Annotated in this window: 99 protein-coding genes and 3 pseudogenes (1 of these 102 running past the window's edge); 47 read left to right on the forward strand and 55 right to left on the reverse strand. The window is 63.0% G+C overall.

All coding sequences use genetic code 11. From position 1 onward, the window contains the following. Positions 1-78 precede the first annotated feature (78 nt). Positions 79-432 carry a thiol-disulfide oxidoreductase DCC family protein gene (locus HTUR_RS21095; RefSeq protein ID WP_012945372.1) on the forward strand — a complete coding sequence of 118 codons (354 nt, stop codon included), beginning with the start codon at positions 79-81 and terminating at the stop codon, positions 430-432. Positions 433-643: 211 nt separating this feature from the next. Here HTUR_RS21095 and HTUR_RS21100 read toward each other — a convergent pair whose 3' ends face one another. From HTUR_RS21100 to HTUR_RS21120, 5 genes are all read right to left on the reverse strand, one after another. Then, entirely contained in the window at positions 644-2,290 is a 1,647-nt protein-coding gene (locus HTUR_RS21100; protein ID WP_012945373.1) for a potassium channel family protein, read from the reverse strand. 75 nt (positions 2,291-2,365) lie between these two features. Continuing rightward, positions 2,366-3,538: an inorganic phosphate transporter gene (locus tag HTUR_RS21105; protein WP_012945374.1), complete on the reverse strand. Its 1,173-nt coding sequence runs from the start codon at positions 3,536-3,538 to the stop codon at positions 2,366-2,368. 45 nt (positions 3,539-3,583) lie between these two features. Beyond that, a complete protein-coding gene (locus tag HTUR_RS21110) occupies positions 3,584-4,045 on the reverse strand; it encodes a YeeE/YedE family protein (RefSeq protein ID WP_012945375.1) in 462 nt (153 codons plus the stop codon). Beyond that, positions 4,042-4,533: a YeeE/YedE family protein gene (locus HTUR_RS21115; protein ID WP_049942027.1), complete on the reverse strand. Its 492-nt coding sequence runs from the start codon at positions 4,531-4,533 to the stop codon at positions 4,042-4,044. Before HTUR_RS21115 ends, HTUR_RS21110 begins: the two co-directional genes overlap by 4 nt. A gap of 20 nt (positions 4,534-4,553) precedes the next feature. Then, a complete protein-coding gene (locus HTUR_RS21120; protein ID WP_012945377.1) occupies positions 4,554-5,747 on the reverse strand; it encodes an MBL fold metallo-hydrolase in 1,194 nt (397 codons plus the stop codon). 270 nt (positions 5,748-6,017) lie between these two features. Between HTUR_RS21120 and HTUR_RS21125 the strand changes: the two genes are divergently transcribed. Both HTUR_RS21125 and HTUR_RS21130 read left to right on the forward strand, forming a co-directional pair. Beyond that, positions 6,018-6,263, forward strand: a complete 246-nt coding sequence (locus HTUR_RS21125; protein WP_012945378.1) for a sulfurtransferase TusA family protein — start codon at positions 6,018-6,020, stop codon at positions 6,261-6,263. Further along, on the forward strand, positions 6,263-6,853 hold the full coding sequence (locus HTUR_RS21130; RefSeq protein WP_012945379.1) for a DsrE/DsrF/DrsH-like family protein: 591 nt from the start codon (positions 6,263-6,265) through the stop codon (positions 6,851-6,853). Before HTUR_RS21125 ends, HTUR_RS21130 begins: the two co-directional genes overlap by 1 nt. A 435-nt stretch (positions 6,854-7,288) precedes the next feature. Here HTUR_RS21130 and trxA read toward each other — a convergent pair whose 3' ends face one another. The 3 genes from trxA to HTUR_RS21145 all read right to left on the reverse strand — a co-directional run bounded on the left by trxA (position 7,289) and on the right by HTUR_RS21145 (position 9,648). After that, complete coding sequence (gene trxA, locus HTUR_RS21135; protein ID WP_012945380.1) at positions 7,289-7,648, reverse strand: thioredoxin; 360 nt, start codon at positions 7,646-7,648, stop codon at positions 7,289-7,291. A 193-nt stretch (positions 7,649-7,841) separates the two neighbouring features. Continuing rightward, positions 7,842-8,693 (reverse strand): hypothetical protein, encoded by an 852-nt coding sequence (locus HTUR_RS21140; protein WP_012945381.1) that lies wholly within the window; start codon positions 8,691-8,693, stop codon positions 7,842-7,844. A gap of 316 nt (positions 8,694-9,009) precedes the next feature. Beyond that, positions 9,010-9,648 carry a hypothetical protein gene (locus tag HTUR_RS21145; RefSeq protein ID WP_012945382.1) on the reverse strand — a complete coding sequence of 213 codons (639 nt, stop codon included), beginning with the start codon at positions 9,646-9,648 and terminating at the stop codon, positions 9,010-9,012. Positions 9,649-9,762: 114 nt separating this feature from the next. On the opposite strand from HTUR_RS21145, the gene HTUR_RS21150 reads away from it, so the two are divergent. Beyond that, the gene (locus tag HTUR_RS21150) at positions 9,763-10,602 is read left to right on the forward strand and encodes a hypothetical protein (protein ID WP_012945383.1); all 840 of its coding nucleotides are present in this window, start codon (positions 9,763-9,765) and stop codon (positions 10,600-10,602) included. A 30-nt stretch (positions 10,603-10,632) separates the two neighbouring features. Here HTUR_RS21150 and HTUR_RS26915 read toward each other — a convergent pair. After that, positions 10,633-10,760, reverse strand: a pseudogene (locus tag HTUR_RS26915) (IS5/IS1182 family transposase); the annotation flags it as partial. A gap of 16 nt (positions 10,761-10,776) precedes the next feature. Between HTUR_RS26915 and hemG (HTUR_RS21155) the strand changes: the two are divergent. Then, positions 10,777-11,349, forward strand: a complete 573-nt coding sequence (gene hemG, locus HTUR_RS21155; protein ID WP_012945384.1) for a menaquinone-dependent protoporphyrinogen IX dehydrogenase — start codon at positions 10,777-10,779, stop codon at positions 11,347-11,349. Between the two features lie 75 nt (positions 11,350-11,424). Here the strand turns inward: hemG (HTUR_RS21155) and HTUR_RS21160 are convergent, their stop codons facing one another. Then, positions 11,425-11,676 (reverse strand): DUF7542 family protein, encoded by a 252-nt coding sequence (locus HTUR_RS21160; RefSeq protein ID WP_012945385.1) that lies wholly within the window; start codon positions 11,674-11,676, stop codon positions 11,425-11,427. A 252-nt stretch (positions 11,677-11,928) separates the two neighbouring features. Here HTUR_RS21160 and HTUR_RS21165 point away from each other — a divergent pair, with 252 nt between their 5' ends. The 4 genes from HTUR_RS21165 to HTUR_RS21175 all read left to right on the forward strand — a co-directional run bounded on the left by HTUR_RS21165 (position 11,929) and on the right by HTUR_RS21175 (position 15,503). Next, positions 11,929-12,522 carry an HdeD family acid-resistance protein gene (locus HTUR_RS21165; RefSeq protein WP_012945386.1) on the forward strand — a complete coding sequence of 198 codons (594 nt, stop codon included), beginning with the start codon at positions 11,929-11,931 and terminating at the stop codon, positions 12,520-12,522. A 134-nt stretch (positions 12,523-12,656) separates the two neighbouring features. Continuing rightward, on the forward strand, positions 12,657-12,797 hold the full coding sequence (locus HTUR_RS27610; protein WP_187291497.1) for a hypothetical protein: 141 nt from the start codon (positions 12,657-12,659) through the stop codon (positions 12,795-12,797). Between the two features lie 2 nt (positions 12,798-12,799). Further along, complete coding sequence (locus tag HTUR_RS21170; RefSeq protein ID WP_049942028.1) at positions 12,800-13,360, forward strand: class I SAM-dependent methyltransferase; 561 nt, start codon at positions 12,800-12,802, stop codon at positions 13,358-13,360. Between the two features lie 91 nt (positions 13,361-13,451). Further along, a complete protein-coding gene (locus tag HTUR_RS21175) occupies positions 13,452-15,503 on the forward strand; it encodes an ATP-binding protein (protein WP_012945388.1) in 2,052 nt (683 codons plus the stop codon). A gap of 97 nt (positions 15,504-15,600) precedes the next feature. On the opposite strand, the gene HTUR_RS21180 is transcribed toward HTUR_RS21175, so the two are convergent. Beyond that, entirely contained in the window at positions 15,601-16,065 is a 465-nt protein-coding gene (locus HTUR_RS21180) for a nucleoside deaminase (protein ID WP_049941989.1), read from the reverse strand. 581 nt (positions 16,066-16,646) lie between these two features. Here HTUR_RS21180 and HTUR_RS21185 point away from each other — a divergent pair. The 4 genes and pseudogenes from HTUR_RS21185 (at position 16,647) to HTUR_RS21200 (ending at position 20,984) form a co-directional block, all read left to right on the forward strand. After that, positions 16,647-17,459: a GDSL-type esterase/lipase family protein gene (locus HTUR_RS21185; protein WP_226377526.1), complete on the forward strand. Its 813-nt coding sequence runs from the start codon at positions 16,647-16,649 to the stop codon at positions 17,457-17,459. Positions 17,460-17,591: 132 nt separating this feature from the next. Next, positions 17,592-18,842, forward strand: a complete 1,251-nt coding sequence (locus tag HTUR_RS21190) for an RNA-guided endonuclease InsQ/TnpB family protein (protein ID WP_012945391.1) — start codon at positions 17,592-17,594, stop codon at positions 18,840-18,842. A gap of 59 nt (positions 18,843-18,901) precedes the next feature. Beyond that, positions 18,902-19,216: pseudogene (locus HTUR_RS28145) on the forward strand (SGNH/GDSL hydrolase family protein); the annotation flags it as partial. A gap of 1,339 nt (positions 19,217-20,555) precedes the next feature. Then, positions 20,556-20,984 carry a universal stress protein gene (locus HTUR_RS21200; protein WP_012945392.1) on the forward strand — a complete coding sequence of 143 codons (429 nt, stop codon included), beginning with the start codon at positions 20,556-20,558 and terminating at the stop codon, positions 20,982-20,984. Between the two features lie 373 nt (positions 20,985-21,357). Here HTUR_RS21200 and HTUR_RS21210 read toward each other — a convergent pair whose 3' ends face one another. Beyond that, positions 21,358-23,616 (reverse strand): AAA domain-containing protein, encoded by a 2,259-nt coding sequence (locus tag HTUR_RS21210; protein WP_012945393.1) that lies wholly within the window; start codon positions 23,614-23,616, stop codon positions 21,358-21,360. 228 nt (positions 23,617-23,844) lie between these two features. Here HTUR_RS21210 and HTUR_RS28490 point away from each other — a divergent pair, with 228 nt between their 5' ends. Beyond that, positions 23,845-24,405, forward strand: coding sequence for a plastocyanin/azurin family copper-binding protein (locus HTUR_RS28490; RefSeq protein ID WP_049941992.1), 561 nt, complete (start codon positions 23,845-23,847; stop codon positions 24,403-24,405). A 539-nt stretch (positions 24,406-24,944) separates the two neighbouring features. Here HTUR_RS28490 and HTUR_RS21220 read toward each other — a convergent pair. Next, positions 24,945-25,247, reverse strand: a complete 303-nt coding sequence (locus HTUR_RS21220) for a hypothetical protein (RefSeq protein WP_012945395.1) — start codon at positions 25,245-25,247, stop codon at positions 24,945-24,947. A 493-nt stretch (positions 25,248-25,740) separates the two neighbouring features. After that, the gene (locus HTUR_RS21225; RefSeq protein WP_012945396.1) at positions 25,741-26,205 is read right to left on the reverse strand and encodes a zinc ribbon domain-containing protein; all 465 of its coding nucleotides are present in this window, start codon (positions 26,203-26,205) and stop codon (positions 25,741-25,743) included. 208 nt (positions 26,206-26,413) lie between these two features. On the opposite strand from HTUR_RS21225, the gene HTUR_RS21230 reads away from it, so the two are divergent. After that, entirely contained in the window at positions 26,414-26,950 is a 537-nt protein-coding gene (locus tag HTUR_RS21230) for a YqaA family protein (RefSeq protein ID WP_012945397.1), read from the forward strand. Between the two features lie 102 nt (positions 26,951-27,052). Here HTUR_RS21230 and HTUR_RS21235 read toward each other — a convergent pair whose 3' ends face one another. Continuing rightward, on the reverse strand, positions 27,053-27,664 hold the full coding sequence (locus HTUR_RS21235; RefSeq protein ID WP_012945398.1) for a TetR/AcrR family transcriptional regulator: 612 nt from the start codon (positions 27,662-27,664) through the stop codon (positions 27,053-27,055). Between the two features lie 359 nt (positions 27,665-28,023). On the opposite strand from HTUR_RS21235, the gene HTUR_RS21240 reads away from it, so the two are divergent. The 3 genes from HTUR_RS21240 to hemG (HTUR_RS21250) all read left to right on the forward strand — a co-directional run bounded on the left by HTUR_RS21240 (position 28,024) and on the right by hemG (HTUR_RS21250) (position 33,168). Then, positions 28,024-30,711, forward strand: coding sequence for an efflux RND transporter permease subunit (locus HTUR_RS21240; RefSeq protein WP_012945399.1), 2,688 nt, complete (start codon positions 28,024-28,026; stop codon positions 30,709-30,711). Positions 30,712-30,828: 117 nt separating this feature from the next. Next, on the forward strand, positions 30,829-31,890 hold the full coding sequence (hemH, locus tag HTUR_RS21245; protein ID WP_012945400.1) for a ferrochelatase: 1,062 nt from the start codon (positions 30,829-30,831) through the stop codon (positions 31,888-31,890). A 6-nt stretch (positions 31,891-31,896) separates the two neighbouring features. Beyond that, positions 31,897-33,168, forward strand: a complete 1,272-nt coding sequence (gene hemG / locus HTUR_RS21250) for a protoporphyrinogen oxidase (protein ID WP_012945401.1) — start codon at positions 31,897-31,899, stop codon at positions 33,166-33,168. Between the two features lie 51 nt (positions 33,169-33,219). Here hemG (HTUR_RS21250) and hemE read toward each other — a convergent pair whose 3' ends face one another. After that, positions 33,220-34,233, reverse strand: a complete 1,014-nt coding sequence (hemE, locus tag HTUR_RS21255) for a uroporphyrinogen decarboxylase (protein WP_012945402.1) — start codon at positions 34,231-34,233, stop codon at positions 33,220-33,222. 497 nt (positions 34,234-34,730) lie between these two features. Here hemE and HTUR_RS21260 point away from each other — a divergent pair, with 497 nt between their 5' ends. Next, the gene (locus tag HTUR_RS21260) at positions 34,731-35,354 is read left to right on the forward strand and encodes a membrane protein (RefSeq protein ID WP_012945403.1); all 624 of its coding nucleotides are present in this window, start codon (positions 34,731-34,733) and stop codon (positions 35,352-35,354) included. Between the two features lie 112 nt (positions 35,355-35,466). On the opposite strand, the gene HTUR_RS26930 is transcribed toward HTUR_RS21260, so the two are convergent. Beyond that, a complete protein-coding gene (locus tag HTUR_RS26930; protein ID WP_049941993.1) occupies positions 35,467-35,817 on the reverse strand; it encodes a DUF7344 domain-containing protein in 351 nt (116 codons plus the stop codon). Between the two features lie 129 nt (positions 35,818-35,946). Continuing rightward, positions 35,947-36,369 carry a universal stress protein gene (locus tag HTUR_RS21270; RefSeq protein ID WP_012945405.1) on the reverse strand — a complete coding sequence of 141 codons (423 nt, stop codon included), beginning with the start codon at positions 36,367-36,369 and terminating at the stop codon, positions 35,947-35,949. A 170-nt stretch (positions 36,370-36,539) separates the two neighbouring features. Between HTUR_RS21270 and HTUR_RS21275 the strand changes: the two genes are divergently transcribed. Next, complete coding sequence (locus tag HTUR_RS21275) at positions 36,540-36,989, forward strand: universal stress protein (RefSeq protein ID WP_012945406.1); 450 nt, start codon at positions 36,540-36,542, stop codon at positions 36,987-36,989. A gap of 127 nt (positions 36,990-37,116) precedes the next feature. Continuing rightward, positions 37,117-37,674 (forward strand): hypothetical protein, encoded by a 558-nt coding sequence (locus HTUR_RS21280; protein ID WP_012945407.1) that lies wholly within the window; start codon positions 37,117-37,119, stop codon positions 37,672-37,674. Positions 37,675-37,791: 117 nt separating this feature from the next. Here HTUR_RS21280 and HTUR_RS21285 read toward each other — a convergent pair whose 3' ends face one another. Then, positions 37,792-38,676 (reverse strand): universal stress protein, encoded by an 885-nt coding sequence (locus HTUR_RS21285; protein ID WP_012945408.1) that lies wholly within the window; start codon positions 38,674-38,676, stop codon positions 37,792-37,794. Between the two features lie 252 nt (positions 38,677-38,928). On the opposite strand from HTUR_RS21285, the gene HTUR_RS21290 reads away from it, so the two are divergent. Beyond that, the gene (locus HTUR_RS21290) at positions 38,929-39,372 is read left to right on the forward strand and encodes a universal stress protein (protein ID WP_012945409.1); all 444 of its coding nucleotides are present in this window, start codon (positions 38,929-38,931) and stop codon (positions 39,370-39,372) included. Between the two features lie 593 nt (positions 39,373-39,965). On the opposite strand, the gene HTUR_RS21295 is transcribed toward HTUR_RS21290, so the two are convergent. The 3 genes from HTUR_RS21295 to HTUR_RS21305 form a co-directional block, all read right to left on the reverse strand. Then, on the reverse strand, positions 39,966-41,105 hold the full coding sequence (locus tag HTUR_RS21295; RefSeq protein WP_012945410.1) for a tyrosine-type recombinase/integrase: 1,140 nt from the start codon (positions 41,103-41,105) through the stop codon (positions 39,966-39,968). Positions 41,106-41,392: 287 nt separating this feature from the next. After that, entirely contained in the window at positions 41,393-42,910 is a 1,518-nt protein-coding gene (locus HTUR_RS21300) for an amidase (protein WP_012945411.1), read from the reverse strand. A gap of 75 nt (positions 42,911-42,985) precedes the next feature. Beyond that, the gene (locus tag HTUR_RS21305) at positions 42,986-43,879 is read right to left on the reverse strand and encodes an MBL fold metallo-hydrolase (protein ID WP_012945412.1); all 894 of its coding nucleotides are present in this window, start codon (positions 43,877-43,879) and stop codon (positions 42,986-42,988) included. Positions 43,880-44,193: 314 nt separating this feature from the next. Between HTUR_RS21305 and HTUR_RS21310 the strand changes: the two genes are divergently transcribed. Next, positions 44,194-45,345, forward strand: a complete 1,152-nt coding sequence (locus HTUR_RS21310) for an epoxide hydrolase family protein (protein ID WP_012945413.1) — start codon at positions 44,194-44,196, stop codon at positions 45,343-45,345. 35 nt (positions 45,346-45,380) lie between these two features. Here the strand turns inward: HTUR_RS21310 and HTUR_RS21315 are convergent, their stop codons facing one another. Next, positions 45,381-45,860, reverse strand: a complete 480-nt coding sequence (locus HTUR_RS21315; RefSeq protein ID WP_012945414.1) for a MaoC/PaaZ C-terminal domain-containing protein — start codon at positions 45,858-45,860, stop codon at positions 45,381-45,383. Positions 45,861-45,980: 120 nt separating this feature from the next. Between HTUR_RS21315 and HTUR_RS21320 the strand changes: the two genes are divergently transcribed. Then, positions 45,981-47,126, forward strand: a complete 1,146-nt coding sequence (locus tag HTUR_RS21320; RefSeq protein ID WP_012945415.1) for an acyl-CoA dehydrogenase — start codon at positions 45,981-45,983, stop codon at positions 47,124-47,126. Between the two features lie 77 nt (positions 47,127-47,203). Here the strand turns inward: HTUR_RS21320 and meaB are convergent, their stop codons facing one another. Both meaB and HTUR_RS21330 read right to left on the reverse strand, forming a co-directional pair. Next, entirely contained in the window at positions 47,204-48,298 is a 1,095-nt protein-coding gene (meaB, locus tag HTUR_RS21325; protein WP_012945416.1) for a methylmalonyl Co-A mutase-associated GTPase MeaB, read from the reverse strand. Beyond that, a complete protein-coding gene (locus HTUR_RS21330) occupies positions 48,295-48,711 on the reverse strand; it encodes a cobalamin B12-binding domain-containing protein (RefSeq protein ID WP_012945417.1) in 417 nt (138 codons plus the stop codon). Before HTUR_RS21330 ends, meaB begins: the two co-directional genes overlap by 4 nt. A 159-nt stretch (positions 48,712-48,870) precedes the next feature. Between HTUR_RS21330 and HTUR_RS21335 the strand changes: the two genes are divergently transcribed. Further along, positions 48,871-49,395 (forward strand): GNAT family N-acetyltransferase, encoded by a 525-nt coding sequence (locus tag HTUR_RS21335; RefSeq protein ID WP_012945418.1) that lies wholly within the window; start codon positions 48,871-48,873, stop codon positions 49,393-49,395. A gap of 27 nt (positions 49,396-49,422) precedes the next feature. On the opposite strand, the gene HTUR_RS21340 is transcribed toward HTUR_RS21335, so the two are convergent. Next, positions 49,423-51,123, reverse strand: coding sequence for an acyl-CoA mutase large subunit family protein (locus HTUR_RS21340; protein ID WP_012945419.1), 1,701 nt, complete (start codon positions 51,121-51,123; stop codon positions 49,423-49,425). 224 nt (positions 51,124-51,347) lie between these two features. On the opposite strand from HTUR_RS21340, the gene HTUR_RS21345 reads away from it, so the two are divergent. After that, entirely contained in the window at positions 51,348-51,782 is a 435-nt protein-coding gene (locus HTUR_RS21345) for a universal stress protein (protein WP_049941994.1), read from the forward strand. Between the two features lie 48 nt (positions 51,783-51,830). On the opposite strand, the gene HTUR_RS27620 is transcribed toward HTUR_RS21345, so the two are convergent. The 5 genes from HTUR_RS27620 to HTUR_RS21365 form a co-directional block, all read right to left on the reverse strand. After that, complete coding sequence (locus HTUR_RS27620; protein ID WP_012945421.1) at positions 51,831-51,995, reverse strand: hypothetical protein; 165 nt, start codon at positions 51,993-51,995, stop codon at positions 51,831-51,833. A 13-nt stretch (positions 51,996-52,008) separates the two neighbouring features. Further along, on the reverse strand, positions 52,009-53,673 hold the full coding sequence (locus tag HTUR_RS21350; RefSeq protein ID WP_012945422.1) for a sodium:solute symporter family protein: 1,665 nt from the start codon (positions 53,671-53,673) through the stop codon (positions 52,009-52,011). Next, positions 53,666-53,968: a hypothetical protein gene (locus HTUR_RS21355; RefSeq protein ID WP_012945423.1), complete on the reverse strand. Its 303-nt coding sequence runs from the start codon at positions 53,966-53,968 to the stop codon at positions 53,666-53,668. Before HTUR_RS21355 ends, HTUR_RS21350 begins: the two co-directional genes overlap by 8 nt. Positions 53,969-54,177: 209 nt before the next feature. Further along, positions 54,178-54,861, reverse strand: a complete 684-nt coding sequence (locus HTUR_RS21360) for a haloacid dehalogenase type II (RefSeq protein ID WP_012945424.1) — start codon at positions 54,859-54,861, stop codon at positions 54,178-54,180. 75 nt (positions 54,862-54,936) lie between these two features. Then, entirely contained in the window at positions 54,937-55,821 is an 885-nt protein-coding gene (locus tag HTUR_RS21365) for a halocarboxylic acid dehydrogenase DehI family protein (protein ID WP_012945425.1), read from the reverse strand. A gap of 187 nt (positions 55,822-56,008) precedes the next feature. On the opposite strand from HTUR_RS21365, the gene HTUR_RS21370 reads away from it, so the two are divergent. Further along, on the forward strand, positions 56,009-57,637 hold the full coding sequence (locus tag HTUR_RS21370; RefSeq protein ID WP_012945426.1) for an acyl-CoA synthetase: 1,629 nt from the start codon (positions 56,009-56,011) through the stop codon (positions 57,635-57,637). A 184-nt stretch (positions 57,638-57,821) separates the two neighbouring features. Here HTUR_RS21370 and HTUR_RS21375 read toward each other — a convergent pair whose 3' ends face one another. After that, positions 57,822-58,238, reverse strand: a complete 417-nt coding sequence (locus tag HTUR_RS21375; protein WP_012945427.1) for an acyl-CoA thioesterase — start codon at positions 58,236-58,238, stop codon at positions 57,822-57,824. Positions 58,239-58,484: 246 nt separating this feature from the next. Between HTUR_RS21375 and HTUR_RS21380 the strand changes: the two genes are divergently transcribed. Beyond that, complete coding sequence (locus HTUR_RS21380) at positions 58,485-59,342, forward strand: 3-hydroxyacyl-CoA dehydrogenase family protein (protein WP_012945428.1); 858 nt, start codon at positions 58,485-58,487, stop codon at positions 59,340-59,342. 45 nt (positions 59,343-59,387) lie between these two features. Here HTUR_RS21380 and HTUR_RS21385 read toward each other — a convergent pair whose 3' ends face one another. Continuing rightward, entirely contained in the window at positions 59,388-60,512 is a 1,125-nt protein-coding gene (locus HTUR_RS21385; RefSeq protein ID WP_012945429.1) for an acyl-CoA dehydrogenase family protein, read from the reverse strand. Positions 60,513-60,851: 339 nt separating this feature from the next. Between HTUR_RS21385 and HTUR_RS21390 the strand changes: the two genes are divergently transcribed. Then, positions 60,852-61,835 carry an LLM class flavin-dependent oxidoreductase gene (locus HTUR_RS21390; protein ID WP_012945430.1) on the forward strand — a complete coding sequence of 328 codons (984 nt, stop codon included), beginning with the start codon at positions 60,852-60,854 and terminating at the stop codon, positions 61,833-61,835. 30 nt (positions 61,836-61,865) lie between these two features. On the opposite strand, the gene HTUR_RS21395 is transcribed toward HTUR_RS21390, so the two are convergent. Further along, positions 61,866-62,618 carry an IclR family transcriptional regulator gene (locus HTUR_RS21395; RefSeq protein ID WP_012945431.1) on the reverse strand — a complete coding sequence of 251 codons (753 nt, stop codon included), beginning with the start codon at positions 62,616-62,618 and terminating at the stop codon, positions 61,866-61,868. A gap of 1,018 nt (positions 62,619-63,636) precedes the next feature. Further along, entirely contained in the window at positions 63,637-66,327 is a 2,691-nt protein-coding gene (gene ppc / locus HTUR_RS21400) for a phosphoenolpyruvate carboxylase (RefSeq protein WP_012945432.1), read from the reverse strand. Between the two features lie 188 nt (positions 66,328-66,515). Between ppc and HTUR_RS21405 the strand changes: the two genes are divergently transcribed. Beyond that, complete coding sequence (locus tag HTUR_RS21405; protein WP_012945433.1) at positions 66,516-67,400, forward strand: DMT family transporter; 885 nt, start codon at positions 66,516-66,518, stop codon at positions 67,398-67,400. Between the two features lie 608 nt (positions 67,401-68,008). Next, positions 68,009-68,818: an aldo/keto reductase gene (locus tag HTUR_RS21410; protein WP_012945434.1), complete on the forward strand. Its 810-nt coding sequence runs from the start codon at positions 68,009-68,011 to the stop codon at positions 68,816-68,818. 243 nt (positions 68,819-69,061) lie between these two features. On the opposite strand, the gene HTUR_RS21415 is transcribed toward HTUR_RS21410, so the two are convergent. Then, positions 69,062-70,150: a Gfo/Idh/MocA family protein gene (locus HTUR_RS21415; protein WP_012945435.1), complete on the reverse strand. Its 1,089-nt coding sequence runs from the start codon at positions 70,148-70,150 to the stop codon at positions 69,062-69,064. 356 nt (positions 70,151-70,506) lie between these two features. Here HTUR_RS21415 and HTUR_RS21420 point away from each other — a divergent pair, with 356 nt between their 5' ends. Continuing rightward, the gene (locus HTUR_RS21420; RefSeq protein WP_012945436.1) at positions 70,507-71,616 is read left to right on the forward strand and encodes a Gfo/Idh/MocA family protein; all 1,110 of its coding nucleotides are present in this window, start codon (positions 70,507-70,509) and stop codon (positions 71,614-71,616) included. A gap of 168 nt (positions 71,617-71,784) precedes the next feature. Here HTUR_RS21420 and HTUR_RS21425 read toward each other — a convergent pair whose 3' ends face one another. After that, a complete protein-coding gene (locus tag HTUR_RS21425; RefSeq protein WP_226377527.1) occupies positions 71,785-72,564 on the reverse strand; it encodes a sugar phosphate isomerase/epimerase family protein in 780 nt (259 codons plus the stop codon). Between the two features lie 234 nt (positions 72,565-72,798). Here HTUR_RS21425 and HTUR_RS21430 point away from each other — a divergent pair, with 234 nt between their 5' ends. Continuing rightward, complete coding sequence (locus HTUR_RS21430) at positions 72,799-73,968, forward strand: NAD(P)/FAD-dependent oxidoreductase (protein WP_012945438.1); 1,170 nt, start codon at positions 72,799-72,801, stop codon at positions 73,966-73,968. Positions 73,969-74,103: 135 nt separating this feature from the next. On the opposite strand, the gene iolM is transcribed toward HTUR_RS21430, so the two are convergent. The 4 genes and pseudogenes from iolM to HTUR_RS21450 form a co-directional block, all read right to left on the reverse strand. After that, the gene (gene iolM / locus HTUR_RS21435) at positions 74,104-75,258 is read right to left on the reverse strand and encodes a scyllo-inosose 3-dehydrogenase (RefSeq protein ID WP_012945439.1); all 1,155 of its coding nucleotides are present in this window, start codon (positions 75,256-75,258) and stop codon (positions 74,104-74,106) included. 108 nt (positions 75,259-75,366) lie between these two features. Then, complete coding sequence (locus tag HTUR_RS21440; RefSeq protein ID WP_012945440.1) at positions 75,367-77,103, reverse strand: thiamine pyrophosphate-binding protein; 1,737 nt, start codon at positions 77,101-77,103, stop codon at positions 75,367-75,369. Positions 77,104-77,170: 67 nt separating this feature from the next. Beyond that, positions 77,171-78,413: pseudogene (locus HTUR_RS21445) on the reverse strand (RNA-guided endonuclease InsQ/TnpB family protein). Between the two features lie 294 nt (positions 78,414-78,707). Further along, positions 78,708-78,980 carry a HalOD1 output domain-containing protein gene (locus HTUR_RS21450; protein WP_012945441.1) on the reverse strand — a complete coding sequence of 91 codons (273 nt, stop codon included), beginning with the start codon at positions 78,978-78,980 and terminating at the stop codon, positions 78,708-78,710. Positions 78,981-79,274: 294 nt separating this feature from the next. Here HTUR_RS21450 and HTUR_RS21455 point away from each other — a divergent pair, with 294 nt between their 5' ends. Beyond that, positions 79,275-80,111, forward strand: a complete 837-nt coding sequence (locus tag HTUR_RS21455) for an MBL fold metallo-hydrolase (protein ID WP_012945442.1) — start codon at positions 79,275-79,277, stop codon at positions 80,109-80,111. An 84-nt stretch (positions 80,112-80,195) separates the two neighbouring features. Here HTUR_RS21455 and HTUR_RS21460 read toward each other — a convergent pair whose 3' ends face one another. The 4 genes from HTUR_RS21460 to HTUR_RS21475 form a co-directional block, all read right to left on the reverse strand. Continuing rightward, complete coding sequence (locus HTUR_RS21460) at positions 80,196-81,215, reverse strand: LLM class flavin-dependent oxidoreductase (protein WP_012945443.1); 1,020 nt, start codon at positions 81,213-81,215, stop codon at positions 80,196-80,198. A 294-nt stretch (positions 81,216-81,509) separates the two neighbouring features. After that, positions 81,510-82,748, reverse strand: a complete 1,239-nt coding sequence (locus HTUR_RS21465; protein WP_049942030.1) for a mandelate racemase/muconate lactonizing enzyme family protein — start codon at positions 82,746-82,748, stop codon at positions 81,510-81,512. Between the two features lie 283 nt (positions 82,749-83,031). After that, the gene (locus HTUR_RS21470) at positions 83,032-84,102 is read right to left on the reverse strand and encodes a 2,3-butanediol dehydrogenase (protein ID WP_012945445.1); all 1,071 of its coding nucleotides are present in this window, start codon (positions 84,100-84,102) and stop codon (positions 83,032-83,034) included. 231 nt (positions 84,103-84,333) lie between these two features. Continuing rightward, positions 84,334-85,827: a CoA-acylating methylmalonate-semialdehyde dehydrogenase gene (locus HTUR_RS21475; protein WP_012945446.1), complete on the reverse strand. Its 1,494-nt coding sequence runs from the start codon at positions 85,825-85,827 to the stop codon at positions 84,334-84,336. Positions 85,828-86,033: 206 nt separating this feature from the next. Between HTUR_RS21475 and HTUR_RS21480 the strand changes: the two genes are divergently transcribed. From HTUR_RS21480 to HTUR_RS21490, 3 genes are all read left to right on the forward strand, one after another. Then, positions 86,034-86,801, forward strand: a complete 768-nt coding sequence (locus tag HTUR_RS21480; protein WP_012945447.1) for an IclR family transcriptional regulator — start codon at positions 86,034-86,036, stop codon at positions 86,799-86,801. Between the two features lie 474 nt (positions 86,802-87,275). Then, positions 87,276-88,346: a glucose 1-dehydrogenase gene (locus HTUR_RS21485; protein ID WP_012945448.1), complete on the forward strand. Its 1,071-nt coding sequence runs from the start codon at positions 87,276-87,278 to the stop codon at positions 88,344-88,346. 172 nt (positions 88,347-88,518) lie between these two features. Then, the gene (locus HTUR_RS21490; protein ID WP_012945449.1) at positions 88,519-89,334 is read left to right on the forward strand and encodes a sugar phosphate isomerase/epimerase family protein; all 816 of its coding nucleotides are present in this window, start codon (positions 88,519-88,521) and stop codon (positions 89,332-89,334) included. A 35-nt stretch (positions 89,335-89,369) separates the two neighbouring features. Here the strand turns inward: HTUR_RS21490 and HTUR_RS21495 are convergent, their stop codons facing one another. Continuing rightward, a complete protein-coding gene (locus HTUR_RS21495) occupies positions 89,370-89,948 on the reverse strand; it encodes an EamA family transporter (protein WP_187291499.1) in 579 nt (192 codons plus the stop codon). A gap of 189 nt (positions 89,949-90,137) precedes the next feature. Here HTUR_RS21495 and HTUR_RS27625 point away from each other — a divergent pair, with 189 nt between their 5' ends. Further along, positions 90,138-90,374 carry a hypothetical protein gene (locus HTUR_RS27625; RefSeq protein WP_012945450.1) on the forward strand — a complete coding sequence of 79 codons (237 nt, stop codon included), beginning with the start codon at positions 90,138-90,140 and terminating at the stop codon, positions 90,372-90,374. Positions 90,375-90,464: 90 nt separating this feature from the next. Here the strand turns inward: HTUR_RS27625 and HTUR_RS21505 are convergent, their stop codons facing one another. The 4 genes from HTUR_RS21505 to HTUR_RS21520 are packed head-to-tail and all read right to left on the reverse strand — an operon-like array spanning position 90,465 to position 94,721. Next, a complete protein-coding gene (locus tag HTUR_RS21505) occupies positions 90,465-91,622 on the reverse strand; it encodes an ABC transporter ATP-binding protein (RefSeq protein WP_012945451.1) in 1,158 nt (385 codons plus the stop codon). Between the two features lie 57 nt (positions 91,623-91,679). Continuing rightward, positions 91,680-92,588, reverse strand: coding sequence for a carbohydrate ABC transporter permease (locus HTUR_RS21510; RefSeq protein WP_012945452.1), 909 nt, complete (start codon positions 92,586-92,588; stop codon positions 91,680-91,682). Positions 92,589-92,590: 2 nt separating this feature from the next. Beyond that, positions 92,591-93,535, reverse strand: coding sequence for a carbohydrate ABC transporter permease (locus tag HTUR_RS21515; protein WP_012945453.1), 945 nt, complete (start codon positions 93,533-93,535; stop codon positions 92,591-92,593). Positions 93,536-93,557: 22 nt separating this feature from the next. Then, entirely contained in the window at positions 93,558-94,721 is a 1,164-nt protein-coding gene (locus HTUR_RS21520; RefSeq protein ID WP_226377528.1) for an extracellular solute-binding protein, read from the reverse strand. Between the two features lie 603 nt (positions 94,722-95,324). Between HTUR_RS21520 and HTUR_RS21525 the strand changes: the two genes are divergently transcribed. Further along, positions 95,325-96,122 (forward strand): HpcH/HpaI aldolase family protein, encoded by a 798-nt coding sequence (locus HTUR_RS21525; RefSeq protein WP_012945455.1) that lies wholly within the window; start codon positions 95,325-95,327, stop codon positions 96,120-96,122. A 33-nt stretch (positions 96,123-96,155) separates the two neighbouring features. Here the strand turns inward: HTUR_RS21525 and HTUR_RS21530 are convergent, their stop codons facing one another. Beyond that, positions 96,156-97,223 carry a Gfo/Idh/MocA family oxidoreductase gene (locus tag HTUR_RS21530; protein ID WP_012945456.1) on the reverse strand — a complete coding sequence of 356 codons (1,068 nt, stop codon included), beginning with the start codon at positions 97,221-97,223 and terminating at the stop codon, positions 96,156-96,158. Between the two features lie 331 nt (positions 97,224-97,554). On the opposite strand from HTUR_RS21530, the gene ppsA reads away from it, so the two are divergent. Next, entirely contained in the window at positions 97,555-99,954 is a 2,400-nt protein-coding gene (gene ppsA, locus HTUR_RS21535; RefSeq protein WP_012945457.1) for a phosphoenolpyruvate synthase, read from the forward strand. A gap of 368 nt (positions 99,955-100,322) precedes the next feature. Here ppsA and HTUR_RS21540 read toward each other — a convergent pair whose 3' ends face one another. After that, the gene (locus HTUR_RS21540; RefSeq protein WP_012945458.1) at positions 100,323-101,801 is read right to left on the reverse strand and encodes a sugar porter family MFS transporter; all 1,479 of its coding nucleotides are present in this window, start codon (positions 101,799-101,801) and stop codon (positions 100,323-100,325) included. Between the two features lie 450 nt (positions 101,802-102,251). Further along, positions 102,252-102,737, reverse strand: a complete 486-nt coding sequence (locus HTUR_RS21545; protein ID WP_012945459.1) for a universal stress protein — start codon at positions 102,735-102,737, stop codon at positions 102,252-102,254. A gap of 1,542 nt (positions 102,738-104,279) precedes the next feature. On the opposite strand from HTUR_RS21545, the gene HTUR_RS21555 reads away from it, so the two are divergent. From HTUR_RS21555 to HTUR_RS21580, 7 genes are all read left to right on the forward strand, one after another. Next, the gene (locus HTUR_RS21555) at positions 104,280-105,281 is read left to right on the forward strand and encodes a HEAT repeat domain-containing protein (RefSeq protein WP_012945461.1); all 1,002 of its coding nucleotides are present in this window, start codon (positions 104,280-104,282) and stop codon (positions 105,279-105,281) included. 433 nt (positions 105,282-105,714) lie between these two features. Continuing rightward, the gene (locus HTUR_RS21560; RefSeq protein ID WP_012945462.1) at positions 105,715-106,845 is read left to right on the forward strand and encodes a FecCD family ABC transporter permease; all 1,131 of its coding nucleotides are present in this window, start codon (positions 105,715-105,717) and stop codon (positions 106,843-106,845) included. A 318-nt stretch (positions 106,846-107,163) separates the two neighbouring features. Next, on the forward strand, positions 107,164-108,330 hold the full coding sequence (locus HTUR_RS21565) for an ABC transporter substrate-binding protein (protein ID WP_012945463.1): 1,167 nt from the start codon (positions 107,164-107,166) through the stop codon (positions 108,328-108,330). Next, positions 108,327-109,511 carry an ABC transporter substrate-binding protein gene (locus HTUR_RS21570; RefSeq protein WP_012945464.1) on the forward strand — a complete coding sequence of 395 codons (1,185 nt, stop codon included), beginning with the start codon at positions 108,327-108,329 and terminating at the stop codon, positions 109,509-109,511. Before HTUR_RS21565 ends, HTUR_RS21570 begins: the two co-directional genes overlap by 4 nt. Next, entirely contained in the window at positions 109,512-109,685 is a 174-nt protein-coding gene (locus HTUR_RS27630) for a hypothetical protein (RefSeq protein WP_012945465.1), read from the forward strand. Positions 109,686-109,694: 9 nt separating this feature from the next. Then, positions 109,695-110,828 (forward strand): ABC transporter substrate-binding protein, encoded by a 1,134-nt coding sequence (locus tag HTUR_RS21575; protein WP_012945466.1) that lies wholly within the window; start codon positions 109,695-109,697, stop codon positions 110,826-110,828. Next, positions 110,825-111,784, forward strand: a complete 960-nt coding sequence (locus HTUR_RS21580; RefSeq protein ID WP_012945467.1) for an FAD-dependent oxidoreductase — start codon at positions 110,825-110,827, stop codon at positions 111,782-111,784. Before HTUR_RS21575 ends, HTUR_RS21580 begins: the two co-directional genes overlap by 4 nt. 150 nt (positions 111,785-111,934) lie before the next feature. On the opposite strand, the gene HTUR_RS21585 is transcribed toward HTUR_RS21580, so the two are convergent. After that, entirely contained in the window at positions 111,935-112,690 is a 756-nt protein-coding gene (locus HTUR_RS21585; RefSeq protein ID WP_012945468.1) for an IclR family transcriptional regulator, read from the reverse strand. A gap of 861 nt (positions 112,691-113,551) precedes the next feature. Next, positions 113,552-113,963 carry the final stretch of an archaea-specific SMC-related protein gene (locus HTUR_RS21590; RefSeq protein WP_049941998.1) on the reverse strand. 1,526 nt of this gene lie beyond the right edge of the window, so 412 of the gene's 1,938 nt are visible here — the last part of the coding sequence; its start codon lies off the right edge, out of view; it ends in the stop codon at positions 113,552-113,554.

Raw genomic sequence — 113,963 nt, forward strand, 5'->3', positions numbered from 1 at the left:
CGTGAACCGCGAGGATAGTCATTTGGAGCGTGATTTTAGTGTGTTCGGAACCTCGTTACGCACGACTTCGCCTCGAGTATGTCTCCATCGCCTCCACCGACGCTCGTCTACGACGACGACTGCGGGGTCTGTACGCGCGCGGCGCGGTTCGTCGATCGCCGCGCGGCCATCGACATCATCGGCTTCTCCGAGCTGACTCCGGAGTTGCGAGACCGGCTCCCCGCAGAGTACGAGCAGTGCGCTCACCTCGTCACCGAGAGGGCCGTCTACTCTTGTGGGGAGGCGATGGAGCGCGCCTACGAACTCACGGGGCTGCCGCCATCGCGTCTGTTACCGCTCTTCCGGAGAATTCCCGGGTACGAGTCCATTCGCGAGGGCGTTTATCGGATCGTCGCCGAGAACCGACCGCTGATCAGCCGGTTGCTCCCGTAGATCCCCCTCGAGAGCAGGGATACCGCGTCAGCCGAGGTCCCGGGCGTTCATAGTATCGGGTATGGCCGTCGGATTCCGTCTCCCTGTTCTTCGAAGAACGCCGCCGGACGGTCGGTCCCGGACACTTCCGGGCGGGTTCGCGGCCTCGAGCGTGCGTATCGCCGATCACGCTGGATGACTTCGAGCGGTTTCAGCGGTGGCGAACCGGCGCTCACTCCTCCCTGAGGAACGTCGTTTCGAACCGGTGGACGCTCTCGTCCGTCCCCGCGATAACGACCTCGTCGCCCGGTTCGAATTCGAAGGTGGCGGGATCGAACTCCGAGATCGTTTCCCCGTCGCGAACGACGACGAGGACGACGATGCCGGTCTCGGATCGGACGTCGGCCTCGACGAGCGTCCGACCCGCCAGCCGACCGACGGGAAGTTTGACGACGTCGATCTGTTTGTCCACCGCTAGCACTGACTCGTCCTCGAAGATCGTCGAGGCCAGCATTCGACCGCTGACCGTCGCCAGAGACTGAACGTACGCCGCGCCCGCCTGGTAGAGCTTTCTCTCGCTCTCCGGTTCGTTCGCCCGCACGATCACGTCGACGTCCGGGTTCAGATCGCTGACGATCAGCGTCGTGAAGATCGCCGTCGTGTCGTCGTTGAGCGTGACGATAACGGCCGATGCGTCGTCAATGTCCGCTTCGCGGAAGACGTCCGGTTCCCTGACGTCCCCCACGACGTCGACGCCCGCCTTCTCTTGCCGATCGATCACGGTTACGTCCGAGTTCGTCCCGGCGAGGACGTCAGCAGCGGTCGACCCCGCCTCGCCGTACCCGGCTATGAGGACCCGCTGGGACGAAAACGGCCGGACGGACGACGTCGCTTCCTCGCGCAGGGCCGCGATCCGCTCCGGTTCGCCGGCGACCAACAGTCGAACGTCGTCGTCCAGTTCCACGGTCGGATCCATCGGGCTTTCGAACTGTCCGTCGATCCAGACGCCGACGACGTCGACACCGAACCGTTTCCGGAGCCGTACCTCCTCGGCGGTCCGGTTACAGAGGTCGCTTCCCGCCTCGATGGAGAGTTCGACCAGTTCCAGATCGTTCCCGAGTTCGACGGCGTCGTCGATCACCGTCGTGACGGCCGTCGGGACCTGGCGGGCGAGGCTCTCGCCCAAAAGCTGTCGGGGAGACAGGACCTCGTCCGCACCCGCGATCCGGTGGTACGTGTCGAGCGCCACGTCTTCGACGAACGTCACGATCCGAACGTCCGGGTTCACCTCCTTCGCGGAGAGAACGATACTCGCGTTGATGTCGTCGGCGGCGTCGGCCACGACGGCCGTCGCCCGCCCGACGCCCGCGTTCTCGAGCGCCTCGGTCGACTCCGGATCGCCGTGTATGACCCGATACTCGTCCTCGTGGAGGACCGTCGCCCGTTCGCCGTCGGGTTCGACGATCACGTACTCCCGGCCCCGCGACTCGAGTTCCGAGAGGAACGCCTCGCCGCGAGGGGAGTACTCGCAGATGACGATGTGATCCTCCAGATCCGTCGCCGCCGTCGGTGCCGACGGCGCGAGCGCGTTCTGGAGCCACGGAACCGCGAACACGTCCGCGGCGGTGAGAATGAGCCCGATTCCGGCGAGTTGCATCCCAATCACCAGCAGGTTCATCTGCGGCGTCTGCCACGGCGCGTCTTGGCCGTATCCCGTCGTCGTGTACGTCTGAAAGACGATCTCGAGGGACCGATACAGCGGCTGCGGGCGGCCTTCCCACGCGGTCATGCCGTAGTTGTACAGGAGCGTAAAGAAGACGGTCGATACGACTACCAGTACGAAGTAATAGACGGTGCGACGGGATTTCCACAGCGACATACGGCTACTACCCGGTGCCGACCTGTTGAGCGTGTTGGGCGAACGGAGCAGTCGACTATCGCTCGCGAGACGTCGTCAGTTACCCATGACTAGCATCGATCCGTAGCCGAGTCCGAACGCGAGCGCGAACGATCCGACCCAGGCGACGACGGTGAGTCCCAGCTTTCGCGGACTGACGCCGGCTCCGCCGGCGACCGCGAGCCCGCTTCCGACGATCGCGCTCACGACGATCTCGTTGAACGAGACCGGCACCCCCAGCAGGACCGCACTCTGTGCGATGAGAAACGAGGGCACGAGCGTCGCGATCGATCGGCGCGGCCCCAACGACGCGTACTCCTGGGAGATCGACTTGATCATCCGCGGTGCGCTCGTCCAGGAGCCGACGAGGATTCCGACGCCGCCGCCGAGCAGGACCGCGATCGGCGACACCATCGGTAGTTCCTCGAGCAGCGGGAACAGCGGTCCGACGGCCAGCCCGACCTGACTCGCGCCCGCCGAGAACGCCACGAGTGCGCCGAGCGAGAGCAGGAACCGGCGCAGACCGTCGGCCTGATCACGTCCGACATCCCAGCGAACGACGGCCGCGACGAGCGTCCCGATCCCGAGGGAGACCGCGATCGTCGCGGCGGTGCCGTCGACGGGAACCAGCGTGGTCCCGGCGGCAGCGAGCGTTCCCCCGACCGACGAGAGAAACGCGAACTCGAGGTTCGCGACGACGGTGCCGACGATACCGGCGAGTATCGGAATGCTGAGGTTCTCGGGAACGTCCGGTCGCGGAAGAACGCTCGCGATTCCGTAGGCGATGCCCCCGCCGACGAACGGCGTGAGCACCCAGACCGCGCCGATTTCGGCGTACTTCCCCCAGGCCGGATCGCCGCCGAGTGCGAAGCCGACGCCGATGACCGACCCGGTCACGGTGAACGCGGTCGCGATCGGGTAGCCGGTGTAGATGCCGATCGCCATCAGTCCGGCGCCGATCAGCAAGACGACAATGACGCCGCTGACCGGGAGGCTGACTCCGTCCACGAGGCCGTTACCGACGGCTTCGGATACATTTCCACCCTGGGTCACTGCACCGGCGAAGCCGAGGACCCCGACGAAAAACGCCGCGCGCATCGTCGGAATCGCGTTTGCGCCGACGGCCGGTGCGAACGGCGTCGCGCCACTCGAGCCGGCGCCGATCACCCAGGCCATGAACAGGCTCGCAACGGCGGCGGTGACGAACAGCAGTATCGTTGCAGGTTCCATCAGTGTACAGAAAGCTGCAGTTTAGGTCTCGAAATTCGAGCGGCGTTAGTCGGCACCCGCCGGGGCGGTTTCGGCCGCGGTACGCTTGCTGCGCCAGACGCCTTGCAGGTAGGCGCCGGCGAACATGCCGACGAGCGCCCACAGGATGGTGATATTGCCGATCCCGAGGCTGGCGTAGGCGGCGCCGGGACAGATTCCCGAGAGCCCCCAGCCGACGCCGAATATCGCGCCGCCGATCAGGACGTTTCGGTCAAACGCCTTCAGCCGACGACGGTACGCGTCGCCCGTCAGCGGTGCGCCGTCGCGTATCCGGGGCATGACCGCGAAGGCGATCCCGGAGACGATCGCTGCGCCGAACATGACGAACAGCAGTCCGAAGTCGTCGAACTGGAGGAAGTCCAGTACAACCTCCGGTCGGGCCATGTGGCTGAACGCGAGGCCGAACCCGAAGATCAGGCCACCGACGAGGATCAGCGGCATGAACAGGGGATGGCGGTTCCCGTTCATGGTGACATCCCGATGGCCTGAACGAGCTGGGCGGTCACGATCGCGACCGTCAGGAACGTGATCACGCCGACGATCGACGTCTTCGACGCCGAGCCGACGCCGCAGACGCCGTGGCCCGACGTACAACCCTTGCCGATACGCGTCCCGATCCCGACGAAGACGCCGCCCACTAGCAGCCGCCAGGGCTGGACGTTCGTCGTCCACGCGCCGCCCTGCCAGACGGCGGCGTACACCGCCGCCCCCAGGACGATCCCCAGCGTGAACACGACGCGCCAGTCTCGAGAGGCGCGGTACTGCTGGAACCGCGACCGGTCCGAGACGTACGAGAGCGTGGACTCGAGGAACGTGCTCGCGCCCGCGGCGATTCCCGTCCCGAGGTAGATGACGACCGCGCCGAGGCCGACGAGCAGTCCCCCGATGGCGTATCGGGCAATCCCGTTTGGAAACGGCTCGGCCGGCACCGCCTGGGCGACGAGTTCAGCAGGCATTGCGATCTCGATCATGTCGATCAGTCATCCGCCAGCGACTCCTGGCTGGCCGCACAGTTGTTTGGACCGAGCTCGAGTTCGAACGCCTCCTCGTCGTCAGCCTCCTGCTGACCGAGGTTCGTCGGGATGATGTCCTCGTAGTTGGCCGGCCGCGGCGGCATGTCCGAGAGGATCAATTCGACGAACTCGTCTTCGTCCATCGTCAGGGCGTCCATCTCCGCCGTGAGCTGGCCGACCGGTGCCGTGTACGTGCCGTCGTCGGCGGGTTCGGCCGCGTCGCTGAAGTGTGCGCCGCCGATCAGCGTGTCGTCGGGTAGGGTCAGCACGCGCTCCTGCAGCGACTCGTAGAGCTGCTTTGCAGCGTCTTCCGCGCCCTCGTCGCCCTCCTCTAAGTCGGGGCGGGCGACGCTCTCGACGAACAGCCCGTCGCCGGTCGCGAGCAGCGAGTCGTCGATCAGATACGAGGTCATCCCGGAGGTGTGACCGGGCGTGTAGACGGTCTCGATCGTCGCCGAACCGACCTGGAACTCGTCGCCGTCCGCGGCCAGCGTCATCTCGTCGGCGTAGGTGACGCCGCGGTCGACCGCCGCCTCGGGGATGACGCCTTCGACGCCGACCGCGTCGAGCGAACGGACGCCCGAGATGTGGTCCGCGTGGATGTGCGTGTCGATCGCGTACTGTAGATCGACCCCCAGATCGTCCGCGTCTTCGAGGTACCGACTCGTGAACGCGCGCAGCGGGTCGATCACGGCCGCCTCGTCGCCGTCGATGAGGAAGTAGCCGAGACAGCCGCTCGAGGGACGCTGGTACTGGTAGAGCGTCCCCGCGCCGTCGTAGCGGTCGACTTCGACGCGCTCGTAGATGCGCGCCCAGCCGTTCATCCCGTCCTCGAGGTGGTCCACGTCGTAGCCGCGTTCTTTCAGCGTCCCGGCGACGTACTCGCTCGAGCCGCCCTTCGCACAGAGAACCGTAATTTCGCGGTCGTTGGGAATCTGAGCAAGGACATCGTCGTCGATCTCGTCGTCCAGGAACTCGAAGTACGGAACGTTGATCGACTCGACGTTCTCGCCCTCGATTCGCCACTCGTCGTACTCTGACTCCATACGAGTGTCGAGGAGCGTGACTGCTTCGCCCGCGTCGATCCGCTCCTTCAGCCCGTCGGGGCTGACCGATTCGACTTCGACGTCCGGCATTGGAAGGTCCATATCGTCCATGTACAGTCATCAGTATCGGCCGCTGGCACTTAAGGGTTCGGATAGTATTTTACAATACATACAATATAGAAGGGGCGAGATTATGGCCAGAATCGTAGTCCATCGGGTATAATTTTCATATAGCGCGCCCACAGGCGGTCTAACACTAGGATAAATCGCTAATCATCTCATTCGGCGTCTGTTCGGATGTTCGTGTATTGTGCAATAACCGATGCCCTTATGAGGGAGAGGGCTATATTGTACGATAGCTCCAATACGGAGCACAAAACAATGAGTTCGGAATACCAGACCGCGGAGACGCTGGACGTGAAAGGACAGTCCTGCCCGATGCCCATCGTGAAGACTAAGCAAGCGATCGACGACCTCCAGGCCGGCGACGTTCTCGAGGTCGTCGCGACGGACTCGGGCAGCATGAGCGACATTCAGGGGTGGGCCGACGGAACCGACGGCGTCGAACTCCTCGAGCAGGTCGAGGACGGCGATCTCTACACCCACTACGTGAAGAAGACGGAATAATGAGCACGGACAACCCCACCTCGTCGGTCGACGACGCCGATCCAGACGTCGACGCCGCCGAGCTGCAGGCGCTGCGCGAGCGCGTCGAGGAACTGGAGGAGTCGATGGCAGCGGTGGACACTGGCGACGATCAGAAGAAGATGACCATCGTCGCGACACAGGGAAGTTTCGACATGGCGTATCCGCCACTGATCCTCGCGAGCACGGCGGCCGCCTTCGGCTGGGAGGTCGTCGTCTTCCACACGTTCTGGGGACTCGACATCCTCCACGAGGAGAAGTCGGCGGACCTCAAGCTGAGCGCCGTCGGGAACCCGAACATGCCGGTCCCGAATGCCGTGGCCGCGCTCCCCGGCATGGACACGATGGCCACGAAGATGATGCAGAAGAAGATCGACGACAACGGCACCGCCACCATCGAGGAGTTGATCGACCTCTCGCTCGAGAGCGGCGTCGACCTGCAGGCCTGCCAGATGACCATCGAGCTGATGGACTACGACGAGGACGACTTCTACGACGGCGTCACCACCGGCGTCGGCGCGGCCACCGCGTTGCAACACATGGCCGAATCCGACATCCAACTCCTCGTCTAATCTTTCGCCGATACCGAGCCCGCGCTTCAAAGCCGAATCTACGCGTCCTCGAGCCGGTCGCCGACACAGAAAGCGATTGCCACGTTGAAAGAGACGGCGTGGGCGCCGATTGGTGGAGACGTGCCTCTGACAGAGTGTAGCGTTTCGAATACCGCGCTGACTACACCCGTTCCGATATGTGGGATCCTCTGTTATTATCCTTTCGTATTATAGTGTCTACTATACAATAATCCGCGAGCCATTTCTGCCAAAGAGACCGTCGTGGAATCGAAGGCGTTTGAGAGCGCTATCAAATCGCCATCAGCGCCGGCTGGCCGCCGATTCGGAGCCCTCGAGCCGACCTAGCGACTCGAGGTCGGCCTAAGTGGCGGGGACGGCCGCCGAAGGCCGACGATCACCGTGTCGCAGAAGTCGGCGCCGACGCCGGACGGCCGGTTACTCGGCGTAGTCGTCGATCAGCTCGCGGAGTCGGTCCTCCGGCAGCGCGCCGGTGTGTTGTTCGACCTGTTCGCCGTCCGCGAAGAGGACGAGCGTCGGGACGCCGCGAACACCGTAGGTGGCCGCCAGTTGCTGGTGTTCGTCCACATCGACTTTCGCGATCACGGCCGCTGTCTCGTCGGCCAGTCCCTCGAGGACCGGCTCGAGCATCTGGCAGGGGCCACACCAGTCGGCGTAGAAGTCCACGAGGACGACATTGTACTCCGCGGTGACGTCTTCGAGGTGAGCCTCGCTTTCGACGTGGAGGGGCTCGTCGATCGGTTCTCCTGCAGCACCGCCGCGTGCATCGGTTGCCATCAGTTCTCCGTACGAGCCGACGGCGTTTAAGGGTTATGTGTGTATTGCGCAATACAATCTGACGGAGAACTGGTGTCGCTATCGGATGTCACTCGGACCGCTACCGCGCCACGAGATCGGATGAACCCCGAGAGGAAGGGAGGAGAGGGGGCTCATCGAACACCGTCCCACCGCGGTGTTCGCGTTCGCTTCTTCATTCGTCACCAGTCAATGTGTTCGAGACCGGACTCGAGTCAGACGGGATCGAGCGGAGAAATCGAACCATCAGCACGACGCTGCCGAGCGTCAACGCCCCGAAGATAACGATCTGGGGGGCGGGAACGGCCTGCCCGTCTCGGATCATGAAAACCGCCATCGCCAGTACCGCTCCGCCGAGCGTGGCGATCTTCACGAGGAGAACGGCGGTGAACGCGTACCCATAGGGTCGGCCGACCCGCAGCCAGTACGCGGTGAGGACGAACGCGGGAACGATGATCCCGAGATCGAACGCGTAGATGACGGACGTCGGGAGTCCGGCCTCGACGATACTCGGTGGGATCGTCCCGGAGCGAATCGCGGGGAAGATTTCCGAGAGCCAGAGGAACGCTATCAGGACGCCCAGCAGCAGGTGGAACGCGACGTACGCCCGGTCGGACCGCCGCCCCACCGATCGCTTCAGCGCGGTCGCGTCCAGCCGGACCATCCCGCCGACGAACGTGAAGAGCGTCAGCCAGAGCAGCGTCGTATAGATCAGGTAGAGTTCGTTGAACGCCGTCATGAACGAGTAGGAAGCGTACGTGTAGAGCAGGTAGCCGATCACGCCCAGCCAGACGATGTAGCCGCGAAGCGATCCCCGGGTCGCGAAGTACAGCGACAGGACGAGGGCCGGCAACGCGACGACGAGCGTCAACAGGTCCTGTCCGTACATCTGCGGGAGGAGTACTGGCGCGTCGCGATAGAACCCGGGGACGAACAGCCCGACGGTCGTCGCGACCGCGGTCAAGATCGATATCACCGCCGTTGACAGGACGTACGAACGAGGAACAGGCGGGCGAGAAGTGGCCATGTGGCTACGGGTTCTTCGTTCGGTCACCTGTATCTACTGCCGACGGAGGCCGAAGTCCCCCGTTGGAGGAGCGTTCTGTCAGTACGCCCTGAAGTTTGGGACGATGACCGTGAACGCTCCCGAAGTGGCGTCCGACGCGTTCGTGTCGAGAGTACGGGAGTCCGCTGACAAGCCCGCTGCTTCAGCGGTGGGTAGCTGACGGTTGCTCCGATTCGTCGAGGCGGCATCCCTGTTAGCGCAACGTGCGGTGACTCGATATTCCTCGACGTTCTCAAAACCACTTCCAGCGCGCAATGATTCGACAGCAGCCAGCGGACTAGAAGAGTTCGTCGAGAGGCCGGTCCGCACCGTCTTCGGTCTCGATGTCTTCGTTCGGCTCGATAGGAGGAGCATCGAAGAGGCGGCCGCCACCGTGTTCTCGGGCAGCGAGCACGTCATCGATAAGTGTCTCTGTTTCGTCGTCTAGTTCTGGAATTTTGAGGGCATCGCTAACGTCTTCTGGCAGGTCTGGTCGAGGCGCATCCTGATGGCGTTTGATTTTCTCGGTGAGATAGAGATGTTCCTGCAGGGCACGCAGAACCGGGACGTACCGGAGGTAGCTGTACTCATCCAAGAGGGTGACCCCGTAGCTGGTCAACCCCCAGAACTCCCGTGGATCGTTACGCTCGGCCTCATCTCCACGGTATTTGTACTTCGCCATCACCTGCTTCTCTGCAAGCCGGTCGAGATGCTCCCGGATGGTAGAGCGATTCTTGGGCACGAGGTATTCGAACTCGTCGAGCGTCGCCAGGTACCGTGGATGCCCGAGCACGGCTTGGATGATGTGGTAGCGGGTTTCTTGCGTGAGGAATTGGTGTGCCCGTCGCTGTTTCTCGATCGGTAGGACGTCGTCACCGCCGAACGGGTCTGCCTCGCCGCCGATCGGATTTCCTGGACCTCCCACACTATTGCTCATACGTGTCCATTTCGTCTCCACTCACGTAACTATTCGGGATGGGCGAGTTGGATTTAGAGCGAATTTCCAACCCGAATGCGAGTTTTTAAGACGAACACGTCTGTAGTCGGATATATGAGTGGCCCACGGGTTCCACGCAATTCATACGCCATCTACCGGGCTGTCGACCGAATTTTCGAGGGAATTATCTCTCCGCCACAGGGGGACTACCACGCAGTCGTCCGCTATATGAACGAAGAACTCCCCCGGTTCGAGCAAGCCGATAGTAGCTATCTCATTCTTGGGAGCTACCGCAGCGAATACGGACGGCGCCTTCGAGAGTTCGCTAACTGTCTCAACATGCCGACGAACGCCGAATCGATCGTTCTCGGGGATACGATCAACTTAGATACCGCGGTCGTCCCCGAATTCGACATCAAGATCAACCTCCTCGGTGAGGCAGCAGATTACGTCGCTGGCGTCTATGAGAAAGAAAGCGGCGGTGAGAGCCCGGAACTCGGAGTCGTCAGAGCACTCTTCGCGAATAAGACGTTCGTATTCCCGCGTGACTATACTGGCCTCACCCGCGATAGCCTGGAGACACGAGAAGACGTCATTCAGGCTGCTCTGGTGGTGTATTACGCCGACTTCGATCATATCGAGAGTGAGCAGCGAGTCGCCGAGAAGAAGAAAGCGGAAATCGCATCGCTACTGACAGCAGCGCGAGAGGAAGGTATCGAGATCACCGAGCGAGAACTCACCGACGTGATCAAAGAGCGTCAAAACGATCTCGATGAGCCGCCCGCCGAATATAGCTGGGTCCATCTGAGCTTCTTCAAACGGTTCGAGGCGATGAACCAGTGCCACCCTTGGACGACGACGGCCGAACTGCGAGACCGTGCTGATGAGATGCCGGGGCCAGAACGCCCGCGGTGGGAAACTGAATTCGACGTAGGGATGTTCCGGGACGACTAGCCGGACTCACGGACATACGTGCCGTTCTGAATCGAGAATCGCGTGCGCATTCGTATCGACGACAACGCGACCTTCACTCGTTGAATCGGTAGCTTCGCCCGCTTCGTGTACTGGTTTGAGGCGTGGCTTCGGTCGAACCCTGAATTTTTTCGTCCTACTGATGGACCGCGTCGTATGGTATCTATCCTCGTGATATACGGAACGGGCGAGGGACAGACGGCAAAGATCGCCGAGACCGTCGCCGACGCGATCGAGGAGCGCGGTCACGAGACGACCGTGACCGACGTCGCGGCCGATTCGGGGTCGGTCGATGTCGACGATTTCGACGCGGTGCTGGTGGGTGCGTCGATCCACGTTGGAAAGCAGCAGGCCGCGGTCCGAACCTTCGCGACGGACCACCGAGACGCCCTCGAGTCGCGCCCGACGGGGTTCTTCCAGGTGTCGCTGTCGTCGGCGACGGACGACGACACGCGGCGGGCGGAGGCCGCGGGCTACGTCGATGCGTTCGTCGAGGAGACGGGGTGGCAACCCGATCGCGTCGGCCTCTTCGGGGGTGCGCTCCGGTATTCGAAGTACGGGTTCCTCAAACGGCTGGTGATGAAGCGGATCGCCAGGGAGGCCACCGGCGACACGGACGCATCCAGGGACTACGAGTACACCGACTGGGAAGAGGTCGAGGCGTTCGCGAACGACTTCGCCGCGTTCGTCGAGGGCCGACTCGGCGTCGCACCGCCGTCGTCGGAGTGATCGGCGTCGGCCGGGCAACCATCGAAGAACGTGAGGACCGAACGCCAGTCCGTCTACGACCGATACTGACGGTCGTCACGGCTCACCGTCGAGTCGGCGCCAGTCGAGCAGTGGCGAGTCCGAATTCGCACAGTCGGGCTCGCCGCAGACGCCCGCGTCGGCACCCGCCCGTTCGACGCCGGCGGCGACGCGCTTGATCTGCCAGTCGGCGTCGTGGTCCGTCTTCGATTCGTGATCGTTGAGCGCGACGCGGGCACTGCCCAGATTCGCAAACGACTCGCGGAACGCGCAGTCGCGACACTCGAGTACGACGCTGTCCTCGTCCATACGCGAGGGTCGGCCCAGCGCGACGAAAACGCTCCGGTCGATTTTCCGATTCGAACTCATTCGTCAACCCGCTCGACGGCTCACTTCAGAGCGGCAGCGTCGCGCGTCCCTCCGTCGCGACGACTGCAATGCCGGGAGATCCGCACGGACTCGAGCGGTCTCGGTTTCGGACCGGTCCGTTTCCCGGACAAACTGTCAATCGGTGTATATACTATATATCCGTGTGTGACGTTAGATAAACTGGTGAACCACATGAGTACAGTAACTGCGGACGCTGAAACGAGCGCGCTCGAGACGGAATGGAAGACGCTGGCGATCGCGGGCGGGATCGTCGCGATACTCGGCATCCTCGCCGCGGCGCTCCCGTTCGTGACCGGCATCGCGATGACGTACCTCGTTGGATCGCTCCTGGTGCTCGGCGGGTTCGTTCACGGGAGTCGCGCCGTCGCTGCGCGCGGACAGACCGGAACGCTCTGGCAGTTGACGCTCGCCGCGGTCTCGGTTCTGGGCGGTATCGCGGCGCTCGTGAACCCGATCGTCGGCCTGCTGACGCTCACGCTCCTGGTCATCGCGTACCTGTTCGCCGACGCCGTCGTCGAACTCGGAACGGCCCTCCGCATGGGACGCGACTCGGGCCGGGGATGGATCGCCGCCAGCGGCGCGCTCTCGCTCGTCCTGGCCGTCCTTCTCTTGGCCGGGTTCCCCGCTGACGCCGTCTGGGTCGTCGGCCTCGCCGTCGGCGTGAACCTGTTCGTGACGGGACTCTCGATGATCGCCGTGGCGTACGGCGGCCGTCGCCTCGCTCACGACGTCACCCCGCCGGCGGGAGAATCCCGCAGCGCGTGAACCGAATTCCCCGTTTCTTCTATGTGACGCATACCCACGAGTCAGTGTGAGCGCCGTGGAGGCGACGAAGCATGCCAGCGTATCGAGGCGTCGCAGCCGGAATTAATTTTATGAGCGGCTCAATACTGTACAGTATGATGTGTCCCATCGATCTCGCTCCCCATCTCTCGAGCATCCGAGCCGCGCGGCTCATTGGGAGGGCTCCGGACGACGAGACGGCAGGCACTGTCGCCGAGACCGGCGAACTCGTCGACAAAGCCGCCGAGGGTACGTGACCGTGGGCTACCACACGTTCGACGCCGGGCGGGCGGATCAGCTAGAACGGGCCGGACGGCGATACCGATTCCTCTCGGCCGAGGAACTGCTGTGGTCGCTCTCGCTGTCGCCGGACGATACCGTCGCCGACCTCGGCAGCGGCACCGGCTTCTTCACCGACGACGTCGCACCCCACGCCGGGGAGGTCCACGCGGTCGACGTTCAGGAGGCGATGCACGAGTATTATCGGGAAAAGGGCGTCCCGGAGAACGTCGCCCTCGTGACCAGCGACGTGAGCGACCTCCCGTTCGACGACGACGCGCTCGACGCCGCGTTCTCGACGATGACCTACCACGAGTTCGCGAGCGACGACGCGCTCGCGGAGATTCGACGAGTCCTCGCGCCCGACGGCCGACTCGTCGTCGTCGACTGGGCGTCGACCGGCTCCGGCGAGGATGGTCCGCCGGTCGACGAGCGATACAGCGCCGACGAGGCGGCGACCGCCCTCCGCGACGCCGGATTCGATATCGAACACGAGGCCGTCCGCCCGGAAACGTTCCTCTTGATCGCGACGCTCGAGTGAGTTTCCGGCCCGATTCATCAGTTTTTGACACCTCGTAACTCGCCTTCAGAAACCGACAGGGTAAACCACGTCTATGAGATAGAAGATCCAAATGAGTCGTGGTGGGCAACGATCTATAACTGATGTGATCGGTGACGTCACCCGAGCGTTGGTTCCGACCAACACCGAACCCGAGATGCGTCGCCGCGTTTGCGAGGCGTTCGTTTCATCGGAGGTGTACTCAGTTTCGTGGATCGGCCGCTATCTGCCGGAGCGAGACGACGTGATTCCGAACGCCTCCGCCGGGATTGCGGAGCAGACGCTCGAGGACGTCTCCATCGCTGCGGAGTCGCCTCGAGCGGAGCTGACGACTGAAGCGGTGCGCACGCGGGAGCTGACGGTCCGACGGGACCTCGTCGACGACCCGCCTTGTGAGGAGTGGCGCAACCACGCCCTCGAGCACGACTACCGAACGTGTGCGGCGATCCCGCTCGTTTACGAGGAGACGCTGTACGGCGTCTTGCAGCTGGCTACCGACCGGCCGCACGGATTCGGGACGTCCGAGCGAGAAGCGCTTACGGAGCTGGGCGTCACGATCGCCTACGCCCTCGACGATGCGGAGTCGCCCGCGAATACTGACCGCGACGAGCGCGAGGGAGCGGCGGAAGAGATGACGGAGGTGCCCATCGAGTCCGAGCAGAAACGACGGCTCTACGAGACCATCATCTCCAGTACGCCCGACCTCGTCTACGCCTTCGACCTCGACTACCGCTTCATCTTCGCCAACGACGCGCTGCTGGAGATGTGGGGTCAAACCTACGACGAGTCCATCGGCAACACCTTGCGAGAAAACGGCTACGAGCCGTGGCACGCGGAGATGCACGAACGCGAGATCGACCGGGTCGTGGAGACGAAAGAGCCCATCCGCGGCGAAGTCGCGTTCGAACACGTCGAACGCGGCCGCCGGATCTACGACTACATCTTCGCACCGGTACTCGACGACGAGGGCGAGGTCGAAATCATCGCCGGGACGACGCGCGATATCACCGAGCGCAAGGAGGCCGAGGAGGCGCTTCAGAAGAGCAAGGAGCGATTCAGAGCGTTGGTCACTGCGAGTTCGGACGTCGTCTATCGCATGAGTCCGGACTGGAGCGAAATGCACGAACTCGAGGGCAAGGAATTCATCGCCGATACGCAGGAATCGACCAGCGACTGGCTCGACAAATACATCCATCCGGACGATCAGGAACGCGTCACGGCGGCCATCGACGAAGCCATCCGGTCCAAGAGCACCTTCGAACTGGAACACCAGGTAGAGCAGGTCGACGGCAGCCTGGGCTGGACGTTCTCGCGTGCGGTGCCAATGTTGGACGAGGACGGCGACATCGTCGAGTGGATCGGGATGGCGAGCGACATCACCGAACGCAAGGCGTACGAGCGGGAACTCGAACAAACCAACGCGCAACTGAAACGCTCGAACCGAGAACTCAAGCGATTCGCCCACGCCGCCTCCCACGACCTCCAGGAGCCGTTACGGATGGTCTCGAGCTATCTCCAGCTACTCGAACAGCGGTACGGAGACGACCTCGATGCCGACGCGACGGAGTTCATCGAGTTCGCCGTCGACGGCGCGGATCGCATGCGGGCGATGGTCGACGCGCTGCTCGAGTATTCGCAGGTGAGCACCCGTGAGAACGACTTCGAGACGGTCGACTGCGAGGCGGTCCTCGAGCAGGCGACGGAGAATCTCCAGATGGCGATCGAGGAACGCGAGGCCTCCATCACGTCGGACGAACTGCCCACTGTGAGCGGCGACGAACGCCAACTGATTCAACTCTTCCAGAACCTCCTCGATAACGCCATCACGTACGCGGGCGATGCGCCGCCGACCGTCCACGTCTCCGCCGAGCGAGGGGACGGCGAGTGGCTGTTTTCGGTCCGCGACAACGGGATCGGGATCGACCCGGAGGAAACGGACGACATCTTCGCGGTATTCAACCGCCTGCACGCTCCCGACGAGTACGGGGGAACGGGTATCGGTCTCGCTATCTGCAAGCGCATCGTGACGATTCACGACGGCCGTATCTGGGTCGAGTCCGAACCCGGCGAGGGAACGACGTTCTTCTTCACCATTCCTGATAGTACTGGAGAAGGGACGACGTAGGCGGTGAGTGGTACTGTGGTTCGGTCGGCGTAGCGCTGTTCGGTGCGTCTGCCGTCGCGTCGTCGAACCGGGACGGCTCGAGCCGTGAGCTGACGGGTTACCAGTCGAAATCGCGGTGGAGCTGGCGGCCCTCCTCGTTCAGGACGGGGCCGGTAACATCGCTGACGCCGTCGAGGATCTCTGCCGACCGGACCGCCGGTTCGCTGTCGGTGAAGGCCGGGAGTTCGTCGCTGCCCACGCTGTAGACGACCCGTCCGAACCCGGCGCTGATCATCCCGCCGGCACACATCGGACACGGCTCCGTGCTCGTGTACATGACCGTCTCGGCGCGTTCGTCAGGGTCGAGTTCTCGACACGCCCGATACGCGAGGTGGAGCTCCGGATGGCGGCGAATGTCGTCCTCCGTGACCACGCGATTCGAGTCGGCCATGATGACCGTATCGTCTCGGACGAGCACCGTTCCGAACGGCCGGTCACCGCGATCGATGGCCTCGCGAGCGAGTTCGAAGGCACGGCGCATGTGCGCCTCGTGGTCGAACTCATCGAAGGTCGGTTCGGGCATGTCTGTACAGTGGCTCGAGTAGCACATAAACCGTGGTGGACCGACGCGTGAGTGTGTCCGGAGTGTCGTCACCCTCGTCGCGATCGACTCCGGACTCGATAGTTCGTGACAGTCAGGTGCTTCTCGAGCGCGGAATCGTTGGACCCAGTTTCGCTGATGTCTTTTCCCGTTCCTCGAATCCGCTCTCTTCGTCCGAGGCCGAGATCGGACCGCAGCGAGCGGTCTGCTGTGATGCTAGTCCGCGGACGCCGCAGACGCGTTCGACTGCTTTCTCAGCGTCGGTTCGTTCCCAGAAGTGTCTCCTAACGGTGACGCCCTGGAACAGGTAGGTGTCATATTACTAAGTATTGTTTGATTATAGTTTTGTGTGGAATGCTAGCGCAAAATAGCGGCCGACAGTGTGGGTGCGAACAATGACCGGGTCGACTCGACGCGAGACGTTGAAGTCGCTCGGTGCAGCTTCGGGGCTGATACTCGGCGGCACCGGCGCCAATGTTCTGACCAGTGATTCGCCGACGGACACCGAGAGACCACCGGAACGCTCCGGAGCTGAGTTCGTGGGAACGTGGATGGCGAGTCCGATGGCACCGAACGACGAGGGCCTCTCTCAGGAGGGCTTCGAGGACGAGACGCTCCGACTGATGATCCGGACGAGCGTCGGTGGGAACGGTGTCCGTATCCGCCTGTCCAACACGTTCGGTGACGAACCGGTCACGTTCGACCGGGCGTCCGTGGGGATACGGGCCGAGCCCGGTAGCGCTGCGATCGAACCGAGGACGCTTCGGCAACTGACGTTCGGCGGTGATGACGACGTGACGATCACGGCCGGGGGTCGCGTCTTGAGCGACCCGGTGGATCTGCACGTCGAGCCGGAGCAGGAGCTGGCGGTCAACCTCTACGCGGCGGCGCCGACGGGCCCGACGACCTTTCACCACCTCGAGACCAAGACGTCCTTCGTCGCGGAGAGCGGCGACCACACGGGCGAAACCGGCGCAGACGCGTTCACGACGGAAATCTCTCGGTGGTTCTACCTCGACGGGGTAGAGGTGGTCTCACCGGAAACGAGCGGCGCGATCGTCTGCCTGGGCGACTCGATCACCGACGGCTTCGAATCGACGTACGACGCCAACGCGACCTATCTCGACTTCCTCGCCGAGCGAATCAACGAGAGCGGGAGTCTACAGAAATCGGTGCTGAACGCCGGTATTTCCGCCAACCGCGTACTCAGCAGGGGTGCCGGCGAAAACGCTCTCGCCCGGTTCGATCGAGACGTCTTCGCTCAGACGGGCGTAACCGACGTGCACCTGTTGGATGGGATCAACGATATCGGGGCCGGAACGGGCGACGGATCCGAAACCGTGACCGCCGAGGAACTAATCGACGGCTATCTTTAATCAGCGAGAGAATCCCACCGTTCACGGTGGGCGTGAATCGCGTCACTGGACGACGCAATCCACCGTCGGTGGCAGGCGGGATATTTCACGATAATCCACTCCATTAAGTTGGATTGTCTACATACACTATGTATGGCCATCGAGGTCACTCGCACTTACGTTGGTCTCATCCAGAACCAGCGACAAGTCTGTGAGGACCTCGATTCGCTCGGAGACTCCGCCTCGAAAATCTGGAATGTTGCACGCTGGACAGCCGATCGCATCTGGGATGAAACCGGTGAAATTCCCGATGAAGGAACGCTGAAAGCGTGCATGAAGAACCAACCGTGCTGGAAAGATCTGAACGCACAATCCAGCCAGAAAGTCATCGAAGAACTTTCTGACGCTTTTCAGTCGTGGTTCGACTTGCGACAGACAGACGACGAGGCGAATCCGCCTGGCTACCGTAAACACGGCGATAACCGACCACGCAGCACGGTCACGTTCAAAGCAGACGGTTTCAAACACGATCCCGAGAACAATCGTGTCCGGCTGTCGAAGGGGTCAAACCTGAAAGAGAACTGGTCGGACTTCATCCTCTGCGAGTACCAAATCCGGTCAGATGTTGATCTCTCAGAAGTTACCCGCGTACAGAACGTTCGTGCCGTCTGGAACGGCGATGAATGGGAATTGCACTTCGTCTGTAAAGTCGAGGTTGAAACCAGTGACTCTGCGGGTGACGGCGTAGCGGGTATCGACCTTGGCATCACGAACATTGCTACGGTCGCATTCCCTGACGAGTACGTCCTGTACCCTGGCAACTCGATCAAAGAGGACAAGCACTACTTCACTCGAGTAGAGTACGACACCGAAGGCGAGAACGGCCCGTCCGAGACGTCGATATGGGCGCGTCGAAAACTCGCAGAACGGGAAATCCATTTCTACCACGTCCTCACGGACACCATCATCACCGAATGCATCGAACGCGGTGTTGGAACGCTGGCGGTGAGTTGGCCTGAAGACGTCCGTGACTCGGACTGGGGCAAAACTGGAAACAAGAAGTTGCACTCGTGGGCGTTCGACCGTATCTACCAGTATCTCGCGTACAAAGGCGAGATACGTGGCGTTGAGGTGCTGAAAGAAAACGAGTGGGACTCCTCGAAGACGTGCTCACGATGTGGCGACGAGACGGCGTCGAACCGTGTAGAGCGTGGCTTGTACGTCTGTTCATCGTGCGAGCTGGTGGCTAACGCCGACTGCAACGGGGCGGAGAATATGCGCCAGAAGATAACTCCGAGTCCTCACGGTGAGGATAGGAGTAACGGCTGTGTGGCACAGCCATCGACATACCTGTTCGACCGCGAGAGCGGGACGTTTCGCACGAGAGAACAGGTCGTGTCGTAAACCGACAAATATCCCACCTGCGGTACGGGAAGCCCCGGCGTTTACGCCGGGGAGGATGTCACCAGCAGCTCATCCGCAGGGCTCACCGCTATACACCTGAAGGCGAGGAGATCCGCCAGACGGTCAACGAGTTCATACGGACGAGCGACGCCTTCGACGGTGTCGTCGACTTCGACGAGGCCATTCGAGACCCTAACAATCCCGAGCGGATGCTCCCGAAGTACGATAGCGGCGATAACCTCCCGGGGGACGCGGGCTACGAGGCGATGGCCGAGGCGGTCGACCTCTCGCTGTTCCGGGGTCGCGGCCGAAACAGCGGAGAGGGACACGGCAAGAACGAGGCTCGGGGAGGGAATCTGGGCAGAGCAGACTAAGGCCACCACGCGAATCGGCTTGGCGGAGACCCCGCCGAGATAGTCGAGGCGGTCTCCGCTCTTGTGGCCTCTGAGCGTCGGCTGCTCGCAGGTCACAGCTACGGTGACTCGAGTCGGCAGCCACATGGGGAGCGACGGAACGCGGTGGACGTCGCCGACAGAAGCTGTCCGTTCGCCTCGTAGGACGAATCGAGCGGGTCAATTGTTTCGACGGAAGCAATGGTGGACGGGTTGTTCAGTGAAATCTCGAGGGGCGAAGCGATCGCGCTCACTTACCTGTCAGCCCGCACCCTTAACGGAGAAGGGTCGAATGAGTCTTTCGGCGGGAGAGGAGTACTGTCGTTGACGACAGCGCTCTCCGATCTGAGACATACGGACCCGCCGCTAATCGGGAGTAACCAACGTCAGAGGCCAATCTCGGTTCACCCCTACCCACCGATTGACACACCATCATTGTCAGGGGACTCCGACGCCGGACCCGACCGGCGTTTCTCGCGCTATGCGTTCCACCGAAAGCCGCGGGTAACGGCAGTGACGACAGCCGATCGCGACTGCCGCGACGATGCTTCCGACACCGTGTGCTGACGGGAGTGGCGTTCACTACGAAACGATCGACCCAGCCCTCACAGTGCGGACCGGACAACTGGCTGTCGACTGACTCCTCGAGTTCGCTGCCGATCCGGGAGCGATCGGCGAACTGCTCGAGAGCGGAACTGCGCTCAAATCGGCGCGAATCAAAAGTCCCAGCGGGCCGGGGCAGGCCCACGGTGGCTGACGACAAGATCGGGTGGGGAGATGGGATCGCTATGTCGCGTGGGAGAGGTACGCGACAGTGGATATGTTCGGCGCAAGGATTATCAACCCAGCCACGATTCCAACAGACTCGGAATCGGCGCTCTACGCCCTGTCACTCGCGGCCTCGACGCGGCTACCGATCTGTTGGAATCGTTGGCGAGCGATTTCTCCGAACGGAACCGCTCGACGAACGACGCTCGATCACGAGAGCGTCTCGTACAGTTCTCCATTCGGCGTTCTTTGCGGTCAGTTATCTGCCGGTACCTCGCTCCGCTCGGCTTTAGGGGGGATTCTCTCGCTGGTTAAAGATAGACCTGTACAGTATCTCGCCACCTATCTTTATTCTCCAGATAATAAAATAATTGGTATATTTATATTTTGATGGATGTGCGAAAAGGAAGTGATTGGGAAGTGACGGGTTCCGCTCCGACCTCGATGGTCATCCGTTTCGACCGTCTGTAAAACACTACAACCGCGCTACTACGAACCAGTCCCTTGCAACCAAACCCAAATTTATTTGCCTTCCAACATCTAGTGGTATCATATGACGATTGTTGCTTCAGTTGATGACGAGGAGAGATCGAAAACAGTAGTGAAGGAAGCGGCGACGTTAGCCGATCGCTTTGACGAACCGCTTCACGTCCTGTCCGTGTATGAAGAGTCGGAGCACAATCATCGCCTCAACGAGAAAATCGACGTCGATCAAAAGGCGACGGATGAGGACAGAAAAGAAATCGCTCGAACGGTCGCCGAACGGGCTTCCGAGGGGATTTCGCGGGAGCACGAAGTGATCGGACGGACGGGGAATCCAGCCGAAGAAATCCTGGAGTATGCAACCGAAGTAGATTCCCGATATCTCGTTCTGGGAGGACGGAAACGATCGCCAGTTGGCAAGGCGCTATTCGGAAGCGTCACCCAATCGATCCTTCTGGACGCGGACCGACCGGTAGTCGCGGTAATGGACAGCAACTGATCCGCTCTGCTGTTTGATCTCCTCAGACTGTCTGCTGGCTCACCGGAAGGCGTTCAACGGCTCGCGACCCCCCACTGAAATGCGAGTACCGGCGACGTCGGACCGGTGAACGTATCGGCGACCGTTTTCGGCTCACCCTCCGCTCGGAAGCGGAACGTCCCGCGTGACTGAAGGATCGGAGCGCGTGCGACGACCACCAAGATACCCCCGACGAGGACCGCCGGCAGCAGTGCGGTTCTCAGGTAGGTCGTCAGGAAACGATTTCCTGGCGAATAGTTATATTTATTGAAACTAACGCGATGGGAAAGGACCGGTACCTCGAGTACGAACGGCGCTCGAGGAGATGAGAAGGCGATCAGGGCGATCAGTATCGTCACTCGGGGGCCGGGATGAACTCCGGTTCGACCTGTCGCAACCGACCGGTGCTCTCGAGGAACGAGTGGAGGTCATCGTAGAGATCGGTCCCACTGCGGGTGCCGTCTCGCGGGCCCCGCAACGTGTACCAGTCGCCGACGATCGCGCAGAATCGCTCGGCGCGGGTCATCGCCACGTTCAACCGTCGCGGACCGTCGAGCGGACGGTCGAGGAAGCCGACCTCACCGTCGGCGTTGCTCCGAACCAGCGAGATCACGATCGCGACCTTCTCGCTGCCCTGGAAGGAATCGATCGTGTCTACGGTGACCTCGCGGCCGCGCTCGAGTCGAGTAGTCAGCTTCGTCCGAACCGCATCGACCTGCGCCGTGTACGGGGTGATGACGCCGATATCGGAGGCCTCGAGGCCGGCCTCGGTTCGGAGTTCGTCGACGACGTGCGCGACGAGGCGGGCCTCCGCGTCGTTGCGCTTCGAGTGATCGATCGTCTCCTCGCTGCCGCCGACATCGTAGCCGACGAGCGCCGGCTGGTCCTCGAGCGACGTGACGTCTCGGCCCTGTCGCAGCGCCCGGTCGTAGAAGCGCCGATTCGAGAACCAGGCGATATCGCGGTGCATGCGGTACTGCGTCCGCAGCTGGACGCCGACGCCCTCGTAGACGCCGCCGTCGGCGTAGAGGTGCTCGAACAGCGACATCCCTGCCGCCGACTCCGGCGGGTCCTCGGTCGCGCTGAACGGTGGCAGCTGCTTGTGATCCCCCGCGAGGACGACCTTGTTCGCCCTCGCCAGCGGGATACAGGAGGCGGTACACGTCGCCTGGGTCGCCTCGTCGAGGACGAGCACGTCGAACTCCCGGTCGAGGGTGGCCGCGCTGCTGTTCGTCGCGGCGACGACGTCGGCGCGGCCGTCGCAGGTCGCGTACCGTTCGCTGACCACGTCGTTCGACGAGTTGCCGGCGTTGACCCGTCGGAGGACGAACTCGTCGGCGCCGTGCTGTGCGTAGGCATGGAGCGACCGTTCGTCGGCCGTCGCCGCCGTGCTCGAGCCGGCGACGAGGTTGTCGACCGCCTGGTTCGAGTCGGCGCAGACGAGGACGTCGTCACCGGCCTCGACGGAGCGCCTGACGACCTCGACGAGCGTTCGCGTCTTCCCGGTGCCCGGCGGTCCGTGGATGCAAAACAGGTGGTCGGCGAGGAGCGCACAGGAGACCGCGAGCTCCTGTTCCTGGTTCAGTTCGACGTCCTGCTGGCTGCTCTTGACCCCGGCGGTGTCGCCGAAGGTGACCGCCGTCTCCCCCGTCAGGAGCGCGCGGTGATCGTCGCGCTCACGAACGCGCGCGATCGCCTCGAGTTCGCGGTCGTAGGGAACGGGATTCAACAGCAGGGTCATTGCGAATCCGCGTCGCTTCTGTCGGAGGTAGCCGCCGACGGTCGACCGATCCTCGATGGCGTGCCAGTCGACGGCCAGTCTCACGGTCCGTCCCTCGATCGAATCGACCGTCGCCGCGATCGGGAACGCCTCGGGCGCGTGCTCCGCGCTCGGGGGAACGAGTCGGACCTCGTTCCCCTCGAAGATGCCGAACTCGCGCTGGACGTACCGATACCGGTCCTGCGACCGATCGTCGCCGTCGTCGTCGTCGATCCTGAACCGATAGATCCCGTCTTCCGGGTGGCCCAGCGACGAGAGCGAGGGAATGGCGCCGAACCCTCGCCTGTGGAGTTCTTCGGGCGTCGAACCGGCCGCCTTCTCTCTGTTCACGTCGCGTTGGGCTTCCATCTCCGCTCGGACGAACGACTCGAGTTCGTCGAAGAAGGAGGCCGCGTCGTCGTCGGAGAGCGGCTGTCGAGGGGGCTCGCGTTCGGCGATCGGCGAGTCGAAGTACGACGGCGGATCGTCGGGCGCGTAATCGGAGTGCCAGAACCGCACTCGTCCGGCCAGCGTCGACTCGACGAAGGCGTCCCGGTCGATCGACTCGTAGTCGTCACCGCCGTCGTAGACGAAGATCTCGCCGTGGAGCGCGTGATCGGTAAAAGCGATATACTCGCCCGTCAGCGCGGCGCTGTCGGATTCGTGAAGCGGAATCACGATCCAGTCGTCCTTTTCGGGATGGTCGAGTCGGTCGTGGTGGCTCGCGTACTCGACGATGCCGTCGATCGGGACGGGCTCGTCACGCGTCGCCTCGAGGTCACCGTCCGCCGGCGGATAGAGCGTCGCAGTCGAGAGATCGAAGTCGCCGATCGCGCTCTCGAAGAGGAGGGACATATCGATCCGGTCGCAGCACTCGCTCCTAAATCTTCTCATTGAATTGGTATGTGGGTCGAACTGAAACGGATATCGGTGATCCGGCAGTTGACAGAGATTCCGTTATTACCCGTTCAGCGCGCGCGTATCTCCCCTGATGAAGCCCATGCAATAGACGGGCTACTGACTATTGGTTCTGACTTCAAAGCTGAGACGATGACACGAGATGAACGGTTCTCACGCCGACGGATGCTCGAGTTGACTGGTGTCGCGGCATCGACAGCGTTCCTCGCAGGCTGTGGCGGTGGCGGCGGTGGTAACGGCGGTGGTAACGGTGGCGGTAACGGCGGCGGCGGTAGCGACGGTTTCGAGATCGATCCCGGGACGACCGTCGAGTTTAGCGGTCAGACGACCGAGTGGGAGGGGCTCGCTCCGTCGTCGATCGAGGGCGAATCGAACCCGACGCTGATTTTGCAGGAGGGTGAAGACTACACGATCGGGTGGACCGAGGGCGACGGTGCGGAACACAACATCGAGATTTGGGACGAAAATGGCGAAATCGTTGACGATCTGTCGACGGAGATCGTTAGCGAACCGGACGAAGAGCAGATGTTAGAGATCACGGCGAGCAGTGAGATGGCCCAGTACGTTTGCCAGCCCCACTCGTCGAACATGGTCGGCGATCTCCAGATCGGAGGTGGCGGTGGAAACGGCGGCAACGAGACCGAGGGTAACGAGACTGGTGGTAACGAGACCGGTGGTAACGAGACCGGCGGTAACGAGAGCGGCGACAACGAAAGCAGCGAGTAATCAGTCGCTCTCGATCCGGGGCCGGTTTGTCGTGAGACGACTATCGCGATTCGCAACCGCGTATAGCGTCCGTGTGACGAGGCTGCAGTCCGAGAGCGAAAACCCTTGATCGCTGTGATCGGGAAGCCGGGGTACGGTATGATGGCACGAGCGGCGGCGGCTGTCTCGTGGACCCCGGCAGAATTCGTATCCCGCTATTTCCAATAGTGGTATCGCTTGCAATGGCACCCCCTTTCAACGAACTATTCACGTATTCTCTGTCGGAGTCCTCCTACGGCTAACGCCGTGGGCCTCTTCCTCGTATGCACGTGAGAACCGCTAGCCGCCTCCGGAGTGCTGAATTGCAGGATGGGTAGATCGACCGCTATACCAATCGGTCGGTTTTGCTCTTTGGCGTGAGGGGTCGGAGGGATGACGTCTCTTCTCTACTACCAATAGATAGTAGCGCGATTTCGCTATTCGGTTCGAGATGTGGAAATGAATCTAGGGGTTCTGTTGCGGGCCTGTTCCACAGGCAGTTCGAATAGCGAAACTGTCCATTACAGGTAGACACCAAACATAGCCAATATGCCCGTTAGGAGGAAGTAGACGAAGCAAACACCGAAGAATCCCACTACTGCCAGGATCATGACCGTCCGGAGGTCTGAAGTCCAAGAATCTGTAGAGTTTTCATCCCTCCTTTCCATTCCGACTCCACTGTCTCTATATCCCATCGACTGGAGGACTGACTCCGCAGAATCCGGAGAATCTCGGTCCGTGCTTTCAATTCCAGTCACATCCATGCCTCCTATTCCACCGCCACTCATTCCACCGCTGTCCATTCCGCCGCCATCTCCGTCCATATCCTCTCCAAATGTATCTTCAGTAATAGGTTTTCTCCCTTGTTATGTCTCTCCCGTCTTCAAAATGACCCGATATGTGCTCTGAATTTGGCACCCTGTATTCAGCCCACTATCCCTGACAGAAACCGGATAGCCACGATTCGGAGCGTTAGATTCCTCATCTACACCGACGGAAATTTCCACTCTCAAACTGAATAAAGAAACCGTGCTACCAACTACTGGTACGGAAGATGTTGCCTCTGACGTGCTCACACCGGTTCTGATACCGTCCGATCAAACAGAGAGACGATCACCCTCGTCGTGCAACCCATCGTCCGCCTTGAAACGCTCTCTACGGCCCTTCCGACCGGCCGCCAATTTGACTAAGGTTCTTAGATATGAATCTGAGATATGTATTATAGATTTGAACCTGTGAACATGTGGCTCCCTAAGAGGACCGTCTAACGGGACGGGAAAATGTCGAGGCGTGCGACGAACAGCGAACGGCGACTCCCTATCGATCGGTCGATCCCTCGAGTCTGTCGCCACTGCCGTCGACGTCGACCGCTCTCGTACACCAGTGACAGAACTCGAGGTCCGGATCGAGTTCGTTGCCACAGTGGGGACAGGCAATCGTGCCGTCGTCGGCCGTCTCTGCGTTGATCGCCGCCGCGTCGGTCGTCGTTGGCGGGCGACGCTGCGCGTTCTGGGCGCGAGCGAGCAGATACGCGTCGACGGCGCTCAACCCGATGACGACGTACATCGGCGACACCGCCAGCATCGTCTCGAGGGTCGCAGTCCCGGCTAGCAGCGACTCGACCGCCGCCGGGTCGACGAACAGGGCGGACACGGCGACTGACGCGGCGAACCAGCCGAGCGCGCGACGCCAGCGCCGAAGATACAGGTGACCGAATCCGGTGAGGATTGCCGCCAGCAGCGCTGCGAGCCACGGCCGTTTCTGCGATACTGGTCGAACCATATCCTGACTAACCGTTCAGTAAGTAAAAGTCTTGGCGAACCCGCCGCGCCTCGCCACGGAGCCTCTTGGTGGGTGCGGGCATCGGACTTGAGCGCTCCTGTCGCGAATTGCCACGTGCGACTCGGTACCGGCCGAACGGACATTTTAATACGATATACACGCAAACCGAACGCTTACCCGACCGGACGCCGACATTCCAACCGACGTAATGGTTGAAACCGCGATCGCCGCTGTTGCCGGAGGCCTCGAGGCCATCGTCGAGACAGCGACGGGCTGGCCCGGGATGGGCGTTGTCTTCGTTTACTCGTTTCTGATCGCGTTCGTGCTCCCCGGCCCGAGCGAGATCGTGCTGGTCGCACCGCTCGATCTCGGGCTACCCTCGTGGGCAGAGCTCTCGAGTATCATGCTCGTGAGCGCGATCGGCAAAGCCGCCGGAAGCGTGCTGGCGTTTCATATCGGTCAGGAGGTCAAGCAGGCCGGACCGATAACGCGATGGTTGCGTCAGTCGCGATGGGACGTTCTGAAGTGGTCGGAGAAGCGCTCCGTCCGGCTCGCACAGCAGTACGGGTACGGTGGGATGACGGTGGCCCTGTGCGTGCCGTTCTTTCCCGATACGATCTCGATCTACGCGTTCGCCGTCCTCGAAACGGACTACGTGCGGTTCGCCGTCGCGACGTTTCTCGGGAGCCTCGGGCGGCTCCTCGTCACGGCCGGCGTCTTCGGCGGACTCGTGACGGTGTTTTGAACCCGATCGAACCGCCGAACTTGCGCGATCGCGACCGGCGCGTTGTCGTTCGGACGCACCGAGACGATGTGACCTGTGCGGTGGCCGGTTAGCGCCGCCGGCTCACTCTTCGACGAGGAGGTACTCCCGAACATAGCGCTCGAAGGCGGCGCGGCTGTCCTCGAGGACCTCCTCGTCGTTGTTGGTGACGCGAAGCACCATCGTTCCGAGGAAGACGTTCTGGAAGAGCGCCGCCGTTTGCTGGGGGTCGACCTCCTGGAACACGCCCTGTTCGATCCCCGACCGGATCGTATGTGCGATGTGTTTTCGAATGAAGCGATCGCTCCGGGAGAAATACTCCCGATAATCGTCGTCGTGGGCCGCCTGCGACCGAAGTTCGACGACCGCCTGCGTGAACTCGGTCGACGTCGCGGCGTCACCGAAGCCGAACGTTTGGTCAACGATTTCCTCGATGTGATCGTCCACGCCCCCATCCTGGTACGCGGGGATCTGGCCCTCGATCTCGTCCAGCATGAACTCGAGGAAATCGAGGAGGAGTTCGTCCTTGCTATCGTAGTGGTGGTACAGCAGCGACTTGCTCTTCGAGAACTCGTCGCCGATCCGCTGGATCGTGAGATCACTGTATCCGTGTTTACAGAGTGCGGCGTACGTCGCGCTCATGATAGCGCCGCGAGTACCTCCCGGATTCTCGAGGAATTGCGGAAGCTCCGTCATCGTCCTCGCGTCCCGTCCTTCCCGTGCGTTTCGACGGCGGTCTGACGTCGGTTCCGGGTCGATTCCGTAGTTCCCACCATGCTGACTGCCGGATACGACTACCAGCTATAAAAATCGATTGAACGGTCAGTCCAGACGGGTCGAGACGAATTTCTCTCAGACCCCTCTGCCGGGACGAAATAGCCGAGGAGAAAAAGGCATATAAGTGCTGATTGAATATTCAGTCAACACATGACAGCGAAACCGAAACGAACGGCCGGGATCACGACCGCTACCGGTCGGATCCGGGGGCGCTCCTCGCTCAGTAGCGAGTCGAGCGTACCGAACGAGGACGGAATACGAGGAGGTCTATCCGCCACATGAGTTGGATCGACGCGGTCTCCGATGCGGTCGCGGACTACAGTCGGCCCGTGATCGCCGTCATGCTCGTGCTCACGCTCGTCGTGGGTGCGGGCGCCGGAATGGTCGAGCAGTCCTCCGACCTCGATGCGTTCCAGAGCGACAGCGAGGAAGCGCAGAAGATGGAGTACATCGAGGAGAACTTCTCGACGGGCCAGGAGAACACGTCGGCCGCGCAAGTGATCGTCAGGGGCGAGAACGTCCTCACGCAGGAGGCAATGGTCGAGAATCTCCGGTTGCAACAGTCGTTCCGCGAGAACGAGACGATCAACCGGACGCTCGCCGACGAACGGCCGACGGTCGGCGTGGCGAACCTCGTCGCGCTCGCGTCGCTGTCCGAGGGTCAGCAGGCGGCACAAGCGAACGAGTCCGGTCAGCAACGGGTCGCACAGGAGGACAACGCCGGCCAGCAACAGGATGCACAGGCGAGCGCCGCGTCGCCGACGCTGCAACAGCAGATCGACGCCCTCGAGTCGATGAACGAGACGGAGTACGAACGGGCGCTCGGCGCCGTACTGAGCGAGGAGTCGTCGGGCGAGATGAGCGGACTGGCGTTCATGCCGACGAGCTACGAGCCCGGCTCCTCGAGCGCGAACGCGACGATGCTGTTGGTCACCCACCAGTCCGGCGGTGGCGGCGGTCAGGACGGGATGTCCAGCGAACTCGCCGACGCGCAACTGGCCATGCAGTCCATCGCGAACGAGGATGTCGAGGGCGAGGACTCCGAGGTCATCGTCTTCGGGAGCGGGATCATGGGCGAGGAGATCGAGAATTCGATGGGCGACAGCATCGCGATCGTCGGTCCTCTCGCGCTGCTGTTCGTCGTCGTCGCCTTGCTGGTCGCGTACCGCGATCTGCTCGATATCTTCCTCGGTCTGGTCGGTATCGGTGCCGTTCTCCTCTGGACGTTCGGGTTCATGGGCTGGGCGGGGATCGACTTCAACCAGATGTTCATCGCGGTGCCCGTCTTACTGATCGGGCTCTCGATCGACTACGCGATCCACATCTTCATGCGCCACCGCGAGCAGCGTCAGGCTGGCGGTGCGTACGGTGACGACGATACGCGCGGATCGATGCGGATTGCCCTGGCCGGCGTCGGCGTGGCGCTCGTACTCGTAACCGCGACGACGGCCATCGGCTTCCTCTCGAATCTCACGAGTCCGATCCCGCCGATACAGGAGTTCGGAATCGTGAGTGCGGTCGGGATTACGGCCGCCCTGCTCGTCTTCGGCATTCTGGTTCCGGCGCTCAAAATCGAACTCGACGAGTTCCTCGAGTCGCGCGGCATCGATCGGAAAAAGCGCGCGTTCGGGACGGGCGGCGGCCGATTCAGCCAGCTCCTGTCGGTCGGATCGACGGCGGCGCGACGGATGCCGCTCGTCATCATCCTCGTCGCGGTTCTCGTGAGCGCCGGCGGCGCGTACGGCGCGGCACAGGTCGACACCAGCTTCAACCAAGAGGACTTCATCGCGGAGGATCCGCCGGAGTGGACGGACAACCTTCCCGGTCCGATGGAGCCGGGCGACTACTCGATGAAGGAGAACCTCGAGTTCGTCAACCAGAACTTCGCCCGGGAGGACTCCCAGGCGCAGCTCCTCGTCGAGGGTAACGTAACTGATCCGGAGACGTTACGGCGACTCGAGGCGGCCGAACGCGAGGCCGCCGAGAGCGACGTCGCAATCACGCTCTCGAGCGGCGAGGCCGACCTCGAGAGTCCGCTGCGGACGATGCGCCAGACTGCGGAGCAGAACGAATCGTTCAACGCGACGTTCGCCGCGGCCGACACCGACGGCGACGGCGTGCCCGATCGGAACGTCGACCAGGTCTACGACGAACTGTTCGCCACCGCGCCCGACGAGGCGGCTAGCGTCATCCATCGGACCGACGAAGGGGACTACGAGGCCGTTCGGATGGTCGTCTCGACGAGCGGCGCCGCGTCCATGAGCGACGTCACGGACGAGATGCGAACGATAGCGGACGGGATCAGCGGAAACGGACTCGAGGCCACCGCGACCGGACAGACGATCACGTTCGACATCGTCCAAGACCAGCTGATGGACACGGTCATCGAGAGCCTGCTGATCACGCTCGTGGCCGTCTTCGCCTTCCTGATGGTCGCCTACCGGATCACGAAGGGCAGCGCAACCCTCGGGGCGGTGACGCTTCTCCCGGTCGTGTTCAGCGTTTCGTGGATCCTCGGGACGATGTATTTGCTCGAGATCCCGTTCAACGTCATGACGGGGATGATCACGAGCCTCACCGTCGGCCTCGGGGTCGCCTACAGCATCCACATCAGCGAGCGCTACAGTCTGGAACTGGAGCGCACCGGCTCGGTCTGGGAGGCGATGTCCCGGACGGTCACCGGCACAGGCGGCGCGCTGTTGGGCAGCGCGGCGACGACCGTCGGCGGGTTCGGTGTCCTCGCCTTCGCCATCCTCCCGCCGCTCCAGCAGTTCGGAATCATCACCGGGCTGACGATCACGTACGCGTTCCTCGCCAGCGTGATCGTCCTCCCGTCGCTGCTGGTGCTGTGGACGCGGTATCTCGGCCCCGACGTTTCCTTCGGCTCGACGAGTAGTTCACCCGCGCCCACGGCCAGCGACGGCGGGCGACCGGCCGACCAGCCGGAAGAAAGAACCGACGACTAATCCGGCGGGTTCCCACCCCTCTCCCCGTCGCGGTAGCGGGGACGGTATCTGCGGGAGAAATTCGCGCGTGCGACGCGTATCGATATCTTTGAACCGCTCGAGTACCTGGATCTGACTATGAGCACCGGTATCGCTGTTCTCAACTTCGGTGAACCGTCGGAACCGGACCGAGACGCCGTCGTCGACTACCTCGAGCGGATCTTCCTCGCGAACATGGAAATCGAGGGCGAGACGACGCCCGAGGCGGCGCGCGAACGAGCGCGCTCGCTGGCGGAGCGTCGCGTCCCCGCGTTGATCGAGGAGTACGAAGCGATCGGCGGATCGCCGCTGAACGCGCACGCCGAAACGCAGGCGGAGCGACTCGAGTCCGAACTCGTCGCCCGCGGCCACGACGTGACGACCTACAACGGGTTCCAGTTCACCGAGCCGTTCGTCGAGGACGCGGCGACCGCCGCGGCCGAAGACGAGGTGTCGAACCTCATCGGATTGCCACTCTACCCCCTCTGCGGGCCGTCGACGACGGTGCAGGCCCTCGAGGACCTCTCGGCCGGCGTCGACGATCTCGACTGGTCGCCGGAGTACCACGAGATCACCGGCTGGCACACGCACTCGGCGTATCTGCGGCTGCGCGCCGACGCGATTCGTGACACGCTCGAGCAAAACGGCCTCGAGTTGGGGACGGAGACGCGACTCGTCTTCTCGGCCCACGGCACGCCGCAGTACTACCTCGAGGAGGGGAGCCGATACGCGCAGTACGTCGACGAGTACGCGGAGATCGTCAACCGAATGCTCGGCGACCCCGGCTACGAACTCGGCTACCAGAACCACGAGAACCGCGACGTCGCGTGGACGGAGCCGGACGTCGAATCCGTCGTCGAAGACCTCGACGCCGAGCGCGTCGTCGTCGACCCCGTCAGTTTCATGCACGAGCAAAGCGAGACGCTCTCCGAACTCGACCTCGAACTCCGCGAGGAAGCCGAGGAGCGGGGGCTCGGGTTCTTCCGCGTCCCGGTTCCCTACGACGACGACCGCTTCATCGAACTCCTGGCGGACCTCGTCGAGCCGTTTGTCGCCGACTTCGATCCGGAATACTACGGCTTCCAGTCGTGTACGTGCCGGGACAGTCCGAACGCGATGTGTCTCAACGCCCGTCGGAACGAGCCGGCGCGAGACGAGTGAGACAGGATGCGTATCGGAATCGTCGGAGCGGGGATGACGGGACTCGCGCTCACGCACGCGCTCGCCGAGCGCGGCGTCGACAGTGTCACCTACGAAGCCACCGGCGAACCCGGCGGTGTCATCGACTCTCGCGTCGTCGACGGACGCGTCATCGAAGTCGGCCCGCAGCGCCTGCGGCTCAGCGAGCCGGTCGCGGAGTTAGTCGATTCGGTCGGCTTACGACGGGAGCTCGTCGCGGCCGACGACTCGCTCCCGTTGTACGTCTACAGCCGCGGGGCGCTTCGGCGCGTTCCGCGGTCGGCGACCGCGTTCCTCAAGACGGACCTCCTCTCGCCGACCGCGAAGCTTCGCGTTCTCGCGGAGCCGTTGACCGGGGACGCGAAGCCGGACGAATCCATCGCGGAGGTGTTCACGCGAAAGTTCGGACGGGAGGCCTACGAGAACCTCGCCGGGCCGATCGTCGGCGGCACGTTCGGCTCCGACCCGGCCGAGATGCCCGCGCGGCACGCGCTCGAGTCGCTGTTCGAACTCGAGCAGCGACACGGAAACCTGCTCGTGCCCGCCGCCAAACGGCTCCTCGGCTCGAGCGAGTCGCCCCCGCCGGTCTCGTTCGAGCGCGGATTGCAACGGCTCCCGCGGGCGCTCGCGGACGCACACGACGACCGGGTCCGGTTCGAAACGCCGATCCGATCGATCCGCGAGGCGGGAGACGAGGTCGTCGTCACGGGAGTCGACGGCGACGTCGAGCGATTCGATCACGTCGTCGTAACGACGCCCGCGGGCGAGACTGCCGACCTGCTCCGAGAGACTGTTCCGGAGGCGGCTGCTCTCGAGGAACTCACCTACAATCCGCTCGCGCTCGTGCACCTCGTCTCCGACGCCGGCGCGAACGGGTTCGGCTACCAGGTTCGACGCGACGAACCGCTGCGGACCCTCGGCGTGTCCTGGAACGCGAGCCTGTTCGACCGCGACGGCGTCTACACGGCCTTCCTCGGGGGGATGAACGACGCAGAACTCTGCGACAGGGCGGACGAAGCAATCGGCCGGATCGCGGCTCGAGAGTTCGAGCGCGTCCTCGGCGCCGAGGCCGACGTGTTGCACGTCGAGACGCTCTCCTCGGCGTTTCCGGCCTATGATTCGTCGTGGAGCGCGCTCGACCGCGTCGACCTCCCCGAGCGGATCCACCTCGCGACGAACTACACGTCACGAATGGGGATTCCCTCGCGCGTTCGGGAGGCGAACAGTCTCGCGGAGACGTTCGCCGACGAAGCCAGCTAGGGCCGCCCGAACTCGGGTGACCTCACCGTCTCCGATCGGGAACGGACCGAGCTACTCCCACTCCCAGTTTTTCGCGGTTTCGACGAACGCCGCGACCGACTCGATCGGCGTCTCCTTGCCGACGCCGTGCCCGAGGTTGCAGACGTACCCGCGCGGTCCGGCGGCCTCGATCATCCGTGCAGTTCGATCTCGAACCGTTTCGGGATCGGCAAACAGCAGCGTCGGATCGAGGTTGCCCTGCACCGGCGTCGTCCCGAGCTCCTCGCGCGCATGCTCCATATCGACGGTCCAGTCCAGCGAGACGGCGTCGGCGCCGCCGGTTCGCAACTGTTCGAGCCGACCGCCCATCCCGCGGACGAACAGTATCGTCGGCGCGTCGATCGCGGAGAGGATCTTGCGGTGCAGCGGGCGCACGTACTCCTCGTAGTCCGCCGGCGGGAGGACGCTCGCGTAGGTGTCGAACAGCTGGACGACGTCCGCGCCGTGGTCGACCTGCAGTCGGAGGTACTCCGCGACGACGTCCGCGAACCGCTCGAGCAGCTCCTCGAACGCGGCCGGCTGCTCGGCGCGGAACCGGCGGATCGCCCCGTTCTGGTGGTCGGCACCGCCGGCCACGGCGTACGACGCGAGCGTGAACGGCCCACCGGCGAATCCGATGACGGCGTCCGTCTCGGCGACCGACGCGGACAACCGATCGAGCAGGTCGTAGACGAAGTCGAGTTCGGTCTCGACGTCGCGGTGGTCCGCCGGAACGTCGTCGGGCCCCTCGACCGGATTCGGGATGACCGGACCGACGCCGGACTCGATGCGGTAGTCGAAGCCGAGGGGCTCGAGACACGTGAGAATATCCGAGAACATCACGACGCCGTCGACGCCGTACCGCTCGTAGGGTTGCAAGGTGATCGTTTCCGCGATGTCCGGCGTTTCGATGGCCTCGCGAAACGAGTGCTCGCTTCGAAGCTCCCGGTACTCCGGGAGGTGCCGTCCGGCCTGGCGCATCAGCCAGACCGGCGGCCGTTCGGTGCGTTCGCCCCGCGCCGCTCGAACGAGCAGTGGTGTGGTCATACTCGGACGTCGCCCACCGAGTAAAGAGTAGTTTCGGTTGCCATCCGCCGGTTCCAAGAGTGTCGTCGCCGTCTCGCTCCGCGTCGACTACGGGCGACGATCCGTCGCGTGGTACGTGCCAACGAGCCGTCAGTACGGCGACCGCGCCGGGTCGTTACCGCGACAGGCCCCGTCGATCTCCCACCGACAGATCCGGTCAATGCTGGAGTGGAGCGAATCTGCTCTCTACCGTAGTAAGCAGAACGGTCTCTTGACAGGTTACAGACTGATTCGATCGGTTTGACTTCCCAAATACTTACCCCATCATATGGGGGTGGTATTTTTGTAGTATTACAAAAATACAAGCGTAAACCGACCAGTAGAACATCTTGTTGTCGTAGTCATATGTATCCTACCTGATGGTTTCTTATCGGACTCGGGATGCTACGCTCGAACTCGACTATCGTACCGAATCACGAGAAACGCACTTATCGTTCCGTCCCCTTTCGACGGTCACAATGATGGCGACAACGCACGTGCTCTGGGGGATGGCGCTCGCTCTCCCGGTCCTCGCGACCGCCCCGGAGTTCGCCCCGGCCGCCTTCGCGGCCGGACTCGTCGGCGGACTGGTCCCCGATCTCGATCTCTACGCCGGCCACCGGAAGACGCTCCACTATCCGATCTACGCGTCGCTCGCGACCGCGCCGGCGCTCGCGCTCGCACTCGCGGCGCCGTCGACACTGACCGCCGGCCTCGCCGTCGCGCTCGCCGCGTCGGCCCTCCACGCCGCCGCCGACGTCCTGGGCGGCGGCCTCGAGCTCCGACCGTGGCAGGAGGGCTCAGAGCGAGCGGTGTACAGTCACTATCACGGCCGCTGGATCCGACCCCGGCGGCTCGTCCGTTACGACGGCGCACCCGAGGATCTCGCGCTCGCCGCGGTCGTCGCGGCGCCACTCGTCGGAACGGGCGACGGGACCGTGACCGCCGTCACGGTCGCGTTCCTGTCGGTTTCGGCCGTCTACGTACTATTGCGAAAACCGCTCGCGACGCTCGCCGAGCGACTCGCCGGCCTCGTCCCGCAGCCGCTGGCACCGTACCTGCCCGAGCGCTATCGCGAGTCCGGCGCGTACTCGCGGCGGTAAAGTAGTCGGAGACGCCCACACTACTATCGGTCTGGTAGTCTCGGACGGTCGGATGGGTCACAGTCGAGCCGTCCACCGCCCTCGATGCCGACCGTCGTCCGAACCGTCGTCGTCAACGACGGGAGCAATTCGCTTCGACGGCGGCGAGTACGTCCGCGATCAGCTTACAGCGATAGTATCTGACCGTCCCGGATCGACTGTCGTACTCGATCACGTCCCCGTCCTCGAGCGCGGGCAAGTGGCGGTGGTGGAGTTCTATTTTCCAGGTCTCGGCGCTCACGTCGGTGTGCTCGTCGGCCAACGTGGAGACCAGTCGATCGACGTTCATCGAGTCGCGTTCCGACCGTTCGAGAACGGAAACGACGGTGCGACGCCGGGTGTTCGATAGTAGCCGGAGCACGTTCCCTGCCGTACACGAACACACTTCGACGTCGTTTCGGTTGACGGTTGGACACCCAGTCATAGTTCCTACCGGATCGTCGTTCTACCGGAGCGGGCTAAAAGCCATATCGTGTTCCCAGCGACTGACATACTTCTCAGTATCGAACGGTCTCGAAAACGTGAATTGGAAGTCGATCGCCCCGCCAGACGATCACCGAACGACCGTCACCGGCATCGATGCCCGTCGAACGACCTGTTCCGCAACACTGCCCAGCAGCACGCGCGAAACGCCCGAACGGCCGTGACTGCCGATGACGATCTGATCGACGTCGTTTTCGTCGGCGAATTCGACGATGTCGCGGATCGGTTCTCCGACGACGGTTTCGGTCGTCAGCGAGGCCTCGTGACCGTGCTCGTCGGCGATCTCCCGGGCCGTCTCGAACAACGCCTCGGCTCGCTCTTCCTCGAGTTCGACGAGCCGTTCGAAGTTGAAGTGAGTGTCCGTCCGGTACGCCGACATCGAAGGGTTGACGACGTGCAACGCCGTGATATCGGCGTTTGGAAACGTCGTCACGGCGTGTTCGATCGCCGCGCGCGCCGGTTCGGAATTGTCGATCGGGACGAGAACGTGCATAGGTGACCGTTCGACGATCACTGACATATATGCTATGTGAATTCCCCCCATTCGGAACTACGAGCAAGGGTCTTGGGATCGAACGGAGCACTCGAGCGACCGCGTGCTATTCGCCGGGTTGCCATCCTCCTTGCCCTTTATATCGGAGGCGGTCCGACGTCCACCCAGGGATGTACTCCGACGTCCTTCTCGCGACCGACGGCAGCGAGTGTGCGCGAGCGGCGACGTCGCACGCGGTCGACCTCGCGGCGACGTACGGTGCGACGTTGCACGCGCTTTACGTGATCGAAACCCGGATCGGCTACGACAGCGACATCGTCGATCCGGCGACCATCGAAGACGACCTCCGCGCGGAGGGCGAGTCCGTCCTCGAGGCGGTCGACGCCGAGTGTCGGGCGCGGGACGTGACGCTCGTCGACCGGATCCGGAAGGGCGTCCCCGAACAGGAGATCGCCGACTACGTCGAGACAGAAGGAATCGATATCGTCGTCGTCGGGACGCGAGGGACGTCCGCGTTCAAGACGATTCTCCTCGGGAGCACGAGCGAAGCGCTCGTCCGCGACCTGTCGGTTCCCGTCGTGCTGGTGTCCGAGGACGACGAGACGACCCCCGATGCCTGACCGTCTCCGACGACTGAGTCGATCCGGGCGATCGAGTCTGTCGGAAGCCAGCTCCGCGTCGGGCGTTTAGCTCTCCGCGTGTAGCGATATTCATATGTATCCCGAGTGGTCAGCACGACCTAGAAGCATGTCCACACCGGCCGAGTCGAGCGGGGTACGCGGGACCCGGTACGCATTACTCACAGTGTTTTTCGTCGGACTCCGACGGCGGAACCCGGGTGCGGTCGTGAATGCCGTCGCCGCAGCGGCCGGTACCTACCTTCCCGATTTCATCGCGCGCGCCTACGGCGTCGAACTCGAGCCGTGGCAGCGGGCGTACGTCAATACCGCGATGCTCACCCACGCCGTCGGGATGCTCGGTCCCTACGACGAGGTCTGGTGGTGGGACCACCTCACGCACGCCCACTCCTCGTCGATTCTGGGCGGGCTGATTTACGCCGTTAGCCGTCGACGGGGACGCGATCCCGGTCCGCGGGTCGTCGCCGTCGTCGTCTGTCTCGGTCTCGGCTGGGAACTCCTCGAGTACGTCATTCACACCGCGGCGAACCGCCTCGGGCTCGAGCCGATACTCGTCACGTACGGTCCGAAAGACACCGCCCTCGACATCGTCTTCGATCTGGTCGGCGCGGTGCTCGTGCTCGCGTTCGGAGACTGCGTCCTCGGCGAGTTCGAGGACGGCGAGTAAGTTGTTCTCTCGGCCTCTTCCGCTTCATCTACCCCTCGCTCGGGACATTCGTTCCCGATCGATCGCGACTCCCGACGAACCGCCCCTCGGACTGCAGGAGACGCCCCATCGAGCCGATCACGACGAACGCATCGCGACCAGTACGGGGACGTCGACCGTCCGCAAGAGCGTCGAGGTGACGCTCCCGAGGATTCGGCGGCCGAGGCGCGACCGGCTGCGGGCACCCACGACGAGTAGGTCGATATCGGCCTCGTCGACGTACTCGCGAACGCCGGCCGCGACGCCGTCGAAGGACGTCGTCCGGACAACCGCGGTCGTGACGGCCGGCGCCGCGTCTTCGATTTCTGCCGCCGCGTCCTCGACGATTTCCTCGCCCTCCGCCTCGTGTCGTTCGATGAACTCCGTTCCGAGGCCGCCCGCGGCGAACGCGCCGCCCGCGGCCTGCAGATCGACCACGTTCAACACGTGAATCGTCGATCCGTACTCCCGTGCGACCGCGGCGCCGTGTCGTCCCGCGATAGCCGCGGGTTCGCTCCCGTCCGTCGGAACCAGCAGGTCGGAGTAGTCGGCCACTGCGTCCGAAGCTCCCCTCGGGACGACGAAGACGGGGACGTCGCTCCGATGGAGGAGCCGCTCTGTGACGCCACCGAGGAGTCGCTTTCCGAGCCCCGTATGTCCCCGTCTGCCGACGACGATCAGCCCCGCATCCTGGTCGGCAGCGCGCGCCATGATCCGGTCTGCGGGCTTTCCCTCGACCAGTTCCGTCGTTACGGACTGGTCGAGATCGGACGCGAGCGCCTCGATTTTCTCGAGCACCGCCTCACCCCGTTCTCGAAGGCGAACCGTTTCGGAACCGGGACTCGAGACCCGCAGCGCCTTCGAGTCGACGACGTAGACGGCGTCGACGGCCGCATCGAAGGCGCGCGCGAACTCAAGTCCGCGCTCTGCCGCCCGCTCGGCCTCGTCGCTTCCGTCGACCGCGATCAGTATCCGGTCGTACATGGCCTGACGTTCGACGCCGACGGTCTTCGTTCTTTGCGACCGATCGAACCGATACTGCACTACGGACGGAGAGTTTGGCTTGTCCGTTCGTCCGCAGTACCGCTCGATAACCCCCGTTCACACGTCGATCTGGGCGATATTCAAAACAGAGATGATAGATGACCAGATCGGATCGACGCGATCCGTCTGGCGGATTCTCGTGTCCGGTTCCACGGGAGTAGGTTTAAGTCCTGCCTCCTGTATCAATGATACATGGCACTCGAAACGGTCGTTCTCGTCTGTAAACCCGGTGATGAAGGATTAGGGCCGAAACTCGCGGAAACGGTCATCGATATCGCGAAGCCGGCGAACGCCCGCGTGGACGTCGCACAGGTGTTCACGGACGACGAGTACGAAAACACCACGACGAGTCTCGGTCTCGACGACGACACCAAGATCGCTCCCGAACGGATCGCGACCCAACACGGAACGTTTCGGACCATCGTCGATCGGTTCGACACCGAGGGACTCGAGTACGACGTGAGCACCGCTATCGGCCCGCATGCGAACACCATCGTCGACCTCGCGGCCGACGCGGACCTCCTCGTCATCGGCGGCGACAAGCGGTCGCCGGCCGGAAAGGCCATCTTCGGGTCGACGACCCAAGAGGTGCTGCTCTCAGCTCCCTGCCCAGTGGTGTTCGTCCGGCGGGAGTGAGTCCGGAGCGACGTACCGTGATCCCGATCCAGCGTCTCTTTTGCCAGACTCGCGTTCTTGGAGCGCTTTGCGCTCTCCACTGGTCGACGAATCGTCGATACGCTTCGACAACAGAACGCGGCGTGTTCTGCGGGCGGCGCAGCCGTCCAGAATCGAGAATCATAAAATTCCCGTCAATATTTTCGGTGCCTGGTCTTGGGAGGATAATACAATATAAATTAGTAGAAATCTAATCCCCGATGTAGTTCTCTTTGGACAGCGAGACACCATCCTGCTTCGGTTCTGTATAGTGTAACCGAGAAACGTGATCTCTCCGATACTGAGTCGCCCGTCGATGGCGACGGACATCAGACAACTTATTTTCAGTTAGAATTGACCGACCGTTTGACCCTGTCGATCGAAACCACGTTGAAAGTGGTTTTACACCCTCCAACTGCAGATTGGCCGCTTCTATAATTCGTGAATCGGCAGTCGGGCGATCGCTAAAGGTATCTTGAATAGATTATCCACTACTATAGCACACAGTGGCTCCACCAGTTACTCAACAGACAATTACCAGCAGCGGTGCGAAACTAGATCGTGCCTCTTCGTGCTCAACTATCGTGTTCGATAAATGCCTCACCGGCGTCTTCTGCCATCTCTTTGGCCTCAATATGCGAGTACGATTTGCGGACGACCTCCTCGCTGTTATCCAGCAGTCGGGCGGCGGCGGTGAACCCACGTTGTCGAACCATTACCTCTCCAGCGCCGCGGCGCCCGCCGTGCGGGGCGAGATAGTCGTGCTTCCCCTCGAGTTCGAGATCGGCCTCCTCGCAGAGTCGGCGCATGATCCGGCGAGCGCCGTCGGTGTTGATGGAGGGCGGCGAGAGGTCGCGTTCGCGCAGCGCGTCGAACACGTCGGTCTGTCCGGTGAGTTCGTCGACGAACGACTCGACTTCGTCCGTCGACCAGCCGTATTCGTTTCGTAACCCGGTCCGAAGCGTTTCATAAAGCGAGGGGAGGTGAAACGTCGGAAACACCGGCCAGTCGTCGCTCGCGGGATCGAGCAAACTTTTGTATCGCCGCATAGGGTTTACTGCCTGTTTCGTCAGCGATCGATCGGACCAGTCCTGCTTTTTCGCGAGGACGGTCATTTTCTGATCGTCGAGCGAGACGTCGCCCCACCGGAGGCCGTTCCGGCGATCGTCTTTCGGGTCCGCGAAGATTTCTCCGCCACGGACGCCGGAGTAACAGAGGACGTAGACGAGCGCTCGGTCGCGGAACTCCTGAATTGCGCCGAACCCCTTCTCGTCGGCGGCGTCGTGTGCCCGTTCGTCGACGTGTCGCGTGATCAGGAGTCGGTGTTCGTCGGTCCAGGCCTGCTGGTCGCCCGACCGACGGCCGTCGTTCGCCGGAAGGGGCTCCTTCGCGACGTTTCGCTGCGCGTAGTTCGCCTCGAGGAGGCCCTCGCGAACGCACCAGCCGATGTAGGCGCTCACCTGCGCGTAGTAGGTCCGGATCGTCCCCGGCGCGAGGTCGCGAGCGGTGAGGTCTCGAGCGTACCGGCGGAACGTTCGCTCGTCGATATCGTCGAACGTCGTGCCCGATCGGGAGTCCGACTCGAGCCACTCGAGGAAGTCCTCGACGCAGCGCTCGAGGTTTCGACGGTAGTTGCCGCTCCCTTCGCCGCCCTTCGACTTCGAGCGGAGGAACGCCTCGAGCGGGTCGCCGACTGCTGTCGATTCCGTAGTCACACGTGATCACCCTCGAGCGTCGATTTCTTCTTGTGACCCATCGTTCGTGATCGGTAGAGAGACCGGACACCTATAAAACTACACTTGATTAGTCCGCTTTCTACTCTACAGTCCCCGATAGCGGACCGACTCTGCACGGTGCTGAGTGCTCTTGCGGGGAGGAGCCGGAATATCGGTCTGCCCACAGGAGAGCGCGAGTCGGTTCGCTGCGGGGAAGCGCCGCGGAGAGACGAGCGTCGACGAGTTCGAATATCGACTGCAGACAGTGCTCGACGCTCAGGAGACGGCTACTCGTGGCTCGCCTCGAACGCGCGAGCACTCGAGAGCACCGTCGCGTCGTCGAATCGGTCACCGATTAGCATGAGGCCGGCCGGTAGCCCGCCAGCAGTTCCAGCGGGTACCGATATCGCCGGATGGCCCGTCACGTCGAATGGGGAGGTGTTGTGTAACATGTTCAGCGCTCTCTCGATCGCCTCGACGCGCGAAATCGTCTCGTCGACTTCGTGTGCGGTTTGTGGGGTCGTGGGCATCGCGAGCACGTCGATGTCCTCGAGCGCCTCGTCGTACTCCGCGGCCAGCTTTCGACTGAGATTCTGCGCTTTCGCGTAGTAGCGGCCGCGGTACTCATCCGACAGATACTCTCCGAGGACGAGCGTGAGTTTCAGCGTTGTGATGTAGTCGTCGGCGTGGGCGCGTCGCGCCCGTCCGAAGGCTTCGGCGAGCTGCGTGTCGTAAAACCCGTTTCCGTAGTGGCCGACGCACTCGCCGTCGACTGTCGCGGACGTCTCCTCGAGCGCGATGGCGTTCCAGATGGTGAGGCCGTCTACGTGCATCGGGACGGACACCGCTTCGACCGTCGCGCCGGCGTCCTCGAAGTCGGCGAGCGCGTCGCGGACGGTCTCGTCAACGCCCGGTTCGCTCGTCTCTCGACCGAAGCCCTCCTCGACGACGCCGACGGTCACGTCCGACGGATCGTCCGAAAGCGCCTCAAGGTAGTCGTCGGTCGGGACCTCGCCCTGACGCGGATCGAGGCCGTCTTTCCCGGCGATCACGTCGAGGACTCGCGCGCAGTCCTCGACCGTGGAACACATCGGTCCGGCGTGGTCGAACGACCGACCGAGACCGGCGATACCGGTGTAGGGAACGAGTCCGTGAGTGGGCTTGTGACCGACGATTCCGCTCCAGGCGGCCGGGATCCGGATTGAGCCGCCCTGGTCGCCGCCGATGGCGACGTCGACGTCCCCGTTTCCGACGGCCGCAGCCGAGCCCGAGGACGAGCCGCCCGCGATGTAGTCGGAATCGACGGGGTTCAACACCGGCCCGGTCGCGGAGAGTTCGCCGCTCCCGGAGAACGCCATGTCTTCCATGTTCAGCTTTCCGGTGATGGTCGCGCCGGCGTCGAGGAGCCGCGTGACGATCGTCGCGTCGGTCGACGGGACGTATCCCTCGAAGAGCTTCGAGCCGAGCGTCAGCTCGACGCCGGCCACGTTGACGTTGTCCTTCAGTCCGACCTCGTAGCCGGCGAGCGGACCGTCGTCGGCTCCCTGTACCTCGCATTTCGTGACGAAGGCGTTGAGCGGATCCTCGTCGCGTCCCGGTCTGTGCCCCGGATCGCGGTCAGTGTACTCGACCCGCGGTCGATAGTCCGGGAGCTCGTCCAACCGTTCGTAGCCGGCGAGCGTCTCGGCGATGACGGCTTCGAAGTCCGCTACTTCCGCGTCGCTCAACTCGATATGGTGCTGTTCCGCGTACGCTCGGATCTCCTCCGGCGTCGGTGCTTGAACGTTCGGTGGTGACTCCGACATCCTAGCGTGAGTGATGGTAACAATGTACTAAAATCTTCTCTGTCGTCCAGCGACCGCAGCTTCGATTTCGAGCGCTCAGACGCGATCATGATACTTCAGATAGCCGTCGGTGAGCAGGCTCGCGAAGAACGACTCGACGGCCGGGTCGTAGGGCGGTGCGAGTTCGAGCAGTTCCTCGTCGACGGCGCGCTTCGTTTCCTCGCGGGAGCCGGTCTCCTCGTACAGTTCGAGGATTCGCTCGTCGTATCGGCGGAGTTCGGCCCGCGCCGTCTCGAACGCCTCGACGGGGTCGTACGGCCACTCGCCGAAGTGGGGAAAAACGATCCGATCAGGTTCGAGTTCCTCGAGTCGGTCGACGGCGTCCGCGATCAGTTCGACGTCGAAATTGGGGAGGGTGGCCGGCGGCAGCCACTGGTCGGCCTCAGCGAGGTAGAGCCCGAGACACTCGGCGGCGAACAGGAGCTCCCGCTCGGGGTTCCAGACTGCGAAGTGGTCGGGCGAGTGGCCCGGCGCGTAGATCAACTCGAGGCTATTGGTCCCGATATCGAGCGTCCGTCCCTCGTTGGGGACGCCGACGACGTTCTCCTCCGGGACTGGCCCCTGTTCGCCCATCAGCTCGAAGTGATCGCCCATCGCCCGCTTGCTGCTCTCGACGAGTCCGCTCGGATCGATCAGATGCGGGGCGGTCGATTCGTGGATGAAGACGTCGAGGTCCGGCGCCGCGTCGACGAGATCGCTCGCGGCGCCGCTGTGATCGACGTGAACGTGCGAACAGACGAGATTCGAAAGTTCCGACGGGGCGACACCGCACTCTTTGAGTCCGTCCCTGATTGTCTCGGCGGTGGCTGCGATGCCCGCGTCGACGAGCGTCGGTTCGTCGTCGTCGAAGAGATAGACAGACGCGACGCCCGAATCGAACATTCCGATATCGATCCCGTACACGCCGTCGGTGACTTCGAAGGTCGACATGGGAACAGGTGTGTCAGCGAATGGCAAATCCCTTTCGGAGAGTTCGACGGTCCGCCTCGAGATCTGAACCGTTCCGAGACATTTGAGAGCGAAACGTATCTCGGTTCGAATTCGGAGTCTCGATACCGCTGTAACTCCGAATTCGCGATCACCAATCGGCATCGACTTCCTGTGACAGTCCGCACCGGACCCTCCCGGTGCGGTCGATCGTCCACGTGTTATTTGATCCCGTGAACCGCACTACGAGTCATGTCCGTGACTGACGAACGTACGGCCGATACGAGCGATCGCCTGATCGAACTGGCGTGGTCGACATGACGCCGCCGAACGGCTCGATTCGATCGTTCGAGGTCGACGTCGGGCGAGACGCGATCGACGACCTCCGGCGACGTCTCGCCGAGACGCGCTGGCCGGATCAGTCCCCCGATTCGGGGTGGGAGTACGGAACGAATCGGGAGTATCTCCGGGACCTCTGTCGGTATTGGCGGGAGGACTACGACTGGGAATCCTTCGAGGAGCGGTTCAACACCTTCGACCAGTACGTGACGACGATCGACGGCCAGCGGATTCACTTCTACCACGTCCGCTCGCCCGAATCGTCGACGCTCCCGCTGCTCTTACCCCACGGCTGGCCGGGCTCGGTCGCGGAGTTCCTCGACGTGCTGGGGCCGCTCAGCGATCCGGCGGCCCACGGCGGTGGTCCCGAAGACGCGTTCGATCTGGTCGTCCCCTCGCTCCCGGGCTACGGGTTCTCCGGTCCGACGCGAGAGCGGGGTTACGACGTGACGGCGATGGCGTCGGCGTTCGACGATCTGATGGATCGCCTCGGCTACGATAGCTACGTCGTCCAGGGCGGCGACTGGGGGGCGCTCATCGCCGCGGTTCTCGGTGCGAGCTATCCCGATCGCGTCGACGCGATTCACACGAACATGCTGTTCGTGACCCCCTCGCGGCTCGAGGACCCGGTGGCGATGCTCGACGACGAGGAACGGGCCGCCTACCGGGAGACCAGCGAGTTCTACGAGACCGGCTTCGGCTACCACGAGATTCAGTCGACCAGACCGCAGAGCCTCGCCTACGGACTCACCGATTCGCCGGCGGGACTCGCCGGATGGATCGTCGAGAAGTTCCGGGCGTGGAGCGACGGCGACGACGTCGACGAGGCCATCGGTCGCGATCGACTGCTCGATAACGTCGGCGTCTACTGGCTCACCGAGACGATCAATTCCTCGATGCGCCTGTACTACGAGACCGACATCGAAGCGACGGTGCCGGAATCGGTCGACGTGCCGGTGGGACACGCCCGCTATCCCGCGGAAATCATCAAGACGCCCCGCAGCTGGGCCGAGGAATTCTACAACGTCGTCCGCTGGAGCGAGCTGCCCGAAGGCGGGCACTTCGCCGCGATGGAAGTCCCCGATCTTTTCGTCGACGAGGTCCGCTCGTTCTTCCGGGAGATCCGCTGACCCGCGCTATTTTCGCGGTCGTCGGCGTCCGGCGTTCAGGGTTCGACCGACGCCTCGCCGGTTCTGAGCACGAAGAACTTCAGGTCTCCCTGGAAGACGACGGTGTCGTCCTGCGTCGTCATCTCCGTGTCGAAGACGACGAGTCCCACGTCGTCGCGGCTCTCGAGGTCCTTCGTCTCGGCGACCTCGATCTCGACCGAGACGGTGTCGCCGATGCGGACGGGATTGGGCAGGTCCATGTAGTTCATCCCGAGGAACGCGTAGGCGGTCCGCTCGAGGATGCCGATCCGCATGACCATCCCGATCGCCTGCACGAAGGTCATCGGTCCGTGGACGATCCGTTCGCCGAAGTCCCGCTCTCGGGCGTGTTCCCGGTTCGTGTGGAGTTCGTTCCAGTCGCCGGTCGTCGCAGCGTGCATCACGACGTCTGTCTCGGTGATGGTCCTGCCGGGACTGTGGAACGTCTGGCCCTTTTCGAACTCCTCGAAGTGATGCGGCTCGTAGCTGTACGCCATACCGGCACCTCCTCGAGGATTCACAAATATCTTTGTCCGTGATCGACCGACGGTTCTGAATCGAACCCGACCCCGTGCGAAGAGGAACAGCTATAGGAGAAACGGGAGAAATCGTCTAGCATGGACTTCAGCTTTACCGACGAGCAACGCCAGATCGTCGAGATGGTCGAGGAGTTCATCGACGAAGAAGTCGTGCCAATCGCCGACGAGATCGACCACACCGACGAGTTTCCCCGCGAGCTGGTCGACGAACTCGCGGAACTCGGACTGATGGGGATGCCCTTCCCCGAAGAGTACGGCGGCGCCGGACTCGACTATCACGCCTACCCGGCGGCCCTCGAGGAGATCTCGCGGGGTTCGGGCGGTCTGGGCACGATCGTCGCCGCGCACACCTCGCTGGCGGGGAACATGCTCTACGAGTTCGGTGACGAGTCCCAGAAGAAGGAGTATCTGACGCCGCTGGCCGAGGGCCGCGACATCGGCGCGTTCGCGCTCTCGGAGGCCGGCGCGGGCAGCGACGTGCCGGCGATGGAGACCACGGCGGAGAAAGCGGGCGACGAGTACGTCGTCAACGGCGGCAAGCTCTGGATCTCGAACGGTTCCGTGGCCGACACGGTCACGCTGTTCGCCAAAACGGACCCGGACGCGGGCAGTAAGGGCATCTCGTCGTTTATCGTCCGTCCCGAGGAGGACGACGGCTTCATCGTCGAGGGCACCGAGGAGAAACTCGGCGACAAGGGGTGTCCCACTGCCGAACTCCGGTTCGACGACCTGCGAATTCCCGAGAACCGACTCCTCGGCGAGGAGGGCGAGGGCTTCGTGCAGGCGCTGAAGACGCTCAACGGGGGTCGGATCACCATCGCCGCCCGGTCGGTCGGGATCGCGCAGGCGGCCCTGGACGAGGCGCGGAAGTACAGCCAGGACCGCGAGCAGTTCGATCGACCGATCTCGGACTTCCAGGCGATCCAGCACAAACTGGCCGACATGGACACGAAGACGCGCGCGGCTCGGCTGCTCATGCACGACGCGGCCGACAGGAAGATGCGCGGCGAGAACTTCGTCAAGGAGGCCGCACAGGCCAAGCTCTACGCCAGCGAGGTGAGCCGCGAGATCGCCAACGAGGGCATCCAGATCCACGGCGGCTACGGCTACACCAAGGACTTCGCCGCCCAGCGGTTCTACCGCGACGCCAAGCTCAACGAGATCTACGAGGGCACCAGCGAAGTGCTGCGGAACACGATCGCGCGGGAACTGCTGAACGCCTGACCCGCCGCGAACGGCCGAACTGACGTCGAGGGCGGCTCGAGAGAGCGCTCCGCTCCGAACAGGGATACCGCGCGCCGTTACTCTTCGGACACTGAGTCCTCGAGTTCGAGCTCGTCGACGCACTCCTCGACCGGCGCGAGCACGTCGGCGGCGATGGTGTAGGGATCGGTCTCGCCCTTGCGGACGGCCTCGACCAGTTCGTCGACGCCGCCGGCGGCCGCGAGCCGGTCTTCGAGCATGGCGTGGACGTCCTCGCGCAGCAGCGTGCGGATCTCCTCGGCGTAGCGCTGGCGGGTCATCACAGCCCGCGTTCCGGAGTCGACGAGGTACCGCTGGTGGTCCTCGAGCGCGTCGATAAACGCCTCGACGCCCTCGCCCTTCGTCGCGACGGTCTCGACGATCGGCGGGGTCCACCCCTCGTCCTCGTCTCCGTCCTCGTCGTCCTCTGGGTCCCAGTCGTCGTGGGCGTCGATGACCTCCTGACTGTGGTGGCCGCCACCGCCGGCGCCGCCCGTGCCGCCCCCCTCGCCGAGCTGGATCATATCGCGCAGTTCCCGGACGGTCCGGTCGGCGCCGTCCCGGTCGGCCTTGTTGACCACGAAGACGTCGGCGATCTCGAGGATGCCGGCCTTCAGCGTCTGGACCGCGTCGCCCGACCCCGGCGGAACGAGGACGGTGACCGTATCGGCGGTGCGGACGATGTCGATCTCGTTCTGGCCGGCGCCGACGGTCTCGATGATGACCTTGTCCTTACCGAAGGCGTCCATCGCCTTGACGGCGTCCGCGGTAGCCGTCGAGAGACCGCCCAGGGTCCCGCGAGCGCTCATCGAGCGGACGAAGACGTCCATGTCGCCGACGGTCGATCCCATCCGGATGCGGTCGCCCAGCACCGCGCCGCCCGTAAACGGTGAGGAGGGGTCGATCGCGATGATCCCGACCGTCTCGCCGCGCTCGCGGTAGGTCTCGGCGAGCTTGTCGACCAGCGTCGACTTGCCCGCGCCCGGCGAGCCGGTGATCCCGATCACGTCGGCCTCGCCGGTGTGGGCGTACAGCTCCGAGACAAGATCCCGATATCCCGGCGAGCGGTTCTCGATCTTCGAGATGACCCGCGCCAGCGCGCGGTGTTCGCCCGCCAGCAGGTCCTCGAGCAGCGATTCGTGATCCGAACTCATCGTTTCGGTGCGTTTTCGCGGACGAACTCGACGGTCTCCTCGATCGACGTTCCGGGACCGAAGATCTCGGCGACGCCGTCCTCCCTGAGTTCCGCGCGATCCTCCTCGGGGATGACGCCGCCGGCGAGGACGAGCGTGTCCTCCTTCGCGCCGTACTCCTCGAGCCCGTTCATGATCTTCGGGATGAGCGTGTCGTGAGCTCCAGAGAGAATGGAGATGCCAAGAACGTCGACGTCCTCCTGGACCGCCGCCTGAACGATCTCTTCGGGCGCTTTGTGCAATCCGGAGTAGATCACTTCGAAGCCGGCGTCGCGAAACGCCCGCGCGATGACGTGAGCGCCGCGATCGTGACCGTCGAGTCCTACCTTCGCGACCATACACCGGATGGTTTGCTGCTCGCTCTCGGTACTCATGTCCCTGCCTTTCACGTGCCCCGGTATGATTCTATCGGAAACCGGAGCGAAACTCCGCGGACTTGCAGAAGTGAAACTCGATTTGCAACGGGCGTTGCTCGATTCGGGGTTTCCGAGGCGGTGGAAACAATTAATTCGACTCATGTGGAGAGGTAGCGTATGGCAATCCGCGAAGCGACCGTCGACGACATCGACGCGATCCAGAGCGTGGCAGAGGAATCGTGGACGCGGGACTATCCCGACATACTGAGCCGGGAATCCATTCAGGACGGCCTCGGCGAGTGGTACTCGGAAGAGCGAATCAGGGACTCGATCGTCTGGGCGCGGGCACTCATGCTCGTCGCCGAGCGGGACGACGAGATCGTCGGGTTCGCTCACGCGACCTGGGACACTAACGCGGACGTGGGGAACATCCTCCGCGTGTACGTCGGACCGGACGCTCGCGGCGACGGGATCGGGCGACGGTTACTTCAGGAGACCTGTCAGACGCTCTTCGAACAGGGGGTCGAGCGGATCAACGCGATGGTCCTCGACGCGAACGAACTGGGGAAGGCCTTCTACGACGATTTCGGCTTCGAGCGGACCGATACCGAGGAGATATCGATCGGTGGGGACAGCTATCGGGAGTGTACGTACGCCCTCGAGCGCGAGTCGTACTCGACCGAGCGCGCCGAAACGGCGTGATCGGCGTCTCCCGCGATTCGACGCCGTTCAGACGGGCGTGATGTTCTCTTGGTAGGCGCCATAGTGGTCCTCGAACACCTGCATGATCTCGCCCATCGAGGCGTAGGCCTTCACCGCGTCGATGATGGAGGGCATCACGTTCTCGTCGCTCTCGATCGCGTCCGACAGCGCCGCGAGCGTCGCCTCCACTGCCTCGTCGTCGCGGTCGGCTTTCACTTCCTCGAGGCGCGCGAGCTGGCGCTCGCGGGTCGTCTCGTCGACCTCGAGCGTGTCCGGGGACGTGTCTTCCTCGATAGTGAACTCGTTGACGCCGACGACGACCTCCTCGCCGCGTTCGACCCGCTGTTGATACTCGTAGCTGGCCTCGCCGATCTCGCGGTGGAAGTACCCCTGGTCGATCCCCTCGAGGACGCCGTCGCGAACCGAGCCGTCGCCCATCTCGCGGATCTCCTCGATGTAGCCCATGATCTCCGCCTCGAGTTCGTTCGTGAGTTTCTCGATGGCGAAGCTGCCGCCCATCGGATCGACGATGTCGGCCGCGCCCGACTCTTCGGAGATGATCTGTTGGGTCCGGAGCGCGACGCGGACGGCCTCCTCGCTCGGAAGCGCCAGCGCCTCGTCGAAGCTGTTGGTGTGCAGCGACTGGGTGCCGCCGAAGACGGCCGCCAGTGCCTGGATCGTCACCCGGGCGATGTTGTTCAGCGGCTGCTGGGCGGTCAGCGACTGGCCCGCCGTCTGGGTATGGAATTTCATTCGCTTGGACTCGTCGCGCTCGGCGTCGTACCACTCCTCCATCACGCGGGCGTAGATCCGACGGGAGGCACGGAACTTCGCGATCTCCTCGAAGATGGAGTTGTGACAGTTGAAGAAGAAGGAGAGCAGCGGTGCGAACTCGTCGACCTCGAGGCCTCGGTCGAGGCAGTCCTCGACGTAGGCGAAGCCGTCGGCGAGCGTGAACGCCGCCTCCTGGACGGCCGTCGAACCGGCCTCGCGGATGTGATACCCCGAGATGGAGACCGGGTGGAACTTGGGCGTCTCCTCAGTGGCGTATTCGATGGTGTCGGTAACGATATCCAGCGAGGGTTCCGGCGGGATCACCCACTCCCGCTGGGCGATGAACTCCTTGAGCATGTCGTTCTGGAGGGTGCCCCGAATCTCATCGCGCGGGACGCCCTGCTGGTCGGCCAGCGCGATGTACATCGCGTAGACGACCGCCGCGGAGGGGTTGATCGTAAAGGAGGTGGAGACCTCGCCGACGTTGATCCCGTCGAAGAGGATCTCCATGTCCCGTAGCGTGTCGACCGCGACGCCCTCCTTGCCGACCTCGCCCTCGCTCATCGGAGCGTCCGAGTCCAGTCCCATCAGCGAGGGCATGTCGAACGCCGTCGAGAGTCCGGTCTGGCCCTCGTCGATCAGGTAGTGAAAGCGCTCGTTGGTCTCCTCGGCGGTACCGAAGCCGGCGAACTGGCGCATCGTCCACGTCCGCCCGCGGTACATCGTCGGATACGGCCCGCGGGTGTACGGCGGCTCACCGGGGAAGCCGAGGTCCTCGTCGAAGTCGAGATCCGCGATGTCTTCGGGCGTGTAGAGGCGGTCTACCTCGTGGTTCGAGACGGTCGCGAACCGCTCCTTCCGCTCGCCGTGGGCCTCGAGAATCGGCTCGAGGGTGTTCTCCTCCCACTCCGCGCGCTGCTCGCGGATATCGTCGAGCTCGTCGTCGTCGAACATAGGTGTGAACATCTCCCCCAAGATTCTAAAGTCTTGCCGTCGGGCGTTCGATCGCGGTGTCGCGGCCGTTATCGTCGTTCGGGCGTCTCGGCCTCCGGATCGGCCGTCGCGGATCGTACGTCGCGTGGCCTCCAGTCGGCGGAATCGGCCGCGAAACCGATGTGTCCGCCGTAGACGCCCTCACAGCCCTCAATCGTTAAGTGTCGATGTGTGGAATGGTAGGTATGCACACTGCTCTGTTACCGATCGACGAGAGCGAGACGCGAGCGAAGCGCGCGGCCGAGACGGTGATCTCCCTCCCGGGCGACCCCGAGGAGAAGCGCGTCGTCCTCCTCAACGTCTCCGAGGAGACGAAACAGCCCTGGTTGCAGGAGTTCGAGACACAGCGCGGTGAGGGCGTTGAGGAGCCCGAACTCCCGGACAGCACGATCGCGGCCTACGAACCGCTCGAGGCCGAGGGAATCGACGTAGAGACGCGACTGGAACGCGGCAACATCGCGGAGGAGATCGTCGCGGTCGCCGAGGAGATCGATGCCGACAGTATCGTCATGAGCGGCCGGCGGAAGAGCCCGGCCGGCAAGGTGCTGTTCGGGAGCGTCACGCAGTCCGTCCTGCTCAACGCCGAGCGGCCGGTCACGGTGTTGATGACCGAGGAGTGAGCACGGTTCGCCGCCCGCGTGGCGCGAGACCGCAATCGCAGTGGCCCCTCACTCCGCCTTCCGGTACTCGACCCAGCTGAACGCCGCGAGGACGATCCAGCCGACGGCGATGAGCGCGGTCACCCGATTGCCGTTGGTCGCGGCGACCGAAGCGGTGCCGAGACCGACGAGGAGCCAGACCGCCGTGCCGATTTTGGATCCGAAGAGTTGCATAGCCAGAGAGGCGTTACCAGGGCTGAACGCCCCACCAGAGGATCGGGAGCATGAGCACTGCGAGGACGATCAGCGGTAGCGCGCTGTTGAAGCGTTCGACGCCGTCATCGGGGTAGCCGTGCATCTCGTTGATGAGCGATGCGTTGTCGGCCGGTTCGACGTCGAGCGCCTCGATCCGTTCGGCGGCGAGCGAGACCACGACGAACGTGATGATCGACACCGGGAACGCGATCATGATCGCGTCGATCCCGACGGCCGCCGTCAGCCCTTCGCCGCCGGCGGTGATCCCGCTGAACGCGTGCGGAGAGAGCAGGACGACGGTAACGAAGCCGACGACGCTCGAGGCGATCGCACCGTATCGATTTGCGCGGGCCGACCAGACGCCGAGCACGATGACCGGCGTGATCGCGGCCGCGCTGACCGCGAACGCCCACAGGATACTCACGACGAGGAACGCGGGCGGATTGAGCGCGATCAGCGCGATGACGAGGCCAGCACCGATGACGGACGCGTAACCGAACTGCGTCTTGCGATCTTCGCTGACATCGAGTTCGAAGGCTTCGACGATGTCGTTCGCGACTGCGGCGCTGATAGCGAGCATGTGCCCGCTCACGGTCGAGAGCCCGCCGGCGACCGCACCGGCGATGACGTAGCCGGTGACCGAGTTGCCGTTGAACGCGAAGTTGAGATAGAAGATCATCTTGTCCAAGTCGGCGTCGGCGACCTCGTAGCCCTGGTTCTCGAGCCAGAAGACGCCGGCGAACGCGACGGAGTACATCGTCGCGAACATCAGGCCGGTCACGAAGATGAACCAGAAGACGGTCTTCCGCCCCGCCTCGACGTCGCGGCTGGTGAAGATGCGTTGGGCAAGGTGTGGCATCCCGATGGGGCCCAGCGTCATCGCCAGGAACATCGCGAAGTACCAGCGGGTGTCGAACGCCATGCCGAAGAAGCCGGGGTTGGATTCCTGCATCTCCGGAACGAGGTCACCGTAGCCCAGCGGCGGGAAGAACCAGCCGCTCGAGCCGAGCTGATTGAGAACGAACATCATCGGGATTAACGCCGCGGTGAGCATGATCCAGAACTGGAGGGCAGAGTTGTAGGAGACGCCCCACATGCCGGCGATGACGACGTATCCCGTCACCAGCGCCGCGATGGCGAACAGCGAGAGGGTGTAGTCCCAGCCGAGCAGCACCTCCATAATCTGAGCCAGCCCGATGAACTGACCGAGCGCGTACATCAACATCACGAACACGATGAGCAGCGCCATCACTACGGACATCGTGTTTCCATACCGGTCCTTACAGAACGTCGCCGGCGTGTACGATCCCAGTCGACGGAGCGTCTGGCCGTACAGGATGACGATCAACGGGATCGACAGCAGGAAGTTCGTCCAGACCGCCAGGAACGGTATCTGGACCGTGATCATCAACGCGACGACGCCCATGAACGTCGCCAGGCTCTCCCAGGTGGCGGAGATCGCGGAGCCGTTGACGAACGGACCGATGGTTCGACCGGCGACCATGTAGTCGTCCGTCCCCTTGATGTTGTTCTTCATGTAGTAACTGATCCCGTAGTAGACGACGAACGTCGCCCCGACGATCAGCATGGGAACGAGCAGATCGGTGAACGTCTCCTGGAACGGATACTCGCCGGTCTGCTGTAGTAGCTTAGTCATCGTCATCACCCGGTTCGACTCCGACTTCACCGGTCGGTCCGGCCGCGTCCACTGAGGCCTTCAGTTGCGCTTTTTCCTCCATGATGGAGGTCGTGATATACCGGTAGTAGATCCAGTACAGGACGAACATTACCGCCGGGCCACCGGCTACCAACCAGAAGTAGTGGAACGGGAACCCCAAGACCGTGAGATCGGGGGTCCCGAACATGGTGAACCAGATCCCCGCGTTAATGACGGCGATAAGCGCTAACGCAGCGCCCAGTGATGCGAGCGCTTCTTTGGTATGTGTTTGCATACACTACGTCTTGTCATAATGCAAGTATTAAGTTCTTATGCCTAGATTGTCCTATTACTTCCTCATAGACAGACTATATTCGGATATTCCTAACGAAAGTGCTAATTTAAAAGAGCGTTTAATCTCGGAATTCGGCGGACACGGCCGATTCGTTGGTCCGCGAACGATCGTCAGTCCGAGACGATACTCTCGAGTCGGGTCGCGGATCGCTACAGTCCGAATTCGTCCGCGAGTTCGTAAAACGTCTCGACGGTCAAATCGGGATCGTCGCCGAACGGATCCCTGACTCCGTTCCCGCGATCGATCCAGACGCCCTGCATACCCGCGTGCATCGCGCCCTGAACGTCGAACGTGGGTCCGGCAACGTGTGCGATCGATTCGATCGGTGTTCCGGTTCGTCCCGCCGCGTGCCGGTAGATGTCGACGGCGGGTTTGAACGTCCGAATCTCGTGTGCACTGATCGCGTCCGCGATCAGCGACCCGATCTCCGCCATCTCGACCATCGACTCGAGCATCTCGGGGTTACCGTTCGAGAGCACGTAGACGTCGTATCCGGCGTCGGTAAGCTGTTCGAGACCGTCCCGAACGTCGTCGAACGGATCGAGTTCGTGGTACGTCGAGAGGATCTCTTCGATCGTCTCGTCCGAGAGTTCGACTCCATGGTCCTCAAGCGCGAACCGGAGCGCGTCGCGGTTCATCTCGTAGAACGTCTGGTAGCTGTCGGTGAAGTTACTCACCATCGTATACCTGATCGAGCGACTGCGCCACTGTTCGGCGATCGGACTCACTTGATCGACGTGGGTTGCGAGCGCCCGCTCGACCGCGAACGGGTCGACGAGGGTTCCGTACGAGTCGACTGTGATCGTTTCTACTGCGGCCGGATCGAACGACATACGGTACCAATTACCGTCACTGGTAATATACTCTGGGATTACTTCGAATAGGGCGACGGACACGACGACGCGGCGTTACTGTAGCGAGCGGACGCCGGCGGCGTCGACCGTCGTCGCGTACACCGGCAGCGTCGGAACGACGGTCTCGATCGGTCCCCGATTGAAGTCCCGGAACAGGTCCTGTAACTCCGTAACCGCCGGTTCGTCGATCCCGCGACGCTCGAGCGAGTCGGGATCCAGTCGCGGCACGTACGGAAGCGAGTCGACGTAGTCCGTCACCGCCGCTCGGGCCTCGGTGACCGCGGTCGAAAACGCGTCGCCCTCGAGGATCGGCTCGAGATCGTCCCACATGGGAGCGAGGTAGCCGGGCCACTGGGCGAGCGTCCGGTAGATACTCGGGAGACCGTCGTCGAGACCGTGAAACGACTGGATGGCCGGGACGACGTCGGACAAGTCCTCCGGGGGCTCGTCGAACGCGACCATCGTCGGCGGTCGTCCGCGGTCGGCGTCGAGCCAGTCCGGCAACGGTGCCGTCGCCGCTCGGCTGCGGTCGGGATCGGTTCCGATCGGTTCGTCGGTGAGCGCCCTGTCGACGAGTTCGAAGAGGACGGCGAGTCGCGGCGCGACGATGTCGTAGGTCGCGAGTTGCCCGCGGAGTTCGCCGTACTCGGCCGGTGTGACCTCGAGTTCGTCGCGACGATAGGTCGGTATCGATGTCTCCGCCTCGAGCGCCGAGAGGATGGTATCGCGATAAGAGACGGAGAACCGCCCGAAGCGAGCGGTCTCAAACGCCGGCTTCACCTGACCCCAGGCGTATCGAAGGAACTCGGGATAGTTCGCGGTCGTCGTCCGAAAGATCCAGTTGACGATCGGTGCCCGAAACGTGTGTTTGATGTCCTCGTAGAGGCCACGCTTCCACCCCGTCGCTTCGAGTTCGTACAGTTGCTCGCTCGTATCCATACTCGAACAGCGATTCGTTCCGTGTTAAAACTTCTCACCCGAGAGGGGGAGTTCCCCACGACCGAAATCGTCTCAGCGCTCGAAACGCGAATGTTTCCGCCGAGAACCGATCTGACCAAAGTTCCTTCCCGGTAATAGTGGTGGTAACGACAAAACATTAATGCGGATATGGTCTGATTGGTCGAGTATGAGTATGGATCACGATACCATAGTAGAGGAATTCGAATGGGACATTCCGGAATCGTATACGGTCACGTCGACCATCGACGATCACGCAGAAGCGTTCGGCAACCGAGTCGCCGTGCGGTTTCTGGACGAGGACGATCGTCGCGAAGAGCGGACCTACGCCGATCTCCGCGACGACATGAACCGCTTCGCGAAGGGACTCGAGGAACTGGGCGTCGAACGAGGCGATCGCGTAATGCACTTGTTCCCCCGTCATCCCGACGCGTTCGCGATTCAACTAGGTGCCCTCACGGCTGGTGCCCTCCTCGTTCCCTGCTCGTCGATGCTCCGTGCGAAGGACATCGAGTTCCGCGCGAACGACTGTAACGCCACAACGATCGTCGTCCACGAGTCGCTGACCGACATGGTCGAGCCGATCGTCGACGAGACGCCGCTCGAGCGCATTATCGTTCTCGATGGCGACGACGTCGACGACGAACAGTGGTCGACGTTCCAGTCCGTCGCCGACGGTCAGTCGACCGAGTACGACGGGCCCGAGCTCGGCGCCGAGGATCCGATGTCGATCAACTACACCAGCGGGACGACCGGTCAGCCGAAGCCGGTCCTCCACAAGCACCGCTGGATGTACTGCTTCAACCGGGTCAACGCTCCGTACTGGTGGGGCGTCGACGAGGACACCGATCTCGAGGACGAACTGCTGTGGGCGACGACCGGCACCGGCTGGGCCAAGTGGTTCTGGAGCCCGGTCGGCGTCGGGCTGACTACCGGTGCGACACAACTCATCTACGACGGCGAGTTCGAACCCGAGACCTTCCTCGAGATCCTTGAGGACGAGGGCGTCACCAAGCTCTGTGCCGTCCCCACGCAGTACCGGATGTTCGCTAACGCCGACCTCGAGCGGTACGACGTACAACTGAACGATACGCTCTCCGCCGGTGAGCCGCTCAACCGCGAGCCGATCGAGCGCATTCAGGACGCGTGGGGCGTGACGCCGCGCGACGGCTACGGCCAGACCGAAACCGTCGCCCTCGTGACGAACTACCCCGGAATCGACGTCAAACCCGGGAGTATGGGGAAGCCGACGCCGGGCGTCGGCGCGACGATCATCGAGATGAACGAGGAAGAAGAGGTCGAGCCGGGCGAGATCGGCGAAATCGCAGTCCCGGTCGATTCGCCGGCGATCTTCGACGGCTACTACGAGAAGCCCGAACTCGACGAACAGAAGCTGTCCGGCGACTACTACCGGACCGGCGACCTGGCATCGCGAGACGAGGACGGCTACTTCTTCTTCGAGGGCCGTGCCGACGACATCATCATCTCGTCGGGCTACCGCATCGGTCCCTTCGAGGTCGAAGACGCACTCGTCAGCCACGACGCGGTCGCCGAGGCCGCCGCCGTCGACAGCCCCCACGAGGAACGCGGCAGCATCGTCAAGGCCTACATCGTCCTCGCCGAGGGATACGAGGCCGGCGACGACCTCAAGGACGAACTCCAGGAGTTCATGAAGAACGAGACGGCGCCCTACAAGTACCCCCGACGGATCGAGTTCGTCGAGGAACTCCCTAAGACTTCGAGCGGCAAGATCCGCCGGATCGAACTGCGAGAACAGGAACAGGAGAAACACTCCTGACGCGACCCGCTGCGCGGTCGGCGCTCCGCATCCCGGACACTCCGCTGCTAACCCGTTTTCGCCCTCTGTTTCTCAATTTCGCCGCGAACCGCTCGAGAAACGGAGTCGTCGTTTTCCCCTCCCGCTCGATATCCGCCGGACCGCCCTCGTCAGCGTCGGATCGGCCACGTCGGTCGACTCCCGCTCACGCGTCGCCGCGCGCTCGAATGCATTCGTGCATCTCCTCGGGGAGCGGCGTCGCCTCGAACGCGTCGTCGACGAAGACGAACGACACCTCGCCATCCGCGACGCGTTCGCCGGTCGACGCTCGAGCGATCGCAAACGAGATCGTCAGCGACGCGGTTCCGCTTTCGAGGACCGTCGTCTCGAGGCGGGCCTCGTCGCCGGCCCGGAGCGGCGAGTGAAACGACGCCGACGCCTCGACCGCTGGGAGGACGTAGCCGGCCTTCCGGTAGGTCTCCATCGGATGTTCACCGTCGGTGGCGAGTCGGAAGTAGTCGTTGAGACCGACAATTACGAAGTGGAAGAACCGCGGATAGTAGATGAGTCCGCCCGCATCGGTATCGCTCCAGTCGACGGTGATTTCGGTGGTATGCGGCATCGTCGGTTACGGTCGGACAGCGATCGTCCGTTTGTGGGTGCTTTCGTCTCGATCCTTCCTCCTGCAGCGCGATCCGAACGCGGCTGTTCCGACGACAAATTTCACCGACATGCGTTACCGGTTCTCGATCCCACGGACGGACGTATATGCGTATCGACCACCGACCCCGCGAACGATCAGACGGCGTCGAAAGCGGAATCCGGGCGGTCGGCACGCTTATTATCGTGCTCAGAACAGGAATTCGTAATGGTCCGAGAGACGATCGACCGCGTCGGCGTTGTCGGCGCGGGCACGATGGGCAGCGGCATCGCACAGGTCGCCGCCGCGCACGACCACGACGTCGTGATGCGTGACATCCGGGAGGAATTTGTCGAGAGCGGTTTCGAGAACATCGACGACAGCCTCGAGCGCCTCGTTTCGAACGAGACGCTCCCCGAAGACGAGGCCGAGGGCGTCCGCGAGCGGATCGAGGGAACGACCGACCTCGAGGACCTCGCGAACTGCGACCTCGTCGTGGAGGCCGCCCTCGAGGAGATGGACGTCAAAAAGGACGTCTTCGCGGATCTGGAGGACGTCTGTGACGACGACATCCTGTTGGCAACGAACACGAGTACGCTCTCGATTACGTCGATCGCGAGCGACCTCGAGCACCCCGAACGCGTGATCGGCCTGCACTTCATGAATCCCGTCCCGATCATGGAGGGCGTCGAGGTGGTCGTCGGCGAGAAGACGACCGACACGGCGACCGATCTGGCCCACGAGTTCGCCGAGGGCCTCGAGAAGACGACGTGGGAGGCCGACGACAAACCCGGGTTCGTCACGAATCGCATCCTGATGCCGTGGATCAACGAGGGCATTCGAGCGTACGACGAGGGCGTCGCCACGAAGGAAGACATCGACGTCGGAATGGAACTCGGCACGAACGTCCCGATGGGACCGCTGACGCTGGCGGATCACATCGGCCTGGACGTCTGTCTGCACGCCTCCGAGACCTTACACGAGGAACTCGGCGACCGCTACAAGCCCGCCTACCTCTTAAAGCGGAAGGTCGAGGCCGGCGACCTCGGGAAAAAGACCGGACAGGGGTTCTACGAGTACGACTGAGCCGACCACCGTCGGTCGTCCGGCCGAGTACGGATGCCGGCCGCGCTAGCGCTTGAGGTGGCGCGCGATGATCTTTTTCTGGATCTCGGAGGTTCCCTCGTAGATCGTGGTGATCTTCGCGTCGCGGTAGTAGCGCTCGACGTCGAAGTCCTTCGTGTAGCCGTAGCCGCCGTGAATTTGGACGGCCTCGTTGGCCACGTCGACCGCCGCCTCGCTCGCGAAGTACTTCGCCATGGCCGCGGATTTTGCATCGACATCGCCCTCGTTCTTGCGTGCGGCGTCGCGGGTGAGCAACCGGGCCGCTTGAACGTCCGTCTGCATATCCGCTAGTTTGTGGCCGATCGCTTGGTGGTCAATGATCGGTTTACCGAACTGCTCGCGGTCGTTCGCGTAGGCGATCGAGTCGTCGAGGGCCGCCTGTGCGACCCCGACCGCCTGACTCGCGATCCCGACGCGGCCGCCGGTCAGGATCGAGAACGCGGCTTTGAGACCCTCGCCGACCTCGGTCAGTCGATTCTCCGCCGGAATCCGAACGCCGTCGAAGACGAGCGTCGTCGTATCGCTGGCCCGTAGTCCGAGCTTATCCTCCTTCTTGCCGACCTCAAGTCCGTCGACGTCCTTCGGGACCAGGAACTGGGTGACACTGTCGGGGTCGCCCCGGTCGGTCTTGGCGAACAGAATGACGACTTCCGCGCGTTCGCCGTTCGTAATCCACTGTTTCGTTCCGTTGATGACGTATTCGTCGCCCTCGAGACGGGCTTCGGTCGTCATTTCGGCGGGATTCGACCCGGCCTCGGGCTCCGAGAGCGCGAACGCGCCGACCGGACGGCCCGTGACCATCTCCGGGAGCCACTCCTCTCTGTGTTCTTCGGAGCCGAACTGGCGGATACACGACGTCGCGAGACAGTGGACGGACAGCGCCGTCGCGACCGCGAGATGGCCGTACGCGAGTTCTTCGTTGACGATGCTGTACGTGAGGGTGTCGACGTCGAGACCGCCGTACTCCTCCGGAACCGTCAGTCCGGTGAGGTCGAGCTCCGCGAGACCGTCCCAGACGTCTTCCGGAAACTCCTGCTTCTCATCGGCCTCGTCGACGTCGGCGCCGACCTCGTTTTCGACGAACTTCCGGACCGTGTTTCGAACGAGCTCCTGCTCGTCAGTGAGCGTCATAAATCGGCTATTCGCGGGACAGATACTAAAGTGTGTGATCCGTTGCTGAACTGACGGACGCGCTCCCATCGCGAAGCGAACGGACCGTCCTCTCCGTCGGCGCTCCGAATCGACGCCCGCTCGAGGCGGCGGCTCAGACGGGTACTAGTCACTCGATACGCTCACGACGTTCGACGACGGTAATCTGGATTTCGTCGGACGGTAGAGCCGTTTGGAGACCCCAAACTGGACGATTGTCCCTCTCCGATCGACTCGCATGCGGTTGCGAGCGCTCCGTTTGTGTCGCGGCCAGCCGTCTCAGCGGTATGATTTATCACGGAGAATCACAAAGGACGGCGTATGCATCTCGGCTTAGTACTCCCGCGTACGGGGAGCCACGACCCGACTGACCTCGCGATCGATGCGGAGGAACGGGGGTACGACTCTGTCTGGTTGGGCGAACTGTGGGGAACGAGCTCCGTCGTCAAACTCTCGGAGATCGCCGCTCGTACCGACGACGTGGAGGTCGGCACCGCGATTCTGAACGTCTTTTCGCGGACGCCTGCCGTCCTCGCGATGACGGCGTCGACGCTCGATCAGGTTTCAAATGGGCGCGCGTCCCTCGGCGTCGGGACGAGCACGCCGACGGCTATCGAAAACATCCACGGGATGGAATTCGAGCGTCCCGTCCGTCGCGCGCACGAAACGATCGACGTAATTCGGGCGATCCTAACAGGCGACGAGCCCGTCGATTACAACGGCGAACTGATTCAGGTGAACGGCGTCCCGCCGGTGAACAAGGAGGTTCCGATCTACCACGCGGCGCTCGGTCGAGCGAATCGCCGCGTCGTCGGCCGGCTCTGTGACGGGTGGATGCCCCACAACATTCCGTTCTCGGAGCTCGACGACGCGTTCGAGGCCGTTGAACGCGCGGCGCGAGAAGCAGGTCGCGATCCTGACGATATCACGATCGCACCGTACGTCCCCGCAGCGGTAAGCGCCGATGGCGACGCGGCCTACGACGCCGTTCGCGGGCACATCGCGTACTACGCGGGCAGCAGCGAGGGTTATCAGAACGCGATCGGGATGCTGTTTCCCGACCGCGCCGAGCGAATCGCCGAGGCGTGGCGAAACGGTGATCGCGGGGAGGCCACCGATCTCGTCACGGACGAGATGGTTCACGAGCTCGGAGTCGCGGGAACGCCGGACGCCGCACGCCGTCGCCTCCGGGAACTCGTCGACGAAACCGTCGTCGATCGACCGTTACTGACGATCCCAGAACAGGCCGCAGACGACGTGGCTGTCGGCACGATCGAAGCGCTCGCGCCGGTCTCGAACGACTGAACTGCACCGCGGGGGCGTTGAACGGATCTCTCAGACGTAGTCTAGGTTCACCTGCGTCACGTTCGCTGCCCGTTTGACGACGTCGGCGATTTCGTTCCGTCGCTCCTCGTCGATCCGGCTCTGGGGCCCACAGACGCAGATCGCACCGCGTATCCGTTCGTTCTTGTCGAGGACCGGTGCCGCGATACAGACCATTCCGGCGATTCGCTCTCCTTCGTCGACTGCATATCCCTGAGTGCGAATTTGCTCGAGCTGTTCGAACAGAACGTCGGGATCAGTGATAGTTCGAGGGGTCACCTCGACGAGACCGTGTCGGTCGATGAGTTCGTTGACTCGGTCGTCTGGCATGTGGGCGAGCATCGCTTTCCCCGGTGCCACCGCGTGTAACGGCATTCGAGCGCCCGGATACGCGAAGAGATTGATGGCGTCCGGTCCCTCCTGTACGGCGAGGATTACTGCTTGATCGTCCTCTTCGATCAGGAGCGTCGCGTGTTCACTGGTCTCCTCGGCGACCGTCTCGAGTTCGTCGCGAACCGCTTTGAAAATCTCGAGCCGATGTCGCTGTCGGTTGCCGATTTCGAGGAATCGCGTCGTCGTTCGGTACTCTTTCCCTTCCATCGTCACGTATCCCGTTGCGACGAGGGATTGTAGGTAATCGTGGACCGTGCTCACTGGCATATCGAGCCGTTCCGCGAGGTCCGAAACCCGTCCGCTGCCGTTTTCCGAGAGTTCGTCGACGAGTTTGAAAGCTCGTTGAACCGATTTATTCGATATGTTTGTCATAGCAGCCTCGACAACTGTTACACATAGAAGTTTTTCGGCGAATTCGGATGACTCTCTACGCGATCGGTTGCACCGCTCTCGGTTTTCGACGATTGATTCGTACGCGGGTTCCGACCAATCGGACGCAAGCAACTCATACACAGCCTAAAATGTATATTTCTCAGAAAAAGTGTAATGACAATACTTGTCGCGACCTGGTAGCGCAATCCGAGATGGTCGGAGTACTGGTATCGGTTATCACGTTTTATCGACTTCTCAGATGTCGCCGTCTCGATCGAAGTGATCCCTATCCGCTCGGCTGTTTGTCTCGGCGGGGAGATGCAATCATGCCGACTCGATAACTTATCGAAACGCGCTTCAAACGTTCTAAAGGGAGCGTTTCCGACTTTCTCGGAAAGTGGTCCGACCGGATATATACCGATATATCCGAATTACGGTCTACATCGACCGGTAACCGGCTATTTTCCCGAAGTACGGATTTCCGACACAGTCGAATATTGTTCCGTTTCGATAGAGTGATAGTGACTTCCCGTACTTATTTACAATTGTACTAATGTAATGGTAATCGAGCACTGTCGGTGTCGGTCGAGAGGACGCTAACTCGTACTCGCGGAGCCCGTCGGAAACGTCGGAGTAGCCGGTGAGTTCGACGAGCGCTTCGATCTCGGTTGACGGACGGCCGTGATCTTTCGTGACTAGTTCGAAGCGTCTCGTAGAGCGTCGAGAGGAGAAACGTCGGAAACACAGCCGGTCGTCCCCGGCAGGATCAAAGAGGAAGTTATATCGCGTCATACGGTTGCTCACCCGTTCGATTAGCGATCGGATCCGTTTGCTTCTTAGCGAAGACAATCATCGTTCGATCCTCGAGCAAGATGTCTCGCCTCACCTTGATCGTCCCGCCGATTGTTCTTCGGATTCGCTCCCGCTGCCGTGAACGCTGGAAGAACTGAGGCCGTAGATGGGCAGTTCTCGCTTCGATCGAGTGCGCCGATAAGTGATGCTCGAGCGACTCTCTCCCTTAGCCCGTATTTTTCATCCCGGCGGCGATCCCTTTGACCGTCAGTCGGAGCGTCCGCTCCTCGATATTCGTGCGGTGGTTCCTGTCGAGCAGATGTACCTGCAGCATGTTCAGCGGATCGACGTAGGGGTTCCGTTGCTCCAGATTCTCGCCGAGCCAGTCGCGAGTGTGGAGGCGATCGCGTTGTCCGATTTCCGTGATCAGTTCGGTCGCCCGCTCGTACTCGTCGGTCACGCGCGGGAAGAACCGATCGCGGAGCGCCGCATCGGCCATCCCCGCGTACTGTTCGGCGATCTCGAGTTCTGTGCGGGACAACGAGAGGGCGGCGTTGTCCAGCGTCGTCCGGAAGAACGGCCACTCGTCGTACATCTCCTGAAGGGTATCCATCGAGCCACCGTTGTCTAAGTACGCTTCGATACCGGTCGCGAGGGCGTACCAGCCCGGGAGGATACACCGCGACTGGGTCCAGGAGAACACCCACGGGATCGCCCGCAGGTCCTCGACGGTCCGCTCGCCGCTGCGGGAGGCCGGACGCGAGCCCAGGTTCAGGTCCTCGATGACCGTGATCGGCGTCGCCTGCTCGAAGTACCGGACGAAGCCATCGCTCTCGAGGAGGTCGCGGTACTCCTGTCGGGCGGCGTCGGCCATCGTTTCCATGGCGTCGATCCACTCTGCGTGAACGTCCTCCTCGGGCTGGTCGATCGCCTGCTTTCGCGCCCGGAGTTGGGCGTTGAGCATCTGCTCGATGTTGCGTTCGGCGATGCGGGGATTGCCGTACTTTTCGGCGATCGCTTCCCCTTGCTCGGTGAACTTGACCTGGCCGGTGATCGTGTTGTTCGGCAGGGCCAGCAGCGCCTCGTTCATCGGACCGCCGCCGCGGGAAATCGAACCGCCGCGGCCGTGGAACAGCCGCATCGTCACGTCGTGGTCGTCGCAGATCTCGCCCAGCCGGCGCTGGTTCTTGTGCAGCGACCAGTTGGCCGCCAGGAAGCCGTTCTCCTTGTTCGAGTCCGAATAGCCCAGCATGATCTCCTGGGTTCGCCCGCGGGCCTCGAGGGCCTGACTGTAGGCTTCGTTCTCGAATAGCGTCCCCATGATGCGTCGCGCTCCCGAGAGGGCGTACTCGGTCTCAAGCAGCGGGACGATGTCGATCCCCGAGTGTTCGGGCAGCGAGACGACGCCGGCTTGATCGGCCAAGAACAGCACCTCGAGGACGTGGCTGGGTTCGTCGGTCATCGAGATACAGTAGGTGTCGATTGCCTCGACGCCGTACTCGGTCTGCCAGTCGGCGAGGCTGTCGAAGAGTTCGAGGACGCGGGTCGAGTCGTCGGTCAGTCCGTCGGTCTCGCCGAGGTCGAGCACGGGCTCGTCCTGCAGGACGGCGTCGGTCAGGAATTCGACGCGCTCGGCCTCCGAGAGGCCGCGGTAGTCGATCCCCTCTCGCTCGAGGGCCTCGGCTATGGCGTCGGTGTGTTTCTGCTGGTGGTCGCGCAGATCGAGGCTCGCGAGCGAGAACCCGAACGTGTCGACCCGTCGGCGGATGGGGTCGACATGGGCCTCGACGACGGTCTCCCCGCCGTTGTTTCGCAAACTCGTCGCGATGACGTCCAAATCCTCGAGGAGTTCGTCGACGTCGTCGTAGCCGCCCGGCCGGACGTCCCCGACGCGACGGAGCCGCTCGCGCATGAGCTTGAGCTTCTGGCGGTAGGGCTCGCCGGGGTAGCGCTCCTCGGCCGTGCGGGCGACGCTGGGCAGCCGCTCGCGGTCCACCTCGAGTGAGGCCTCGAACTCGCCTCCCGCATCGATCCGACCCCCGTCCTGACTCAACACGCCCGACAGGCGCTTGAGCTCGTCACGGTACTTCTCGAGGACGACCTCCCGCTGGCGCTCCAAGACGTTCGCCGTGACCTCGGGCGTCACGTAGGGATTGCCGTCGCGATCGCTACCCGCCCACGAGCGGAACTCGAACAGCTTCGGAACGTCGATGTCCCGCGGGAGCTCCGAATCGATCGCATCGTCGAGCTCGTCGTAGACCTCGCCGACCACGTCGAACAGCGTGTTCTCGAGGTACCACTGGACGTTGCGCGCCTCGTCTTCGGGTTCGGGCTGGCGGTTTCGCACCTGTGGGGTCTGCCAGAGACTCGTCACCTCGGCGTCGATGTCCCGCCAGACCTGTTCCTCCTCCTTCTCGGTCAGTAGCCGCTCGTCCAGGGTCTCGAGGGACGTCGAAATATCCCTCAGTTTGGATTTGACGGTCTTCCGGCGGGCTTCGGTCGGATGTGCCGTGAACGTCGGCTCGATGAGGATATCGTCCAGAATCCGCTGGACGGTCTCGTCGTCGGCCTCGCCGAGTTCCGCCGCCGCGTCCTCGAGGCCGTCGTCGAGGGTCCGCTCGTGAGAGCCCGTTCGGATCGTTCGGATCCGCTCCCGTTCCTCCGCGAGGTTGATTAGTTCGAAGTAGGTCGTGAACGCCCGCGCGACGATCCGCTGATTGTGAGGCGACAGTCCTTCGAGTTCCGCGATCAGCGGGTCGCGGGTGTCGAGGTCGCCCGATCGGTAGTCGATCGCCGCCCGCCGGCACGATTTGACTGTCTCAAACGCCTCGAGAGACGTCTGCTCCTCGAGAATGTTGCCCAGGAGCGCGCCGAGGTCGTGAATATCTTGACTGATGGATCTGTCGTGGAGCTCCATATACCCTGAATATCCCTTCGACGTTAAAAATCTCCCGCCGAGACACAAGGCTTCATCGGCCCGTTCGCCGAGCACGCGTCAACAGAGACACCACGTCCCGAAACTTCGAGGGATGCCGTCCGTTTCGGACCACCCCGATCCCGGCCGGTCGGCGGACCGAAAGCGAATGCTTCTTGCGGTCGGCAGGGATGGACAGCGATGTGAACATCGGAATCGCGTTCGCCGGCCTGGCCGCGTTGCTCTACGGGACGTCCCTGTTCGTGATGAAGCGGTGGTTCGCCGACTACTCCTCGCCGACCTTTCTGTCGATCACCTATGCGCTCTCGATGGTCCTCTATCTCCCGGTAGTCGTCGCCGCCGACGGTCCCTTCCTCCCCGCGTCGAATCGAGTCAGCGCTCTCGGCTCTATTTTCGCGGTCACGGCGTTGACGGCCCTCGCTATGGTATTCCTGTTTCGCGCGCTCCGAATCGGCGAGGTCTCGTACGTCTCGCCGATCAGCAAGATCATTCCGGTGTTCGTCCTCCCGCTGGAAGTGGGCCTGCTGAGACAGCGACTCTCCGCGCTCCAGATCGGGGGCGTGGTCGTCGCGACGATCGCGATCTACGTCGCCAACTGGGAGGGGACGACGCTCCTCGCCCCGCTCAAACGAGCAAGTCGGTCTCGGCCGGCCCAACTGGCGCTGCTGTCGGCCGCGACGTTCGCGGTCGTCGACGTGGGCAAACGCGTGCTGATGCAGGAACTGGCCATCGCACCGACGACGTACGTTCCGCTGATGTTTCTCGGCGTCGCCGGGTTGATGGGACCGCTGGCGATCCGGGCTCGCTGGCCGGACGACTGGTGGCGCGACCTGCCCCTGTTCGTCGTCACGGCGCTCATCATCGCGTCCGGGAACCACGTCGTCCTGCTCGCCTTTCAGCGATTGCCGGCGAGCATCGTCTCTCCCGTCGTCAACGGACAGGCGATCGTCGCCGTGATTCTGGGCGCGATCTTCCTCGAGGAGTCCCACCTTCGGACGCGTCTCGTCGCGACCGGCCTGGCCGTCCTCGGTATCACGATGATTTCCCTCGGGTGAGCGCGGAGAGTCGCGGGTACTCGCTTGTGCGAGGGTGATCCCCGGCGACGGAACGAGATGACTGGGCCAGCTCGTCGAATCGAACGTGTGCAGGCTGAACCCCGTCGTTTGTGTCTCTCAAACGAACGGCCGAGGACGGATACGATAGGTACGCGGATGCGAACCGATTGCCGTCGCGCGATTACGTCAGTACGGGTGTAAACGAACGCGGTAGCTACTGCTTCGTTTCGATCACAGGAAATGGGGTATCGGCCGACTGAGAATCTGCGTTACGCGCCGCATTCCGCCGTTTGTAACGATCAAACGCTGCCGGAGACCGGATCAAACCGAGAAATCGGAGCGAGAGCGATAGCTCACCCCACTCGTTTACCGAAGACAGAAATTCGTTCACGGAACTCGATAGGAGGACGCAGATACCGTTTTGTTCTCTCAAACGGCTCCTTCTCGACCCACCGCACCGGGACTGCGTGGGGACGTGTTGGCAGGGTAGAAACCGCGGATATCGAACGGCGAGGTTTGGACTCACTCGTTCCAGACGGGGTCGGCGATCGGCCAGCACGTTATCCGATACGGGAAGGTATAAGGATCGTTCGAGCCACGTTGTAGATATGTTCGACGAGGACGCATACAGGCTCGGATTCGGGACGTACAGTCTCACCGACGAGGACGGTATCGATGCCCTCGTGACGGCGATCGAGTCGGGATACCGTCACCTCGATACGGCCCGCCTGTACGGAAACGAGGAAGAGGTCGGCGAGGCCATCGACCGAGCCGACGTCGATCGCGACGAGCTGTTCGTCGCCACGAAGATCGCCCACTTCGAGGAACCGGAGAAGACGCCGGAGTACGTTCGAAACGGCGTCGAGGAGAGCCTCTCTCGGCTCGGGATCGAGACGATCGATCTGCTCTACCACCACTGGCCCCGCGGCCAGGACGACATCGAGACCGTGCTCCCCGTGTTCAACGACCTCGTCGATGCGGGACAGGTCGAGCGCGTCGGCGTGAGCAATTACACGCCCGCCGATCTGGAACTCGCTGACGACCTCCTCGAGCCGTCGCCGTACGCGGTTCAGGCCGAGATGCACCCGTTCCTGCCCCAGAACGAGCTCCGCGCGGCCGTCCGGGATCGCGACGCGTACTTCGTCGCCTACTCCCCGATCGCGCAAGGCGAAGTGTTCGATACCCCCGAGATCTCGGCGGTCGCCGACAAACACGACGTGAACGAGGCCGTCGTCAGCCTGGCTTGGCTCCTCTCGAAGGACGGCGTCGTTCCGATCCCCCGGTCGCAGACGCCCGAGCACATTCGGAGCAACCGCGAGGCGCTCGAGGTCGAGCTAGACGAGGCGGATATCGAACGGATCGACGGCATCGATCGTCGGCTCCGCTGTGAGGACCCCGACTGGATGGAGTGGGAGTGAGCGAGCCAGCGACGGCACCGCTCGAAGGCGACTAGCAGGCCTGAACGGAACGACGCGATTTTTCGGTCGGCCTCTCGGCGCTCAGCGAATCGGGTAGCGGCGTCTGTTCGGCTCTCATGATCGCAGTCAGGATAGCGCGGGACGTGCTGTCTCGAAAAGAGTGGGCGTGAGCTACTATCGCGAGTCGTCGTCCCGACGATCTCGCGAGTGCGCCTGGGTCGGCCGTAACGGGCCAGTTCGCGACTATCGACTGACGCTGTTCGCCTCGCCGTTCTCGTCGTACGTTCGGATGAGATCGGCGATGAGTTCGACGTCACGCTTCGATTCCTCCGGCGGCGTCCGCGGCTCGGTCTCCCCTTCGATACACTCGAGGAAATGTCGGAGCTCGCGTTTGAACGGCTCGTCCGACGACGGAGTGTGCTGGGTCTCCGTCGTCTCCTCCGTTCCGAGTTTGGTGCGGACGTCCGACGGCGTGTTCTTGATGAACGCGTTCGAGAACTCGATCGACGCCGATCCCTCGGGAGCGTCGACGCGGATGCGCTCGTCGTACCACTTCCGATCGGTCGCGCCGGACTCGAGGATACACCGGCGGTCCCCTTCGTACCGGAGCTGAGCGGTAACGTACTTCCAGCCCTTGAACACGTCGACGTGGTCGATTCGTTCGACCGATCCGAACGCCGACCGGAGCGCGTTGACGTCGTGGCAGATGCTCTCGAGGTGGTACTCGTAGGCCCGCGTGAGCGTCTCGTCGTCGGTTCCGATAGCAGCCTCGACCTGCTGCTGGCGCTTCGAGTTGCTCTCCTCGAGGAACGCGTCGTCGAGGTCGGCGTAGACGATGTCGTAGTTCTCCTCGATGACCGCGCCGACGTCCGGCGGGATGACGGTGCTCGTGACGAGATCGATCTCCGACAGCTCGTCGACCTCGGCCCGGAACTTCTGGAAGCCGGGATCGAAGCGCTTCATGTAGCCGACCATGCAGACCGCGTCCGTCTCCGCGGCCGCGTCGATCACGTCCTGGGCGTCCTCGGGCGTCACGGCGACCGGCTTCTCGACGAACGTGTGCAGGTCCGCCTCGAGGGCGGCGACGGCCACCTCCGCGTGGGTGTGCATCGGCGTCGTGACGACCACGCCGTCGAGTTCCTCGGCCTGCTCTTCGATCAGCGCCGCGCTCTCCGTGTATCGATTGGGGACGTTGTACCGGTCGCCGAACGTCTCGACGACGTTTTCGCCGGGGTCAGCGATCGCGTGGATGTCTGCTTCGGGGAGTTCCGCGAGGTACGGAACGTGCATGATCTGTGCGATAGCGCCGACACCAATGACTCCGAGCTTCATCTCAACAACGCGTTAGTCAGCATCCCACAAATAGTTTACCAAGGGTTAGCACGCGGCGATCGCGCCTCGATTTCCCGTCGCCTCCCTCGCTGCCGAGACTGCGACCGGTCCCGTCGACCACCGGCGAGACGGACCCGACTCGAGGGCGACGCCCGACGGCGGCGAACCGGCGTCGGACGGCGAGTGGCGTCCGATATCTATTTGCACGATGCGATCGATCCGTTCAGTATGCGGCTTATCAGCTCTCTCGGGCGTAGCCCCGGGACCGGAACGAGCGCACGACCGCTCGAGGTGCGTGATCGAACCGAAGCGAAACCGACCGCCGAGGGCGTCTCGCCCCGGGGAGGAATCAGCCGATGAGCCTTCGGGTCGGGTTCATCGGCTACGGCTTCATGGGACAGGCGCACGCGAACGCGCTGGCTCGCCTCCCGATGTTTTTCCCCGAGGCACCGGCCACCGACCGGCACATGCTGTGCGGGCGCAACGAGGAGCGCGTCGCGTCGGCCGCGGAGCGCTTCGGGTTCGCGCACACGACCGACGACTGGGAGCGACTCGTCGACGAGGTCGACGTCCTCTACAACCTCGGGCCGAACGACCTCCACGCCGAACCGACGATCGCCGCCCTCGAGAACGACGTCCACGTCCTCTGTGAGAAACCGCTCGCGGCCACCCTCGAGGACGCGGAACGGATGGTCGCGGCCGCCGACGAGAGCGACGCCGTCGCCGCGTGTGCGTTCAATTACCGATACGTCCCCGCGTTGCGACTGGCCAAGGAGTTAATCGACGAGGGAGCGCTCGGCAAAATCCGCCACGTCCGCGGGAAGTACCTCGTCGACTGGCAGGCCGACGCCGAGCACCCGTGGGTCTGGCGCAACGACGCGGAGCGAGCGGGGTACGGGCAGGTCGGCGACCTCGGCTCGCACACGATCGATCTCGCGCGGTGGCTCGTCGGCGCGATCGAGGACGTCAGCGGACGGCTCGCCACGTTCGTCGACGAGCGGCCCGCCCCCGACGGCGACGGGACTCTTCCGGTGACGACCGACGACGCCTACCTCGCGACCGCGTCGTTCGAATCGGGCGCGATCGGCGTCTTCGAGGGGTCGAGCATGGCCTCGGGACACAAGGCGACCAACGCGATCGAGATCATCGGTTCCGAGGGCGCGATCCGATTCGACCTCGAGCGACTCAACGAACTCGAGGTGTACGACGACGACCGGCGCGGCTACGAGCGCATCCTCGTCACGGACGAGGACGATCCGTACGGCGACCGGTGGTGGCCGGCCGGCCACGCGATCGGCTGGGAACACACCGTCGTCCATGAGAACTACGAGTTCCTCCGCGCCATCGCGGGCGAGGGCGATGATATCGTGTCCTTCGACGAAGCGCTGACGGTACAGCGAATCGTCGACACCGTCGCCCGAAGCGACGATCGGGGACAGCGGCTCGCGGTCGAGACCGACAGCTGATCGCGCGGTCGATCGCCGTCACTAGAGAGATTCCCGATCCGAGTACTGACCGCTCAAACGTCGATCCGTCTCGCTCCGACTGCGGTCGCTGTCATCGGCTTCAACAGCCGCGGAAGAGGGTATGGCAGCGCTTGCGGACAGCGGTCTCCGCTCGACTATCGACTCGGCCTACGCGTCGGTCGCGTCGGTCCAGTGGTCGATGTTCCGCTTCGCGTGGACGAGCCTGTCGTCGCGCTCGTTCTCGATCTCGATCGTGATCTGTCCGTCGTAGCCGATCTCGTCAAGCGCCTCGTCGACGGCCTCGAAGTCGATGACGCCGTCGCCGAGGTCGACGAACGACGTGAGGAACACGAAGAGGCTGTCGTACTGGACGTTCCCCGCGGTGAGGGTGTCGACGTGGTCCTGGAAGTCGACGGTTGGGTCGATGTCCTTGAGGTGGACGTACGCGATGTCGTCCGCGAACCGGTGGATACCGTCGATGACGTCGCCGTAGGGCTGGTAGTGGGCCGTGTCGTACAGCAACTCGAGGTTGTCGGGCGCGCGCTCGAGCCACTCCTCGATCTCTTCGGGACTCTCGATGTGCGAGGCCCCGTGGTGGTGGATGACGGGCGTGACGCCGGCCTCGTCGGCGGCCGTACAGATCCGGTCGAGCCACTCGTCGAACGTCGCGTCGTCGGTCTGGCCCCGCGGCGGCGGCAGGATGCCGAGGAAGCGCGCGTCGAGTTCGGCCGCGATACCCGCGCCCCGGACCGCCGCGTCGACGTCCTCTTCGTTGTTGAGCCAGCCGGCCATGACGCAGTAGATGTCGAGGCCGTGCTCCTCGAGGGACTCCTGGAGCGAGTCGACGCCGATGTATTCGACTTTCCCGAGCCCGATTTCGACGCCGTCGTACCGGCACGCGGCGAAGTCACCGAGACCCTCGGACAGTACCTCTGCTGGGTCGTACATGATGGTCGTATATCCTACGCCCATACAGAGTGGAGGACCGTCCGAGATAATAAATCATGGGGATGGCTGGCGCGTTGGACGGACTCGAGTGCAGTCGTCGACTGGTCGTCGGTGCCACGGTCCGTGAGCGCGATCGGTCCGATACAGCGAATTGTACGCCTTCGTAGGGTGTGAACGACATCAGATTCTGACCCTTTCAGTAGCTTTGTATTGCAGTGGCTCGGATTAGCGAGTATGACTGAGAACGTCGTCGTACTCGGCGCCGGGTACGCCGGAGCCGGTGCTATCGCAACGCTCCAATCGAGACTCGAGACCGACGCGCGGCTGACGTGGATCGCCGACGTCGACTACCACCTCGTGCTCCACGAGGCTCACCGCGTCATTCGGGATCCGGACGTCCGTTCTGACGTCACCTTCTCGGTCGATCGGATCGCCGATCCGTCGACCCAGTTCATCCGGGACGAGGTCGTCGGCCTCGACACCGACGAGCGGGTCGTCGAACTCGCCGACGGCGAGGACGTCGAGTACGACTACGTCGTCGTCGGCCTGGGCAGTCAGACCGCCTACTACGGCATTCCCGGCCTCGAGGAACACTCGCTGACGCTCAAGAGCGTAGACGACGCCCTCGAGATCCACGACGCCGTCACGGAGGCCAGTCTGGAAGCGACTCGCGAGGAGCCCGCACAGATCGTCATCGGCGGGGCCGGGCTCTCGGGCATCCAGACCGCCGGCGAAATCGCGGAGTTCCGCGATACTCATCGCGCGCCGATCGACATTCATCTCGTCGAGGCACTCGAAGAGATCTTCCCGGGTAACGATCCCGAGATCCAGCGGGCGCTGCGCGACTTACTCGAGGACGCCGGCGTGCAGATCCACACGGACGACCCGATCACCGAGGCCACCGAGGACCACATCGAGTTCGACGAGGGCGAACCCCTCGATCACGACGTCCTCGTCTGGACCGGCGGTATCACCGGCCGCGACGCGATGGACGACGCCGACCTCGAGGACGAGCACAATCGGGTGACGACGGGAGCGAACTTCCGGACCACCGACGAGCGCGTCTTCGCCATCGGTGATTCGGCGATCGTCGACCAGGGCGACCAGCCCGCACCGCCGACCGCCCAGGCCGCCTGGCAGGCCGCGGAAGTGGTCGGCGAGAACGTCGCCCGCGCCATCGAGAACCGGCCGCTGAAGACCTGGGAGTACGAGGACAAGGGAACGGTCGTCTCCGTCGGCGAGGAGGCCGTCGCCCACGAGGTCACGCCGGCCTTCGGCGTCTCCCTCCCGGTCGACACGTTCGGCGGCGTTCCCGCGCAGACCCTCAAAAAGCTGATCGCGGCCCGCTGGATCGCAGACATCACCTCCTGGAACGAGGCTCGCAAGTCCTGGTCGTCGCTGTAAGCGGTTCCGGACTCCTGTCTCTTCGATCGGTCGACAATCGTCAGCGAGACGCTCGGCCGTCCGTCGCCGTGCGCTTCGGCGTTCGCCTCGAGTTCGAGAAGAGCGGCGATTCCGCGTCAGATCCTCGCTGCGAGACTAAATTTCGATCAGCACTTTCCCGTCGACGCGCTCGGACGCCTGTCGGATCGCATCGTCCGCGTTCTCGAGGTCGAACGTCGACGTGACGATCGGGAGATTGTCGAGGCGTCCGGCGGCCATCAATCGAATTACGCGCGGGTAGACCTGCTGTCCGGTGTGGCCCTCGGAGCCGTAGAGCTGAGCGCTGTTGCCCTGGTACTTCCGGAGCGCGATGTCGGGATCGCTCGCGGCGTTGCTGATGTGGACGACGTTCGCGCCCTCCGCTAGCGAATCCTCGATCGCGGGGTAGGTCTGCGAGACCGCGCCGGCGGTCTCGACGTGGACGTCGGCGCCCTCGCCGTCCGTGACCGACGCGATCGTCTCGACCGGATCGTCCTCGATCGGGTTGTAGACGTGTTCGAACCCGAGCGTGCGGGCGACCTCGCGGCGTTCGTCGGACGGTTCGAACGCGATCACCTCACCGGCACCGGCGGCCCGGGAGACGTTCATCCCGGTCAGGCCGATCGGGCCCGCGCCGTGGTAGACGTGGTAATCGCCGGGCAGGATCCCCTCAGCGCGGGCGAACAGTCCGTGGTACGTGATGGTGCTCGGCTCGATCGTCGCGGCGGCGCGAAGCGCCTCGTCGTCCGTCTCGTAGGCGTCCCGGAGCGCCGAGACGTCCCAGCAGAGCTTCTCCGGAACGGCGGCGTACTCCGCGAACGCGCCGGGGATCGTGAAGCCGAGCTGCTCGAAGTTCTCGCAGTGACCCGTAAAGCCCTGCCGGCACATGTTACAGCGCCCGCAGTAGTCGGTCACCTCCGCGGTGACGAGGTCGCCTTCCTCGAACAGCTGCGCGTCGTCGCCCGTCTCGACGACCTCGCCCACGAACTCGTGGCCGGTCACGTTCGGCAGCCGGAGGTACGCCGAATAGTGGACGTAGCCGTCCTCGTCGGTCTCGAGCATCGAGACGTCGCTCCCGCAGATGCCTGCGTAGCGAACGCGGACGAGCACTTCGTCGCCCTCCGGCGTCGGGCGCTCGCGTTCGGTGACGCGGAGTTCGGGATCTCGCCACACCTGCGAGGCGTTCATCGCCTTCTTCGATTCGCGTTCGGCGTCCGAAACGTCGTACTCCGCTCTTGGGTCCCACTGAGCATCCACTACAAGGGATTTCATACCACGTCATTTGCCATCATCCGACATAAGAATATCGGAGCCGCCGCGGCCGTCGGTCGCGACGAAGGGAGCTCGATCAGCGAACCCTCGTCGGACGGGATCGGGCCGTCAGTCGTCCCGCTCGAGGTCGGCGAGGTCCCACTTGCCGGTGACGATCGCACCGGAATCTTCGTTGTCCGGTTCGACGATGGCTTCGACGAGCGCGGGCCCGTCGTGGGCGAGGGCCTCCTCGAGCGTCTCGGTGAGGTTCTCGGGTTTGATGACGCGCTCGGAGAACTCGACGCCGAACGATTCGGCCATCTGGACGAAGTCGACGCCCTCTTCGAACGGCGTGTTGAGGACGCGGTCCCAGCCGTACTTGTCGACCTGGAGGTTCCGGATCGACTTCCAGCCGTCGTTGTTCACGACGAGCCAGGTGACGTCGACGTCGTGTTCGACCGCGCAGTTGACCTCCTGGTTACACATCATGAAGCTGCCGTCGCCCTCCACGTCGACGACCTGCCTGTCGGGCCGAGCGAGCTTCGCACCGATGGCGGCGGAGACGCCGAAGCCCATCGTCGAGAAGCCGCCACAGGAGATGTTCGTCCGGGGCTCGTACACCGGGAACTGCGGGTTCGTGACCTCCTGTGGCTGACCGGCGCTCGAGACGACGATGCCGTCGCGGTCCAGCGCCTCGCGCAGACTCGCCAGGGCGCGCGAGATCGACATCGGCACGTCATCCGTCTGTCGCTCCTCGACGAGTTCCTGCCACTCGGCCCACAGCCGCTGGATCTCGTCGTAATACTCGTTGTCTTCGGTACCGACGGGGTCGACGCGGTCGGCGACCGCCTCGTGGAGCTGTCGCGTGACGACCTTCGAGTCGCCGAGGATGCCGACCTCGACGGGGTAGTTCTTACCGATCTCCTCGTTGTCGATGTCGACGTGGATGAGCTTGCTCGGCGGGATCTCGAAGCTCACGCCCTGTTCGAACGAGGACGTGTGCATGTCCGTGAACCGACAGCCGATCGCGAGCACGACGTCCGCGTTGCTCGCGAGTTCGTTGCCGGCCGTCGAGCCGATCCAGCCCGCGTAGCCGACGAACAGCTCGTGGTCCTCGGGGATGATCCCCTTCGCCTGGAAGGTCGGGATGACGGGCGCCTTGAGGTGCTCCGCGAGGTCCTGGACCTCGTCCCAGGCCTCGCCGAGCATACAGCCGCCGCCGGGGACGATGACCGGCCGGTCGGCCTCCGCGAGCAGGTCGGCGGCCTCGGAGACGGACTCCGGATCGCCGCCGGGACGGCTGTGGGTTCGCGTCTCCGCCGGCTCCGGAATCTCGACGTCTGCGGCGCCGCCCTGTACGTCCATCGGCACGTCGACGTGGACCGGGCCCGGTCGGCCCGTCGTCGCGACCTGGAACGCACGTCTGAGGACTCGAGGGAGTTGTTCGACGTCGTTCACGACGAAGCTCTTCTTCGTGACCGGCTCCATTACGCTCGGGAAGTCGCCGGGTTTCTGTCGTTCGATCTCCTGGAGGATCCCCTGGCCGTACTCGTGGGTCTGGGGCGCGCCCGTGAAGACGACCATCGGGATCGAGTCGACGTAGGCCGTTGCGACGCCGGTGACCGTGTTCGTCGCGCCGGGACCGATCGACGTGAACACGGCGAGCGGATCGCCGCTGGCACGCGCGTAGCCGTCCGCGAGGTGGGTCGCGCCCTCCTCGTGTCGCGGTTGGATGACCTCGACCTCGGAGTCGTTGAACGCGTCGAGGAGGTTCGTGCTCCCGTGTCCGGGAATGCCGACCAGGTACTCTACGCCCTCTTTCTCCAGATACTTGGCGATAATCTCGCCTCCGGTAAGCGTGGGCATATGTAATGAATTACCCCGATGTGCCTTGAATGTTACCCCGCGCACGGTGGCGCGGGGAATCCTGTTCTTACGAGGGCAGGCTTCCTGTTTCGATGACGTGACTTGCAGACACAGACTGAAATTGGGTCGTGTCCGTAGCGGCCACAGTCTCCACAGGCGTTGATTCGGGCCATCCCAGCCCTATTTCATCGAATCCTCGTTTGAGGACGTTCATCGCTGCGTTTGCGTCCCTGTCAGTCTCGAACCCACAACTTGGACAGGAGTGTTCTCGAACCCAGATGGGTTTCGCTGTCTCCACGCCACACGATGCACACTCTTTCGTCGTTCCTCGTGCTTCAACCTGCACGACGTGAGTGCCGTACAACTCGCCCTTGTATTCGAGCAAAGTAATGAATTGTCGCCATGCCGCATCCTGCTTGTTGCGAGCGTTGCCGTCGCCCTGAAGCATACTCTGGACGTTCAAGTCTTCAACGAATACCGCGTCGTACTCTTTGACGAGCCACGTCGTGATTTTGTGCTGGTAGTCCAGCACCTTCCGACGAATGTAACGCTTGACTTTGGCTACCTTCAGACGTTGCTTCTCGTAGTTGTTCGACCCTTTCTCTTTCCGAGACAGCTTTCGTTGCTCGCGTCGGAGTTGTTCGTACTCGTCTTCGAGGTTGAGCCAATCTACAGTCTTGCCGTCGCTTGTGTGGATGTAGTTGAGGATGCCAAGGTCAATCCCGATGCTGTTGCTCACGTTGAGTGAGTCCACATCGGGTTTCTCGGGAAGGTCAGTCTCATCTGACTCAAGTCCGAAGGAGACGAACCATTCGCCGGTTGTCTCCTTCTTGAACGTGACTTCTTTGACGGTGGCGTTGTCAGGAACCGGTCGTGTGTACCGAATTTTGACCCATCCGATTTTGCTGAAGCGAACGTATGCGTACTTGTCGTGGCCCCTCTTTTCATCGAGGTCGAAACCCGACTGATTGTACGTCACGCTCCGGTACTCGGTGGGCGCTTGCCGTTTGAGCCGACCAACTTTGTGTCCCCTTCTCTTTTTTCTTGCGAAGGTTTGAGAGGTTGCGGTGGAAGCGTGCGACGGTGGCTTGGGCGGCTTTCGAGTGCAGTTCGCTGAACACCGGCCACTTTCGTTTCCACTCGGGGAGTTTGTTGTTCTGGTCGTACTCACTCGGTTTGTCGTCCTCTGGGCTGTTCATGTAGTCCCAGCGGACATGGTTGTAGAGTTGGCGATGAATGTTCAGATGGTGTTCCAGTTCTTCCGCTACCTCTTGTGTCGGGTAAGCGTGGTAGCGGTAACTGTGTTCCATCGCTATCTCTTGATTAGTCGTATTGTCACTTAATGATTTGTATCCCTGCGTGTTAGCTTCATCCCCGACCACGGTGGGTCGGGGTATTTACCTCGCTAACCAGTATAAAAATTCGCCCTCACGTGTCGGTCGACGGAGTCGAGCGACTGGAGGTGGCGGTAGCCGTCCGGGCGCAATCGTCGCTACTCGCGTCTCAAGCCGGATCTCGCCGAAGCCGTGGCAACTGACCACCCCGCCGGCGATCGAGTACGACCGGCTCGCGGTGCTCGCCGTCGCGGCCGCGGACCCGATCAGCTATTCGGTCCGACGTTCGACGCTCACGGACGCCGATTCGTCGATCGTAATCAGATAGCCCTCGTACGCGAACCGAAGAACCAGCGACGACGGGCCCGCTTCGACGGAATCGATCAGGGCGTCGAGTGCCCCCGGATCGACGGTGTCGTACAGCGGCGGTAACTGACTGATCTCCCGATCCGAAGCCGTCGCGACGCGTTTGATGACTTTCGTCGAGACTGACTCTGCGGAGCGTTCCGTTCCAAAGGGGTCGGTTCCGTTTCTGTGTCCCATCCCGTTGCTCACCGATGACGTCGTGCGAGCACAAGAATATTTTTCAGCACAGAGTGGTACTCCGACCAGCCGGTATTTCGCGTTCGCCGGTACGCCGCATCCTTCAGCGGTGTCGGTCTGTGTGTCTGCGACGGCCTCAAGAGGTTCGTCGGTCGCTAGCCTTCTCCGCCTTCCGCCGAGGGCGGCCCGTCGACGTCCGCGGGGATTCCGTGCGGTGGTCCGAACCGAACGTCGCTTCGGACTCGATCGCACGAACCGGTACGCTCTTAGCCGGGTCCGAACTCACGTGTACGTATGGCGATTCACAGCGACTGGAGCGATTGGCTTCCGCGAGCGATCGCGTCGGCCGATCCCGACGGCGTCGCCGTCTGGTATCTCGGCTGCAACGGGTTCGTCCTCAAGGGACGCGGGGGAACGACGATCTTCATCGATCCGTATCTGGGCTTGGGCGACCCGCCGCGGATCATCCGAATGATTCCGGTTCCGTTCGAGTCGGACGACGTCCGCAGCGCGGACGCGATCCTCGCGACCCACGAACACGTCGATCACGTGCACGGGCCGTCACAGGCGCCGATCCTGGCGAACACGGGAGCCTCGTTCTACGGTCCGGACGACGCCGTCGCCATCGCACGCGACGACGAAGCGTGGCCGGATGCCTACGACGTGAGCGACGAGCAACTGGTCGAAGTCGCGGAAGGGGACTCGTTCGACGTCGGCGAGTTCGAGATTCACGTCGAGCCGGCCTACGACCCCGACGCGAGCCATCCGGTCTCGTACGTCGTCGAACACGAAGGTGGCACGTTCTTCCACGGCGGCGACTCGAGGCCGGCAGATTCGTTCGCCGATATCGGCGAGCGCTTCGATATCGACCTCGGCGTCCTCGCGTTCGGGACGGTCGGCGTGATGCCCCATCGAGAGACCGGCACACCGACGGTGACGAAGTGGTACAACGACGAGAATCAGCTGATCGAGGCCGCGAGCGATCTCCGGCTCGATCGGCTCCTGCCGAGCCACTGGGACATGTGGAAGCGGCTCACCGCGGATCCGACCGTGCTACACCATCACGCGCGGAGCGTCGAGTATCCGCGGCGCCTCGAGATCGCCGAAATCGGCGACCGCATCGAACTCTGAGCGGCGAGCGGCGCGATCCGGTTCGGACGACGGCGCCGATCCGAGTTCGACTGATCGACCCACGGCAGTCGACGTGAACGGGCGTTACAGCGACGGGATGACCTCGTCGTTCATGACCTCGAACAGCCGCTCGGGGTCGGGGCTGGTGTTCCCGACCGCGATCCGATCGAATCCCATCTCGGCGTACTCCTCGAGCTGGGCCGCGATCTCCGCCGGATCGTCTGCGATCAAGAACTTCTCCTCGATCTCCTCGCGGGTCGCCTTCTCGCCCTCGGCCTCGATCTCCCGCGGGTCCGACAGCGCCCGGTCGAAGACGTTCTGGGTCGTCGCGTGCCACGGGCGCGTCGCCTCGAGCGCCCGCTCGTAGTCGGGGTGGTAGGACGCCGTCACGAGCAGCGTCGTCTCGATCGCGTCCGGATCGTTGCCCTCCTCCTCGGCGTAGCGACGGATCGCGGGGTAGAGCCGGTCGGTGTACTCCTCGCCCTTCTTGACCGTGATGAACCCGTCGGCGTACCGCGCGGCGAGCCGCGCGGTGCTCGGTCCGTTGGCCGCGATGTGGATCTCCGGCGACTGCTCGGCCATGGTGTACAGCTTGGCCTCGTCGAGGTCGAACCGCTCCCCGTCGTAGGTGACGAACCCGTCCTCGTCGATGCGCTCGCGGACGTCGTCGCTGACCCACTCGTCGTCGCCCCAGAGGGCGCGGATGATCTCGAGGGCCTCCTCGAGCCGGTCCCGGCGTTCGGGATACTCCGGCCAGTCGAAGCCGAGCGGCGTCTCGTTCATTGCCTCGCCGGTGGAGAGCCCGAGCAACACCCGATCGTCGTGGAGCTGCTGGAGGGTCGCGAACGCCTGCGCGATCATGCCGGGGTGGTAGTGGCCCGTCGCGGGCGTCACGCATGTGCCGATCGGTCCGTCCAGTCGTTCCGTCGCGGCGCCGAGCCAGGACCACGCGAACGCCGACTCCGCGCCCGTGTGGAACCACGGGTGGAAGTGGTCCGACGTCCAGACGGTCTCGTAACCGCCGGCCGTGGCCTGTTCTCCGTAGTCCAACAGCGCGGACGGATCGTACTGCTCCTGATGAGCCATGTAATCGATTTCGACCATCGTCGACTGACAGTACGGAGAAGAGCGCATTAGGCTTTGTGCTCGGCTGTCGTGTGAGTACCGTTCTGGTCGCTCTCGAAGATTCGATTGCGGGCTCGAGAACGAGCGCACTCGGCCGAACTTGACTATCAGACGGATGCGGAAGGGCGGAGGTCGGTCGACGGACCGTCACCAGGGGCCGCCGACCGGACTATCAGCGAGAACGGGTGGCCAGTATGCCAGGGGGAAGGGACGGCCAATCGGTAACCGGAATCACCGAATCGGCCGTTCCACGCGGGTGCCGTCGTCGGCTCGTCAGGACCGCTGCTTCCGGTGTTCCTCGACGACGTCCCAGTCGAGTTGGATACCGAGCCCCGGGGAATCGGGAACCTCGAGCCGTCCGTTCTGGATGAGCGGCTCGTCGCGCGCGACGAGGTCGTCCCACCACGAGACCTCTCGGGCGTGGTACTCGAGGGCAACGAAGTTCGGCACCGTCGCGCCGACGTGGGCGGTCGCGACGGTCGCGATCGGGCTGCCGATGTTGTGGGGGATGAGCGCCTGGTAGTAGGCCTCGGCCATGTCCGCGATCTTCTTCGTCTCGGCGATCCCGCCAGTCTTGGGCACGTCGGGGGCGAGGAAGTCGACGGCCTGCTCCTCGATCAGGTCACGGAAGCCGTGGCGACCGTAGCGGTTCTCGCCGGTCAGCAGCGTCGTGTCGACGCTGCGCTGTAGTTCGCGCATCGCGTCGGTGTTCTCCGGCGGCAGGGGATCCTCGACCCAGGCGAGGTCGTACGGCTCGATCGCCCGACAGAGCTGCTTGGCCGTCTCGGGGCTGAAGTTCCAGTGGAGATCGACCGCGACCTCGGCCTCGTGGCCGATCTCGTCGGTGACGGCCTCGACGACCGAACGCTTGTGCTCGACCTCCGGCGGATCGAAGTGCCGCGAGAGGGTGTCGATGTCGCGGCCGGACGGGACGTCGAGGTCGAACTTGATCATATCGAACCCGTCGTCGACGGCCATGCGCGCGGCCTGGGCGTACGCTTCGGGTTCGTACGTCGTCTCCTCCTGGCCCTCCTCGGCCGAGGAGACCATCGCCTCGCCGGCGTGACAGTCGGCATAGACGCGGACCTCCTCGCGGGTCTTCCCGCCCAGTAGCTGGTAGACCGGCTGGTTGAGCAGCTTCCCGGCCGCGTCCCAGAGGGCGATCTCGACGCCGCTGATGGCGATCGTTCCGACGCCCCACTGGGAGCCCCGTCCCGAGAGGCTCTCGCGCATGAGGTTGTAGAGTCGCTCGACGTCGAGCGGGTTCTCGCCGACGAGCACCGGTCGGAGGTAGTCCGTGACGATCTCGTGGACGCCCGGCGATGGGTAGGCCTCGCCGATTCCCGTCACGCCGCGATCGGTCTCGACGGTGACGATCGTCCACGGGAAGTTGCCGTCGATGACGAACGAGTCGATGTCGGTGATCTCGGCCGTCGGGCCGTCCCGTTCGGGCTGGTCGTCGAAGTCGGTCCACATCGTCGCCGCGAGCGTGGATGCAAAGTCCTCGTACATGGTCTGTGTCGTGTCGAATATCAGCGTGTGCATTTCGCAGTCGGTTCCGTCCGTCGTTCGGAGCGGCGCGACTCGCTTCGACCGTCGTCGGTCCCGCGACCCCGCGTCGGACCGCTCGAGTCCCAGGGGGTGATAGCGAGTCGCATTATCAAGTCGATTGCGGAGACGCCTGTTATAGTTTCCGGTGATCGGAGGCGAGTGCGGGCGTCGCGGTCGACCGGTCGCTCCGGCGCCGCCCGCGCATCCGGCAGCGGCCGCGTGTACGGCCGTCCGGAATCCGTCATCAGGGCTCGACCAGGATCTTGACGTGTGCCGTGTCGGGAGCCGTCAGCTCCTCGAACCCCTCCTCGACGATGTTCTCGAGCGAAATTCGCTTCGTCGCGAACGCGTCGGTGTCTATCTCGCCGTCCGCGATCGACCGAACGATCGCGTCGAACTCGGTGCGGAACGAGCGCGGCGGAAACCCGTAACAGAAGGTCCCTCTGAGTTCGCGTTCGTTCAGGACGATCTCGTCCAGATCCAGTGCGACCGCACCGTCGCTGAGGCTCCCGACGGTGACGGCGCCGCCGCGGCGGGTGCTCCGAATCGCCGCATCGACCGACGGCTCGACGCCGGCGAACTCGAACGCGGCGTCGACCCCGTCGTCGGTCGCGTCCGCGATGCGCTCGACCGCGTCCTCCTCGAGCGGATCGATCGCGACGTCGGCGCCAAGTCGGCGCGCGACCTCGCGTCGGTGCTCGTTCGGTTCGGAGGCGAAAATCCGCTTCGCGCCGCCGGCTTCGGCGGCCCGGAGCGCGGTGAGGCCGATCGGTCCGCAGCCGAAGACGGCCACCGTGTCGCCGGCGCACATTCCGGACCGACGGACCGCGTGCAGGCCGACCGCCAGGGGTTCCACGAGCGCGCCCTCCCACAGATCGACGCTCTCGGGCAGGACGTGGACCTGCCGGGCCGGCACGACGGCGCTCTCCGCGAAGCCGCCGGTCCCGGTCTCGAGACCGATGGCGAGGCTATCGTCGCAGCGGTTGTACCGCCCGTCCGCACAGTAGACGCAGTCGTGACACGGGATGTTCGGGTGGACCGTCACCGGATCGCCGACCGCGAGTCGCATCACGTCGTCGCCGACTTCGCTGACGCGGCCGCTGAACTCGTGTCCGATAACGATCGGGCGACTCGCGCCCGTCTGCGGGTGTTCGCTGTCGGGAGTGAGAGCCGCCCGCTCGTACTCGTGGAGGTCGGTGCCACAGATCCCGCAGACGTCGACGTCGATCCGAACGTCGGTCGGGCCGACGTCGCCCGGGTCGGCGTCCTCGTCGATGCGGATATCGCGCTCGCCGTAGAATCGTGCTGCTTTCATGGGGTATCCGGTGTCTCGTTCGTGACACCGCTAGACTGTGCGTTTCGCTCCGTCGGGATATCTCTTTCCCGACTCGGTATCGAGCGGGTTCTCGCCGACGCGACGGGCGTCGGACTGGCGGATGACTGAGACGAATAAAACGGGTGGAACCGGCGTCGCCTCGATCGAAATAACGCGGGAAGGACCCTCAGCGAGCGCGGGAACGGGACGGAGACGCGGTCTCGATCGGCGTTAGCTGTACCAGCGTTCGATCTGGATGGTCTTCTCGGTGTAGAAGTTGACCGCGTCCTCGCCCTGAGCGTGGAGGTCGCCAAAGAACGACGCCTTCCGGCCGCCGAAGTGGAAGAAGCCCATCGGGGCGCAGACGCCGACGTTGATCCCGATGTTCCCCGCGTCGACCTCGTACCGGTACTGGCGGGCCTCGCTGCCGGACTCGGTGTAGAGCGAGGAGGCGTTGCCGTACTTCGTCGAGTTGACCATCTCGATGGCCTCGTCTAAGTCCTCGGCCTCGGCGAGACAGAGCACCGGCCCGAAGATCTCCTCTTGGGCGATCTCCATGTCGGTCGTGACGCCCTCGAGGAGCGTCGGGCCGAGGAAGTTACCGTCCAGTTCGGGATGTTCGAAGTCCCGGCCGTCGAGGACGAGTTCGGCGCCTTCCTCGAGCGCGTTCTCGATCAGGCCGAGCACGCGCTCGCGCGAGTCGTCGGTGATCAGGGGGCCGACTTCGGTCTCCTCGTCGACGCCGGCGCCGACGGTGAGGTTCTCCGCGGCGTCGACCAGCTGCTCGCGGAGGTTGTCGTAGACGTCGCCGACGCCGACGACGACGTCGTTGGCGAGACAGCGCTGACCGGCGTTGCCGTAGACAGAGCCGATGATGTTCGGAACCGATTCCTCGACTTCCGCGTTCTCGCTGACGACGGCGTAGTTCTTCGCCCCGCCCTGGGCCTGCACGCGCTTGCCGTGTTCGGCGGCGGTCTCGTAGACGTGCTTGGCGACGGGCGAACTGCCGACGAACGAGACGCCCTCGATGTCATCGTGCTCGAGCAGCGTGTTGACGGTCTCGGCCCCACCGTTGACGAGGTTGACGACGCCGTCGGGAAAGTCGACCGCGTCGACGGCCTCGAAGATGAGCTGGGAGCTCAGCGGGACCTTCTCGCTGGGCTTGAGAATGAACGTGTTCCCGGACGCGACCGCGTACGGCAGGAACCACAGCGGGATCATCGCCGGGAAGTTAAACGGCGTGATGGCAGTGAAGACGCCAAGGGGCTGCCGGACGGCGTGTTCGTCCATCCCGGACGCGACGTCCTCAACGTTGCCGCTGCCCTCGCGCATCATGTTGGGCATTCCGCAGGCCACTTCGACGTTCTCGATGCCGCGCTTGATCTCTCCGCGCGCCTCTGCGACGGTCTTCCCGTGCTCGCGGGAGAGCGCGGTCGCGATCTCGTCGATTCGGTCCTCGAGTTCGGTCTTCAGGTCGAAGAGGTACTGGACGCGCTCGGCGACGGGTGTCTGTCGCCACTCTTCGAAGGCCTCGTTTGCGGTCTGTACTGCGTCGTCGACGGTCTCGACGGTCGAGAACTCGACCGTCGCGAGTTCGTCCCCCGTCGCGGGATCGACGACGGGCTGGGACGTCTCGCTTGCGGGCGTGGTCCACTCGCCGCCGACGTAGTTGTCGACGTGGTCACGAACGGCTGGTGAAACGGCTCGCTCTCTTTGCTCGGACATGCGAGTGAGTGGTTGTGGTACGCACACAAATACGTTACGCTCGAACCGATTCCCTCGCGCGAGACGCCCCTGACCGCCCCCGTCGAGCGGGGATTCGGGGCGCTTCCAACTCTCGGCGACACTCGAGACCGCGTTTGAATGGGTCAAACAGCGTTCGCGTTTGTCACACACAAACAATTTAGTGGTATCGAGTGTTCATCGGGCGTATGGCAAAGACGACGAAATCGAGAACGATTCAGGCGGTGGGGATCACGCTCGAGATTATCGACTACCTTCACGAGCACGACAGCGCGCGGATCACCGAGATCGCGAACGAACTCGGGCGGGCGAAAGGAACCATCCACTGCCATCTGGCCACCCTACTCGAGAAGGAACACGTCATCAAGAGCGGGGACGAGTACCAGCTCAGTCTCCGCTACCTCGAACTCGGCGAGGGAGTGAAAGACCGGCTGGGGTTCTACGATGTCGTCACCGACGAACTGGACGAACTGGCCGAAGAGTCCGGCGAGTTGGTACAGTTCGCGACGGAAGAACACGGCCGCGCGGTGTACCTGTACAAGACGGGCGGCGACCGGGCCGTCCAGACCGCCTCGTCGATCGGAAAACGGGAGTACCTCCACTGCCTCGCGCTCGGAAAGGCGATCCTCGCACACACCCCGCGCGAGCGCGTCGAAGAGATCATCGATCGCCACGGGTTGAAGCGGTACACGCCCCAGACCATCACCGACCGCGAGGAACTCTTCGACGAACTCGAGGCGGTCCGCGAGCGCGGGTACGCGTTCGACGAGGAAGAGAAGATCGAGGGACTACACTGCGTCGCAGCGCCGGTCATGGCCGGCGAGGACGAAGTCCTCGGTGCCGTCAGTCTCTCCCGACCCTTGAGTCGGATGACGGGCGATCAGTTCAAGGAGGAAATCCCGAATATGGTCACCCGCTCCGCGAACGTCATCGAAATCAACGCGAAGTACTCCTGAACCACCCTTATTTGACTCTCTCAAACGCCCCTTCGCATCAGTGAGCTGTGAACGAGTCTCATCGTCGTTCGCGGTCGTCCGTTCGGAATCAACCGCTTAACGGCTGCTTTCAGCCCTTCTGTGAGAGCTGTCCGTAGCTACTCGATCGAATGGCGGTGCGACGGCGCTTCCGGGGAACTGACGGAATAGCGGACCGGTGACTCCCGATCGAATTTATTTACACCCATATGTCTGTAATAGACGGCTGCTCAAACGGACTCGAGTTCGGAACAGACAGCGCGACCTGAAATCAGGCGGATTTGAACCTCTCAAACGGCGTTCGTCACTCCGTCGCAAACGGAATTCGGACGGCGATGCGACTCGAGTCGCCGGGGCGAGACGGCGACGCGAGGAGAGATCGAGCGCACAGCGAGTTCGGTTCAGAAACGGCGGGGAACGACTATATGCGATCGCTGGAAAGAGGTATACGTACCTATGCGCGCCGTCGCACTGTTTCCGGACGAGCCAGAACTGCGTGTCATCGAGAAACCGAAACCGACCCCCGAGAACGGTGAGGCTCTGATTCGAACCGTCGCCGTCGGGATCGACGGCTCGGACAGGCGCATCGCGGCCGGCGAAATCGGCGGCGACGTTCCCGACGGCGAGGACCACCTCGTCATCGGCCACGAGGCGGTCGGCGTCGTCGAAGAGCCGAACGGAACTGACCTCGCGAGAGGCGACGTCGTCGCCCCCCTCGTGCGACGCCCCGTCGGCGACGGATCGAGATTCGCGGCCAACGGCGAACTCGACATGGCCCCTCCCGGGAGTTTCCACGAGTGCGGGATCACCGGCGCACACGGGTACATGTCGGAGTTTTTCACCGCCCGCCCGGGGTATCTCGTTCCGATCCCCGAATCGCGCGCGGCGTACGGCTTCTTCGTTGAACCGGCGAGTCTCGTCGAGAAGGCCCTCGACCAGACGGAGGCGGCGCGGTCCGGATTCGACTGGCGGCCGTCGAGCGCGTTCGTTCTCGGGAACGGCAACCTCGGGCTGCTCGCGCTGACGCGACTCGAGACCGGCGACGAGTTCGAGCGAACCTACTGTCTCGGCCGGCGAGACCGACCGGATCCGACGATCGACGTCATCGAAAACGTCGGCGGCACCTACGTCGACTCGAGGGAGCTCTCGCTCGACGAGTTTCCCGCAGTCCACGAGCCGGTCGATTTCGCCTTCGAGACGACGGGACACCCCGCCCACGCCGTCGAAGCCGTGGACGCGCTCGCTCCGAACGGCGTCGTGACGCTCCAGGGGATTCCGGGCTCGTCGTCGACGGTCGAAATCGACGGGGGCGCGTTCCACACGGATCTGGTCGTCACCAACAAGGCGATCCTCGGGGTCGTGAACGCCCGACGGTCTCACTTCCGTGCCGCCGCCGAGTGGCTCGCCGAAACGCCGGAGTCGGTGCTCGACGCGCTCGTGACCGGCGTCTACGGACCGGACGAGATAGACGAGGCGTTCGCCGACTCCGCGGAGACGATAAAGACGGTCGTCTCGTTCGATCGCTGAGTTCGACCGCGTAGTCGACAGGGACGACCATAGACAAACGGAGTCGATTCCGTCTCGAGCGGCTCGGATAGCAACCGTCGGGTCCGCTGTTTACCCGTTTCCGGCCGAACGCCGCACGAACGACCCGTGAACCGTCGGAAGCTATTTTTCCGTGGGAGACATCCGCTACCGCATGGGAACCGGGTACACGACGATCATGTACGGTGCCGAATCGATCGAGGACGCGCTCGGCGACATCGCCGCCTGTCGGTACGACGGCGTCGAGATCAGCCTCGAGAAGATCCGTGCGAACGACGCCGAGACCGTCGACCGGTGGCTCGACGAGTACGACCTCGAGTTCTACCTCGCGATGAGCGAGTGGATCGAAACCGAGGACGCGGTCCGGCGAGTGATCGACGACATACCGGTCGCGGCCGATCTCGGGGCGGAGTTCGTCGGGATACTCCCACCACAGCGGGCTCGCCACGACGGCGACACCGTCGAGCGGTGGCTCTCCCGGATCAGCGAGGCGGCCGTCGACGCCGGACTGCGGCCGCTCGTCCACCACCACGGCGCGACGAGCGTCGAGCAGCCGGACGAGATCCGGCGCTATCTCGACGCCGTCGACGGGCTCGAGCTCCTGTTCGACACCGCTCACTACTACCCCTACGGCGACAACTTTCCCGACGGCGACGTGACCGACGGACTCGAGCGATTCGCCGACGATATCGGCTACGTCCATCTCAAGGACGTGGATCCGGTCAAGGACTTCGCGGCGAACCGGGACGCGCTCTCCGACGCCGACTTCCACCTCGACAACGTCATCAACTACTTCCGGTCGTTCACCGACCTCGGCGAGGGGATTCTCGACTTCGAGGCGATCTTCGAGACGCTCTCGGACGCGGGGTACGAGGGTCACTACACGATCGAGATCGAGAACCGAACCGAGCGACCGCTCGTCCACGCCAAGCGGAACTACGATTACTGGGCCGCCGTCCGGAACGCCTAACCGGGAGCCGGCCGTCTCCCGGCGCGATCGACGGGTTACCCCAATTGCATCAGCGTCGCGCCGGCGATGATGACGGTGATGCCGCCGAGGAGCCACGGCGATCGCGGCACCTGGCGGACCATCGCGTAGGAGATGCCGACGATGACGAGGGGGTAGACGTTCGAGAGCGGAACGACGGTGATGACCGTGCCGCTCTGGAGCGCCGAGAACCAGGCGAGCCAGTTCGCCGCGACGAAGACGCCCGCGAGCGTAAACGCGCCGAGCGCGGTTCGATCGCGAATTCGGACGCGTGAGCGGACGTCCGATGAGACGCCGAAGAGCGCGACGAACGCGGCGAGCGCCGCCGTTTGGCCGACCGCCGTCCCGATCAGCGGATCGGCGTACCCGTCCAGCCCGATCGCGACGAGCACGAACGACGCGCCCAGCGTGAGCATCGCGGCGACCGGAACGAGCAGGTCTCTCGCCTCGAGTCGCGCGAACTCCGCCACGAGGAGGTCGTCGCCCTCGTCGCTCGTCGATCGCGAGATCTGTAACACGACGCCGCCGGCGACGATGCACAGCAACCCCACCCCGGAAGCGACGGTGAAGGACTCCCCGAGAACGGGGACGGCCAACAGCGCGGCGACGGCAGGGTTCGCGCCGACGACGGCGGCCGCGACGAGGTGCCGACGCGATCGATACCGCGGAAGTAGAGCAATCGAAACGCGGCCGGGTTGCCGAGGCCCGCGATCGCGAACGGCGCCAGCTGGCCGACGGTCACGCCGTCGAACGACGCCCCGCGAACGAGGAGCAGTCCCCAGAAGATGACGACGCTGACGACGATCGTGACGACCGTCGCGGCGAGCGCCGGCGACGTGTGCTCGGTATCGGTGCCGTTTTTCAGTCCGTACTCGACCGAGATGGCCTGTAGTCCCGAGAACACCGACGCGAGCAGCGCGAGGACGGCGCTCAGTTCCAGCAGCATCGTCGGATCACCGGTGATCGATTTCGGTCGCGGAGTGCATCGAGCCGCGGTCTCGTTCCGATCGGTACGCTACTGACATACGGTATCGTTGTGAACCGCCCGTCGAGATACTGATATCGATGTCGGCGACGCGTCGCTTCGAACGCCGGAAACGGGGGAACTCTATTCAGTCCGAGGTGGATTCGGCGTGTCGTTCCGTCGCTTTCGTTCGCGCGACGTCACCGTCCGCGATCCGTTCTCCGGTCCGGTTATCGAACCCGTGCACCAGCGGATCGTCCACCGTGAGCCAGATCGGTTCGTTCCGCATGGCTTCGACGGTACTCGGCGCTTTCACGGTGAGTTCGATGTGATCTCCCTCCTCGTCGCCGACGAGGACGTCGATGATCTGGTCGTCGCCTTGCGGCTCCGTCACTTTGACCTCTCCGCGGATCGCGTTATCCACCGGCTCCGTGTGGGCGGTGAAGTACTGCGGTCGGATGCCAAGGGTCAGCTCTCCGTGCTCCCGGTAGCGGTCGGCGACGGTCGACTCCAGCCGGTATTCGAACCCTTCCGTGGCGTTCATCGAACGGATCGTCCCCGAGTCGTCGATCTCGACGTCGACGAAGTTCATCGACGGCGAGCCGATGAAGCCGGCGACGAACCTGTTCTTCGGTTCGTGGTACACCTCGTCGGGAGTCCCGATCTGCTGGATGTGCCCGTCGTTCATCACGATGAGCTTGTCGCCGAGCGACATCGCCTCCTCCTGATCGTGGGTCACGTACAGCGTGGTGATGCCGAGCTCGCGCTGGAGCACCTTGATCCGACTGCGCATGCTCAGCTTCAGCTTCGCGTCCAGGTTCGCCAACGGCTCGTCCATCAGGAAGACCGAGGGCCGACGGATGATCGCCCGTCCGAGCGCGACGCGCTGTTGCTGGCCGCCGCTTAAGTTGTCGATATCTCGGTCGAGTAGCTCCGGAATCTCGAGCATCTCCGCGACCTCCTGAACGCGCTCGGCGCGGGCGTCGCCGTCGATCCCTTCGACTTTGAGCGGGTAGCCGATGTTCTCCCGGACGGACATGTGCGGGTAGAGCGCGAAGTTCTGGAACACCATCGCGGCGTTCCGATTCTTCGGGTGGACGTCGGTGACGTCGTAGTCGCCGAGTTTGATCGTCCCGCTGGTCGGTTCGGTGAGGCCGGCGAGACAGCGCAGCGTCGTCGTCTTGCCGCAGCCGCTGGGCCCGAGGAGGATGGCGAACTCGCCGTCATCGACGGTGAGGTTGATGTCCTCGACCGCGATCGTGTTTCCGTATCGCTTCTCGACCGAATCGTACGTAACGTTAACCATTGCTGTATTCCTCCGTGAGTCGCCGCGTGTGAGCCGCGTTGGTTCGAGCGCTGTGCGTCATTTGCCGACTGCCCCCATGCTGAATCCGCGAACGAGCTCCTGACGCGCGACGAACGCGAACAGGAGCACCGGGATGAGCGCGATCGTCCCGGCGACGCTGACGTTGATCCACTGGACCGAGTACTTCGTGACGAACGACGAGAGGCCGACCGGCAGCGTCATCGCCGCGACGTCCTGGGTCAGGATGATCGCGAACAGGAGCTCGTTCCAGGTAATGATCGTCGTGAAGATCGCCGACGCGAGCAGGCCGGGCTTGACCAGCGGCAGGACGATCTTGAAGAACGCCCCGATGTGGGTGTGCCCGTCCAGCATCGCGGACTCCACGAGGCTGGCCGGCACCTCCTCGAAGAACCCCTTCATCATCCAGACGGCGAAGGGGATGTTGAACATCACGTACACGCAGATCAGCCCGTACAGCGTGTTCACCAGCTGGAGATTCCGGAAGATGACGAACAGCGGAATGATCGTCACGATCGGCGGCATGAACCGCGTCGAGAGGATGTAAAACGGCAGGTGGAAGTCCAGATTGTACGGGAAGTCGAAGGTGACGAACCCGTACGCAGCCGCCGCCCCGATGGTCGTCGCGATGATGGTCGTCACGACCGTGATCACGATGCTGTTGAAGATGTACTGGTAGAACTCCGGGCGCTGGACAAACAGCTGGGCGAAGTTGCTCACCTGAAACTCCGCCGGGATCCAGGCCGGCGGAAACGACAGCAGCGTCTGTCGCGACTTCAGCGCACCCGAGACGAGCCAGTAGACCGGGAACAGCGTCCAGAGCAGGAAGAACCCGAGCACTCCGTAGATGACCGCTTTGCTGATGCCCTTCTCTGCGAGGGTCTCCTGTAGTCGTTCGATTCGCGACGGTTCCCTGAACGGAACGTCCGGTTGTTGTTCTGTTGCCATGGTTAGAACTCGATGTCCGCGATTTTGACGAAGCTCATCGCCAGGATCAACACGACGACGAGCAGCGAGATCGCCATCGCCGAGGCCTGGCCGAAGTTGCTAAACCGGAACGCGGTCCGGTACATTTCCATGCTGATCACGTTCGTCGCGTTCGACGGGCCGCCGCGGGTCAGGATGTACACCTTCGCGAAGACGCGCAGCGCGTCGACGACGCGGATGATCAGCACGAGCACGATCAGCGACTTCAGGTACGGGAACACGATGTCGACGAACCGTCGCCACCGGGGCGCCCCGTCCATAATCGCCGCCTCCTGAATGTCGTCCGGCACCGACTGCAGCCCCGCGAAGATCACCAACACGACCAGCGGCGTCCACTGCCAGACGTCGGTCGCGACGACGGCGTACAGCGCGACGTCGGGATCGCTGATCCAGCCGACGTTGCGCCCGATAAACGGCGCGGCCATGAAATCCAACAGCCCGTCGGGCGTGTACATGAGCCGCCAGATCAGGCCGATCACGGTCGGCGAGAGGATCATCGGAATCAGGATCAGCGTCTGCCACAGCCCGCGCATTTTGATCTTCTTGTTCAACACGAGCGCGATCCCGAATCCGAGCGCGAACTCGAGGCCCACTGCTAGTCCGATGAACTTGCCAGTCACCACGAGCGACTCGAGGAACGCGCCGTTGTCTAACAGATTGACGTAGTTCTCGATGCCGACGTAGGTCGTCCGCCCGCCGGGCAAGAACTGCTGGGTCGACATCTGGATCGCGCGCAGGAGCGGGTAAAACGTCAGCGCGAACAGGAGGAACACGGCCGGAAGGGTCATGAGCCACTTCAGCCGCTCGTCGACCCACAGGAGCACGCGCTCCCGGGTCGATTTCTCCGCGCCCAGCTGCTCGTCGAGGTCGGCCGTCGAATGTACGTCCGTCCCTGTTTCAGTTGCCATTGTTTGATCCCGTTGGCGTCATCTAGTAGTATCCCGCGTTTTCGAGGATCGACTCGACCTCGTTCTTGGTTTCGCTCACGACCTCGGCCGGGCTCATGTCGCCGGTCAGTGCGCTGTTGAGGTACTCCCCTTGGGTCACGTCGATCTCGTTCCAGAGGGGCGTCCGCGGCCGCGGTTTGGCGTTTTGCAGGCTCTCGTACAGCGCTTCGTACCACGGCTCGGCGTCCATGTTGTCCTCGAAGGTGTCGTGGCGGAAGGGGACGCCGCCGAGTTCCACGTAGCGGTCCTGTGCCTCCTTGGAGATGATGGACTGGATGACCGTGCCGGCGTCTTCCTTCCGGTCGTCGGAGATGTTCGAGTTGATACCGAGCAGCCAGTTGCCCTGCATCGGCGCCTGCTGTACCTCGCCTTCCGGGATCGGAATGAACTCCAGATTGTCGGCTTCTGCGGTGTCGTCGTCGAGCAGCGTCGACGCCGCGGCCGGCCACGCCATCCCCTGGGCGGCCGAGCCCTCGCCGATCCGATTCAGCACCTGATCGCTGTTGAACGATCCGACGCCGTCCGGCGAGATCGATCGCAGATCGTCGACGAAGAAACTGACAACGTCCTCGCCCTCGCTGGAGTCCCACTGGTACCGCCAGTCCTCGTCGAACATGTCTCCGAGGTTCGACCACCCGATGCTCATGAAGTTCGTGTTCGCCGGGTTGCCGCGCTGACCGCGGATCACGTACCCGTTCGTGTCCGCGATCTCCTCGTCGATGCTCTGCCCGGCGCGTAACACATCGTCCCACGTCTTCGGCTCCTCTTCACCGACCTCCTCGTAGTAGGCGGTGTTGTAGACGAACATCTGCGTGTTCCCCACGACGACCTGCCCGCGGATCTTCTCGTCCATATCCTCGGCGGACGGAACTTTCGGGGCGCCGGGCGTCGGCCACGTGGTGATGTCGACCGTCGTGTCGATGAGTTGCTCCGTGGGCAGCCCGTCGGGAAGCCACTGCTCGAGCGGATCGAGGTTCGCCGCGAACTGCGGGAACCACGTGTCGTCCATGAGGATGGCGTCGTACCCCGTTCCGCCGGTCGTGAGGACGCTGCTGACGCGTTCGTAGAGGTTCGCGTACGGGAATAACGTGACGTCGATGGAGAGATCCGTCTCGTCCCTGACGTAGTCGTCGATCAAATTCTCCACGAGTCGGCCTTCGCCCTCGACGGCGATGATGCTGACGTCGCTATCGTTACCGCCACCACCGACGCAACCTGCGAGCCCGGTTACGGCCGCCGCACCGCCGACGCCGGCCAGAAATCGACGTCGCGAACTGTGCTTCGTGATCGCTGCGGAATCGCCATTCTCGGACCTATCACTCCGATTCGTTGCCCTGCCACTAGTTGGCATGTGAACAGTGTTATTCGTACCCAGATATAAATCATGCGGTTAATGAGAGTTCGAGAATATGTGTGGCTGAAAATATCGTCTTTCACCGCCGTTGGCCGGGCGAACACTGGCGTCGTTCGGCGGGTGAAGAGACCACGACGGCAATGTCGACTCGAGCCGAGCTCTCAATCGGCGTGCGGACGGACGCGAAACAGGAGCGGCGTATCGGTGATTGCGACAATCGCCGGAGTGAGTCCCGAAATCAACTGCGCTCGAGCGAATCGACCCAGTACAGGGTTAAGTATTTATGTGAGATTCACCAACACTGGAGCACGCTGATCAAGCACGCGCTCTCGGACCCCGTCAACGGATGCACGTACCGATTGGCCGTTCCGGAGAGCGAGACGCCAGGGATACACTATGAAGAACCTCAAGCAAAAATTCCACACGGAAACGGATATCGCCGGTGCGTGGCTCTCGATCGGCCACCCCACCGTCGCAGAAGTAACGGCAACTGAAGGGTTCGACTTCGTCCTCGTCGACACCGAACACACGCCGTTAACGCTGGAAACGGTCGAAAACATGTCACGCGCCGTCGACGGCGCCGACGGAGAGACGGAAACGCTCGTCCGGGTCCCGTCGAACGATCCCGTCCGGATCAAACGCGTCCTCGATATCGGCGTCGCCGGAATAATGGTCCCGATGATCGAAACGGCCGACGAAGCCCGCGAGGTCGTCGATGCGGTCACCTATCCGCCGAACGGGATTCGCGGAGTCGCGTCGGGCCGCGCGTCGGCGTACGGCGACGACTTCCAGGAGTACGTCGAAAACGCCAACGAGTCGATCGCCACCGTCGTCCAGATCGAGACCCAGACCGGCCTCGATAACGCTCGAGAGATCGCCGCGGTCGACGGCATCGACGCCGTGTTCGTCGGCCCGGCAGATCTGTCCGCGAATCTCGGCATCTTCGGCGAGTGGGAGAACGATCGGTTCGACGATGCGATCGAACGCGTCGTCACCGCCGGCGAGGACGCCGACGTCCCGGTCGGAACGTTCGTCGTCGATCCCGGCGACATCGAAATGCGCGTCGAACAGGATTTCGACTTCCTCATCGTCGGAAAGGATACGAACCACCTGTCGTCCGGCAACGAGGAGGTCCGCCAGCGCTACGCCGAAACGGTGTCACAGCAGGCGACACCGTCCATGAGCGAAGACTGACGCGCCGGTTCTCCGTTCTTTTGCGAAACGACGTTACTCGAGCGACTGCGTGAACAGCGACGCGATAAGCTCGACGTCGTCGCGCGCCTCGCTCACGGGAGTGGGGACGTCTCGCTCGCCGCGAACGCACGCCATGAACCGTTCGAGCTCTCGCTTGAAGCTCTCTTCGCGCGTCGGACTGTATTGGCAGTCGACCGTTTCCTCGGCGCCCTGTCGGACGGAGAGCGTTGCCGAGTTGTACTTGACGAAGGGGTGATCGAACTCGAGGCGGAGGGTGCGATCCGGCGCGTCGATCCGGACGAACTGTTCGTGCCAGTGGCGTTCGGAATCCCCCGTCTGGAGGAGACACCGTTCGCCGCTCTCAAACACGAGGTGCGCAATACCGAAGAAGCCGTCTCGAACGAAGTCGACGTGATCGACGGCGGCGATATCGCCGAACAACCCGCGGAGCGCGTTGATGTCGTGGCAGACGTGCTCGAGCTGGAAGTCGTACGCCGCGGCGAGGTCATCGTCGTCGGTACCGATGGCCTGCTTGCACTGCTCGCGGCGCCGGTCGGTACTTCGCTCGAGGAACGCCGCGTCGAGCTCCGGTTCGACCAGATCGTAGATATCGGGGAGCGATTTCGAGAAGTCCGCGTCAACGGCGTAGGCCGTGACGCTGTCGATGTGCTCGACATCGTCGAGTTCGTCGGTCAGTCGCTCGTAGGCTAACTCGAACCGGCGGTTGTACGCGACCATGGCCGTCGCGTCGCTCTGTGCTGCGATATCGGCCAGTCGATCGGCGTCGGCCGGCGTGACCGCCAGCGGCTTCTCGACGAGGGTGTGCAATCCGGCCGTAAGCGTCCGTTCGACGACGTCGGCGTGCGTCTGCATCGGCGTCGTGACGATGACCGCGTCGAGGTCGTCCGCGGACTCGTCGATCAGTCGGTCGGGGTCGCTGTACCGTCGCCCGGGCGCCACGTTGTACCGCTCCCCCAACTCGTCAGTGACGTTTGCGGCGGGGTCACACAGCGCCGCGAGTTCCGCGTCCGGCACCTCGAGGACGTTCGGGATGTGCATGATCTGCGCGATCGTTCCGCAGCCGATAATTGCGAACTCCATGGGATCGAGTACCGAAGACGGCGACTAAAAGGTTTCTCTCGATCGACCGTATTCGCTCGTTCTGACAAGCGACAGTCCGTGGCAATGCCGGCTCGTTCCGTTTGAAACAGTCAAACGTCCCGTGCCACAGGGTAACTCGACCGAGAGCGGTTTCGACCGCGCCTCCACTGCCAGTACTTCGAGCAGAACGCCGGGCAAACTCGAGATACCTGCTCTCGGAATTCCCGACTGATCCAGCCAGCCGACTCGAGCCGGTAATCGGACGGACGACATCTCTCGCGTCCAAAAATCCGAAACATGCTTGGTAGAGGAGGAAGTCTCTCCGATACGGATGACCGTACTCTGGTTAGACGAAATTAGCAGCGGCGACCTGGAGCGGGTCGGCGGCAAAGGCGCGTCATTGGGCGAGTTGACGGGCGCCGGGCTGCCTGTGCCTCCGGGGTTCGTCGTCACCGCCAGGACCTACCGATCGTTCATCGAAGAAGCCGGAATCGACGAGGAACTGTTCGCGGCCGTCGACGTCAACGCCGACGACTCGTCGGCGCTGGCCGAGGCGGCCGACCGCGCCCAGGAACTCATTCTCGAGACGCCGTTCCCCGACGAACTTCGCGAAGAGATCCTCGAGTCGTATCGCGAGATCGGCACGGACGGGGCGAGCCCGTCCGATCGCGGGACGTCGTCCCGCGCAGGCGAGGCGTTCGTCGCGGTACGGTCGTCGGCGACGGCCGAAGATCTGCCCGACGCCTCCTTCGCGGGCCAACAGGAGACGTTCCTCAACGTCACCGCCGAGGACCTGTTAGACCGCGTTCGGGAGTGCTGGGCTTCGCTCTTTACCCAGCGGGCGATCTACTACCGCCAAGAGCAGGGCTTCGACCATTCGGCGGTGAACATCGCGGTCGTCGTCCAGCAGATGGTCGACGCCGAGAAGTCGGGCGTGATGTTCACGAGCCACCCCTCGACGGGCGACCAGACGATGATCATCGAGGCCGCCTGGGGCCTGGGCGAGGCCGTCGTCTCCGGGGCCGTCTCGCCGGATAACTACGTCGTCGAGCGCGACGACCACTCGGTCGACGTCACCGTCGCCGACAAGAAGGTGATGCACGAAAAGGACGAGGAGACCGGCGAGACCGTCGAGACCGAGGTCCCACAGGACAAGCGCAACGAGCGAGTTCTCGACGACGACGAGATCGGCGCGCTGATGGACGTAGGCGAGCGCGTCGAGGACCACTACGGCAAACCACAGGATGTCGAATGGGCTATCGTCGAGGGCGAGATCTACATGCTCCAGTCCCGGCCGATCACCACCATCGACGAGGGCGGCGACGCGGCGACCGAAACTGGCAGTTTCGACGTCTCGAAAGGGGTGACCGACGGCAGCGGCGGCGTTCAGAGCGCCGACGCCAGCGGCGCGGGCTCGAGCCCGGGTTCAGATTCGGGGGCGAACGGCGCCGGCGAGGTCATCGTCGACGGGTTGGGCTCGAGTCCGGGGACGGTCAGCGGACCGGCTCGGATCGTCACGAAACTCGACGACCTCGCGAAGGTCGGCGAGGGCGACATCATCGTCACCGAGATGACGATGCCAGACATGGTCCCCGCGATGAAACGCGCGGCAGGGATCGTCACGGATGAGGGCGGCATGACCAGCCACGCCGCCATCGTCTCGCGCGAACTGGGCGTCCCCGCCATCGTCGGCACCACCAATGCCACCTCCGTCCTCGAGGACGGGCAACTCGTCACGCTCGACGGCGACAAGGGCGCAGTCCTCGAGGGCAAGGAAGTCGAACCCGACGAAGAGACCGAACCCGTCGAGGAGGTCCGGCCGCAGTCGCCGGTCAAGCCCATGACCGCGACGGAGGTCAAGGTCAACGTCTCGATCCCGGAGGCCGCCGAGCGCGCGGCCGCGACCGGCGCCGACGGCGTCGGTCTCCTCCGGACCGAACACATGATCCTCTCGCTGAACCAGACGCCCGAGAAGTTCATCGAAGAGAACGGCACCGACGCCTACACGCAGGAACTGATCGACGGCATCCGTGGCGTCGCCGACGAGTTCTATCCGCGGCCCGTCCGCGTCCGAACGCTGGACGCGCCGACCGACGAGTTCCGCCAGCTCGAGGGCGGGGAGAACGAACCCGAGGAGCACAACCCGATGCTCGGCTACCGTGGCATTCGCCGGTCGCTCGACCGCCCGGACGTCTTCGCCCACGAACTCGAGGCGTTTCGGCGGCTCTACGAGATGGGCTACGACAACGTCGAGATCATGTTCCCGCTGGTCAACGACGCGGAGGACATCTATCGCGCGAAAGAGTTGCTGCGGGAGACGGGCATCGATCCCGAGAAACGCAAGTGGGGCGCGATGATCGAGACGCCGGCCGCGGCGCTGTCGGTTGAGAAACTGGCCGAGGCGGGCATCGACTTCGCCTCGTTCGGCACCAACGATCTCACCCAGTACACGCTGGCCGTCGATCGGAACAACGAGCACGTCGCCGACCGCTTCGACGAACTCCATCCCGCCGTCCTGCGGCTGATCGGTGACGTCATCGAGACCTGCCGCGAACACGACGTCGACACCAGCATCTGCGGCCAGGCCGGCTCGAAGCCCGAGATGGTCCGATTCCTCGTCAATGAGGGTATCAGCTCGATCTCTGCGAACATCGACGCCGTCCGCGACGTCCAGCACGAGGTCAAACGCGTCGAACAGAAGTTGCTGCTCGAGTCGCGACGCATGGAGTGAGTTCGATAGACCGGGTCTCGACTCCAGCTGGTGGACAGTGAGCGGATGAGTTCACGGACTGCGATCGTCCATCGGTCCACGAGAAATCACATCGGTTCACGAGACGGAGTCGATTCGGTCGCCGGAGCGATATTTTGTACGGCCCTCGAGAAGTAGCTTCCTCGAGACGCGCGCTTTGCGTGTGACCGAAAACGCCGAGCGCCGAGCGACGCTCAACGACTGACTGTCGGCGCCCGTCCGTTTCGCATTAACTGCCAGTCGGTTCTCGGCGATCGCGGGAGTACGGACTACTACGGGTCGGACGAAATGGGGCTGAACGAGTGCGCCCCGAAACGCCTATGATACGCGGTATCGGATCGGCGAGCGGTTCAGTCGTTGACGTGATCGGTCTGATCGACCTGCTCAGTCGGATCGACCTGTTCGGCCTGCTCGCTGAGCGCCAGATTATCGTCGGCGACGCCCGTTTCGCGCAGATCGGCCTCGATCTCCTCGAGGGTCCGGCCTTTCGTCTCCGGGACCAGCGCGTACACGAAGACGAACCCGGCCGCCGCGATCCCCGCGAACACGCCGAACGCGACCGTGGGGCCGATCTCGAACAGCGACGGGAAGAACTGTGCGACGAGGAAGTTCGAGAACCAGAGGACCAACGTCGTCACTCCCATCGCGGCCCCGCGGACGTTCAGCGGGAAGATTTCGGAGATGACCAGCCAGACGACCGAGCCGAGACTGACCGCGTGGAAGCCGACGAACAGCATGAGGCTCACGACCGTAATCGGACCGATGATCCCGCCCATGCTGGGAACCATGTAGGCCCCGGCGAGGACGGTCACCGAGATACACATCCCGACGAGGCCGAAGAGCAACAGCGGTCGACGGCCGACGCGGTCGACCAGGAACAGCGCGGCGACCGTCAGCAACACGTTGATCGAGCCGATTCCGATCGTCCCGAAGAGGGACGCGATGTCGCTGTATCCGGACGACTCCAGTATCGTCGGCGCGTAGTAGACGACCGCGTTGATTCCCGAGACCTGCTGTAACATCGCGAGGCCGAGGCCCACGATCAGGACCGGGCGAAGCCACGGCTGCAGGAGGTCGCGAAAGCTCCCCTGCTCGCGCTTGGACATCTGCATGATATCCTTCATTTCGGCATCGATGTTAGTGCCGTTCCTGACGCGACTCAGGATGGATCGAGCCTCCTGCTCTCGGTCCTTTTCGACGAGCCACCGCGGACTCTCCGGCATGAAGATGATCCCGCCGAACAGGACCACGGCGGGGAGCATCCCGAGCCCGAGCATGATCCGCCACGAGAGGCCGGCGTCGAATGCCATGTTTGCGATGAGCTGGTTCGTTATGTAGGACACGAGGATTCCCCCCGTGATAGCGACGTTGTTGAGCGTCACGAGCGATCCGCGGATCTTCGCCGGTGCCATCTCCGAGATGTACAGCGGTCCGACGACGGACGCGAAGCCGATCCCGATCCCGTCGAGGAGTCGGCCGAGGATCAGAATCTCGACCGTGGGGGCGACCGCCATGATGAATGACCCGACGAAGAACAGGACGGCGCCGAGCAGGATGAGCCGGCGCCGCCCGATCCGATCCGCGAGCCGGCCGCCGAAGGCCGCGCCGACGATCGCGCCGACCATCGCACCGCTGACGACGGTTCCCTGCAAGAACGCGTTCGCCTCGAGTTGGGGGAACGTCTCGGACATGTAGAGCAACGCCCCCGAGATAACGCCGGTGTCGAACCCGAACAGTAGTCCGTTCAGCGCGGCGAGCGCGGAGATAACGATAACAAACGGACCGATATCGTCGTCTCCTACCGGCAATAGTCGGTGAATCAGACTCATCGTTTGACTATGTTGTTGGAGCGCAACTCCGCGGCACTCAGAATTACACTATACGTCGGGCTGTATGCCCATGCCTCGGCTTGGCACCTCATATCGAGAGCGGACGGTGATCTCACCAATAAAACCTTCGATACACCCTAGTTAAACATGTGATTCATTTCGGTCACATCATGATCGTGACTGTACAGCGACACTCCACACGGGGAAGAACGAACGGCACCCCATTCGTAGATAGACTGCTACAGTTCGATTGTAATTCGACTCGAGTCGCGTCTGGAGTATCCGGGCTGGAGCACTCGAGTTTACGGTATCGAGTCGAATGCCGAAATCAGGGTTTCACGGATCACACGATCGAGCATACGGAGTCCGTTTGCGAAGTCCAAACGTATACTACCCAATCAACGATATTGACGGCCGGAGCGAATCACTGATCGAACGGGAATCAGTGCGTCAGTTATCCTGATCGCGAACGAACGTCACCGGGCAGGGGGCGTTGAGCAGCACTTTCTGGACCATGCTCCCGAAGATCGCTTTCCCCGTCGGACTGCGCTGTTGTCCGCCGACGATTACCCGATCGGCATCCAGGTCCGCGGCAATGTCCACGATACCTTGGCCCTTTCTGCCCGTAGTGGCGCGGACATCACAGTCGATATCGTTCTCCGTGAGTTGGCTGGTAATCCCTTGAACAACGTCCATCTGTGCGGCCAGTTCGTCGGGTTCGATGTACTCGTCCGCCGTGCTGGAGATACTTTGGACGGTTTCGGTGTACGAGTCCGAATCGAACGTGTGGACGACAACGACTTCGGAGTGTCCCGGTGAGGTGATTTGGAGGGCCACATCGACGAGCTTCTCGGCGCGATTCTCGTCGCGCCCGCCCACAGCGAGGACGACGGTCTCGAGTCCGAACGACTCCGTGGAACCACGGTCGTTTGACATCACAGTAGCACACTAACTGGTGAGATATAAATAACTATCTCCATTCGAGCATGACTACGCCGTTAGCCGCCAGATGTGGTAGTCCCATACGGTATAGACACCGGACGCGATAGATTATTTGAGGCCATCGCATTCGGGACGAGAACGACATCGCTCCGGTACGCGTTTGAAGCATACAAACGATAATTCCACTCTCGTATTATCCGTCACGCTACTATCGAGAACCGTGGAGAGAGATTTCCGGGATACAACGTAGCTGCTGGCAGATATGGATGAAGATAACAGCTATTTCTGTTACGAATACCTCGATCATCATTCCGAAGGTGGATACCGGTTCCCGCGATAGAGTGTTAGCAGTCATCAAACGGCGGTCACAATCCACGTACGGGGAAGAGAGCGGGATCGATCGGTTCAACCGATACCGTATAGATGTCCTCAAGGAAGTCACGGTCAGCGGTGAACTGCTCAATCCGTTTGACACTCTCAAACAAGAGAGCAGCGAGTGAGAACGTTACGGAGATCGCATCTTTCAGCCACAACAAACGAGACCGACAGACACCGAAGTAATCCGCAATTCCAAGAATTGATTCGACCGGATGTCGAGAGCAGATACCGCTCGTGCGATCGAGAAGGAGTCGGTAGACTAACCAGTTCTGGTCTTCGATATCTTCCCGATTCCATTGAAGTCAGTGGTAGAGCGTTACGAAGGTACGTCTGTAAACCGCTTCGGTAGTCGGATACGGTTCACGCAGCTGATCTCACGCGAAGCTAGTGGCCGAGACGAACTCGAATACGGATTTCGAGACCCATGTGGATGTGAGTTCGAACGGATCCGCCATCGATACGGTCTCGGTGGTCTCGACGACAGCGCGCGACGGACGGAATGGGACGAGATCGTGGTCGGCAAGGTCGCACGCATATCGTGAAACTGCTCGTCCAGATCATCGAGTATCACGTCCGCAGTCGAATCAGTCTCGAGCCATTCGAGGAAGTCCTCGACGCAGCGCTCGAGGTCGCCGGTAGTTGCCGCTCTCCTCACTGTCCTCCGATTTTGATCGGGGGAACGGCTCGAGCGGCTCCGCCACAGGAGTCGCGCCGGTCAGTGTGATCAGCCTCGAGAGGTCGCGTCCCGCTGAGATTCATCGTTCGCGATCCCCAGAGGGGACGGACCCGCGCAAAAACACACTTGATTATCGAAGTAATCATGTGTGTTTTGCTCAATGACGGTTCTGCCGATTTCGGCGGCGAAGGGTCGTCAAAACCTCGAATCCACTGTTTATAAATCTTATAGTGCTATAGGGAATTTGCCCGGCGACACGAGACGGCAGCAATCGGGAAGAGGAGGTTGCCGTTCGCAATCAGTCGTGAGTAGCTGTCTCGAGAAAGCGGTTCTGAGTGACCTCGTACAGTTGCCGACCCATGCAGTATCTGGCCGCGACCACCGTTCCACAGCACAGATCATGACGAAGAGCGATCGGACGGCGGTGTCCCCGGTGTTTTTCATGACGCGACGTGAGAGGCAACTAACGAGTCCGATACACGATGGAAGACGTCCCCGAACTACAACCGATCGATATCGTAACGCAGCGCCTTCGTGGCGGCGCTCACGAGAGCGTCAGCACGTCGTTCCAGGCGTATCAGCGAGCGGAACCCAAACGACGGAAGGAACTGCTCCGATCGGTGCGATCGGTCGCGGACGATCGCTCGGACGTTCTCGCTCCACACGTTCACGAATTGGTCCCGTTTCTCACTGACGAGACGCGATCGGTTCGGCTGAACGCCGCGAAGCTCTTCGTCGCCCTCTCGAGGACGGATCCGGACGCCGTGATCGACGACGTCGACGCGCTCACCGGTCGACTCGCCGACGAGGAGGAGTTCTACTACGTTCGAGCGCGCTCCGCCGAGGCGCTCGGCTACGTCGGGGCCGACTACCCCGAAGCCGTCGCGACGCCGGACCTGCTCGCAGATCTCGTGGTCGGACTGTCGTTCGACGAGCCGGAAGTGAAGGAGAAACTCGCGAAAGCGCTCGCGTATATCGCGCTGGGCGATCCGGGCCGGTTGCGGCACCGAATCGCGGATCTCGCGGAGCACCTCGACGCCGAGGAGGAACTCGTGCGCTATCACCTCTGTACGGCGCTCGTCGCGGTCGGTAGCGAGTATCCGGCCGCACTGTCCGACGCGACCGATGCCCTCTCGGAGCGACTCGAGGACGAGTGTCCACACGTTCGCGGGCGCGCCGCTGAGGCGCTCGGACTGGTCGCTCGGACCGCTTCAAACGACTCGCCACTCTCGGACGAACAGCTTGCGACGCTCGCCGAGGAGAGCGACGAACCGTTCGTGACCGAACGCGCGCGCTTTGCAGCGGCTGCGGGGGACAAAACGACCGAAAGTACCGACGAGATCGGCTCGCTCGAGTCGATTCGCGAGCGGACGGACGAGATCGTCGACGAAATCACGTCGCCGGACCACGAATGCCCCCATTGCGGGGCGGTAGTACCGGAAAACGGGCCGCCGCTGTGTCCGCACTGTGGCGGGCCCTACTGAGAACGGCGTTACTCACCGCCGATACAGGCGGGTCGATCGTCGTCGGTATAGAGCCGACCAGGCGGTTAGGTGTCACCGCTCGTCCGCCGCAATGGCTCGACTCGAGCGAGCGGACCGATGGATCAGACAGAGACGAAGCGAGCCAAGGCAACGAGCCGAAGAGACCCTTAGTCGTGATTACTGCCCAATAATTAGGCTCGCCTAAAACCGGAACGGTTTTATATTTTAGGCCGGCCTAAATCAGTATGATAAACGAATCCGAGTGGCTGGGAGCACCGGTCCGGCGACGCTATATGCCCCTCGGTGGGAGAGTCAGCGGAGGCGTATCGCTTGGACGGCGGCAGAAACCATGCGAAGACGGTCGCAACGCTCGCAACGAAAGCGAGCGCTACGGAGACCGTCTCTCGAGCGAACCAGCCGAAACGATCCGGCGATGAGCGGGGAAAAGTCGACCGTCGGAACGGAACGGACCGCGAGCTCGCGACTACCGAAGTCACGGGTCGGGTGGCTTCTGGATCCGAAACTCGTCACGGTGGTGCTCACCAGCGTCGCCATCGTCTTCGCCGGCGCGCTGATACAGATCAGTTACGGCGCCTACTCGATGACGTTTCTCGAGGCGTGGCGCGCGCTGTTCAATCCGAACGTGGTGTTCAACCCGCAGGCCTGGGACGCGTTCTTGCTGGGCGAAGCGATGCCCGAGATGAGTTCCGAGAGCCTCATCGTCTGGAACATCCGACTGCCGCGGGTCTTCGTCGCGGCGCTCGTCGGCATGAACCTCGGCGTCTCGGGAGCGATCTTTCAGGCGGTGACGCGCAACGAACTCGCGAGCCCGTTCATTCTGGGCGTCTCCTCCGGTGCCGGGCTCATGATTCTATTGACGCTCGTCGTCTTCGGGAGCCTGACGGCGTTTCTCCCGATAATCGCCGCAGTGGGAGGTGCCGTCGCGTTTCTCATCGTCTACGTGATCGCCTGGAAGAACGGGACCTCGCCGGTTCGGCTGGTCCTCGCCGGCGTCATCGTCGGGACGGTCTTCGGGTCGCTACAGACGGGACTGTTCTTCTTCGCGGACGATATCGGCGTCGTCCAGTCGGCCATCGCGTGGACCACCGGCTCGCTCACTGGGACCGACTGGGAGCAGGTGCGACTCATCCTCCCGTCGACGGCCGTCGTGGTGCTGTTCGCCGTCGCCGGCTCGCGCCAGATGGACGTCCTCCTGTTGGGCGAACGGACCGCGCAGTCGCTCGGCATGTCGATCGAAAAAGCCCGGTTCGCGCTGTCGGGCGTCGCGGTCCTCGCGGCGTCAGCGAGCATCGCCGTCGCCGGGATCGTCGGCTTCGTCGGGCTCATCGTCCCGCACATGGTGCGAAACCTCGTCGGCAGCGACTCGAAGAAACTGATCGTCGGCTGTCTGTTCGTCGGGCCGGCACTGATGGTCAGCGCCGACGTGGGCGCGCGGCTGGCGTTGAGCCCGACCCAGATTCCCGTCGGCATCGTCACCGGGCTCCTCGGCGGCCCGTACTTCCTCTATCTGATGCGAAAGCAGGAGAACATGGGCGAGATCTGAACGGCACGCACCGATAGGGATAGATATGGGACGAGCGACTCGAGGGACGGAGCGGGCACCGATACCGCTGGTCAGACCGAGACATCCGCTGCTTTCGCCTCGTCTGGGCCGATCGTCGTCGTTTTTAGGCCAGCCTAATAATCGGAGGCTTTATTATATTTTAGGCTAGCCTAAAGGCATGGTGAGAGAAGAGATGAAACGCGTTCGCCGACGTAGATGCCGGCTGGCGGCTCGAGACGGAAGCAGTCTTCGAACCCGACTCCGACGGGATTCCCATCGCGCCGCTGAGTTGCAGACACCAGGAACGGAGGGTGCCAAATGAGAGACACCGACGACAGCACGACCGAGACGTCCACACGGCGAGACGCGCTGAGGTACGGCGGCACGCTCGTGACCAGCGCCGCTCTGGCGGGTTGTTCGGATCTGGTCGGGCAGAGCGACGGCTCGGGCGATCAGGACGACGAGGGCACCTATTCGGTCTCGATGGAGCCGATGGGCACCGTCGCGTTCGACGAGGTACCCGAACGATGGGCCGCGTACGACGGCGGCTACGCCGATATGGCCGTCGCGCTGGGACAGGCCGACGGGTTGGCCGGCGTCGGCGGCGCGGACCGCTACTACACGTACGTCTACGACGAACTGCCCGGCGTGACCGTCGACGAAGACGTCCTCGAGCAGTATCCGGAGGTCAGAACCAAAGAGGAGTTCTACGAACTCGAGAGCGACGTACACCTGTACGACCCCCAGATGCTGGTCAACTGGTTCGACTGGGGCGAGGGCGACGTCGACGAGATCGCGACGAACGTCGCGCCGTTCGTCGGGAACCTGATCTTTCGGCGCTCCGATGACTGGCACGACTACCGCTATTACACGCTGTACGAGGCCTTCGAGAAAGTGGCCGACGTGTTCCAAGCGCGAGCACGCTACGAGGCGTTCAGCGAACTCCACGACGGGTTCATCGCGTCGATACGGGAGCGGCTTCCGCCGAGCGAGGATCGACCGGAGGTTTTCCTCACCTTCGAAGGGACCGACGAGCCGGAGACGTTCTCGCCGTACCGCCTCGACGACGCGGGGACGAGCAAGAAACAGTGGCGCGACCTCGGCGTCCACGACGCGCTGACGGGGACGGACATCGATAACCTCAGCACGACGAACCGCGGCGAACTCGACTACGAGAACCTGCTCGAGATCGATCCCGAGGTAATTCTCGTCCGCGGTCACGAGCGAAAGTCCGCCGCGGAGTTCCGGGACGTCGTTCTCGACTACATGCAGAGTCATCCCGTCGGGAGCGAACTCTCCGCCGTCCGGAACGGGCGCGTCTACCGCGGCGGCTACCTCAATCAGGGGCCGATTCACAACCTCTTCCTGACCGAGCGAGCGGCGAAACAGCTGTTCCCCGAGGAGTTCGGAGACGTGACCGGCGACGAGCAACTGTTCGATCGGCAGGCGGTCGCGGACATTATCAACGGTGACTTCGACGCATGAACGGTAGCAACAACGGCACGACCGATGGACCGACGCGCAGAGACGCGCTGAAATACGGCGGCGCAATCGCGGCCGGGACGGCCCTCGCGGGCTGTTCGGAACTGGTCGGACAGAGCGAGAACGGGGACGACCGATCCGGCGACGGTAGCTATTCGGTGACGATGGCCCCGATGGGCGAGGTGTCGTTCGACTCGCCGCCGGAACGCATCTTCACGCGGCTGACCCACCACGCCGGCATGGCGTTCGCCCTCGGACGCGGGAACGACGTCAACGCGATGCACGCGCCCGAGTACTACGACCGGCTGTGGAACCAGTTCACCGAACGGCTCCCCGGCGTCACGCTGGACTGGACGGGCCTGTACTCGTCCTGGGATCCGAGCAAGGAGAAGCTCTACGATCTCGACAGCGACGTCCACCTCGCCGATCCGGCGAGCGTGAACGCCCTCGACAGCAAGGACGCGTCGGATGTCGAGGAGATCCGAGACACCGTCGCCCCGTGGTTCGGGAACAAGTTCAGCGACAGACACGACGAGCCGCCGGCCGAGTGGGCCGACCGCTACGAGTACTACACGCTCTGGGAGATGTTCGAGAAGGTCGCGGCCGTCTTTCGGGAGGAGGAGCGGTACGAGGCGCTCGCGGAGATACACGCGAACCTGCTGGAGACGATCGAGGCGAATCTCCCTCCCCGACGGGAGCGGCCGACCGCGGTCCTGGCGGGGATGAGCGACATCGATAGCATGTACGCCTACACGCTCGATACGCCCGGGTTTCTGACGGCCCACGTGCGCCCGCTCAGTCCGATCGGCGTCCTCGGCGACGACATCTCCTCGGGCGACGTGATCGACATGGAAACGCTGCTCGAGGCCGATCCCGACGTGATCTTCTCGCTGGGCGGGCTGCATCCCGAAACAGATATGGCCGGGATTCGATCGTCACTTCGGGACCACGCCGTCGGACAGCGACTCTCCGCGGTCGAAAACGAGCGCGTCTACCCGCAGGGGGCCCGCTATCAGGGCCCAATCCTGAACCTGTTCCAGCTCGAGATGACCGCGAAACAGCTCTATCCCGACGTCTTCGGCGAGTGGCCGACCTACACCGAGGGGCCGTACCCAGCAATTCCCGACGACGAGCAACTGTTCGACCGCCAGGCGGTCGCGGAGATCATCACGGGTGATCGGTGAATGCGCGCTCGAGAGTGGGCGATCGCCGGCGCGTTCCGCGAGCCGGAAGCGTACGACATCCCCGACCTGCCGCTGTGGCGAGTCCATCGAAACGAGTGTGGCGGGCTGGCCTTCGCCGACGGGGACGACGAGCCGTTCATCGCTGCCGACCATCCAGTGAGGGTCAGACGCTAACGATAACCTATGAGTGACAATACCGATACTACGGCTGATACACCGACACGCAGAGACACGCTGAAATACGGCGGCGCTGTGGTCGGTGGCGGGCTGCTCGCCGGCTGTGTGGCTAGCCCGGAGGACGAAACGAGCGAAACGGACGGATCGTACTCGGTCACGATGGAACCCGTCGGTACCGTCGAGTTCGACGAGGTTCCCGAAACGTGGCTCCCATACACGGGCGATTACGCGGACATGGGCGTCGCGCTCGGGCAGGGTGACGGGCTCTCGGCTATCGGCATCCGCGCCCGGTTCGCCTCACACCTGTACGAGGAACTCCCCGGCGTCTCCGTCAACGGAAGCGAACTCACCGAACTCTATCAGGACGGCACCGGCAAAGAGATCTTTTACGAACTCAAGGCCGACGTTCACCTCATCGATCCGAACTTCATGGTGAATCGCCTCCAGTGGGGGCAGGCTGACGTCGACGAGATCCGAAACGCTGTCGCGCCGTTCGTGGGGAACACGATCTTCTCGCGTGTTTACGACTGGCACGACTACGCCGACTACACGCTGTACGAAGCCTTCGAGAAGATCGCCCAGGTGTTCCAAGCGCAGGATCGCTACGAGGCGTTCGCGGCGTATCACGACGAGGTGCTCGCGGACGTCCAAGCGCGCCTTCCGAGCGAATCCCCGACCATTGCGGTTCTCTACCCGGATGGAGTCCCGCCGGAATCGTTCTACCCGTACCTGATCGGCTCCGGGACACAGTCCAAACACTGGAACGATCTGAACGTTGAGGATGGTCTCGCCGAGAACGGCGTCGTGGATACGCAAGCCGGCGGGGGGACTATCGACTACGAAACGCTGTTGGAGATCGATCCGGACGCCCTCGCGATCAGGTTGCAAGGCGAGATTACACAGGAGTATTTCGACGCCGAAATCGTCTCCCATCTCGAGGACCACAGCGTCGCGAGCGAGCTTCAGGCGGTTCAAAACGACCGCGTCATCTACGGTGGCCTGACCTACCAGGGGCCGATCATCCACCTCTTCCAACTCGAGCAGGCAGCCCGTGGACTGTATCCCGACGAGTTCGGAGGCGAACAGCTATTCGACCGCCAGCGCGTTGCGGACATCGTCACCGGGGAATTTCAGCAATGAGTGATAGCGACACGACCTACACGGAAGCAGCGTTCGATCACGACGTCGTCGTCGTTGGCGGCGGTCCCGCAGGCTGCGCGGCGGGTATTTTCACCGCTCGTTACGGCCTGGACACGGTCATCTTCGATCGCGGCCGTTCCTCGATTCAACGATGTGCACACCTCGAGAACTACCTCGGCTTCCCCGCGGGGATCGACATCGAGACGCTGTACGAGTTGATGCACGATCACGCCGAGGAGGCGGGATGCGAGATCGTCCCCGACCTCGTCGAGTCGCTCGAGCGCACCGACGACGGTGAGGGGTTCATCATCGATCTGCAGGGAGTGGTACCGATCACCGCCCGTCGAGTGATCGCGGCCACGCGCTACGACGGCGAGTACATGCGGGGGCTCGACGACGAGGCAGCGATGTTCGAGACGCACGAACACGACGGTGAGGAACACGAGCATTTCGATAAGGGATACGCCGAGAGCGACGGGACGACGCCGGTCGACGACCTGTTCATTGCGTCGCCGTACGGGGATACCGGCTACCAGGCGCTGATGGCCGCCGGTCGCGGCGCTCGGACCGCGATCTCCGTCGTCGAGGCCGTCCGCCGAGAGCGGGGCTACCCCGACTCGCTGGCCAACTACTACGACTGGGTGCGCCGAGAAACGGAACTCGAGGACGAATCGGCCGCCCGGAACCGCTGGCGCGAGCACTTCGACGACCGAGTGGCCGACGACCACGGCCTCGAAGAGGCGCGGCTCGCGGAGCTCCGCGACCGGGAAATCGATCGCAGGATCGAGATGTACATCTCGGACGACGAAATCGATCGTCGGGGAGAGCGTGGGCAAGAGCGACTGCTCGAACACATCGACGACGAACTGATTCTCGACGCCGCGCGGGCGATCGAAGCCGAGAGACGAACTGCCACCAGCAACAACGGAGAGCCGACAGCGAGGGATTCGCGCTGAGTTGGAATCTGAGAGTAACGTCGAATGTATTCGACGTGCGGACAGTGACCTCGAAACACGACAGATATCCGGCACCGATGGCTCCGGAAAATGACCGCAATGAGACTACAAGTGGAAGTGGCGAGTGTCGGGTGCACGCCTCGAGGCAGTTCACGAGTGGACGTAGTTTACCTCGATGATATTAGCCGATTCGCGGAGTTTCGTCGGTAATTCGTCGGCGATCCGGTCATCAGTGAGGCGTTGAACCGGGCCACCGATAGTGATCGCGCCGAGAACCGTCTTCCGACAAATTATCGGCGTCGATACCGCACGAACCCCCTGGACGTGCTCCTCGTCGTCGACGGCGTACCCTTTCTCTCGGATGTCCTCGAGTTCCCGATACAGACGATCACGGTCCGTGATCGTGTTCTGGGTGGCGGCTGGGATTTCGCATTCGTCGAGTATCGATGCGGTTCGCTCCGCAGAGAGGTGTGCGAGAATCGCCTTCCCAGGTGCGGTCACTGGAAGCGGGTAGCGTTGTCCGACGAATAAGTCGAGCCGAAGCGCATCGTCCCCGGCCTCGTGATCGAGTAAAACGCCGACCCCGTTCTCTTCTACCAACAAGCTGGCATGCTCCCCGGTTTCGTGCGCTAATCGTTCTATTTCTGGACGAGCCGGCTGGTAAATCTCCATTCGCCGGCGTCGTTTTTCGCCTAACTCGAGAAATTTCGTCGAGAGGTTATACTCCCCGTCTTCCGCGATGAGATACCCTAACTGACGAAGCGTTTGCAAGTAATCGTGCGTCGTACTTTTCGGCAACGCTGCGGCCTCGGTGATCTCTCCCAGTGTCCCCCCCTGTAAGTCGTCGATTATTTCTAGCAACCGTAAGGTTTTCCCGGCTGTTTTCACCCGGACGCTGTGCGACATATGCTAACTACCTCTGAAGGAACGCTAATAAATCGACTGGTGGTTTACAGAAATGGAGTATACATAATTAAATAATTAAGAGGATAGATCTGGTGTGAATCGCGGACAACACACGATCGGGTCTGATCTTAGTATGTAACTCTCCCCGTGTTGCCGTCTGGTTCACCGCCTCCGATAGCTTATGTGCGATAAATAATTGGTTCAGTTGTTATATGTTGCTGTAATGTGTGAGCCGTTCAATTTAGATGTTGCTGTTTACCGAGCTATTCACCCACGAGTTATAGAAAGAATCTGCGGGCATTCTGAAGGTTCGAATCCGGAATGATCGTATTTTTCAGTTAATCTATGCAGAAATACAATGGCTAGATCAGTTCTCCAGCGATCACAACTACAGCATCGAGAATCGACTTTGACTAGTTGTTATTCATTATATTTGCAATACTACCCACAGTTACTCTTGACAGCGTAGATATTTTTGCGCTCCAAAATGCCGTACGAGAACTCTGCTCTCGCGGACGTCGGGGAGCCTGGAACGATGTCAGCCAACCGACTTCTCCAGTCCCAGATCGCTTCGAGAAACCGATCGACACTACTCGAGCGAGGAGTTACTTGCAGCAGGCAATCGGTCGCATAGAGTGGACGGCGACGCCCATCTGAGTATACGCCGTTCGTTTACGCTCCGATTCACCGAATTTCGGTGCGTCATACTCACTGAATCGGTCTACGACCGGCGTGGCCAAACTCGCGCTATGATCTACGCACTTTTCAGCCTGGCCTAACTAGATACTGCCGTCATTCGCGAAATAGCAGAGACCCATTGAATCGACGGTGGTAACAAACGAGACGATTCCCCGAGTGCGTCTATATCTCCGTGATCTGCTCGTACTCGTCGTCGAGGCTTGCGGCGTCTTCGGGTAGCAGCGCGACCAGGAGATACTCGTTGTAGTCGGAGAGGTACTCGACCAGGTTCGCGATCCGATCGGAATCGATCGCCTCGAGGGAGTCCAAGGTCATGAGCGGGACGGTTTCGTAGACTTCGTGCGCGAGATAGCCGGCGAGCGCGAAAATCAACCCGGTCACTTCGCGTTCGCTCTCGCTCAGGTGGTCGATCGTGTCCTCGTAGGTCGTGTTGTTCTCCGTCTGGCGGATCACGTGGAGATCGAACACGCTCTTGGACACTTTCCGTCGCCCCTCGCGAACTTCCCGCTCGACTCGCTCGATCCAGATTCGATCGATGTTATCGTAGCCGAGCAGATTCAGCACCGTATCCATG

The sequence above is a fragment of the Haloterrigena turkmenica DSM 5511 genome, assembly GCF_000025325.1.
Classification (GTDB): Archaea; Halobacteriota; Halobacteria; order Halobacteriales; family Natrialbaceae; genus Haloterrigena; species Haloterrigena turkmenica.

Excerpts from the sequence above, each read along its gene's own strand:
- iolM (WP_012945439.1), bottom strand. The coding sequence starts at position 75,258 with ATGAAATCCCTTGTAGTGGATGCTCAGTGGGACCCAAGAGCGGAGTAC.
- hemH (WP_012945400.1), top strand. The coding sequence starts at position 30,829 with ATGAGCACCGGTATCGCTGTTCTCAACTTCGGTGAACCGTCGGAACCG.
- HTUR_RS21405 (WP_012945433.1), top strand. The coding sequence starts at position 66,516 with ATGGACAGCGATGTGAACATCGGAATCGCGTTCGCCGGCCTGGCCGCG.
- HTUR_RS21420 (WP_012945436.1), top strand. The coding sequence starts at position 70,507 with ATGAGCCTTCGGGTCGGGTTCATCGGCTACGGCTTCATGGGACAGGCG.
- HTUR_RS21580 (WP_012945467.1), top strand. The coding sequence starts at position 110,825 with ATGAGTGATAGCGACACGACCTACACGGAAGCAGCGTTCGATCACGAC.
- HTUR_RS21505 (WP_012945451.1), bottom strand. The coding sequence starts at position 91,622 with ATGGTTAACGTTACGTACGATTCGGTCGAGAAGCGATACGGAAACACG.
- HTUR_RS21385 (WP_012945429.1), bottom strand. The coding sequence starts at position 60,512 with ATGACGCTCACTGACGAGCAGGAGCTCGTTCGAAACACGGTCCGGAAG.
- HTUR_RS21225 (WP_012945396.1), bottom strand. The coding sequence starts at position 26,205 with ATGGTTCGACCAGTATCGCAGAAACGGCCGTGGCTCGCAGCGCTGCTG.
- HTUR_RS21525 (WP_012945455.1), top strand. The coding sequence starts at position 95,325 with ATGAAGAACCTCAAGCAAAAATTCCACACGGAAACGGATATCGCCGGT.
- HTUR_RS21575 (WP_012945466.1), top strand. The coding sequence starts at position 109,695 with ATGAGTGACAATACCGATACTACGGCTGATACACCGACACGCAGAGAC.
- HTUR_RS21285 (WP_012945408.1), bottom strand. The coding sequence starts at position 38,676 with ATGTACGACCGGATACTGATCGCGGTCGACGGAAGCGACGAGGCCGAG.
- HTUR_RS21095 (WP_012945372.1), top strand. The coding sequence starts at position 79 with ATGTCTCCATCGCCTCCACCGACGCTCGTCTACGACGACGACTGCGGG.
- HTUR_RS21355 (WP_012945423.1), bottom strand. The coding sequence starts at position 53,968 with ATGCAAACACATACCAAAGAAGCGCTCGCATCACTGGGCGCTGCGTTA.
- HTUR_RS21530 (WP_012945456.1), bottom strand. The coding sequence starts at position 97,223 with ATGGAGTTCGCAATTATCGGCTGCGGAACGATCGCGCAGATCATGCAC.
- HTUR_RS21540 (WP_012945458.1), bottom strand. The coding sequence starts at position 101,801 with ATGAGTCTGATTCACCGACTATTGCCGGTAGGAGACGACGATATCGGT.
- hemE (WP_012945402.1), bottom strand. The coding sequence starts at position 34,233 with ATGACCACACCACTGCTCGTTCGAGCGGCGCGGGGCGAACGCACCGAA.
- meaB (WP_012945416.1), bottom strand. The coding sequence starts at position 48,298 with ATGAGTTCGGATCACGAATCGCTGCTCGAGGACCTGCTGGCGGGCGAA.
- HTUR_RS21100 (WP_012945373.1), bottom strand. The coding sequence starts at position 2,290 with ATGTCGCTGTGGAAATCCCGTCGCACCGTCTATTACTTCGTACTGGTA.
- HTUR_RS21275 (WP_012945406.1), top strand. The coding sequence starts at position 36,540 with ATGTACTCCGACGTCCTTCTCGCGACCGACGGCAGCGAGTGTGCGCGA.
- HTUR_RS21585 (WP_012945468.1), bottom strand. The coding sequence starts at position 112,690 with ATGTCGCACAGCGTCCGGGTGAAAACAGCCGGGAAAACCTTACGGTTG.
- HTUR_RS21335 (WP_012945418.1), top strand. The coding sequence starts at position 48,871 with ATGGCAATCCGCGAAGCGACCGTCGACGACATCGACGCGATCCAGAGC.
- HTUR_RS21560 (WP_012945462.1), top strand. The coding sequence starts at position 105,715 with ATGAGCGGGGAAAAGTCGACCGTCGGAACGGAACGGACCGCGAGCTCG.
- HTUR_RS21375 (WP_012945427.1), bottom strand. The coding sequence starts at position 58,238 with ATGCCGCATACCACCGAAATCACCGTCGACTGGAGCGATACCGATGCG.
- HTUR_RS21380 (WP_012945428.1), top strand. The coding sequence starts at position 58,485 with ATGGTCCGAGAGACGATCGACCGCGTCGGCGTTGTCGGCGCGGGCACG.
- HTUR_RS21290 (WP_012945409.1), top strand. The coding sequence starts at position 38,929 with ATGGCACTCGAAACGGTCGTTCTCGTCTGTAAACCCGGTGATGAAGGA.
- HTUR_RS27630 (WP_012945465.1), top strand. The coding sequence starts at position 109,512 with ATGCGCGCTCGAGAGTGGGCGATCGCCGGCGCGTTCCGCGAGCCGGAA.
- HTUR_RS21365 (WP_012945425.1), bottom strand. The coding sequence starts at position 55,821 with ATGGATACGAGCGAGCAACTGTACGAACTCGAAGCGACGGGGTGGAAG.
- HTUR_RS21240 (WP_012945399.1), top strand. The coding sequence starts at position 28,024 with ATGAGTTGGATCGACGCGGTCTCCGATGCGGTCGCGGACTACAGTCGG.
- HTUR_RS21220 (WP_012945395.1), bottom strand. The coding sequence starts at position 25,247 with ATGGACGGAGATGGCGGCGGAATGGACAGCGGTGGAATGAGTGGCGGT.
- HTUR_RS21185 (WP_226377526.1), top strand. The coding sequence starts at position 16,647 with ATGGCACCGAACGACGAGGGCCTCTCTCAGGAGGGCTTCGAGGACGAG.
- HTUR_RS21145 (WP_012945382.1), bottom strand. The coding sequence starts at position 9,648 with ATGAGCAATAGTGTGGGAGGTCCAGGAAATCCGATCGGCGGCGAGGCA.
- HTUR_RS21190 (WP_012945391.1), top strand. The coding sequence starts at position 17,592 with ATGGCCATCGAGGTCACTCGCACTTACGTTGGTCTCATCCAGAACCAG.
- HTUR_RS21305 (WP_012945412.1), bottom strand. The coding sequence starts at position 43,879 with ATGTCGACCTTCGAAGTCACCGACGGCGTGTACGGGATCGATATCGGA.
- HTUR_RS21235 (WP_012945398.1), bottom strand. The coding sequence starts at position 27,664 with ATGACGGAGCTTCCGCAATTCCTCGAGAATCCGGGAGGTACTCGCGGC.
- HTUR_RS21210 (WP_012945393.1), bottom strand. The coding sequence starts at position 23,616 with ATGTCCCTCCTCTTCGAGAGCGCGATCGGCGACTTCGATCTCTCGACT.
- HTUR_RS21165 (WP_012945386.1), top strand. The coding sequence starts at position 11,929 with ATGAGTACAGTAACTGCGGACGCTGAAACGAGCGCGCTCGAGACGGAA.
- HTUR_RS21490 (WP_012945449.1), top strand. The coding sequence starts at position 88,519 with ATGGGAACCGGGTACACGACGATCATGTACGGTGCCGAATCGATCGAG.
- HTUR_RS21460 (WP_012945443.1), bottom strand. The coding sequence starts at position 81,215 with ATGGTCGAAATCGATTACATGGCTCATCAGGAGCAGTACGATCCGTCC.
- HTUR_RS28490 (WP_049941992.1), top strand. The coding sequence starts at position 23,845 with ATGCTCGAGTTGACTGGTGTCGCGGCATCGACAGCGTTCCTCGCAGGC.
- HTUR_RS21555 (WP_012945461.1), top strand. The coding sequence starts at position 104,280 with ATGGAAGACGTCCCCGAACTACAACCGATCGATATCGTAACGCAGCGC.
- HTUR_RS21440 (WP_012945440.1), bottom strand. The coding sequence starts at position 77,103 with ATGCCCACGCTTACCGGAGGCGAGATTATCGCCAAGTATCTGGAGAAA.
- HTUR_RS21390 (WP_012945430.1), top strand. The coding sequence starts at position 60,852 with ATGCATCTCGGCTTAGTACTCCCGCGTACGGGGAGCCACGACCCGACT.
- HTUR_RS21300 (WP_012945411.1), bottom strand. The coding sequence starts at position 42,910 with ATGTCGGAGTCACCACCGAACGTTCAAGCACCGACGCCGGAGGAGATC.
- HTUR_RS27625 (WP_012945450.1), top strand. The coding sequence starts at position 90,138 with ATGACGACGCTGACGACGATCGTGACGACCGTCGCGGCGAGCGCCGGC.
- trxA (WP_012945380.1), bottom strand. The coding sequence starts at position 7,648 with ATGGCAACCGATGCACGCGGCGGTGCTGCAGGAGAACCGATCGACGAG.
- HTUR_RS21455 (WP_012945442.1), top strand. The coding sequence starts at position 79,275 with ATGGCGATTCACAGCGACTGGAGCGATTGGCTTCCGCGAGCGATCGCG.
- HTUR_RS21570 (WP_012945464.1), top strand. The coding sequence starts at position 108,327 with ATGAACGGTAGCAACAACGGCACGACCGATGGACCGACGCGCAGAGAC.
- HTUR_RS21105 (WP_012945374.1), bottom strand. The coding sequence starts at position 3,538 with ATGGAACCTGCAACGATACTGCTGTTCGTCACCGCCGCCGTTGCGAGC.
- ppsA (WP_012945457.1), top strand. The coding sequence starts at position 97,555 with ATGACCGTACTCTGGTTAGACGAAATTAGCAGCGGCGACCTGGAGCGG.
- hemG (WP_012945401.1), top strand. The coding sequence starts at position 31,897 with ATGCGTATCGGAATCGTCGGAGCGGGGATGACGGGACTCGCGCTCACG.
- HTUR_RS26930 (WP_049941993.1), bottom strand. The coding sequence starts at position 35,817 with ATGACTGGGTGTCCAACCGTCAACCGAAACGACGTCGAAGTGTGTTCG.
- HTUR_RS21330 (WP_012945417.1), bottom strand. The coding sequence starts at position 48,711 with ATGAGTACCGAGAGCGAGCAGCAAACCATCCGGTGTATGGTCGCGAAG.
- HTUR_RS21340 (WP_012945419.1), bottom strand. The coding sequence starts at position 51,123 with ATGTTCGACGACGACGAGCTCGACGATATCCGCGAGCAGCGCGCGGAG.
- HTUR_RS21280 (WP_012945407.1), top strand. The coding sequence starts at position 37,117 with ATGTCCACACCGGCCGAGTCGAGCGGGGTACGCGGGACCCGGTACGCA.
- HTUR_RS21415 (WP_012945435.1), bottom strand. The coding sequence starts at position 70,150 with ATGAAGCTCGGAGTCATTGGTGTCGGCGCTATCGCACAGATCATGCAC.
- HTUR_RS21370 (WP_012945426.1), top strand. The coding sequence starts at position 56,009 with ATGAGTATGGATCACGATACCATAGTAGAGGAATTCGAATGGGACATT.
- HTUR_RS21395 (WP_012945431.1), bottom strand. The coding sequence starts at position 62,618 with ATGACAAACATATCGAATAAATCGGTTCAACGAGCTTTCAAACTCGTC.
- HTUR_RS21430 (WP_012945438.1), top strand. The coding sequence starts at position 72,799 with ATGACTGAGAACGTCGTCGTACTCGGCGCCGGGTACGCCGGAGCCGGT.
- HTUR_RS21260 (WP_012945403.1), top strand. The coding sequence starts at position 34,731 with ATGATGGCGACAACGCACGTGCTCTGGGGGATGGCGCTCGCTCTCCCG.
- HTUR_RS21475 (WP_012945446.1), bottom strand. The coding sequence starts at position 85,827 with ATGTCCGAGCAAAGAGAGCGAGCCGTTTCACCAGCCGTTCGTGACCAC.
- HTUR_RS21115 (WP_049942027.1), bottom strand. The coding sequence starts at position 4,533 with ATGCCTGCTGAACTCGTCGCCCAGGCGGTGCCGGCCGAGCCGTTTCCA.
- HTUR_RS21345 (WP_049941994.1), top strand. The coding sequence starts at position 51,348 with ATGCACACTGCTCTGTTACCGATCGACGAGAGCGAGACGCGAGCGAAG.
- HTUR_RS21310 (WP_012945413.1), top strand. The coding sequence starts at position 44,194 with ATGACGCCGCCGAACGGCTCGATTCGATCGTTCGAGGTCGACGTCGGG.
- hemG (WP_012945384.1), top strand. The coding sequence starts at position 10,777 with ATGGTATCTATCCTCGTGATATACGGAACGGGCGAGGGACAGACGGCA.
- HTUR_RS21175 (WP_012945388.1), top strand. The coding sequence starts at position 13,452 with ATGAGTCGTGGTGGGCAACGATCTATAACTGATGTGATCGGTGACGTC.
- ppc (WP_012945432.1), bottom strand. The coding sequence starts at position 66,327 with ATGGAGCTCCACGACAGATCCATCAGTCAAGATATTCACGACCTCGGC.
- HTUR_RS21360 (WP_012945424.1), bottom strand. The coding sequence starts at position 54,861 with ATGTCGTTCGATCCGGCCGCAGTAGAAACGATCACAGTCGACTCGTAC.
- HTUR_RS21110 (WP_012945375.1), bottom strand. The coding sequence starts at position 4,045 with ATGAACGGGAACCGCCATCCCCTGTTCATGCCGCTGATCCTCGTCGGT.
- HTUR_RS21350 (WP_012945422.1), bottom strand. The coding sequence starts at position 53,673 with ATGACTAAGCTACTACAGCAGACCGGCGAGTATCCGTTCCAGGAGACG.
- HTUR_RS21270 (WP_012945405.1), bottom strand. The coding sequence starts at position 36,369 with ATGCACGTTCTCGTCCCGATCGACAATTCCGAACCGGCGCGCGCGGCG.
- HTUR_RS21120 (WP_012945377.1), bottom strand. The coding sequence starts at position 5,747 with ATGGACGATATGGACCTTCCAATGCCGGACGTCGAAGTCGAATCGGTC.
- HTUR_RS21545 (WP_012945459.1), bottom strand. The coding sequence starts at position 102,737 with ATGTCAAACGACCGTGGTTCCACGGAGTCGTTCGGACTCGAGACCGTC.
- HTUR_RS21450 (WP_012945441.1), bottom strand. The coding sequence starts at position 78,980 with ATGGGACACAGAAACGGAACCGACCCCTTTGGAACGGAACGCTCCGCA.
- HTUR_RS21410 (WP_012945434.1), top strand. The coding sequence starts at position 68,009 with ATGTTCGACGAGGACGCATACAGGCTCGGATTCGGGACGTACAGTCTC.
- HTUR_RS21425 (WP_226377527.1), bottom strand. The coding sequence starts at position 72,564 with ATGTACGACCCAGCAGAGGTACTGTCCGAGGGTCTCGGTGACTTCGCC.
- HTUR_RS21480 (WP_012945447.1), top strand. The coding sequence starts at position 86,034 with ATGGCAAAGACGACGAAATCGAGAACGATTCAGGCGGTGGGGATCACG.
- HTUR_RS21230 (WP_012945397.1), top strand. The coding sequence starts at position 26,414 with ATGGTTGAAACCGCGATCGCCGCTGTTGCCGGAGGCCTCGAGGCCATC.
- HTUR_RS21180 (WP_049941989.1), bottom strand. The coding sequence starts at position 16,065 with ATGCCCGAACCGACCTTCGATGAGTTCGACCACGAGGCGCACATGCGC.
- HTUR_RS27610 (WP_187291497.1), top strand. The coding sequence starts at position 12,657 with ATGATGTGTCCCATCGATCTCGCTCCCCATCTCTCGAGCATCCGAGCC.
- HTUR_RS21315 (WP_012945414.1), bottom strand. The coding sequence starts at position 45,860 with ATGGCGTACAGCTACGAGCCGCATCACTTCGAGGAGTTCGAAAAGGGC.
- HTUR_RS21125 (WP_012945378.1), top strand. The coding sequence starts at position 6,018 with ATGAGTTCGGAATACCAGACCGCGGAGACGCTGGACGTGAAAGGACAG.
- HTUR_RS21320 (WP_012945415.1), top strand. The coding sequence starts at position 45,981 with ATGGACTTCAGCTTTACCGACGAGCAACGCCAGATCGTCGAGATGGTC.
- HTUR_RS21200 (WP_012945392.1), top strand. The coding sequence starts at position 20,556 with ATGACGATTGTTGCTTCAGTTGATGACGAGGAGAGATCGAAAACAGTA.
- HTUR_RS21465 (WP_049942030.1), bottom strand. The coding sequence starts at position 82,748 with ATGTACGAGGACTTTGCATCCACGCTCGCGGCGACGATGTGGACCGAC.
- HTUR_RS21485 (WP_012945448.1), top strand. The coding sequence starts at position 87,276 with ATGCGCGCCGTCGCACTGTTTCCGGACGAGCCAGAACTGCGTGTCATC.
- HTUR_RS21510 (WP_012945452.1), bottom strand. The coding sequence starts at position 92,588 with ATGGCAACAGAACAACAACCGGACGTTCCGTTCAGGGAACCGTCGCGA.
- HTUR_RS21130 (WP_012945379.1), top strand. The coding sequence starts at position 6,263 with ATGAGCACGGACAACCCCACCTCGTCGGTCGACGACGCCGATCCAGAC.
- HTUR_RS21565 (WP_012945463.1), top strand. The coding sequence starts at position 107,164 with ATGAGAGACACCGACGACAGCACGACCGAGACGTCCACACGGCGAGAC.
- HTUR_RS27620 (WP_012945421.1), bottom strand. The coding sequence starts at position 51,995 with ATGCAACTCTTCGGATCCAAAATCGGCACGGCGGTCTGGCTCCTCGTC.
- HTUR_RS21150 (WP_012945383.1), top strand. The coding sequence starts at position 9,763 with ATGAGTGGCCCACGGGTTCCACGCAATTCATACGCCATCTACCGGGCT.
- HTUR_RS21470 (WP_012945445.1), bottom strand. The coding sequence starts at position 84,102 with ATGAAAGCAGCACGATTCTACGGCGAGCGCGATATCCGCATCGACGAG.
- HTUR_RS21160 (WP_012945385.1), bottom strand. The coding sequence starts at position 11,676 with ATGGACGAGGACAGCGTCGTACTCGAGTGTCGCGACTGCGCGTTCCGC.
- HTUR_RS21140 (WP_012945381.1), bottom strand. The coding sequence starts at position 8,693 with ATGGCCACTTCTCGCCCGCCTGTTCCTCGTTCGTACGTCCTGTCAACG.
- HTUR_RS21515 (WP_012945453.1), bottom strand. The coding sequence starts at position 93,535 with ATGGCAACTGAAACAGGGACGGACGTACATTCGACGGCCGACCTCGAC.